Genomic DNA, 115,343 nt, shown 5'->3' with positions numbered 1-115,343 from the left:
CTCCACAGGCACGTGTACGTCAATCGATGTGCACCGGCCGCCGACAAGGCAGCTTGGTCAAACCGCCACCTAGCTGGCCATGGATCCTTCCACGCCCCCGCGTCCCGTGCCTCAGCCTTCGGCTGTACCGAAGCCTGCATCAAACAATCCCGCATTGTCCGCCGCGGAACAAGCCCGGATCCTTGCCTGCATGGAGACCTTGCACACCCATTGGTATCTGATCGCAGGTATTTTCTTGCTGGCTGGCTGGGTCAAGGGCGTGGCCGGAATGGGCTTGCCGACAGTGGCAATGGGGCTGCTGGGTCTATGGCTGACACCTGCCGAGGCAGCGACGTTACTGGCGCTGCCTTCGCTGGTGACGAATGTGCAGCAAGCCTGGGGACCAGACACGCTCGCCCTGTTGCGGCGCCTGTGGCCATTGCTGGCAACCGTGACGCTCGGCACCTGGCTGAGCGCAGGAGTGATGACAGGCGCCGATCCCACCCTGGTCCGCGCCGGGCTGGGCGTGCTGCTGGCAGTGTATGCCCTGCTTGGGCTGGCCCGCCGCCAGTGGACGCTGCAGGCGCGTCACGAACCCTGGGCCGGACCAGTGGCCGGGCTGGTCACCGGCCTGTTGAGTGGCGCCACCGGCGTGTTCGTGCTGCCATCACTGCCTTACCTCACCGCATTGCAGCTCCCGCGCGAGTCGTTGATCCGGTCTCTGGGCTGGTGTTTCGGCGTTGCGACGCTGGCGCTGGCCATCGCCCTGGCCTGGCACGGCGCGCTACCGGGTGCGGCGATCGCTCCATCGCTGTGGGCGCTGCTGCCCACCGCCACCGGCATGTGGCTGGGTGCCTGGGTACGCCATCGCATTTCCGCCGAGACGTTCCGGCGCTTCTTTTTCGCCACGCTGCTGGTGCTCGGCCTGCAAGGCATCTGGCAGGCACTGGCGTAAGGTCGCATCGGACGCACTGAACACTGCAAGGCATACCGGCACGGCAGCCGGCTGGTCGATCCGCAGTCACACCCGCTCGCGCCGGTAAGACCGATACGAAAGGTCGGCCAACAAAAACGCCACCGCAGTGCGGTGGCGTTTTTTATTCCTTCAACCCGATGGAGTCGCCGGGTGCTCGGCAGACGATCAGTCGGCCCAGCGTCCCGGTGCGGTCGACTGCGGCAGCACCTGCGCCGACAGCGGCTGGTCCTGCGACAGCAGGCCCAGCGCATCGGCCAGGATGGCGGCCGATTCGTGCAGCAACGGGTCCGGGCGCTTTTCCGCGGCCTTTTCGCGTGCGGTGTCCTTGACGATATCGCGCTCGTTGCCGGTCAGGCCGTCGTCGCTGTCTTCGGCAAGCGGATCCAGCGGCAGGCCCAGCTGCTTGCGCAACTGCTGGCGGTCCTTGCGCTGCTGATCCTGCTTCTGACGCTCGGCAACGCGCTCGGCCTCGTTCAACGAGATGTACTTCTTGGCCTTCTCATCGCGGAACTGCTTGACGTCCTCTTCCCACCACTGGAACTCCTTGTCGGTGGCGATACGCGCGGTGTGCAGGACCTGCAACTTGGGCAGCAGCGGCGCGAAGTTGCCGTACTGGGTATGCGGCGCGGCGGCAATGCGCGTCCACGGCAGCGCATTGTCGTAGGTGCTCTCGCCGAACTCGGTGGCATCCACGCTGGCCGGGAAAGCGATGTCCGGCACCACGCCCTTGTGCTGGGTACTGGAGCCGCTGACGCGGAAGAACTGCGCGATCGTTAGCTTGACCTGCCCATAGCGCTGGCCTTCCGCAGCCGGCCAGCGGTCCAGGTCGACGATATTCTGGACCGTGCCCTTGCCGAAGCTGGTTTCACCAATCACCAGACCGCGACCATAATCCTGGATGGCGCCGGCAAAGATCTCCGACGCCGACGCCGAGCCGCGATTGATCAACACGCCCAGCGGACCATCCCAGGCGACCTTGGGATTGCTGTCGCCATTGACGGTGACGCGGCCGCCGGATTCGCGCACCTGCACCACCGGACCCTGCTCGATGAACAGGCCGGTGAGCTCGATCGCTTCGTCCAGCGAACCGCCGCCGTTGTTGCGCAGGTCCAGCACCACGCCGTCGACCTTGTCGGTCTTGAAGCCGGCCAGCAGCTTGGCGACGTCGCGCGTTGCCGAAGCATAGTCGGTCGCGTTGCGCCGACGGCCTTCGAAATCCTGATAGAAGCCCGGCAACTTGATGATGCCGATGCGACGCTCCGGCTCGCTGCCCTTGGCCGGCAGGGTGATGGTCTCGCCCTTGGCGGCCTGTTCGGCCAGGCGCACCTTCTGCCGGGTCAGCGTCACCGTGCGGTGCTTGCCGTCGATGCCCGACTCGGCCGGGATGTACTCCAGGCGCACCTGGGTGTCCTTGCTGCCGCGGATCTTGGCCACCACATCGTCGATGCGCCAGCCGATCACATCCTCGATCGCGCCGTTCTTGGCCTGGCCCACGCCGACGATGCGATCGCCCGGCTTGAGCGTGCCATCCACCGCCGCCGGACCACCCGGGATCACCTCGCGGATCACCACCATGTCGTCCTGCTTCTGCAGCTGCGCACCGATGCCTTCCAGCGACAGCGACATCTGCTGATTGAAGTTTTCGGCCGTGCGCGGGGTGAAGTAATCGGTGTGTGGATCGACCGCATTGGTGTAGGCGTTGAGGAAGAACTGGAACACGTCCTCGGCCTTCAACTCGTTGACCGAATCGGCCAGCGCGGCATAGCGCTTGTCCAGCGTCTTGCGGATGTCCTCAGGCTTTTTGCCGGCCAGCTTCAGGCGCAGCCAGTCGTTCATTACCGACTGGCGCCACAGCACGTCCAGCTGCTTGTCGTCGGCGGCCCACGGCACGTCCTTGCGGTCGTACTCGAACTTGTCGCTGCCGGTGAAATCGAAGTCCTGCTTGAGCAGGTCGCGTGCGTACTTGACGCGCTGATCCACACGCTTCTTGTAGACCGAAAACACCTGGAACGCCGGATCCAGCTTGCCGCCGCGCAGCGCATCGCCTACGCCCGCTTCCAGCGGCGCGAAGCCGGTGATGTCGGTCTGGGTGAAAAACTGTTTGCTGCCGTCCAGGGTTTCCAGATAGCGCTTGAACACGTCCTTGGTCATCGCCTCGTCCAGCGTGCGCGGACGGTAGGCGTAACGGCTATCGGAGAGCAGGCCATAGACCAGCTTGGTCGCGGTGGCCTGGTCGGGCGTGGCTGCGGCCGGCAAGGCCGTATCGGCGCGTGCGAGCAATGCCATCGGGGTGGTCAACACCAGCGCCAGCAGGCCGGCCTTCATGGACGCAGAAACGTTGTAGGTCATCGAATGGCTCTCGGCACAGGGCCGACGAAAGAAAGGCGGTGAACGGATCGGACAGCATGACAGTGCCGAAAGTTGCTGGCGTTGTCATCCGCTGGCTGAATCAGCCTAGCGCCGGGCCTGTAGCGGATTGTGAACGCGACCGTACCCTGCAGGTCAGAACGCAAAGGCCGGATACGACAAGACCCCGCAAGAGGCGGGGTCTCGTGGGTCGCTTGGCATCGAAATCGTTGCAACCGCTCGCACGCAGTTGCCACGTGGGATGCGCCCGGCCAGCACGCAGCTGCGGTGCCAGACGGTACATCCGCCCGGGCTGGCGACCGCAGCCGCCTGAGCACGGGGGCGATCGCCTGCCTTAGGCAGCCACGCCGGCGCCGGCCGCCTGCCGGTCGGCATGGTACGACGAGCGCACCATCGGTCCGGAGGCGACGTGGCTGAAGCCCAGCGCATTGCCGTACTCCTCCAGCGCCTTGTATTCCTCCGGCGTCCAGTAGCGCATCACCGGATGGTGGTGCGGCGTCGGCTGCAGGTACTGGCCGATGGTGATCATGTCCACATCGTGCGCGCGCAGGTCGCGCAAGGTGGCCTGCACCTGTTCCATCGTCTCGCCCAGGCCGAGCATGATGCCGGACTTGGTGGCGATGGACGGATGCTGCGCCTTGAAGCGCTGCAGCAGGGTCAGCGACCACTGGTAGTCGGCACCGGGACGCACGTTCGGATACAGGTCCGGCACGGTTTCGATGTTGTGGTTGAACACGTCCGGCGGGCTGAGCGCCAGGATCTCCAGTGCGCGGTCCATGCGGCCCTTGCCGCGGAAGTCCGGGGTCAGGATCTCGATGCGGGTCTTGGGCGAACTGGCCCGGATGGCCGCAATGCAGTCGACGAAATGCTGGGCACCGCCGTCGCGCAGATCGTCGCGGTCCACGCTGGTCACCACCACGTACTTCAGGCCCATGTCGGCCACGGTGGTGGCCAGGCTGGCCGGCTCGTTCGCATCCGGCGGCTTGGGCCGACCGTGCGCTACATCGCAGAACGAGCAGCGCCGCGTGCACACCTCGCCCAGGATCATGAAGGTCGCGGTGCCGTGGCTGAAGCACTCGTGGATGTTCGGGCAGCTGGCTTCCTCGCAGACCGTGACCAGGCGGTTTTCGCGCAGCTTGGCCTTGAGGTTCTGCACTGCATTGCCGGACGGAATCCGCACGCGGATCCAGGACGGCTTGCGCAGCACCGGCGCATCGACGAACTGCACCGGCGAGCGATTGATCTTGTCGCCACCGATCTGCTTGACGCCGGTCTGCAACGGCGCAGGTGCGGCGGAGTCGCCGGAGACGACCTGCAAGGGGATGGAACGGGCGATAGGCTGGGTCATGGCAATAACGGGCGCTCAGGCCGGAAGCGAAAGGTCGGGCAACGCGGACGCGGGCTGCAGGACGAGACCGAACTGGCGCGCCAGCTGATCGAGCAGCACCGCCTTGACGGCGTCCATCCCGGAGGGGCCGCCCAAGTCTAGCACCGAGGTCACCTGCAGGCCCTGGTAGCCGCAGGGATTGATGCGGTGGAACGGCTCCAGGTCCATCGCCACGTTGAACGACAGGCCGTGGAAGGTGCAGCCGCGCCGCACCCGGATGCCGAGCGCGGCGATCTTGGCCCCGCCCACGTACACGCCCGGCGCGCCGTCGCGGCGCTCGGCGACGATGTTCCACTCTTCCAGCGTGTCGATCAGCGCCTGCTCGATCTTGCACACGTAATCGCGTACGCCGATCTTGAGCCGGCGCAGATCCAGCAGCGGATAGACCACCAGCTGGCCCGGGCCGTGGTAGGTCACCTGGCCACCACGATCGACCTGCAGCACCGGAATCTCGCCCGGCGCCAGCACGTGCTCGGGCTTGCCCGCCTGGCCCAGCGTAAACACCGGCGCATGTTCGACCGCCCAGACCTCGTCGGCCGTGGCGTCATCACGCGCATCGGTGAACCGCTGCATCGCGCGCCACACCGGCGCGTACTCCTGTCGACCGAGATCGCGCCACTGCGCCGGCAGGGCGGGGACCGGGCCCGCCAGCGTCTGCACCGCTACAGCGTCCACTTCACTTCCGGATGGTCGCGCAGCGCCTGGTGCGCAGCGTCGAACTGCGCGCGGCTTTCGGCGCGGAAGCCGATCTTGACCGAGACATACTTGCCGCTGGACGAATGCTTCCAGCTGATGCTTTCCTCCAGCAGCTCCACGCCGGTGGCGGCGAGCAGGCGCGGAAGTTCGCTTTCCAGCCCGCGCTCGGCCGCGCCCATGGCGCTGAGCTCGAAGGTGCCGGGAAACTGGAAGCCGTGATCGGGGTTGTCGGTGCTGATTTCCATCCGCCCATTATCGGGACGATGGCGGACAAACCCAAGCCCGCAGTACGTGGGAAAGAACGACGGGGCCATCGGGGCCCCGTCGTTTCACGCCAGACGCGTCACGCCCGGCATGGATGGCGCTATTGCTTATTTGGACAGTTCCAGCATGGCCGACGAGACCCAGCCACGATTACCCATTTCGTCTTCGACTTCCCACATGACGCCTTCCTTGGTGCCGGTCGGGTACAGCATCATGCCCGGCTCCAACGTGCGCACGGCCGCGCCAGTGCCCTTGGCATTGCCCAACAGACGCCCCGCACGGGTCACGGTCACAGCCTGCTGCACATTGGATGCAGCCGCGTTGCCGGACAGACCGCCGAGCTGGGTGACGACGTCGGTGTAAGCCTGCAGATAGGCCAGGGTGATCACCTGGCCGATCTCGGTGTTGGCATAACCGCCGGCACCGGCCGCGCCGTAGTCGCCGCCGGTGAAGACGTTGCCACGCGCGCCCCAGCCCAGGTCGGTCTTCTTCGCGTTGCCTTCGGCCATGGCGACCTGTTCGGAGGAGCGCACATCGGTGATGGTCAGCACCACGTCAGCGGTCTTCTTGTTGAGGTTCAGGCCACCGACCAGGTTGCCGGCATTGCCACCCACCAGGCCGCCCAGCATGCCGGCAATGGCACTGCCGCCGGCATTGTGGTTCTGCGAAATGAGGTCCGGCGTCATCACATAATCGGCTGCGCGGATCTGGCCCTTGCCCACGTTGGAACGTGCGCGCAGATCGCCGTTTGCCGCCATATCGCGCTCGCGCTGCGATGCCGCCATGCCCGCGCCACGGTCCACCAGGGTGAAGCAGCGCGAACGGTTGACGAAGACCTTGATCAACTTGGATGGCGCCGGCAATTGCTGACCGGACCACCAGTTGACTGCGTCCTCCGGCTCGATCACCGACAGGCTGCCCAGCGGCTTGGCACACACCGGGATCTGCGCGACGGCATCCTTGCGCTGATCCTGTGCGGAGCCCTTGAAGGCATCCTTCAGTCCGGCCAGGGCCGGCGCGCTGACGCTGGCCAGTGCAATGCCCACCACGCCGGACAACAGCGCTGCGCTCACAGAAATCGTCTTGCTCATATTCTTCCCCTGACACCTGCGCTGCCGTCGGCAAACGCGATCCGTTGTGATGAAACGGCCTGAGAAGGCCGCCGTTCCTTGGGGCTGGTTTCCCCGGGGGCGGATCATATGCTATTCGCGCGAGCTTTTCATGGCCGTCATACCGCAAATGGAACGGACTGGTGTTCCAGACTCCGCCGCTGCATCCAGGCGGCTCGGGCATGATCCCTCCTGCACATTCACGCGGCGCAGCCGTGGCCGCAGGCACCTTTGCCCCACATCGTCCTTCCTACCTTCCCAGGCCCTCCATGCTTCGACCGCGCGCGTTGACCGCTGCCCTGCTGCTTTCTCTTTCCGGGCTGTCGATGCCGGCCCTGGCCGCCGACCAGTGCGACTCCAGCAGGATGAGCCGGACCCCGCCGGCGGTGAACTTCCGGGTCGACAATGACCTGTTCGGTGGGGAGGACCAGGATCAGGGCTACTCCAATGGTGCGGTACTGACGCTGGTCTCGCCCAACCTGGTCGACTACACCGACGACCCCTGCCTGCCGCGCACCGCGCGCTGGGTCAACGGCTACCTGGAGCGCCTGCATCCGGGCGAGTTCGAGCAGCAGAACATGGTGTTCTCGATCGGGCAGGCGATTTTCACTCCCACCGATCCCACCCGCCGCGATGTGATCCCCGACGATCGCCCGTATGCGGGCATCCTGCTGGCGAGCTTCGGCTACAACGCGCGCAACGATGCGCAGCTGCGCACCACCCAGCTGCAGATCGGCGTGGTCGGCCCATGGGCATTTGCGCAGGAAGCGCAGGACGCCATTCACGACATCCTGGGCGACGAGAAGTTTCAGGGCTGGGACAACCAGCTGCACAACGAGCCGCTGATCAACCTGGTCCACGAGCGCATGCGCCGTTGGCCGGGCGATGCGGCGGTCAATGCGGACGGCTTCGGCTGGGACCTCATTTCGCATTGGGGCGGCTCGGTCGGCAACATGGCCACGCATCTGAATGCCGGTGGCGAGGCGCGCTTTGGCTGGAAACTGCCGGACGACTTCGGCAGCACCCCGACCCGCCCGGCCGGCGAGAACACCGCCCCCAGCCGGCTCGGGCGCGCCAGCGGCTGGTCGGGCCATCTGTTCGTGACCACCGATGCGCGCTGGGTGTTGCGCGACATCACCCTAGACGGCAACACCTTCCGCAACAGCCACAGCGTGGACAAGCGCGCGTTCGTGGGCGATGTCGGCTACGGCCTGGCGGTGATGTACGGCCGCTGGAAGTTCGCCATCGCCCGCTACCACCGCACCCGCGAATTCGACACCCAGCGCGAAACGCCGGTGTATGGCAGTTTCACGATCAGTCGGATGCTTTGAGGGCTGGGATTGGGGATTGGGAAAAGGGAATAGGTAGAACAAGAGCGACACCCCGCCTCTCCGATTCCCGATTCCCGATTCCCGATTCCCGATTCCCGATTCCCGATTCCCGATTCCCGATTCCCGATTCCCGATTCCCGATTCCCGATTCCCGATTCCCGATTCCCGATTCCCGATTCAAAAGAAAAAGCCGGCTTTCGCCGGCTTTTTCTTTTTCTTTGGATCACTCCGATTCCCACCACATCCAGAACGCATCCCAGAGGCGCTTGAAGAATCCGCCTTCTTCCACGGCATTGATGGCGACCAGCGGGGCCTGGGCGATGATCTTGCCGTCCAGGCTGACCTTGACGGTGCCGATCTGCTGGCCCTGCTTGATCGGGGCCTGCAGGTTCTTGGCCACTTCCATGCTGGGCTTGAGGTCGTTGTAGCGGCCGCGTTGCAGGCTGACCAGCAGCGGCTGGGCCACGCCGAGCTGCACTTCGTCCTGCTCGCCCTTCCAGACCTTCTGCTTGGTCACGACCTTGCCAGGCGCGTACAGGCTGTGGGTTTCGAAGAAGCGGAAGCCCCAGTTGAGCAGGGCCAGGCTGTCGTCGGCACGCTGGCGCTCGGACGAATCGCCCATCACCACCGCCACCAGGCGCTGGTCGCCGCGCTTGGCCGAACTCAGCAGGCAGTAGCCGGCCTCGGAGGTGTGGCCGGTCTTGATGCCGTCCACCGCCGGGTCGCGCCACAACAGCAGGTTGCGGTTGTTCTGCTTGATGCTGCCGACCTGGAATTCCTTGATCTTGTTGTAGGCGTAGGTCTCCGGGTAGTCGCGCACCATCGCGCGGCCCAGCATGGCCAGGTCGTAGGCGGTGGAATGGTGGCCTTCGGCGCTGAGGCCGTGCGCGTTGACGAAGTAGGAGTCCTTCATGCCGATCTTGGCGGCGTAGCTGTTCATCAGCGAGGCGAAGGCCTCTTCGCTGCCGGCCACATGCTCGGCCAATGCGATCGCGGCATCGTTGCCGGACTGGATCGCCATGCCCTTTTCCATGTCTTCCAGACGCGCGGTCTGGTTGACCGGGAAACCGCTATAGCTGCCGTCGGTGCCGGCGCCGCCCTCGCGCCAGGCGCGCTCGCTCATCATGACCTGGTCGTCGCGCTTGACCTTGCCGTTCTTGATTTCGGCAGCGACCACGTAGGACGTCATCACCTTGGTGATGCTGGCCGGCGCCAGCTGCTGGTGGATATTTTCACCGGCCAGCACCTGCCCGGTGGCGTAATCCATCAGGATCCACGACTTGGACACGGCCGGAGCGGGTGCGGGCGGAACCGGGACGGCGGCCGGCGCAGCGGCAACGGCAGGCGTCGGCTGCGGCGCAGGCGTCTGGGCGCAGACCAGGCCAAAGGCGAACGTGGCCACCGCAGCGGCGGCGAAGCGGAATTTCATTGAAGAACGACTCCTGACGGGCCCGAAGGCTGGGTAATGCGAAATTGTAAGGCGCCGCGGCGATCAGGGCGACGCGCCAGCGGCCGCGCGCGCCTGCGCAGTTCAGCGATGGCGGCAGGTGGCGTGCCGAACGTGGCTGACGCACTGGGCGATCGAGAAAGCTGCATGGGGGCGCGTCGTGATCGCGGCTGCCCGACGATACCTTTCGAGAGCGGGCGGCGGCCTACCCGCCGACGCCCTGGCTGCAGGATCGATCGTAGCTAGTTGGCAACGATCTGCGGACGCCCGAAGCCCAGGCCGGCGATGCGCTGCGCGATTTCCGAGGCATTGGCGTGGTCGCGCGCGTTGACGCGCAGCCGCCACAAGGTACGGCCGCCGCTGACGATGTCGCTGACGCTGGCGCCGGCGATGCCGGCCGAGGCCAGCTGCGACAGCGCGCGGTTGGCGTTTTCGCGGCTGGCGAAACTGGCCACCTGCAGCAGAATGTCGCCCAATGCCGCCTCGGCCACGCTCGGCGCCTTGACCGGTACCGGTTCGCTCCTGAGCGGACGTGCTGGCGCGCTGTCGGCAGGCTTGATCGCCGCCACCGCGACCGGGGCGGCTGGCGCGACCGCTACCGGGACAGCCGAGGCAGGCCGCGGCGCGGCGGCAGCCGGCTTGCCGGTGGCCACGCGCACGCCCTGCGACTTCATCCAGGCATCGAAATTGTCGGCATTGCCGGGCTGGCGCGAGTCGGCCACGCGGTAGCGCCAACGCTCGCCCGCGGGAACCGCAGCAGTCCCGGCACTGCTTGCCACTGCGGCGGCGACCGGAGCGACGGCGCTGGCGGCCCCTGCGCGCGGAGCGGCGGACGGCACTGTGCGGGTAGGCAGACGCTGCACCAGGCCATCGATCTGGCTGGCGCTGGCGGCCGGCCGTGCGGCGGCCACCGCGGTGCTGACCGGTGCGCTGCCGCTGCGGCGCTTGGCCAGCAGATTGCCGTTGTCGGCTTCGGTCAGGCCACGCACCTCGACGTTGCCGGTGCCCTTGCCGGTGATGCCCAGCTTGACCGCGGCGGCGTAGCTCAGATCGATCACGCGCCCGTCGTGGAACGGGCCGCGGTCGTTGACGCGCACCACCACCGAATCGCCGGTGTCGGTATTGGTCACCAACGCAAAGCTGGGCAGCGGCAAGGTCTTGTGCGCGGCGGTGAAGGCGTACATGTCGTAGACCTCCTTGTTGGAGGTCAGCCGGCCGTGGAACTTGCTGCCGTAATACGAGGCGGTCCCGCGTTCGACATAGTCGCCGGGGCTGTCCATCACCACGTAGCGCTTGCCCAGCACCTCATACGGCGAGCGGTTGCCCACCGCCGAGCGCGGCTCGTTGGTGACCAGCGGTTCGGGGATGCAGGCCACGTTGGGCACATGGTCCGGCGTGGTGTCCTTGACGCCGGGCTTGTACAGGCCGCCGGCGGTGTAGTCGCCGCGCGTGGACGGGTCTTCCTTGGCGGCCGCGTACGGCGAGGTCGAGGGGCAACCGGTGGCGACATACGCCGGCCCCTTGCCGTCGACCTTGACGCCCTTGATGGCGCCGCTTCCGCCAGTGCCGGCGCTCTTCTTCGGTGCACTGCTACAGGCCGCCAGGCCAAGCATCAGCGCCATCGGGATCAGCCACTTGGGGCCTGTCGTGCTGTTCATGCCGGGGGTAACTCCTTGCCGGCGATGGCCTCGGACAGCTGGAACACGGCCATCGCGTACATCTTGGAAATGTTGTAACGGGTGATCGCGTAGAAATTCTGGAAGCCCAGCCAGTACTGCTTGCCGTTGGCATCGTCCAGGGTGATCGGCGTGGCGGTAGTGCCGGCCACCACCGGCGCATTGGGGTGGTAGCCGCGCGCGGACAGATCGGCCAGCGTGTGCACCGGCGACCAGTCGGTGGGATTGAATTCCTCGTGGCCTGCGGCCAGCGTGGCCGGCACCGCGACCTGACCACCGCGCACCCAGCCGCCCTTCTTGACGAAGTAGTTGGCCACCGAGGCGAACACGTCGTTGTGGTCGGTGAACAGGTTGCGCTTGCCGTCGGCATCGCCATCGACGGCGAACTGGCGGTAGCTGGACGGCATGAACTGGCCCATGCCCATCGCGCCTGCATAGCTGCCGATCAGCGTGGTGACATCGAGCTGCTCTTCCTTGCCGAGCGCGAACAGCTGGCCGAGTTCATCGCGGAAGAACAGCTCCCGACGCACTTCGCGTTCGAGCTTGGCCGGGTCGCCGCTACGCGGGTAGCGGAAGGCCAGCGTGTACAGCGCGTCCAGCACGCGGTACTTGCCGGCATTGCTGCCGTAACTGGTTTCTACCCCGATGATGGCCACGATCACCTGCGCCGGCACGCCGGTGGCGGCTTCGACCTTGCTCAGCTCTGTACGATGCTCGGCCAGGAACTTGCGGCCGCCATCGATGCGCGCCTGGGTGATGAACATCGGGCGGTATTCGTTCCACGGCTTGACCCGCTCGGCCGGGCGCGACATCGCGGTGACGATGGCGTCCTTGAACTGCGCCTGCGCCAGCACCGCTTCGATCTGTGCGGCGTCGATGCCGTACTTGGCAGCGGTGTCGCGCACGAAGTTGGCACGGGCGATCTCGAACGGCACCGGGGTCAGGTCCACCGGCGGCAGCGCGGGCGCTTCGGCAGCCGCACTGACGGGCGCGACCGGGGTGCTCGGTGGCTTGGCCGGGGGCGCGCTGGCGGCCGGCGGCGGGGTCGGAGGGCTGGGCTGGGTCGCGCAGGCGACAAGGCCGAGGGTGAGCAGGCAGGTCAGAGTGCGTCGAATCATCGGCCGAGGGTAACAGAGAACAGATGAACTTCTGGCAATAAGGCCATGAAAGGAAAGAGCTTTGAGTGGCGGGGAATGGGGAATGGGGTGCTGCGCGTGTGCGGCCCCGGATTTGCTGTCACGGCAGGCTGGGGCTGGCGAGGCGTCGGGTTCGGCGCCGTGCCGTGGGGCCTGCTTTGGTTTCTTCACCTGGCGGCCTGATCGGCGGGCGTTGGTCCCTTTGCTGTCACTGCGGCCGCCAGGCGCGGCCGGGTGGCCGCGCCTGGTTGATTACAGGGCCGGGAAGCGCGGTGCGGTCGAGCAGGTGGGCACGCTGCCGCCGAGTTGCACGGTGGGCGTGGTGACATTGCTGCCGGTCGGGGTGAGCGCGCTGTTGCTGAGCCCGATCCGCGCGTCGCTGGCGGTGACCGCGGTATTGCCGGTGGCCACGTTGGCCAGTGTCAGGTCCAGCGGCGTCTGCGCATCGAAACCTCTCAGGATCCAGCCCTTGCCCTTGAGGCCGGCATCGCCGGTGGTGCGCAGGCCGTTGACGACGATGTCGTTGAAGCTGGGCTTGGTGCCGCTGCCGCCGGTCGCATAGAACGGGTTGATCACCAGCGGGCTGGTCACCCCGTACAGGCAGGTATTGCGATAGGTCACCAGGCTGACCGGGCCGCCCTTGGCCAGGCTAGTCTTGATGCGCAGCCCGGTGTTGTCGGTGCTGCGGTTGCCGGCATCGTCGCTGGCCGTGATGGCGTTGTTGTCGACCAGCACGTTGTTGACCCCGGACATCACCTCGCTGCCGATCGAGATGCCGTGGGTGCCGTAGCAGCGGTTGTCGCGCACGGTGATGTTGCCGGACCTCGACGCAATGGTCTTGATCGCCACGCAGTCGTCGCCGCCCATCACATCGTTGTCGACCAGGCTGGCGTTGAGCACGCTGTCCAGATCCAGGCCGTCGGTGTTGGGGCTGGTGGCCGGCGATTTCACCCGCACGCCCCAGATGGTCAGGCCATCGACGATGTGCGCGAAGAAATGAAAGTACGCCGCGTTGATCAGATTGACGTGGTAGAGGGTGAACGTGGTGGAGTTCTGCACCTTGATCAGGTCCGGGCTGTTCTGCACCTGGCCGGCAGCCTTGGCGTTTTCGCCGAATTGCCACCAGGTGGTGGTCCTGCCGAGCATGGGCAGGTCGCCACGCCCATCGATCGTGCCCTGCCGCCCGCCGGTGCGTACGCCCATCACGCCGGACCTGGCGCCCTTGATGCCGATCAGCGGCAGGCAGCCACCGCTCTTGGCGCCCGCAACGCCGCAACCGCTGCCGTAATCGGCCGGATTGCGCGAGCCGTACAGGGTCACGCCCTGATCGACGACCAGGGTGACGCCGGTGGGAATCGTCAGCGGGCCGCTGAGAAACGCGTCGCCGGTGCCGGCCTTGAGCAGCACGCTGCCGTTCTTGCCGGTGCAGGCCGTCAACGCGGCCTGGATGGTCTTGGTATCGGGCGCCGCGCTTTCCAGCGCGGCATCGAACAGGCGCCCGCTCGGCGTGTGGCTGGCGCTCACCGCCTGGCAGGTGGCAGGAATCGCCGGCTCGGACACGGCGCGCGCATCGCCGCTGGCAAGGGTGATGGCGCCGGCGTGTGCAGCGAACGTCAGACAGACACCGCCGATGGCGGCGCTTAGCAATTTCATGGAAGAGGTCACCGGAAAGAGGAATGGTGCGCGCCTGCAGCTGCAACGCGACGCAGCCGCGGGCAGACAGCGGCGCATCGGACTCTACGGCGCAACGCCCCCACCCACAGAAGGCGAGCGAACCCGGTGCCGCACGCGCGAAGCGGCCCTGCGTCGGCGTGTCGTCATTGCAACGCAGCACGCACAACCGCACGCGTCCTGGGCAGTGTCAGCGGCGTGTCATGCGCCTGTCGCACGCGGCGTGGTGCACCTGGTCAGCCATGATTCGTTCTGGCGAGGTGGGTACGCCTGCCACCGTGGGCTGCAGCACGCGCCGGCTCAGTACCCATGCACCGGACGGTGCGTCTTGACCGCCATCACCAGGCCCAGCCCGGCCAGCAGCGACACCGCCGAGGTGCCGCCGTAACTCATCAGCGGCATCGGCACGCCCACCACCGGCAGCAGGCCGGAGATCATGCCGCCGTTGACCAGCACGTAGACGAAGAAGGCCAGCCCGGTGGCACCGGCGACCAGGCGCGAATAGGTGTCGCGTGCCTGCGAGGCGATCCACAGGCAGCGCGCGATCACAATCAGGTACAGGCTGAGCACGGTCGCCACGCCGATCCAGCCGAATTCTTCACTGAGGACCGAGAACGCAAAGTCGGTGGTCTGTTCGGGGATGAAGTTCAGATGCGACTGCGACCCCAGCCCCCAGCCCTTGCCGTCGAAGCCGCCGGAGCCGATCGCAATCTTGGACTGGATGATGTTCCAGCCGGCGCCCAGCGCATCGTTTTCCGGGTTGAGGAACATCATGATGCGGTCCTTCTGGTACGGCCGCAGCAGCCAGAACCAGGCCACCGGCGCGGCCGCCGAGACGCCACCCACGCCCACCGCCACCCACCACCACGGCAGGCCGGCCAGCAGCAGCACGAACACCCCGCTGGCGGCGATCAGCACGCCGGTGCCGAAGTCCGGCTGCAGCATGATCAGGGCGGTCGGCACGCCGATGATCACGCCGGTCACCAGCACGGTGGAGATGCGCGGCGGCAACGGCATGCGGTGCAGATACCAGGCCGCCATCATCGGCAGGCTGATCTTGAGCAACTCGGCCGGCTGCAGGTAGAACAGTTTCAGATCCAGCCACTGGCGGCCGTATTTGCCGGTGCCCAGCGCAAATACCGCCAGCAACGGCAGCATCGACAGGCCGTACACCCATGGCGTCCAGGCGCGCAGGCGCAGCACCGACATGCGCGAAATGCCCCACATCGCGGCCAGGCCGATGACAAAGCGCACGGCTTGCGCCATCACCAGGTGATCGCCGTTGGCGGCGCCGCCGGCGCTCTTGAGCACCGACAGCCCGATCACCATCAGCGCCCCCAGCGCCAGGCACAGCACCCAGTCCAGGCTGCGCGTGAAGCGCGCCACCATGTCCACCAGCCAGCGCAGGATGTCACTCAATGGTCGGTCTCCTGGACCGCATCGGGCACATCCGGCACCACCGGCTGCGCCGGCGTATTGGGGTCCAGGGCCACCGCGGTCTGGCCGATCACCACCGGCAACTCGGCCAGCGTGGCTGCGGCCGCATCGCCGGCCTGGCGCGCATCGGTGGCGCCGGCTTCGAACTGGTTGACGCCCACCGCGGTCATGCCCAGCTCGCTGTCCAGCGGCTCCAGGCCGGCGGGCAGCTTGCCGAGCAGCCAGGCGTCGAAGATCTTGCGTGCGATCGGCGCGGCCGAACTGGTCCCGAACCCGCCGCCCTCCACCGCCACCGCCACCGCGATGACCGGGTTGTCGGCCGGGGCGAAGCCGACGAACAGGCCACGGTGACGCAGATGCAGCGGCAGGCTGCGCGGATCCACCGCGGCCACGCCCTTGCGGCTGACCACCTGCGCGGTGCCGGTCTTGCCGGCCATCTGGTACGGCGCGCCGGGGGTGATCGCATAGCCGGTGCCGCCCGGACGCATGGTGTCCATCATGCCCTCGCGCACCACCTGCAGGTGCGCCGCGCTCGGGCTGATCGGCTTGCCCGGCGGCTGGATCATCGGCTGCCAGGGGTGGTCGAAGCCGGTGCGCTCCTCCAGCACCAGGTGCGGGCGCAGCAGCAGCCCGCTGGCGATCGCCGACACCCCGCGCGCCAGCTGCAGCGGCGTGACCTTCCAGTCACCCTGGCCGATGGCGATGTTGACGGTATCACCGGGGTACCAGCGTTCCTTGCGGGTCTTGTACTTGTAGGCCGGCGACGGCAGGATGCCGCCGATCTCGCCGAGCAGGTCCACCCCGGTCGGTTGACCGAAACCGTACTCGCCCATGTAGTGGTCGAACCGGTCGATGCCCATGTCCACCGCCAGGCGGTAGTAGTAGGTATTGACCGACTGGGCGATCGACTTGCGTAGATCGGTCCAGCCATGGCCGCCGCGGTGCGAGTCGCCCCAGCCGCGGCTGACCCCGGGCAGGTAGAACATGCCGGTGGACAGCACCCGGTCTTCCGGCCGGCGCAGGCCGCTGTCCAGCCCGGCCAGCGCGATCAGCGGCTTGAGCGTGGAGCCCGGCGCCACCCCGCCCAGCACCAGCCGGTTGAACTGCGGCCGCGACGGGTTGTCGTTGAGCATCTTGAAGTCGGTATGCGAGATGCCGTTGACGAACAGGTTGGGGTCGTAGCTGGGCAGGCTGACCATACCCAGGATCTCGCCGGTGCGCGGGTCCATCGCGATCGCCGCGCCTTCGTGCTCGCCAAACGCGGCCACCATCGCGCGCTGCAGGTCGGCATCCACCGACAGCCGCAGGTCCGCACCCGACTGCGGCGCGACCCGGCCGACGGTGCGGATGGCCCGCCCCTGCACATTGGTTTCGACCTGCTCGTAACCGACCTGGCCGCGCAGATCCTGCTCGTAGTAGCGCTCCAGCCCGGACTTGCCCATGTGGGTGAGCGCGGCATTGCCCTCGCCCAGCACCGCCAGGTCCTTCTCGTCGATGCGGCCGACGTAGCCGATGATGTGCGCGAACAGCGGGCCGTACGGGTAGCGCCGGGTCAGGTACGGCTCCAGCTCCACGCCGGGAAAGCGCCAGCGCTCCACCGCAAAGCGCGCCATTTCCTCATCGCTCATGCGCAACTTGAGGGTCACCGGCAGGAAGCTGCGCCGCGCGCGCCGCTCGCGATTGAAACGTTCCAGGTCCTCCGGCGCGATCGGGATCACCTTGCCCAGCGCGGCCAGCATGGCGTTCATGTCGGTGACCTTGTCCGGGGTCACGTCCAGGCGGAAGGCCGGCACGTTCTCGGCCAGCAGCCGGCCGGTGCGGTCGTAGATCATGCCGCGCCCGGGCACCACCGGCTTGGGCTTGATGCGGTTGGCTTCCGAGCGGGTGGCGTAGACCTCGTGGTCGAGCACCTGCAGCTTGAAGTACCAGCCGCCCAGGCCGACCAGGCAGATCACCACCATCACAAAGCCCAGCACCGCACGCCGGCGGAACTGCTCGGCCTCCGCGTGCGGGTTCTTGGGGTGACGACGCCCGTGCATGGCTTACTTCTTGCTCCGCTTGCCCAGCCGTACCGCATCCAGCAACACGAACAGCGGCGGCCACAGCGCCATGCCCAGCAGCGGCGCCCACCAGTAGCTCCACGGCAGGGTCGGCTCGCCCACCGCCAGATGCACCGCCGAGGAGACGATGCGGTCGTTGAGCAGCAGCCCGCCGATCGCCAGCGCCTGCTGCGAGACCGGGAAGAAGCGCATCCGCGCGCGGAAGCGCTGCAGGATGAAGGTCATGATCACCAGCCGCAGCGCCTGTTCGCCGAGCAGCCCGCCATACAGCAGGTCGGCCAGCACGCCGGCCACGAAGGCGATGCCCAGCCCGACCCGGTCCGGCTCCTCGATCACCCAGTAAGCCAGCACCAGCGCCAGCCAGTACGGACGCAGCGGCTGCACCACCACCGGCAGCGGCAGCAGGCCCAGCACCAGCGCGATGAGGATGCTCGCCGGCAGGATCCAGGTGTTGCGCATGCGGGTCATTGCTCCGTCTCCTGCGGAGACGGACGGGATTGGGGAATCGGGAATGGGGAATCGGCAGGAGCGGTGTTCTGCGGCGGCGCGGTGGCTGCGCCCTGGTTGTTTCGGGGACGGGAATTGGGAATCGGGAATCGGGAATCGGTAGGAGCGGCCCCTTGCGACGATGCAGATGCTGCGCCTTGCCTGGTCAATCGCAAGGACGGCATCGATGCAGCACCGTTGCCGTTGCCGATTCCCGCTCCCTCAATCCTCATTCCCGACGGCTTGGCAGGCGCACTTCCTTGCGGCGGAACGGGAGTGGCCTGTCCGGTCGGCGTCGAGGCCGGCACCGATGCAGCACCGGCGCCGTTGCCACTCCCCATTCCCGATTCCCCACTCCCGATTCCCGGCGCCACGCGTAGCGGCTTGCCGGCGCGCAGCAACAGCACATCGCGGCCGCGATCGAGCTTGGCGGCCGGGGTCAGTTCGCCGACCAGGAAGGCGTGGGTGTCGTCCGGATGCAGTTCGGACACCTTGCCGACCGGGAAGCCGGCCGGAAAGCGGCCACCGAGGCCGGAGGTGACGATCTCGTCGCCCACCTGCACGCCGGCACTGAGCGGGATGTCGCGCAGTTCCAGCCGGTCGCCGCGGCCATAGACGATCAGGCGCACGCCGTTGCGCGCCACACTGACCGGCACCGCGTGGTCGGGGTCGGTCAGCAGCAGCACGGTCGAATGCAGCGGGGTCACCTCGATCACCTGGCCCATCAGCCCGCCGGCATCGATCACCGCCTGGCCCATCAGCACGCCATCGCGGCTGCCGGCATCCAGCAGCAGGCGCTGCCGGGTCGGGTCCAGGTCGATATCCAGGATCGGCGCCAGCTGCACGTCAAGCCCGCGGCGCTCGGCCACGTTGAGCAGTTCGCGCAGCTGCGCATTGTCCAGCGCGGCGGTCTGCAGCCGGGTCAGGCGCGCATTGGCCACCAGCAGCTGGTTGCGCAGGTCGCGGGTTTCTTCCACCAGCTGCGCGTGGGTGGCGGCGTTGTCGCGCACCTGCGAGCCGATCCGCCCCGGCAACCCGGCCACGGCCCAGATCGGCTGGATCAGCAGGTTGGCCTGCAGGCGCACCTGGCTCAGCCAGCCCCCCCGGCTATCGAGCGCGATCAGCACGATCGCCAGCACCAGATAGACCAGCAGCCGCAGCGTGGAGGTGACTTCGCCCGGACGGGAGGCGACGGGAGGACCGGCGTAGGAGGGCACTGTCAGGGCCGGGAATGGGGAATCAGGAATGGAGAATCGGGAAGCAGTGTGCTGCCCCCGAGACGGTTGAGGCGAAAACTCACATGGGCGGGACCGCGTCGCAACCGCTCAGGAGCGCGGGCAGGGAATGCTTTCACGATTCCCTACTCCCGATTCCCGATTCCCGGATCCATCACTCCGGCGCGAAGAACTCGTTGCCATGCATGTCCACCAGCTCCAGCGCGCGACCGCCGCCGCGGGCCACGCAGGTGAGCGGGTCGTCGGCGACCTGCACGTGCAGGCCAGTTTCCTCGGAGATCAGGCGGTCCAGGTCACGCAGCAGCGCGCCGCCGCCGGTTAGCACGATGCCGCGCTCGGCCACGTCGGCACACAGTTCCGGCGGGGTCTGTTCCAGCGCCAGCTTGACCGCCGAGATGATGCCCGACAACGGCTCGTGCAACGCCTCGAGCACCTCGTTGGAGTTGATCTTGATCATCTTCGGCACGCCTTCGGCAAGATTGCGGCCGGAGATTTCCATCTCCTGCACCTCGTCCTGCGGGTAGGCGCAGCCGATCTGCAGCTTGATGCGCTCGGCGGTGGCTTCACCGATCAGCATGCCGTGGTTGCGGCGCACGTAGTTGGTGATCGACTCGTCGAAGCGGTCGCCGCCCACGCGTACCGACTGCGAGTAGACGATGCCGTTGAGCGAGATCACCGCCACCTCGGTGGTGCCGCCGCCGATGTCGATGACCATCGAACCGCGCGCCTCGGTCACAGGCATGCCGGCACCGATCGCCGCAGCCATGGGTTCTTCGATCAGGTAGACGTCGCGTGCGCCGGCTTCTTCCGCCGATTCCTTGATGGCGCGGCGCTCGACCTGGGTGGAACCGGCCGGCACGCACACCAGCACGCGCGGGCTCGGGCGCAGGAAGCGCGACTTGTGCACCTTCTTGATGAAGTGCTTCAGCATTGCCTCGGTGTAGGTGAAGTCGGCGATGACGCCGTCCTTCATCGGGCGGATCGTGGTGATGTGGCCCGGGGTGCGGCCGAGCATCTGCTTGGCCTCGGCGCCGACGGCAGCCACCGAGCGCGTGCCGCCGATGGCGCGGTCCTGACGCACCGCCACCACCGAAGGTTCATTCAGCACAATGCCCTGTCCGCGCACGTAGATCAGCGTATTGGCCGTGCCCAGGTCGATGGACAGGTCGTTGGAGAACATGCCGCGGAGTTTCTTGAACATCGAGGGAGCCGTTCCTGAAAGAGTCGCTTGCCCTGTCGCCGATGCAGAACCAACTGGTCGATAAGCGGGCAGAAAACGAAGTCCACTAGCCTAGCAATCCCCCCCGGTGCGGGCAAGGAAAAATCGGCCGTTTCGGCGTGGTTTTCATGTGCCGGTCACGCCGGGCATGGCATGCGGTTGTGGCCCTGATCGATCGCAGCCGTTACCCTTTGCGCCGCGGCGCTCGCGCCGTCCCGCCGCCATGCCGGCAACTGGCGGGTATTTCCCAACGCAAAGGCCCGACTCGATGTCCGCACTGATCTGTGGTTCCCTCGCCTACGACACCATCATGGTGTTTCCGGACCAGTTCAAGAACCACATCCTGCCGGACAAGGTGCACATCCTGAATGTGTCGTTCCTGGTCCCGCGCATGCGCCGCGAGTTCGGCGGTTGCGCCGGCAACATCGCCTACAACCTGCATCTGCTCGGCGGCGCGCCGATCCCGATGGGCACCGTCGGCCAGGATTTCGGCCCGTATCGCGAACACTTCGAGGCGCTGGGCATCGACCTGTCGCGGGTGAAGATCATCGACGAGCTGTTCACCCCGCAGGCCTTCATCACCACCGACCACGACAACAACCAGATCACCGCCTTCCATCCGGGCGCGATGATGCGCAGCTACGAAAACCATGTGAAGGACGTGCCGGGCGTGACCCTGGGCCTGGTCGGCCCGGACGGGCGCGAGGGCATGATCCAGAATGCAGAAGAGTTCGCTGCCGCCGGCATTCCCTTCATCTTCGATCCCGGCCAGGCGATGCCGTTGTTCAACGGCCCGGAACTGCGCCAATTCATCGAACAGGCCGACTACGTGGTGGTCAACGACTACGAGTCCAACCTGCTGCAGGAACGCACCGGCTGGAACGAAAAGGACATCGTCTCGCGCGTGCAGGCCTACATCACCACGCAGGGCCCGAAGGGCGCGCTGGTGCATACGCCGGAAAAGACCTACGACATCCCGCCGGCGCACGAGCGCCGCGTGGTCGATCCGACCGGCTGCGGCGACGCCTTCCGCGCCGGGCTGATCTACGGCATCCAGGGCGGCTACGACTGGCTGACGATCGGGCGGATGGGCAACCTGATGGGTGCGCTGAAGGTCGAGCACCCCGGCACGCAGAATCAGCGGTTCGATTTCGGCGAGTTCAACGACCAGTTCAAGCAGCAGTTCGGCTACGCGCTCTGACGCGACATCGGCGCCCTCTGAGACGGCATCGGCGCCGCAGGTGGGCGTCGACGTTGGAGTGTTGAGGCCGCAGCAAAGGTCGGTCGCCTGAGATCGCGGGCCGTGGCGACGGCGGGACATCTGGGTGGCCCGGTTGATGCCTGGCGCAGTTCAACGACCAGTTCAAGCAGCAGTTCGGCTACGCGCTCTGACGCTGGCCTGATCTGCAGCGTCGAGCTCACACAAACCCTTCTCCCTCGGGAGAAGGTGCCCCGCAGGGGCGGATGAGGGTACGGGCGAGGCCTCGTGCAGGTTGAACGACACAAGGCTTCGCACCGTACCCTCACCCCAACCCTCTCCCGTAGGATGAGGGGCTCGGCAGTTCAACTATCAGCGCACACAGCAGTTCGGCTACGCGCCCTGACGCGGCACCGCCGCTGATCAGCGCTTTGCCCTTCTCCCCTCGGGAGAAGGTGCCCCGCAGGGGCGGATGAGGGTACGGGCGAAGCCTCGTGCAGGTTGAACAGCACCGGGCTTCGCACCGTCCCCTCACCCCAACCCCTCTCCCGCAGGAGAGGGGCTCGTCTGCACCGCAATTTGCTGCAATGCAGTTTGAGCATGGCAGCGATCTGTGCCTCTACTGACGCTTCGCGCCCACTGAGGAACGCTGGCCCATGTCAGAGCCAAGCGTTGTCGCCGCCACGTCCATCGCCCTGCCCGAGATCGAACCGGATGCACTCCGGCAGATCCGCCGGCTGCGCGACATTGCGCCGCTTGCCGCACCACTGTCGCGCTCGTGGCGGCGCTGCCTGGACGATTACGCCTTGTTGCCCGAGGCAGCCCCCGAGCCGCTGGTGCACGATGCGCTGCACGTGCGCGAGCGCCAGCAACGCCTGGGCGATGTGCTGCGCATTGCCAAGGTGGAGATGGAAAATCTCTACGAGCAGATCGCCGGCAGCGGCTATGCGGTGATCTTTGCCGACGCCGAGGCGACCGTGCTGCACAGCGTGCACGACCCGACCCTGCTGCGCGAATTCCGCCAGGCCGGTCTGTTCTGCGGCGCCAGCTGGGCCGAATGCCATCAAGGCACCAACGGCCTGGGCACCTGCGCGGCCGAGCGCACTGCGGTGAGCGTGCATCGCGGCGAACATTATCTGACCCGCCATCTGCCGCTGTCGTGCAGCGGCGCGCCGATCCTGGACCCGCACGGCGGCCTGCTGGCGGTGCTGGATGCGTCCACCCCCAATGCGCAGGACGGCAAGCAGACCCAGCGCCACACCGTGGCGCTGGTGAGCATGTCGGCGGCGCAGATCTCGCGCTCGCATTTCCTCAACCAGTTCGGCCATGCCTTCATCCTGCGCTTCCATAGCCGGCCCGAGTTCGCCGGCCTGCTGCACGAGGCGCTGATTGCGATCGATACCGACGGTCGCGTGCTGGCAGTCAACGAGGCGGTGCTGGAGCAACTGGGCAAGCTCGATCGCAGCCAGCTGGTGGGCCGCAACATCGCGCAGGTGATGCAGCTGGATTTCGACACCCTCGAGCACCGCGCCGGCAGCGATGCCGGCACCTTGTGGTCGATCCGCTGCGCCTGCCACGGGCGGCGTTTCTACGCGCTGGTGCGCCCGCCGCGTGCGCGCCCCGCGCTGCCGGCGGTGGGCGGGCCGGCGCAGCTGGCGCCCGATACCGAACTGCAACCCGGCGAGCACGTCGGCTCGGATTCGCGCATGCGCCACAACCTGGCCAATGCGCTGAAGCTGGCCGCACATCGCGTATCGATCCTGCTGCGTGGCGATACCGGCACCGGCAAGGAGGAATTCGCCAAGGCAGTGCATCGTGGCTCGCCGTGGGCCGGCGGCGCCTTCGTGGCGATCAACTGCGCGGCGATTCCCGAGGCGTTGATCGAGAGCGAATTGTTCGGGTATGCGCGCGGCGCATTCACCGATGCCGCGCGCGAAGGCCGCCACGGCAAGCTGCTGCAGGCCAGCGGCGGCACGCTGTTCCTGGACGAAATCGGCGACATGCCGCTGCCGTTGCAGAGCCGCCTGCTGCGTGTCCTGGAAGAACAATGCGTCACCCCGCTGGGCAGCGAACGCGCGGTGCCGCTGGAGCTGCACGTGATCAGTGCCAGCCACCGCGATCTGGCGCAGCGGGTGGCGGCCGGCGAGTTTCGCGAGGACCTGTATTACCGGCTCAATGGCGTGGTGCTGCATCTGCCGCCGCTGCGCGAGCGCAGCGACAAGGCCGAGCTGATCCGCACCCTGCTGCGCGAGGAGAACAGCGAGCACAGCGTGCGCATCAGCGAAGAAGCGATGCACAAACTGCTGAGCTACGCATGGCCAGGCAACCTGCGCCAGTTGCGCAATGTGCTGCGCACGGCGGCGGTGTTGTGCAGCGACGGGGTGATCCGCCTGCCCAACCTGCCGCAGGAAATCGTCGATGCCGGCAGCGCACCGTGCCTGGTCGATGGCCGCGCGGTGGCCGCCGACGACATGCCCGGCCGCGTCGCACTCGACCAGGCCGAACGCCTGGTGCTGCAGCAACAACTCGAACGCCACCGCTGGAACGTCAGCCGCACCGCCGATGCCTTGGGCATCAGCCGTAATACGCTGTATCGCAAGCTGCGCAAGCACGGCCTGGATACCGGTTGAATGTGGAATCGGGAATGGGGAATGGGGAATGGGGAATCGTAGAGCTAACGCCCTGCACTTACCTATTCCCGATTCCCCATTCCCCATTTCTCCGCGATCAGAGCGCCCAACGCACCCCGATCAGATACTGCCGCGGTACGCCCGGTGCGAGAAACCGCGCCGGGCCGGTTTCCACCGGCGCATCCTGCGGGCGCGCCAGCTCGCCATCGGGGAACACGTCTTCGGCCACTGCCGCGTAGGTGGCATAGCGGCGGTTGAAGACGTTGTCGACGCGGGCGAACAGCGACAGCCGCGCACTGACTTGCCAACGCGCCTGCAGATCCACCAGCGCATAGCCGGCGGTGCCGATGTCGATGCGCGCGGGTGCGGGCTCGCCGTCTTCGGCGTTGTCGACCTGGCCATCCTCGTTGCCGCTGGCCACGCGCCCGGACACCGCACGCACCCCGGCGCCCAGCGTCAGCGCATCGCGCTGCCATTCCACGCCGAGCTTGAGGTTGTGACGCGGCAACGCGGCGATGCGTAGGCCTGGCCGCAAGGCGATCACGCGCTCGCCGGACAGCAGCTCGCCATCGCTGCGATAGGTCGCATCCAGAAAGCTGTAGCCGGCCGACCAGTACCAGTTGCCGCTGCGCAGGCGCAGCGCCAGGTCCGCACCCTGGTAGCGGGTGCGGCCGACATTGTCGAAGTAACCCAGCTGCGTGTCCGGCGCGCGCAGGAACAAAATATCGTCGCGATTGTCGGCGCGGTATACCGACACGCTCGCGCTGCTGTCGGTCGACGGTGTCCAGCGCGCACCTAGTTCGTAGGTGCGCGAAACGATCTGCTCCAGGCGCGGATCGGCCTGCAGGCCGGTCGGCAATCGGCACGGCTGGGTGGGGTCGGCGCAGCCCAGTTCGATCGCGGTGGGCGCACGGCTGTTCTGTGCGACCGAGCCGTACAGCGTCAGCCCCGAAGCGAGCCGATGGGTCAGCCCCAACGACGGGTTGGCCTTGGCGTAGACAAAGCGCTCGCGTGGGCGGTCGCCGTCGTCGGCAGTGGAGAGAATGTTGTCCACCACCACATGGTTCCAGCGCACTGCGGCGCTGAGATGGGTGGCCGCGTCCAGTGCCCAGGTGTCGGCGACGAACACGCCCAGCGTCTTGGTGCTGCCGCGCACGCCGGAAAAGAACGCACGCCCGGCATCCGGATCGGCAGCGACCGAGCGGTCCGGCTGCCCCCAGCCATCGCGCGCGAATTGCCGATAGCGCACATGACCACGATCGAAGGTCACGCCGGTGCTGAGCGCATGCGCGCCCCATTGCCTGCTCAGGTTGAGCGCAAGCCCCTGCGCCTCCTGGCGCATCTGGGTGGTGTTGAGCGCGCCGGTAGGCAGGGCGTCGGCATCGGCGCGCGCGACATCGCACTCGGCATCCAGCGCACTGCCGTCGGCAGCGTAGCCGGAGGCGCATTCCTCGACGAATTCCTCGTAGTCCTCGCCGATATCGCCATTGACGGTATCGCGGCGGCCCACCCGCGAATAAGCCAATGCATGCAATGCGGTGTCCGCATCGAAGCGGTGGTCCAGTTGCGCGGTGAACAGCGTAGTGCGATTGCGGGTGAGATCGGGCGAGGTGTACACCGCGCGGCGGTCGGCGCGATACAGGCCGGGCTCGGGGCCATCGTCGGTATAACGCGTATCCGGCAGCAGGCCATTGCCGATCAGGCGGCTGCGCCCGTGCAGCACCGACAGGCTCCAGTCGGTCTGCTCGCCTTGCTTGCCGAGCTTGCCGAACACGGTGCCCAGGCGGCCCTCGGAGGCATCACGCCAGCCGTTCTCGTCGAAACCGGTGACCGCGACAAAGCCATGCCAGCCGTCCTGGCTGGCGAGACCATAACTGGCATCCAGTCGCTTGCGCGCACCGCTGCCGATGCTCGCTTCGCCCTGCAATCCCGGCGCGGTGAGGCCCGATGCAGTGGACAGCACCACCGCGCCACCGAGCGTGTTCGGCCCGAACAAGGGATTGGAGCCGGGCATCAGCGTCACCGCATTGATGGCCGACTCGGGCAGCATGTCCCAGCTGACGATGTCGGCGAACGGTTCGTTGAAACGCACCCCATCCAGATACACCGACACGCCCTGCGAGGCGCCCGGCAAGGCGGAAGCGCGAAACCCGTGGAAGGTGAGATCGTTCTGGAATGCGCTGCCCTGCACGTCGTTGCCATCCACGCCGACGAAGCGCCGCTGCAGCAGGTCGCCAAGGTTGTTGCTGCGCCCGCGTGACAACGCGCTGCCGGTGGCCGACTGCACCATGTACGGCAGTTGCGCCGCATCGATGGTGGTGCCGGGAATCGGCGTGGCGGTGACCTCGATGCGGTCCAGCCAGGTCACCTGCGGCGCGTCTTCGGCCATCGCAGTGCCGACCGTACCAGCGCACAGCAGCGCTGCGCAGGCGCAGGCAAGCCGATGTCGTTGCAATGCATCGCGGCCATGGTGTGCGACGCGAAGCGGCGGTGTGCTGCGATCCCACGGTAAGTGATGCGTCGACCTCATGTCGTCTCCCTCAATAAAGCACGATCGATTTGATGCCACGCGCCGCGCGTAGATCCGCCAGCGCCTGATTGATGTCGTCCAGCGCCAGGATGCGGGTGATCAACGGTGCCAGCTGCAGATCGCCATGCAGATAGCGCGCGACATAGCCGGGCAGCTCGCTGCGCCCTTTCACCCCGCCGAACGCGCTGCCGCGCCACACCCGCCCGGTCACCAGCTGAAACGGGCGCGTGCTTATTTCCTGCGCGTCGTCGGCCACGCCGAGGATGACGCTCTCGCCCCAGCCCTTGTGGCAGCACTCCAGCGCCGCGCGCATCGCGCCGACATCGCCCACGCATTCGAAGCTGTGGTCGGCGCCGCCATCGGTGAGGTCCACGATCACCTGCTGGATCGGCGCGCCGTAGTCGCGCGGGTCCAGGCAATCGGTGGCGCCCAGGGCACGCGCCAGCGCGAACTTGGCCGGGTCGATATCCACCGCGATGATGCGCCCGGCCTGCGCCAGCACCGCGCCCTGCACCACCGACAGGCCGATGCCGCCCAGGCCGAACACTGCCACGCAGTCGCCGGGCCGCACATGCGTGCTGTTGAGCACCGCACCGACGCCGGTGGTGACCGTGCAGCCAAGCAGGCAGACCTGATCCAGCGGTGCATCCGGCGGGATCCGCGCGACCGCGATCTCCGGCACCACGGTGTATTCGGAAAACGTGCTGGTGCCCATGTGGTGCAGGATCGGCCGGCCGTGCAACGAGAACCGGCTGCTGCCGTCGGGCATCAGGCCGCGCTCCTGGCTGCTGCGGATCGCCTGGCACAGGTTGGTGCGACCGGAGCGGCAGAACTTGCACACGCCGCACTCGGGCATGTACAGCGGGATGACGTGATCGCCGGGCTGCACGCTGGTGACGCCGATGCCGATTGCCTCGACGATGCCCGCGCCCTCCTGCCCCAGGATCGCCGGAAAGCTGCTCGCCTGCCCGTGCGCCAACGCATGCGCATCGCCGTGGCAGATACCGGTGGCGACCAGGCGCACCAGCACCTCGCCGGGCCGCGGCGGCTGCAGGTCCACCTCTTCGATGGTCAGCGGCTGGTGCGGACCCCATGCCACCGCAGCGCGTGTCTTCATCCGGCCCCCCTGGCGCGCGTCGGCATGTCCGCCGCTCAGCGCGCGATGACCACGCCCCACGGCAGGTCGCCGACGGGGATCTGTTTGATCTCGCGCAACGCGACGGTGTCGATCACGCTCACGGTGTTCGAGCGCCCGTTGGCGACATACAGCTTGTCGCCGGCCGGGGTCAGCGCCGGATTCCACGGCCGCAGCCCCACCGCGATCTCGGCAAGCCTGCGCGCGTTTTGGGTATCGATCACGCTGACCGTGCCGGCACCGCCGTTGGACGCATACAGCCGCGTGCCATCGGCCGACAACGCCACGCCCGCCGTGCGTACGCCGGCCGGCAGGCTGGCGCGGCGTCGGCGCGCCTGCAGGTCGATCACGTCCACCACGTTGGCGGTCTCCTGCGCGATGTAGACGCTGTGCCCGTCCGGGGCGAATGCCATGCCGCGCGGATGGCCGCTGGTGGCGACCACACCGCGCGATCGATGGGTGGCCAGCTCGATCATGTCCATGTCGTTGGAACCTTCGTTGCTGGTGAGCAACCACCGCCCGTCCGGCGTGTAGGCGCAATGCTCCGGCGCCTGCCCGCGCGTGGCGATCACCTGTTGCACGCGGAACTGCGCCGCATCGATCAGCATCACCTGGTTCTGCCCTTCCACGCACACCGCGAACTGCCTGCCGTCCGGCGACAGCGCGATGCCCTCGGCGTTCTCGCCGATCTGCACGCTGCGCAGCACCGCGTCCTTTTCGGTATCCAGTTCGATCAGGCGGTGATGCTCGGCATCGATCAGGTACAGATGCCCGTGCGGGCCCGGCAACACCTGCTGCAAGCGCTTGCCCAGTTGCCCCTGCGCGCTGAGCGTGCGCACCACCGTATCGCTGTGCGTATCGATCACCGATACCGTACCGCTGCGTTGATTGGGCACATACGCAAACACCGGCGGTGTCGATGGCGCCGGTGTTGCTGCAGGAGCCGCAGTCGTCGTTGTCGCCGGCGCAGCGTTTGCCGCGGGCGGCTGCGCATCGCGCCGGCAACCGGCCAGGCCCAGCAGCACGCCCAGCGCGGTGGTCGCCAGGACGCGCTGCCACCCGATGGGCGCTGGCCTCATTGCGCCTTGCCCGCGGTCTTGTTGATCGAATGGATGAAGGCGAGCAGTTTCTCGGTGTCGCCCGGCTTGAGCACCGGCGCGAACGGCGGCATCTGCCCGACCACCTTCTCATGCCCGATGCGGGTCTTGCCGTGGGTGATCATCGCGGCGGTGCCCTCGCTGATCAGCGTACGCAAGGTGTCGTCGTCGCTGCCATACACCCAGATGTCGTTGGTCAACGGCGGGCACATGCCGCCGCCACCGGTGCCGCCATGGCAGGCATTGCAGCCGGCCGAGAAATAGATCTTCTTGCCTTCGGCGATCAGTTCGGGAGTGACCTTGACCTCCGGCCCCTTCGGGATCGCCACGACGGTGGCCGGCGCTGCGGGCGGGGTGGCCGGATCCGGTGCAGGCCCGGCGGCCGGGTTGGGCATCCCGGCGGGCGCCGCTGCGGGCGCCGGCGCGGCGGCGCCGGTGGTGGCCGGCGCAGGTGGACTGGCAGCGGCCGCCTCGGGCGCGGGCGGTGGTGCCGGCTTGCCGCAGGCGGCCAGCACGACGCTGAGCATCACCGCGCACAGCGGTGCGCGCATGGAACGATCGGAACAACCCACGGTGGACTTGCGCATGAACGAACCTTTCTGGTCGGAGGGAACACCGCGCACCCCGTGCGCGCGGCGGGTGACACAGTCATTGCCGGGACGGGTGCCTGGCCTGGGTGAGCAGCGCGGCCAGCGCGCCATCGCCGCGTGCCTGCGCCAATGCGGCGGCGGTCTTGCCGTCGCGATTGCGTGCGGACGGGTCTGCGCCGGCCGCCAGCAAGCGCCTGGCCACCGCCTCGCGCCCGGCCGCAGCGGCCAGCATCAATGCAGTGACACCAGCCTGATTCGCGTGGCCGACCTCGGCGCCGCCGGCCAGCACCGCATCGAGAATCGCCGGGTCCTCGCGCGCCACCGCAAACATCACCGGGGTGAAGCCGGCGGGATTGGAACGCCGCACGTCCGCCCCCGCCTTCAGCAATGCCTGCACCACGCCGACATCGGCGTAGGCCACCGCCAGCTCCAGCGCGCTCCAGCCGTCGCCGGAGACGGTGTCCACCGACGCACGCTTGCCGAGCAACCTGGCCACACTGTCGGCATCGTTGGCCCATGCGGCTTTCATCAACGCGGTCCAGCCACTGGCATCGCGTGCATCCAGGGCTCCACCGGCATCGAGCAACAGACCGACCAGCTCCGGTTCCTGATTGCGGATGGCCTGATGCAACGGCGGCTCGCCAAGCAGGTTGGGCCGATTGACATCGGCGCCATGCCGCAACAACCACGCCGCACGCACGCCATCGCCGGCATCCAGCGCATGCGCCAGCTCCTGGTTCGGGTCGGCACCGTCGGCGATGCGCAGTTGCAGCTGCGCCAGTTGCTGCGAGGATGCGGCCGGGCTTGGCGCCTTGGACACTGGCGTCGGCGTCGCATACGGCCCATGCGCGGCCAGATCGCCGCTCACCACGCACTCGCTGCAGCGCACCAGCGGCACGTGATAGCTGCGCAGGATCTGCGCGATGTTTGCCGCGCTCTGCTGCATCGCCGTGTTCAGGGCATCGCGCAGCTGCGCATTCTTGCGTGACACCGCCCACGCCATCGAATACTCCAGCACTGCATCGTCGATGGTATTGAGCGGCACCACGCCCAGGCCGTTGCGCCGGGCGTAATAGCCGGCCACCGGGCCCCAGGATTCGGCCGCATCCAGTTCATTGGCGGCGACGCGTTCGACCAGCTTGCCGGGATGTTCTTCCGGCGCGGTGGCCGAGTCGTAGAACAGGTACTGCACCTCGCCGCTGATGCCATGCTCGTACAGGGCCTGGCGTGCGGGCGAACTCTGGAACACGCCCAGCCGCAGCTTCTTCAGCGCCGGCTCGTCCAGCGAGGTCGGCACCAGATCCAGGCCCTTGCGCGTCACCAGCACATAGGCCGAGCGATACAGCGGGCGCGTGGTCAGGCCCTGCTCGAAGTCGCTGTTGAGGTCCATCAGCACGTCGCAGCGGCCGGCAGTGATGGTGCTGCGCGCCAGCCCGCGCTGGTAGTAGGTGCGCCACTCGTATTCCAGGCGACGGCCCATGGCCTCGGCCACCACCTGCGCAATCTTGTTTTGAAAGCCTTCGCCAGCCTTGTTGGACAACGGCATGTTGCCCGGGTCGGCACACACGCGCAGCACCGCGGGATCGGGCGCAGGCGGTGGCGTGCTTGCCGTCGATTGCGCCGAAGCCGGCAGTGCACTGGAGGCAGTCGCCGCCGTGGGCGCCGCTGCGGAATCAGAAGCGCGAGCCGTCGGTGAGGACGGCTCGCGTGTGCAGCCTGCGGCGACGAGTCCGAGGCTGCAAACCACCAGCATCTTGCGTAGATGCAGGGGCATACCACGCGCACCGGCAGCGAACTGCCGGTGCGCGCCTGCAACGCCTTGCGTGGATCTCATCGTGCGGTCTTCGCGACGGCGTTGGCCGCGCCGCCGCCTGCCGCTGCGGTGGCGGTGGTACCGGCGGTCACGGTCTTGCCCGCACCATCGATACGGAAGCTGTGCACCATGCCGCCGAGCGGGATCTTGTCGAAGCCGGCGCCGAACGCCAGCCCCGCAGCCCCCAGCGCGCCATACGGATCGGACGGATCCAGACCTGCCGCCACCGGCAGACCGATCCAGCCGCCGATGCCGGAGAACACCGCCACGTACTGGTGCCCGTTGGCCTTGTAGGCGATCGGGTTGCCGATGATGCCGGAGGGCAGCTTCATCTCCCACAGCTTCTTGCCGGTGTCCTTGTCCACCGCACGGAACCAGCCGTCCAGCGTGCCGTAGAACACCAGTCCGCCGTCGGTGACCAGGGTGCCGCTCCACACCGGGAACTTCTCCTTGATCTCCCACTTGGATTTGCCTTCCACCACATCGAAGGCCTTGACGATGCCCAGCGCACCGGGCTCGTTGGGCTTCATCATCACGTTGGCGAACACGTAGGGCAGGCCCATCATGGTGTTGCCACGCTCCTGCGGTTCCAGCTCCATGTGCCAGTTGTTGGTGCCGCAGAAGAACACTGCGGAGTTGGCCGGATCCACCGAGCACGGCTGCTGGTCCTTGCCGCCCATGGCCGAGGGAAAGGCCTGCACTTTCCTGCCGCGTTCCAGCGGCGAATGCGCGGCCACCTTGACCGGGCGGCCGGTCTTCATGTCGATGCGCTCGGCCCAGTTGGCCGGCACGAACTTGTGCGCGCGCAGCAAGGTGCCGTCGCGACGATCGAGCACGTAGGCAAAGCCGTTGCGATCGAACTGCACCACCGAGGGCACCTGCTTGCCGTCGATGCTCAGATCCACCAGGATCGGCTCGTTGATGCCGTCGTAATCCCACTGGTCGAACGGGGTCTTTTGATAACCCCACACCGCTTCGCCGGTATCGATCTTGCGCGCGAACAGCGTCATCGACCACTTGTTGTCATGCTCGCCGTTGTTGCATTCCTCCTGCGAGGTCTTGCCGCAGCGATACGACGGGCTCCACAGGCCGGGATTGCCGGTGCCGTAATACAGTAGCTTCAATTTCGGGTCGTAGCTGTACCAGCCCCAGGCCGCACCGCCACCACGCTTCCATTCGTCGTTGGGAAAGGTCTTGACGCCCAGATCGCCGAGCTGCCCGTGCTGCGGATTGGCCTTGTTGAAATCCGCACCCAGGCAGATCGCCTTGTCGGTGCCGGCCGCATCGCAGGACCAGGACTGCTTGCCATCGGCCAGGTTGTAGGCGGCCACGCGCCCGAGCACGCCGAACTCGTTGCCGCTGATGCCGGCCACCACCTTGCCGTCGGCGATGATCGGCGCCATGGTGATGGTCTCGCCCTTGTCCGGGTGCGCGAGTTTCTGCTTCCACACTTCCTTGCCGGTCTTGGCATCGAGCGCGATCACATCGCCGCTCAGGCTGCCGAACACCAGCTTGCCATCGGCATACGAGGCGCCACGGTTGACCGTATCGCAGCACGCCACCGCCACCGAGCGCTCGTCCTGCTGCGGGGTGTATTTCCACAGCACCTTGCCGCCGTCGTCCTGCGCCGCCAGGTCGATGGCGAACACGTTGTTCGGGTACGCGCTGACCATGTACATGATGCTGCCGATCACCAGCGGCTGGCCTTCGCGGCCGCGCGTGGCATCGGTCTTCATTTCCCACGACATCTTCAGGTTCTTGACGTTGTCGCGATTGATCTCAGCCAGCGGGCTGTGCCGGGTGAGCGCGAAGTCGCGCCCGATGCCGCCCCAGTTGTCCGGATTGCTGGCATTGGTGGTGAACTCGCCATCGGTATCGACCACGGCGGCGGCCGGCGGCGCAGCGGCGGGTGCAGCGGCCGGTGCCGGCGCAGCGGTCTCGGTGGCGGCCTCTTTTTTACAGCCGGCCAGCGCGGCGCTCAGCGCAAGCATGAGCAGCACATTGCTGCGCAGGCTGCGGCAGGAAGATTGGTGCATGTGCGTCTACCCCTCTCGATTGAACAACCAGTCGGTTGAAACATCCCGCGGCGCCGGCGTTGCACCCGCCAGTTGCGTCGCGGACGTCGGAAACGTCGAGAGGGAAAGAGCAAACGCCATGCCAGCGTACTGGTGCGACGCACCATGTCGTAGCAGCAGGCATCTGCAGTGATGGCAGTGGCTTGCGTCAGGCGCACTGTCACGGTTCTGGCACAGTTTGCGCCGGGCGTGCTGTGACATTGGTGGCGCAGCGGATGTGGAACGGCCTGTCAGCCGGTGCCATGAACTCAGCTTGCGCGAGGCGACATGGTTGTCTCTGGTTCGTGCAACTCGATGCCGCAGATCATCCACAGACCGTACGACAGGGTTGACCAAGGTGCCGCCGCATTTCTTTCTGCCATCGGGAGACGCTGCCAGACGGTTGGATGCGTTGACGGCGCAGACAGCCCGTGTGGTGTCCGGCTTGCCGATGACGCGTTGCAGGATTCAGCAGCGTCCACGCCTCTCGGGCGCATGCCACTCTTCCAATGCGATGACGGGGTCCAATGCGATGACGATGTCCTGATCGCAAGCAACCTCCAGCGACACGCGGCCAGTCACACGTCGCGATCCATCCTTCCGCGCGCCTGGCCTACTCGCCAACCCTCACGCTAGCGGTTCCACTGCGCCAGCAACTGCGTGCAATCCTGCAATCGCCAGTCGGCAAGGCCGGGCCACGGATCGCCGGGCGTGTTGACCAGCACGGTGCGGGCACCGGCGGCCCGACCGCAGGCCAGGTCGTTGTGGTGGTCGCCGACCATGACCAGGGCCGCACCTTCCACCGACCAGCGTCGTGCAAAGTACTGCAGGCCGTCGGGCGCGGGTTTGGGAGCGGCTTCATCGCGGCCGACGATGTCGTCCCAGGCGAACGCATCGTGCAGGCCGATCGCCTGCAACGTCACCTGCGCCAACGCGCGCGCGTTGCGGGTCAGCATGCCCAGCCGGCAGCCGGCGGCCTGCAACGCGCGCACCAATGCCACTGCACCGGGTGCCGGCTGTGCGGCCTGCGCGAGTTCGCGCTCGTGCGCGAGCAACCAGGCATGCTTGGCTGCGGCCTGCTCGGCCGGCAGCGCTGCCAGGTGATGCAGGATGTCCGCCTCGGGCGGGATCTCCAACGTGCGCCGGATCAACGCGAAATCATGCACGGCTTCGGTCAGCGTGCCGTCCATGTCGAACACCCAGTGGCGGTAGGTGGAGAGTGCGGGAGTTATTTGTGGGATGGTCCTACCGTCCATACGTGCAAACACTCGAGAGATGGTTGACGCGATACCGCAAGCCGTCGCCAGGTGAATGCACACCTGGCGCATTCACCCCAATGGACCAGCAGTGCATGCCGATGCCGTACACCGAGCGCGCGCCTGGTGCCAGGCAGCCGGCGGTCGTGCCTACTTCCAGCCCGGCATCTGGGTGGTCTCCAGGCCGCCCACGTCGAACTCTGCCGTGCGCGTGCCGCCGGCCTTCACCGGGAACGCGATGCTGATGCGCTTGGCGTTGCGCACCAGCGTCCACAGCGCCTTGTCGTCGTCGATGAACATCGCGATCGCTTCGTCGGTATCGGGGCGGTGCGCGGCCATCGCGCGTGGTGCGCCACCATCGACCGAGACCTGCACCTTGCAGCCGCGATAGCAGTTGAAGTCGCCGGCCTTGAGCACGAGATAGCTGTGGCGCTTCCACTGCGGGTGATCGCGGAATACCAGGCTCACCGGCTTGGGGCCGCTGCCGTCGACATCCACGCGGCTCTTGGCATCGATCATCGCCGAGCGCTGCGTGCCGCCCTTGGCCGGCACTTGCGAGTACTGCCACAACGCCTGCATGCGGCGCAGTTCGCGCGCCTGTTCGCCCTTGGCCTTGATGTCGGCATAACCGGGCTCGATGCGTGTGGCCGCCGCGGTGCCCGGAAACCCTTCCAGCACTGCGGCGCCATGCGCACGCGCCATGTCCCAGTTTTCGGCCTTCACTGCCTCGTCGTATTGCTTGGCGAGTGCGTCGGCATCGTGTTCCTTGGCTTGCGCCTGCGCGGTTTCCTGCGCCTGGCGTTGCGCCTCGCGATCAGTACAGCCACTCACTGCAGCGACGCACAAGGCCGCGCTCAGCAGATACTTCATCGTCGACTCCGGAATGCATGAAAAGCAGCGGCAACGATACCAGCCTGCCCGCATGCCCCGCGATCAACCGCCGCAAAGCGTAGGAGCGCACCCGGGCGCGACGGGACTTTCCCGGTGGAGCACCGTCGCGCCCGGGTGCGCTCCTACGGCGGTGGTTGCAGGCACGATGCGGCGATGGAAGCGGCGGGCGGGCATGCACCACGGCGCGACTGCATCGTCGGTTCCGGAAGGCATGGACGGCAGCGGCAACGATACCGGCCTGCCGCACCACCCGCGATCAGCCACCCGCATCGTAGGAGCGCACCTGGGCGCGATCGGGTTTCACCGGGAAAGCCCGGTCGCGCCCGGGTGCGCTCCTACGGCGGTGGTTGCAGGCACGATGCGGCGATGGAAGCGGCGGGCGGGCATGCACCACGGCGCGACTGCATCGTCGGTTCCGGAAGGCATGGACGGCAGCGGCAACGATACCGGCCTGCCGCACCACCCGCGATCAGCCACCCCGCATCGTAGGAGCGCACCTGGGCGCGATCGGGTTTCACCGGGAAAGCCCTGTCGCGCCCGGGTGCGCTCCTACTGCGGTGGTTGCAGGCACGATGCGGCGATGGAAGCGACGGAGGGCGTCTGCAACGCCCTCCTCTGCCATTACGGCTGCGGCTGCGCCGGCGGTGCCGCCTTGGCCTTGGCGATCATCTCGGCCACCGACGCGGTGGTGATCGGGTGGTAGCCGGGCTTGGCCTTTTCGAAGGCCTGTTCGGCAAAGGCGATGCCGTCCGGGGTCTTCAGCAGTTCTGTGTAGATCGGCAGCACCAGCTTGCGGCGGCCGACGCGTTCGATGAACTCACCGGCGGCGGCGCGCGCATCGGTGTAGCCGCTGCGGATCGCCAGCGGGTACCAGCGCATGGCAATCTCGCCGTTCGGGGTGCCGGTGAAGTGGTAGGCATCATCCAGCTGCTTGAGCTGCTCGGGCTTGAGCGTGGCGCCCATGCCGCTGAGGAAGTGCACCCACTCCTGCGTGCCCCATTCGCCGGTGACCTGCTTGCTCGGCAGCGTGCCGCTGCCACTCCAGGCAATGCGCGCGGTGTCCACGATCGAGAAGCTGCGCGAGCGTGCCTTGGCGGCGAAGGCCGGGATGCCCGGCTGCTTCAGCCACGCATCCACCTCGGCCGCGCTGACCGTGTTGGGATGCTTGTCCAGCAGGTTCTTGTTGAGGTAGTCGACGAACTGGTCGGTGGTGGCGCTCTGGAACGCATGATCGTCGAACCAGCCGCGCAGGAACGGGTCGAACACCGCGCGCCCGAAGCGCTGCTCCAGGAACTGCAGGAACCACGCACCCTTGACGTAGGCCACCTGGCTCAGGGCCTCGTCGGGGTCGCGCTCGGCAAGCGGCGGCAATGCCAGCGCCTGGTCGGCCGGCGCCATGTCCTTCACTTCGGCCAGCAGATCGCCCTGGTCGATCTCGCGCTCCATCTCGGCCATCTCGGCGCCATACAGCGCCTCGGTGATGCGCGCCTGCACGTAGGTGGTGAAGCCTTCGTTGAGCCAGATGTCCTTCCAGCTGGCATTGGTCACCAGGTTGCCCGACCAGCTATGCGCCAGTTCGTGGGCCACCAGCGAGACCAGCGACTTGTCGCCGACGATCACCGTGGGCGTGGCGAAGGTCAGGCGCGGATTCTCCATGCCGCCGAACGGGAACGACGGCGGCAGCACCAGCATGTCGTAACGGCCCCAGCGATACGGGCCATAGAGTTTTTCGGCGGCGCCGATCATCTTTTCGGTGTCTTCGAATTCCTTGGCGGCCTTGTCGGCCATGGCCGGCTCGGCCCACACGCCCGAGCGTGCGGAAATCGGCTTGAACACCACATCGCCGGCGGCGATCGCCAGCAGATAGGACGGAATCGGCTCGGGCATCTTGAAGCTGTAGTCGCCGTCGCGCGCGGCCTTGGGGTCGTTGTCGGCGCTCATCAGCACCATCACGTCCGGGCGCGAGGTCACATGCGCGCTGTAGGTGAAGCGCACGCTCGGGGTGTCCTGCAACGGCACCCAGCTGCGTGCGTGGATCGCCTGCGATTGGCTGAACATGAAGGGCAGCTGCTTGCCTTCGGTCATCGACGGCTCCAGCCACTGCAGGCCGGAGGCGGTCGGTGCGGTGTGATAGGTGATCACGACCTTGGCCGGCTGAGTCGGCGCTTCGATGGTGAGCTTGCTGCCGAAGGTCTTGTCGGCCGGCGCCAGCGCGAACTGCAGCGGTGCCAGGCCGCCCTTGCCGTCGTCGGCCTGCACCTGCGCGATGCTCAGCTCGCGCGTGTCCAGCACCAGTTGCTTGGCGGCCTTGTCCTTCCACTGCAGCGTATAGGTGGCCGTGCCGCCGATCTGCTTGCTGTCGAAGTCCAGCTTCAGGTCCAGCGCCAGATCCTTGATGACCACCAGCTGCGGCTGGGCGTAGGAGCTTTCGTCGTGGTTGCGGGCGTCTGCTTTCACGGGGGCCTTGGCAGTGGTGGCCGGCGCGGCGGTGCTGGCGGCCGGCGGCGTGGACTCATTGGAACAGCCGGCCAGCGCGATGGACACGGCCAGGGACAGCGACAGGAACGGGAAGCGCATCGACGGCACCGCAACGAGGGAATTGGGCATTTTAACGCTCCGCACCGTCGCCTGCCTGTGCGGCGCCAGGCGAGCCTGGCGGCCGGTCAAGCTGCGGCGGCAAAGGACCACGCCCATGTCGCTGCCTGGAACGGCGCGAACCGTCTGCGGCCGCCGCAGCGGTAGCGTGATGCATGCCGCCGGTGCGCAGCCGCGCGGCAGCCTGCGGCCCGGCCGCCAGGTGATCTCCGGATCGCGCCTAGACCACCGGATGGCTGCGCGGGCTGTCATGCCCGTCGCGCACCAGGCGCCGGCCGCCGGAGAACTTGGCGCGGTACATCGCCGCATCGGCGCGGCGATACAGCTCGGTGGCGTCCAGCCCACGCTCGCACACCGCGCTGCCGGCACTCACATGCAGCGGCGCCTCGTCGGCATCCTCGCGTTCGAGCATCGACAGCCATTGATTGAGCTTGAGCGTGGCGTCGTCTTCGCTGGCATGCACGCCGATCAGGAATTCGTCGCCGCCCCAGCGCCCGATCCAGTCCTGCGCGCCCAGCCAGCCGTAGGCCGATTCCACCAGCCGCACCAGCACGCGATCGCCGGCCAGGTGGCCGAAGCGGTCGTTGATCGGCTTGAGGTTGTCCATGTCCAGCACGAACAGCACGAACGGCCAGCCTTCGCGTTGTGCGGCGGTGACCGAATCGCGCATCGCCTGTTCGCAGCCGCGCCGGTTCAAGGCCTCGGTCAGCGGGTCGAACAGGGCATGCTTCTTGAGATCGCGCATGCCGGCGTCGATGCCGCGCAGGCTGCGATTGATTCCGCGCAGCAACCGCCCCAGCTCGTCGTCGCCATGTTCGGGCAGGCTGGGCAGGCGTTGGTCGGCGTAATACGCATCCAGGGCGTCGGCGGCGATGCGCAGCGGTGCGAGCAGGCGATACAGCGCCGACAAGGTGGCCGCGGTGCCTGCCAGCGTGGCCAGCAGCGCCACAATCACCACCGACCACAGCGGGCGCCCGCTCAACTCGCTCTGCGCGGCCAGCCAGGCGATCAACAACAGCAGCGGCAGGTGGATGCCGACAAAGGTCACCGCCAGCAGCTTGGCACTGAAGGAGCGGGGAAACACGCGCGACAACCCTGCGTACAAGCGCATCCACGTCTCCGACAAAAGAGCGCCTAGTGTCGCCGACCGTTGGTGGAGCCGACGCGACGGGAGTCTCAAAAGTTTGTCGGCAAACGCACACACGCAGACTGCAATCGTGCGGCAAGCGAACACGAGCATGGCGTGCTCGTGCGATGTCCGGCGCGCGATACCCGGCGCGGGATGTGCGCCGGGCGGGATGCTCAGACACGCACCCGCCCGATCCGGTTCAGATCTTGTAGCCGGAATGGATCGCCACGATGCCGCCGGTCAGATTCTTGTAGTGGCAACGCGCGAACCCGGCCTCGCCCATCATGCCCTTGAGCGATTCCTGCGGCGGGTGCTTGCGGATGCTCTCGGCCAGGTACTGGTAGCTGTCGGCATCGCGTGCGAACAACTGGCCCAGCCTGGGCAGGATCTTGAACGAGTGGAAGTCGTAGATCGGCTTGAACCAGTCGGCGGTGACTTCGGAAAATTCCAGCACGCGCGCCTGCCCGCCCACCTTCAACACGCGGTACATCTCGCGCAGCGCGGCGTCCTTGTCGGTGACGTTGCGCAGGCCGAAGGAGATGGTCACCAGATCGAAGCTCTGATCCGGGAACGGCAGCGCCTCGGCATTGCATTGCACGTAATCGAAGCCGGCCACCAGGCCGCGGTTGGTCAGCCGGTCGCGGCCCACCGACAGCATGCCGGCGTTGATGTCGCCCAGCACCACCGCGCCCTCGTTGCCGACGCGCTCCTTGAGCAGCACGGCGATGTCACCGGTGCCGCCGGCCAGATCCAGCACACGGTCGCCCGGCTTCACCTGCGCGGTCGCCACGAAGTAGCGTTTCCATGCGCGGTGCACGCCCAGACTCATCAGATCGTTCATCAGGTCGTAATTGCGCGCGACCGAGGTGAACACTTCGCCGACCAGCTTCTGCTTGTCCTTGGCAGCGACGTCGCGGAAGCCGAAATGGGTGGTACCGGAGGTATAGGGGGATTCGCTCATGGGCGGATTATCGCACTGCTGACGCCGCCATGACCGCAACCGGACCACAATCGCCGTCTCCCCTGCGACCGGCCCTGCGAGCCCTGCGTGCACGACAAGTACGTCCAGCGCGACTGGCAGCCCCACGAGAAGCCCACCCTGCCCGGGTCGGCCTCCACGCCCCTGCATTCCACCCGGCGCCGCATCCAGTACGGGCTGGTGGGCGTGGTGGTGGCGCTGACCGGCGGGCTGAGCAATGCGCTGGTCACCGCCAACCTGACCTATCTGCAGGGCACGCTGGGCGCCTACGCCACCGAAATGGCCTGGCTGCCGGCCGCCTACGTGATGACCAACATGTCGGCCAACCTGCTGCTGGTGAAGTTCCGCCAGCAGTTCGGGCTGCGGCGCTTCACCGAGATCTTCCTGGCGCTGTATGCGGTCATCGCCTTCGCGCACCTGTTCGTGCACAGCCTGAGCTCGGCGATCACCGTGCGTGCCGCGCATGGACTGGTGGGCGCGGCGCTCAGTTCGCTGGGGCTGTATTACGTGATCCAGGCGTTTCCGGCCCGGTACCGGCTCAAGGCCGTGGTGACCGGGCTGGGGGTGACCCAGCTGGCGCTGCCATTGGCGCGGGTGTTCTCCACCGATCTGCTGGAATTTGCGCAGTGGCAGGGCCTGTACCTGTTCGAACTGGGCCTGGCGGTGTTTGCGCTGGCCTGCGTGCTGGCGCTCAAGCTGCCGCCGAGCGATCGCTATCGCGTGTTCGAGCCGCTGGATTTCCTCACCTTCAGCCTGTTCGCGGCCGGTGCGGCCGGCCTGGCGGCGGTGCTGTCGCTGGGGCGGCTGCTGTGGTGGACCAGCACGCCCTGGCTGGGCGTGGTGCTGGCGGCCTCCATCGTGCTGCTGTGCACGGCGGCGTGGATCGAGCACAACCGCCGCAACCCGATGATCAACACGCGCTGGCTGGCCAGCGGCGACATGTTGCGGCTGGGCCTGGCGATCCTGCTGATCCGGCTGGTGCTGTCCGAGCAGAGCACCGGCGCGATCGGCTTCTTCCAGACCCTGGGGCTGGCCAACACGCAGTTGCAGACCCTGTTCGTGCTGATGCTGCTGGGCGCGGTGGTTGGCGTGGCCGCCAGCGCGTGGCTGATCAACCCGGCGCGCGTGGCCGAGCACCTGATCATCGCGGTGGCGGCGATCTGCATCGGCTGCTTCATGGATGCCCATGCCACCAGCCTCACCCGCCCGGAGCAGATGTACCTCAGCCAGTTCCTGCTCGCCTTTGGCAGCACCTTCTTCATCGGCCCGGCGATGGTGGCCGGGCTGGGCCGGGTCATTGCGCAGCCGGCCAACCTGATCAGCTTCATCGTGCTGTTCGGCATGGCGCAGAACATGGGCGGCCTGCTCGGCAGCGCGCTGCTCGGCACCGTGCAGGTCGTACGCGAGAAATACCATTCCAGCCAGCTGGTCGAGCATCTGACCTTGACCGACCCGCAAGTGGCCGCACGCGTGCAGGCCTATGCCACCCTGTACGGCCGCAGCATCGGCGACCCGGCCCTGCGCCAGGCCCAGGGTGTCCGCGCCCTGGGCAGCGTGGCCACGCGCGAGGCCAACGTGCTCGCCTATAACGACGTGTTCCTGTTGATCGGCTGCATCGCCATCGCCACCGGGCTGTGGATCCTGTCCGTGCTGGTGTGGCGGCGTTATCTGCGCCCACCCGCTTCGCCCCCTTCTCCTGCTTCCAGTCCACGCCCATGAATACACCTGCAGATTCAACCTCTGCTGCCGATCGGCAACGTCGCAGACGTCGTCGCATCGGTGGCGTGATCGGCTTTGGCGGGCTGGCCCTGCTCGGCGTCGCACTGGTGCTGTATGCATGGCGCTTGCCGCCCTTCGTCAGCGCCGTCGAGCGCACCGAGAACGCGATGGTGCATGGCCAGATCACGGTGATCGCGCCGCAGGTCAGCGGCTACGTCACCGAGGTGCCGGTGCAGGACTTCGCGCACGTCAAACACGGCCAGTTGCTGGCCAGAATCGACGACCGCATCTACGCCCAGCAGCTCGAGCAGGCCAGGGCGCAACTGCAGACCGCGCAGGCCAACCTGTCCAACTGGGACCAGCAGCGGCATAGCGCCGCTGCCACCATCGCCGAACAACGTGCCGCACTGAGCAGCAACCAGGCCCAGCGCGACCGCACCCGCTCGGCCTATGCGCGGGCGCAGCAGCTGGCCGACCGGAAACTGGTGTCCGAACAGGACCGCGACACCGCCTTCGCCGCACGGGCGCAGGCCGATGCCGGCGTGGCACAGGCGCGTGCCGCGGTGCAGGCCGCCGAAGAAAACGCACGCAGCGTCACCGTCAATCGCGCCGCGCTGGAAGCGGCAGTGGCCAACGCGCAGGCGGCGGTGCAACTGGCGCAGATCAACCTGGACAACACCCGCATCCTCGCCCCGCGCGATGGCCAGCTCGGCCAGCTCGGCGTACGCCAGGGCGCCTACGTCACCAATGGCACGCAGCTGATGGCGCTGGTGCCGGACACGCTGTGGATCGTGGCCAATTTCAAGGAAACCCAGATGGCGAAGATCCGCATCGGGCAGCGCGCCAGCTTCACCGTGGATGCGCTGGACAATGCGCGCCTGCACGGGCGCGTGCAGGACATCTCCCCGGCCGCCGGCTCGGAATTCAGCGTACTGCCGGCCGACAATGCCACCGGCAACTTCGTCAAGATCGCCCAGCGCATTCCGCTGCGCATCAGCGTCGATCCCGACCAGCCGCTGGCACTGCGGCTGCGCCCGGGCATGTCGGTGGTGGTGGCGATCGATACCGGCAGCGCGGTCGACTGAGGCGACACAGCCGCTATCATGCGCTGATGTCGTCCCTGTCCCCACCCTCGCTGCACTGGCAGTGCCTGCGCTTCGACCAACTGAGCACCACGCAGTTGTACGCGCTGCTGCGGCTGCGCTCGGACGTGTTCGTGGTGGAGCAGCAGTGCGCGTATCCGGAGCTGGATGGCAAGGACAGCCTGCCGGGTGTGCTGCATCTGCTCGGTAGCACCGACGACGGTGCATTGGCCGCCTATCTGCGCGTGCTACCGCCCGGTGTGAGTTACCCCGAGCCGAGCATCGGCCGGGTAGTGATTGCCGCCACGCAGCGCGGCCACGGCTTCGCACACGCATTACTGCGGGAAGGCTTGCGGCTGGTGCACCGGCAGTGGCCCGCCAGCGCCGTGCAACTCGGCGCGCAAGCGCACCTGCAGGCGTTCTACGCCGCACATGGTTTCACGCCCTCGTCCGCCCCCTATCTGGAAGACGGCATTCCCCACATCGACATGCTGCGTCTCGCCGACGCTGCCACCCAGGAGCCTGCATGATCACCACCCCCGACTACCGCGCCCTGCTCGACACCGCCATTGCCGAAGCCCGCCAGGGCCTGGCCGAAGGCGGCATCCCGATCGGCGCGGCGCTGTATCACAACGACGGGCGCTTGCTCGGCTGTGGTCACAACCGCCGCGTGCAGGAAAACGATCCTTCCGTGCATGGCGAAACCGATGCCTTCCGCAAGGCCGGCCGTCAGCGCCGCTACAAGGACACCATCATGGTCACCACGCTGGCGCCCTGCTGGTACTGCAGCGGACTGGTGCGCCAGTTCAATATCGGCACCGTGGTGGTCGGCGAGTCGGTCACCTTCCAGGGCGGGGTGTCCTGGCTGCGCGAGCATGGCGTCAATGTCATCGACCTGCAGAGCCAGGAATGCATCGACCTGCTGGGCGGCTATATCGCCGCCAACCCCGACGTATGGAACGAGGATATCGGCGAGGACTGAGCGGTTTGCCGGATTTAGCAGGTTGGCTGTGCAGTGCAGGCGACTGCCAAGGTGAGGGCCAGTTGCAGAGCCGATGATCTGCGCCTTCGTTGCAGGGTGTGATCTGCAACCTGGCTGCAGGGAGTGATCTGCAACCTGGCTGCAGGGCCCTTGCCCGCCCACCATCGCAGGACACGCCGCAAGTACGTCCTTGTAGGCTCCGGCGCGGCATCCATGCCGCTCAGGGTCCCGCGACGGTGAGCGGGCAAGGGCCAGTCGAGATGGTCGGTGTGCATGGCAGAGCAGTGCTGGATGCGCCTCGTTCGATCATGAAGCATCGGCTCCATGTCTGATGCACGCCACAATGCAGACAGCTTTTCAACTAAGCGCCGACCAATTGTCTGGTGCGGTGCCCTCGCCGGTTGCGGGACCGTGTGGCGGCATGGATGCCGCCACCGAGCCTCCACGGATGGATTCACGGCGTGTCCCGCAAGCGGTGAGGGCATCGCGCCCTCGACCGACTCGGCTTTTGACTGCATCTGCCCAGCATGCGGCCGGCTTGCATCGTCCTGCGATGCGTTCCTGCCGCGCTTGCACTGCATTTCACGGCAGACGCCATACGCGCATTGCATTGCGCATCTGCGCGCAGGTGCGCTGCGATCAGAGGATGTAGCGGCTCAGGTCCGGATCCTGCACCAGCTCGCCGAGCTGCGCATCGACATAGGCCGCATCGACAGTGACGCTTTGCCCGTCACGGTCCGGTGCCTCGTAGCTCAGCACATCGAGCAGACGCTCCAGCACCGTGTGCAGGCGGCGCGCGCCGATGTTTTCCTGCCGCTCGTTGACCTGTGCGGCAATCTCGGCCAGGCGCTCCACCGCATCGGCGCCGAAGGTCAGGCGCACGCCCTCGGTCTGCAGCAGGGCCTCGTACTGCTTGATCAACGCCGCCTTGGGCTCGGTGAGGATGCGCACGAAATCGGCCTTGGTCAGCGCGGTCAATTCCACGCGGATCGGAAAACGGCCCTGCAATTCGGGAATCAGATCGCTGGGCTTGGCCAGGTGGAATGCACCGGAGGCGATGAACAGGATATGGTCGGTCTTGACCGTGCCGTACTTGGTCGACACGTTGGAGCCTTCCACCAGCGGCAGCAGATCCCGCTGCACGCCCTCGCGGCTGACATCGCCGCCATTGGAGCCGGCTTCGCCGCGCTTGGCCACCTTGTCGATCTCGTCGATGAACACGATGCCGTGCTGCTCGCAGGCCTCGATCGCCGCCGTGCGCACATCGTCCTCGTTGACCAGCTTGCCGGCTTCTTCTTCGATCAGCAGTGGGCGCGCGGCCTTGATGGTGAGCTTGCGCTTTTGCGACTTGCCGCTGCCCAGGTTGGAAAACATCTGCCGCAACTGCTGGCCCATTTCCTCCATGCCCGGCGGGGTCATGATGTCCATGCTGGCATTGACCGTCACTTCCAGCTCGATCTCGCGCTCGTCCAGTTCGCCACTGCGCAGCATGCGTCGGAACTTGATGCGGGTGTCGTTGTCCTGCGAGGAGGGCTCGTTGCGTGCCGCTTCCGGATCGAAGCCGATCCCGGCCGCACGGCGCGGCAGCAGCGCGTCCAGGATGCGATCTTCGGCGCGCTCTTCGGCCTGGTTGCGCACGCGCACCTTGGCCTGTTCGCGATACAGCTTGACCGAGGTATCGGCCAGATCGCGGATGATCTGCTCCACATCCTTGCCGACATAGCCGACCTCGGTAAAGCGCGTGGCTTCGACCTTGACGAACGGTGCATTGGCCAACGTGGCCAGGCGGCGTGCGATCTCGGTCTTGCCGACGCCGGTCGGACCAATCATCAGGATGTTCTTGGGCATCACCTCGTTGCGCAGCTCTTCGGGCAGCTGCATGCGGCGCCAGCGATTACGCAGCGCGATGGCAACCGCACGCTTGGCATCGTGCTGGCCGACGATATGACGGTCGAGCTCCTGCACGATTTCGCGCGGAGTCATGGTTGAGCTATCGGGATTTGGCATTGGGGAATCGAGAATGGGGAAAGGGGAATCGCAAGCGCGAAATCAAGAGCCTCTGTCGTCGGGGTGGAACCGAAACCGCTGTTGCGATTCCCGATTCCCCACTCCCGATTCACAGCTCCTCGACCACCACATTGCGATTGGTATAGATACAGATATCGCCGGCGATATTGATCGCTTCGGTGGCGATGGTCTTGGCATCGAGCTCGGTGTGCGCCAGCAGCGCGCGAGCGGCCGACAAGGCGTACGAGCCACCCGAACCGATGGCGATGATGCCGTCTTCCGGTTCGATCACATCGCCGGTACCGCTGATGATCAACGAGGTTTCTTTATCGGCGACCGCAAGCAGCGCCTCGAGCTTGCCCAGGCGGCGCTCGGTGCGCCAGTCCTTGGCCAGCTCCACAGCGGCACGGGTCAGTTGCCCATGCTTGTCGAGCTTGGCTTCGAACAGCTCGAACAGGGTGAATGCATCGGCGGCGGCACCGGCAAAACCGGCCAGCACCTGCCCTTCGCGGCCGAGCCGGCGCACCTTGCGCGCATTGCCCTTCATGACCGTGTGGCCGAGGGTGACCTGGCCATCGCCGGCGACGGCGACATGCCCGCCACGCCGAACCGAGATGATGGTGGTGGCGTGAACGATGTTGGGATTCTGGCTGGGATCCATGGGTCCTCCGGGGGTTTCCCATGAGGTGGGGACGCCCCTGCCGGGTTCAAGCGCGCTGCGACCAAGCGCCGCATCGAGGCGGGGGTGAGTGCGCCTAAGCGCGCGACAGCGTCCGCCTTGGACTGCTCCCGGCACCTTCGGCGCCTCAACGCCCGCAGGCCTGCTTCGGGCAGATGGGCCGCGGTCTACACGACATCCGGCCTGCCATCGGCCGATCCATCGCCCGTGCCTACCCTCGCCACACTCCTGGGTGCTGGGTGCTGGGTGTTGGGTGCTGGGCGAGGATTTCAGTCTCGCTCAGTCCCCGCAACGCGATCGGCGCGGCACGCGTAACAGCCCTGACGGGCGTGATGCAGGTGCACGTAGGCGATCTGCGTATCGTCCAGGCACGCGTGCAACCACGCTGCGACGTGGTCGCCTGCACACACCTCGGCGTTCACCAGATGATGGCGATGATCGTAGGCCCGCAGTGAGATCAGCCGCGATTGGATCGCAGCCGGCACCGCGTCGGGCTCCAGCCGTGCGGGCACCGCTGCGGCACGCACAAAGATCGGCCCGCTCGCGCGGTAGGGCGAGTCGGCAGCCTGATGCAGATATGGCAGCAGCAGCAACTGCTCACCTGCGCGCGCATCCTGCAGGCTGACACGACACGGAAATCCGTGATCGGCATCGGCGATCACACGTATTGCGTGGTGGGTGGTCAACGCAACGTCATCGAGTCCGTGCAGATGGGCGAACAGGGCCGGATCGAGCCCGGTCAAACGAAACGAGGTCATGACGATCTTCCAGAGGCGGAAGCGCAGCGTGACGCACGCGTGCCGGCCCTGCTCGCCGCCTTCGGACATGGCAGCACCTGAGTGCGGTCAAGCCCCTCTCGCACCGGCGGAGAGGCGATAGCTGCGGTGCCGGTCGGGGACGTGCATCAACTGCCTGTGGCTGTCCATCACGCAATTGGCAGATCCTTGCGCTGCGCACCAGGCATCGCAACGTCAGGCGCTGCGTCCCGCTTACTCGGCGGCTTTCTTGCGCTTTGCACGCGGATGCGCGGCGTCGTAGACCTTGGCCAGATGCTGGAAATCCAGATGCGTGTAGATCTGGGTGGTGGCGATATCCGAATGCCCAAGCAACTCCTGCACGCCACGCAGGTCGCCGGAGGATTCGAGGATGTGGCTGGCAAAACTGTGCCGCAGCATATGCGGATGCACGTCCTTGAACATGCCCTGGCGTACCGCCAGTTGCTTGATGCGGATCTGCACTGCGCGTTGCGAAATGGCTCCGCCGGCGCGGCCGGGGAATACATGCGTGTCGGCACGCCCGCCGCTGTCGCGCAGCCATTGGCGCAAGGCGCCGATCGCATGCGAGCCTACCGGCACCAGGCGCTGCTTGCCGCCCTTGCCGAGCACCATCACCAACCCGCTGTCCAGATCCAGATCACGCCAGCGCAGCGCGCAAAGCTCGCTCAGGCGCAGCCCGGACGAATAGAACAGCTCCAGCAAGGCGCGATCGCGCAGGCCCAGCGGCGCATCGGTCGGCACCTCGACCAGACGCACCGCCTCGTCGGCATCCAGCACCTGCGGCAACTTGCGTGGCGCCTTGGGCGCACGCAGCGCCGCGGCAGGACTGGCGGCAATGCGGCCATGCCTGAGCAACCAGGCGTAGTAACTGCGGCATGCCGACAGGCGGCGCTGCAGGCTCTTGGGCGACAACCCGCGCCGGTGCTCGGCCGCGACGAATTGCCGCAACTGCGCGCTCTCCAGCTGCGCAACATCGTCGATGGCCTGTTCGCCGGCCCACCCCACCAACGCGGCGAGATCGCGCCGGTAGGCATCCAGCGTATGCGCAGACACCTGCCGCTCGACCTGCAGATACGCCAGGAAATCGTCGACCGACGCCACCTCAGACTCCTCGTTGCCACGTCATCGGCGCGGCCATCCAGCGCAGGCGGCATGCATCGGCGCAGCCCACGCCACGCATCACGTATCGAAGCGCTGCAAGGCCACGCTCAAGGACTCGCCCATCATGCGCAGGAACAAGGTGCCCATGCCGGGATAGAAGCGGTTGGCGTCGCTGCTACCGACCGCAATCAAGCCGATGCCGGGCAACGGCAGCAGCGCGGTGGATTGCACGTCGGTGGCCTGGCCGGCATACAGCAGCGCATGTTTTTCCGTCTGCAGGCGGCCGCAGATGGGCTCGCCGTCGCCCAGGCAATCGCGGAACGGGGCAAGCCGCGCATCATCGGCGGCAATGACCTGCAGCCAGTCGGCCTCCAGGCCGGCAACCGGCTTGAGCAACACCAGCCGTACCAGTTCGCCGTTGAAATCCTCCGCCAGCGAGGCGGCCATCGCCTTGAGCGTGTCGGCCGCGCTGGTCTGGCGCATCAGTGCCAGGGTCAGTTGATGCGTGCGCACGGCCAGGCGCTCGTTGTCCTGCGCATTGTGGCCAAGCTCGTGCAGGCGCCGCGACAGCTCGCGATTCTTGTCGCGCAGCACTTCCAGCTGGTAGGTGGCCAGCGACGCGGTCGGGCCGTCGTCGCGCGGCACCAGCAGGCTCACCGCCAGGTCCGGGAACTGCTTGAGGAAGGTCGGATGGCGCCGCAACCAGGTTGCCACGTCGTGCGCGCCGAATTTGTCCGTGTTCTCGCTCATCAGTTCCACTCTCCATCGAAGACGAACACGGCCGGACCGGACATCACCACCTGCTGCTGATCGCCATCCCAGCGAATGCGCAGTTCGCCACCGGGCAAGGACACCTGCACGTCGCGCTCGACACGGCCGCGCTGCATCAGCACCACCGCCGCCGCGCACGCGCCGCTGCCGCAGGCCAGGGTTTCGCCGACACCGCGCTCGAACACGCGCAGGCGCACGTGCGTGGGGTCGACAACCTGCACGAAGCCGACATTGACCGAATCGGGGAACGCGGCGTTCTGCTGCAGCGAGGCGCCGACGCGCTCCACTGGCGCCGCATCCACCCGCCCCACTTCCAATACCGCATGCGGGTTGCCCATCGACACCGCGCCAAAGCGCACGGTTTCGCCATGCACCGGCAGCGCGTATTCCTCGCGCGCGCGCGCAAAGCCGGCCAGCGGGATCTGTGTGGGCTCGAATTGCGGCACGCCCATCGCCACCGCGTAGGTGCCGGTGTCCAGGCGTTGCACGCGGTGGGAGGTGAACGGGCTATCGATGACGAAATCATCGCCTTGCGCAGTGCCGTCGCGCACCAGCCAGGCCGCCACACAGCGCGCGCCGTTGCCGCATTGGCGCGCGGCCGTGCCGTCGGAATTCCAGATGCCGTAAGCGGCCACCGCCTCGCTGCTGCGCGGAGGCTCGATGGTCAGGATCTGGTCGCAGCCCACGCCGAAATGGCGGTCGGCCAGATGTGCAGCCAGCGCGGCATCCGGCGGCGGCGTGCCGTCGCGCAGGTCCAGCACCACGAAATCGTTGCCGGCGCCATGCATCTTGGTGAAACGCAGGCGCCCGCTGCGACCGTCAGCGCTCATTGCCGCTGCTAGCGGGCTGGTCGGTAGTGGGCGCGGGCTGCGGATCGGTGTTCACCGGCGCAGGTGCCGGGTTCGACTCGTCCAGTGGTTGCGGCGCGTCCGGCGGCTGCGGCACGGGCTGGGCTTCCACCGGCACCGGCTTCTGCGGCATCACCAGCGGGCCCTTGTTGCCGCAGGCGGCAAGCAGGACAAAGGTCGCACCAACCAGTGCGAGGCGAACGGATGGTCGGGACAGAAGGCTCATGCGTCGAAGTATAGCCAGAACACCCTGACTGACGTGTGCTCAGCGCGGCGCCGAGATCGCGCGCGGTGGCGGCTCGGGGCGCAGCCACAACCAGATCGCCACCACCGCCATGCTGCCGATCGACACGCACTTGACCCAGAACACCGGCACGCACCACAGCATGATGGCGGCGCACACGCTCATGGTGAGCGTGGCCAGCCACTTGGCCTTGCGACTGACCGCCCGATAGCTCTGCCACTCGACGATCGCCGGGCCGAAGCGCGGGTGCGAGAGCAGCCAGGCGTGCAGGCGCTCGGAGCCGTGCGAGGCGGCCCAGGCGGAAATCAGGATGAACACGGTCGTCGGCAGGCCGGGCACGAAGATACCGACGATGCCGGTCGCCAGGCTGGCGTAGGCCAGCAACCACCAGGCCCAGCGGAATCGAGTCGGTCGCGTCATGGGTAAATGATACGGCCAGCCGGCGTTGAGGTGGCCTGGCGTCGGCATTGGACCCAGCCACCTGCTCTTACCAATCCCCAATCCCGACTCCCCGATCCCCGCCCCTCAGCTACCTGACCCCAAGCTGCTCCAGCACAAACGCATACGACTCGGCGAGCTCGCGGTAGCGGCGGAAACGGCCGGACTTGCCGCCATGGCCGGCTTCCATGTTGGTGCGGAAGACGATCGGCTGGGTGCCGGTGTTGTCGTCGCGCAGCTTGGCCACCCACTTGGCGGGTTCCCAGTACTGCACCTGCGAATCCCACAGGCCGGTGCCGACAAACAGGGCCGGATAGGCCTGCCTGGTCACGTTGTCGTACGGGGAGTAGGACAGCATGTAGTCGTAATAGGCCTTCTTTTCCGGGTTGCCCCACTCGTCGTATTCGTTGGTGGTCAGCGGGATGCTGGCATCGAGCATGGTGGTGACCACGTCGACGAACGGTACCTGCGCAACCATCACGCGGTAGTCCTGCGGGGCCATGTTGGCCACCGCACCCATCAGCAATCCACCGGCACTGCCACCGGAGGCGGCGACGCGATCCTTGGCGGCGTAGCCCTGTGCCACCAGGCCACGGGTGACGTCGATGAAGTCGGTGAAGGTGTTCTTCTTGTGCAGCAGCTTGCCGTCGTCGTACCACTGGCGGCCCATTTCCTGGCCGCCGCGGATGTGCGCGATGGCATACACCACGCCACGGTCCAGCAGGCTGATCGCCGGCAGGTTGAATGCCGGGTCCATCGACATGCCGTAGCTGCCGTAGGCGTACTGGAACAACGCGGCACTGCCGTCCTTCTTGAAGCCCTGCTTGTACACCAGCGACACCGGCACCTTGACGCCGTCGCGCGCGGTCACCCAGACGCGCTCGGTGACGTACTTGCCGGCGTCGTAACCGATCACTGGCTGCTGCTTGAGCAACTTGCGCTCGCCGGTCTGCGTATTGAGTTCGTACGTCGTGGCCGGCGTGGTCAGTGAGGTGTAGCTGTAACGCAACCATGCGGTGTCCGGCTCGGAATTGATCGCCAGGCCCATCGAATATGCAGGCTCATCGGCCTTGACGTACTCCTGGCTGCCGTCGCGCTTGAGCAGGCGCACGCGTTCCAGGCCGCCGGAGCGCTCCTCGACCGCGGTGAAGCCATCGAACAGCTCGAAATTCTCGATATAGACCTTGTCATCGTGCGCCACCCAGTCGGTCCACTGCTTGCGCGTGGTCGCGTCGGTAGGTGCGGTCACCAGCTTGAAATTCTTGGCACCATCGGCATTGGTGCGGATCACCCAGCGGCCGTCGAAATGCTCGGGGTGATATTCGACATCGCGCTGGCGCTTGGCCAGCAGCGTGAACCGCTCCGGATTGTCGGCCGGCGCGTAACGCGTCTCCGACGACACCGTGCTTTCCACGCCGATGGTGATGTACTTGTCGTCGCGGGTACGGCCGATGCCCATGTAGAAGCTGTCGTCCTTCTCCTCGTAGACCAGCACGTCGTCCTTGGCCGGCGTGCCCAGCACGTGTTTCTTCACGCGCACTGTGAGCAGCGTTTCCGGATCGTTTTCGACATAGAACAGGGTCTTGTTGTCGTCGGCCCAGACCACGTTGGGCGAGACGCCTTCCACCGTGTCCGGGTAGATCTCGCCGGTGTCCAGGTTCTTGAAGCGGATCGTGTACTGGCGGCGGCCCACCGCATCGTCGGCCCAGGCCAGGATGCGATTGTCCTGGCTGACTTCCGCATCGCCGACGCTGAAGTACCCCTTGCCCTGCGCCATCTGGTTGACGTCGAGCAGGATCTGTTCCGGCGCCTCCATGCTGCCCTTGCGACGCGCCTGGATCGGGTAGTCCTTGCCGGCTTCGAAGCGCGTGTAATACCAGTAGCCACGCTCGCGATACGGCACGCTGGCGTCGTCCTGCTTGATGCGCCCGACGATCTCGGTGTACAGCGTGTCTTCCAGCGGCTTGAGCGGCGCCATCACCGTGTCGGTGTAGGCGTTCTCGGCATTGAGATAGGCCAGCATCGCCTTGTCCTCACGCTTGTCGTCGCGCAACCAGTAATAGTCGTCATCACGGGTGGCACCGAACGGGGCCTTGACCACATGCGGACGCTTGGCCACGTCCGGCGGCGATGGCAGAGCTGCGAGGGCGGAAGGAACAGATGTGGTCATCAGGCTGGCGATCAGAAAAGAGAGGACAGGCTTCATCAGATTGGGGTCCGTTGGATGAACGCAATGCCATCCCAGCGCCCGAGTGTAGAAGAGACCGGCGCGCAGCGTCATGTGCCAGGGGGGCTGGTAGTGCGCTTTGCCGCGCAGTAACAAATCCCGTGCCGCCGCTGGTCTACCATCATGGCGATGGATACCACGCCTCCGCACTTCTCCGGTTACAGCCGCCGCAGCCAGGACATCGCCCCGTTTCATGTGATGGCGCTGCTGGCGCGCGCCAATGCGCTGGAACAGGCCGGCCACGATGTGATCCACTTGGAAATCGGCGAGCCGGACTTCACCACCGCCGCACCGATCGTCGCGGCCGGACAGGCCGCACTGGCGGCGGGACACACCCGCTACACCGCAGCACGTGGCCTGCCCGCGCTGCGTGCTGCCATCGCCGGCTTCTATGCGCAGCGTTATGGCTGTGATGTCGACCCGGAACGGATCCTGGTCACGCCGGGCGGCTCCGGTGCATTGCTGCTGGCCAGCAGCCTGCTGGTCGACCCGGACAAACACTGGCTGCTCGCCGACCCCGGCTATCCGTGCAACCGCCACTTCCTGCGCCTGGTCGAAGGCGCCGCGCAACTGGTGCCGGTCGGCGCAGACACCGATTACCAACTGACGCCTGGCCTGGTCGAGGCCTGCTGGAACGCCGGCAGCGTCGGCGCACTGGTCGCCTCGCCCGCAAACCCCACCGGCAGCGTGCTGTCGCGCGCGCAACTGGCCGGCCTGTCGCAGGCGCTGCATGCACGTGGCGGGCATCTGGTGGTGGACGAGATCTACCACGGCCTGACCTATGGCATGGACGCGCACAGCGTGCTGGAAGTGGACGACAGCGCCTTCGTGCTGAACAGTTTCTCCAAGTACTTCGGCATGACCGGCTGGCGCCTGGGCTGGTTGATCGCCCCTCCGGCGGCGGTGCCCGAGCTGGAAAAACTCGCGCAGAACCTCTACATCAGCGCCTCCACCATCGCCCAGCACGCCGCGCTTGCCTGCTTCACTCCCGAGAGCATCGCCATCTTCGAAGCCCGCCGCGCCGAGTTCCGGCAACGCCGCGACTATCTGCTGCCAGCGCTACGCCAGCTCGGCTTCGACATCGCCGTCGAACCGCAGGGCGCGTTCTACCTCTACGCCGACATCAGCGCATTCTCGGACGATGCCCAGGCCTTCTGCGCGCATTTCCTGGAAACCGAGCATGTCGCCTTCACCCCCGGCATCGACTTCGGCGTCCACCGCGCCAACCAGCACGTGCGCATCGCCTACACGCAAAGCCTGCCGCGCCTGGAACAGGCGGTGGCGCGCATCGCGCGTGGGTTACAAGGCCTTTGATCAGACGGCCGGCAGTGCGCACGGCTCCTCTCTCCGGGTAGCGCCTGGCCCTAGCCGCAGGTTCACTGCGCCGATGGAAACAGCCATGACTGCTGCTGGCCGCTGTTTTTGCGCTGCTGTTTGCGGGCAGGCCTCGCGCCGAAGCGAGGCCAGCACCGCAGCCGCGCTTAGCAGTACCCGGCGTCGCCGGTTGCGTGCGCACGTACCCTCATCCGCCCTTCGGGCACCTCCCGGCGGGAGAAGGAAAAAAAGCCCTGGCCACTTGGCCCAGGGCTTCTTCAAGGCACCGCATGAGCAACGCGATCGCGTTACCGACTGCGTTCGATCAACGCCTGATCAATCCGCCAGTCGCTCCCACAGGAAGCTGTAGGCCAGCGCCGCCATGTGCGCTGCCTGCGCGTTGTTGGCCGCGCCGCCGTGGCCGCCTTCGATGTTTTCGTAGTAGGTCACGTCCTTGCCGGCCTCGATCATCTTGGCGGCCATCTTGCGCGCGTGGCCCGGATGCACGCGGTCGTCGCGCGTGGAGGTGAGGAAGATCACCGGCGGATAGGTCTTCTTCGGATCGAACAGGTGATACGGCGAGAAGGTCTGGATGAATTTCCAGTCGTCGGTGTCCGGGTTGCCGTATTCGGCCATCCACGAGGCACCGGCCAGCAGATGGCTGTAGCGCTTCATGTCCAGCAGCGGCACCTGCACCACCACCGCGCCGAACAGCTCCGGATACTGGGTCAGCATGTTGCCGGTCATCAGGCCGCCATTGCTGCCGCCCTGCACGCCCAGGTGCCTGGTCGAGGTGATCTTGCGCGCGACCAGGTCCCTGGCCACCGCGGCCATGTCTTCATAGGCCTTGTGGCGGTTCTGCTTGAGCGCGGCCTGGTGCCAGCGCGGACCGTATTCGCCACCGCCGCGGATGTTGGCCACCACGTAGACGCCGCCCTTTTCCAGCCAGGCGCGGCCCAGTCCGCCGGAATAATTCGGCGTCATCGAAATCTCGAAACCGCCGTAGCCGTACAGCAGGGTCGGCGCGCTGCCATCGAGCGTCAACGCCTTGGGCCGCACCAGGAAATACGGCACGCGGGTGCCGTCCTTGCTGGTGGCGAAGTGCTGCTCGATGCTGTCCTTGCCGGCATCGAAGAACGCCGGCATGGACTTGAGCGGCTGCGGCGCGCTGCCCACCTCCACCCACGACAAGGTGGTCGGGGTCAGGTAGTCGGTGACGGTCAACCACAGCGCGTCGCTGTCGTCGCTGTCCACCGCGCCGACATCGACGGTACCGAATGCCGGTGCACCGACGAAGGCGCTCTTCTTCCAGCCATCCTGCGTGGGCGTGATCACGCTCAGGCGGTTCTTGACGTCTTCCAGCACGTTCAATACCAGGTGCGACTTCGTCCACGCCGTGCCAGCCAGCGACGTGCTGTCGGTGGGCTCGAACAGCACATCGAAGCTGCGCTTGCCGGCCATGAAGTCGTCAAACCGCGTCGCCAGCAACGAGCCGGCCTTGTAGGTCTTGCCGCCCACGGTCCACGGGTCGCGCAGCTCCAGGGTCAGCCATTGCCGCTTGACCGACTTGCTGGCCGAGTTGGGGGCGTCCACCTTGACCAGCTTGCCGTCGGCACCCTTGAGGTACAGCTCCTCGTTGTAGAAGGCCAGCGTGCGGCTGACGAAATCGCGCTCGAAGCCGGGCGTGTCGTCATGCATCGCGGCGATGTACATGTCGGTGGGCTTGCCCTCGTACACCACCGTGGCGGCGCTGAGCGGGGTGCCGCGCTTCCATTGCTTGGCGATGCGCGGATAGCCGGAGCTGGTCATCGTGCCGGCACCGAAATCGGTGAACACGTAGACGGTGTCCTGGTCGATCCAGCCCAGCCCGCCCTTGGATTCGGGACGGAAGAAGCCGTCCTTGACCCACTGCTTGCCGGCCAGGTCGAACTCGCGGGTGACATCGGCATCGGCGCCGCCGCGCGACAGCGCGATCAGGCAGCGCTGGTAATCCGGGCGCAGGCAGTCGGCGCCGTGCCAGACCCAGTTCTCGCCTTCGGCCTTGTTGAGCGCATCCAGGTCCAGCACCGTTTCCCACTTGGGCGCCGGCTTGCGGTATTCGTCCAGCGTGGTGCGCCGCCACAGGCCGCGCTCGTGCTGCTTGTCCTTCCAGAAGTTGTAGTAGTACTCGCCGATCTTCTGCACGCCCGGGATCTTGGCATCCGAATCCAGCACCTCGCGGATGCTGGTTTCCATCTGCTTGAAGGCCGGCGTGGCGGCCAGGCGTGCCTCGGTCTTGGCGTTCTGGGCCTTGACCCAGTCCAGCGACTTGGCACCGGAGACATCTTCCAGCCAGGCGTAGGGATCGTTGGACACGGCGGTTTCCTCTGCAGAGACGGCGCCAGCGGTGATCAGACCGGCAACCAGGCAGATCGAGGCGAGTTTGGACATGAATGTTTCCGGGAGAACGAACGCCGGGAACGTAGCATAGCCCTCCGCCCGCCCGACCCTGCCGAAGGTCAGGCCGCGCGCACCTGTGTCGCCGCACGCGACGTGCTGCGTCGGCGTTGCGCCTGCGGCCCGCGGCGACGTGGCGCGCCGCGTCGCGCACCGGGCCGCGCCAGGGTCGGCAGCGCGAACCGGTGCAGGCTCCACCAGGCCAGCATCGGCATGCCGACCAGCCACAGCGGCAGCCAGCCGATCCATTCGCTGTGGCCGCGCGCGGCCGGCCATACCAGCACCAGGGCCAGGCCGGCCAGGGCGATCTGCCGGACCGGGCGCAGCACGCGCGGGTCGGGACGTTCGGAACGACGGGAAGGACGAATCGACATGGCGGCACTCCGTGGCAGGAAGGATCGGAACAGGCCGGCAGGATTGCCTGCGCCCATCTCACCGGCTGCGACCTGGCCGCGAAACCAGCAAAAGCTCCGGCACCAAGGCGCTCCGGCACGGCAGCGGCAGCGCTCCCGGCAACGCGACTAGCACCGCCAGGCCGCCAACGGCACCCTCTTTCGCACCCAGACCCAGTCCCCGGATGCCGCGTCTGAGACAGCCGCGTGCGCCAGACCCGACCGTTGACGCGAACTTGCCCCCTGCATGCGGTAGTGTGCTGCTCCAACTGCCCCTTTGTGATGTTGCGATGCGCCTGACCGTTACGATCGCCCTCGCTTTTCTGTTCGTCCTCGGCCTGCCCGTGGCATCCGCCAAGGACACGCCTGCCAGCGAGCCGGCAGTCGATCTGTCCAAGATCATGGGCACCTGGTACGTGATTGCGCGTATGCCCAACCCGGTGGAGCGTGGCCACGTCACCAGCCGCGACGAGTACACCCTGGTCGAAGACGGCAAGGTGGCGGTGCGCTATCTGTACCGCGAGGGCTTCGGCGAGCCGGAAAAAGAGGTCAACGCGCGCGCCTCGGTGGACGCCGAGAGCGGCAACCGCGATTGGCGGGTGTGGTTCTACAAGGTCATTCCGGCCAAGCAGCGCATCCTGGAAATCGCGCCGGACGGCTCATGGATGCTGATTTCCTATCCCGGCCGCGACCTGGCCTGGATCTTCGCGCGCAAGCCGGACATGAGCCGCGACCAGTACCGCAAGCTGGTCGACAAGATGCGCGACGACTATTCCATCTACACCGACAAGCTCAAGCGCGTGCCGCAGTTGCGCGAGCAGGTGGACCGCCTGGGTTTTGAAGTGCCAAGCAAGCGCTGACGCACGCTCAGTCGTAGTTGCTCAATGCCAGCGACAGCAGCGCCTTGGCCTGCTCGCGCAGCGAGACCGGCTCGACGATCTCCGCATCCGAGCCGTAATGCAGCACGTCCATCAGCAGCTCGCGCGAGTTGCTGTAGGGCACCTTGAGCTCATAACGGCCATCGGCCAGAAAGCGGCCCTGCTGCTTCGAGTGCCAATGCTCGTCGGCAACCCAGCGCGCGGCCTTGGCACTGAACACGATGGTGGCCCAGCCCTTGGGCGCGCCGGAAAAGATGCCGTAGCTGGCCGCCAGCTGCTCGTCCAGCTCGCTGTCGGGCACATCGCGCGGCACGCTCTCGAGCAGCCGCGCGTGATTGATGCGGTCCACCGCAAAGCTTCGCACGCCATCGCGGCCGTGGTCCCAGGCGTCCAGGTACCAGTTGTCGCGGTAGTGGGTGATGCGCTGCGGAGACACGGTGCGCTTGGTCGATTCGTCGGTGGAACGGGCGCGATAGTCGAAGCTCAGCTGCTTGCGCTCCAGCACACCCGAGGCGACGGTGCGGAAGCTGGCCTCGTCCAGCTTGCGGCCGCGGTGCGGAATCACCCGCACCCGGTCCACCGGCCATTGCGACACACCGGCCTGGGCGGCCAGCAACCCTTCGATGCGTTGCTGCAGCGGCGCCAGCATCGAGGACAACACCCCGCCGCCGGTGCGCGCCAGCAATTGCTGGGACGCCAGCAGCGCGTGCAGCTCCTCCGAACTCAGCCACAGGCCAGGCAGCTCGAAGCGATCGCTTTCGCCGGAGAGATAGCGGAACCCCGATTCGCCGTCGCCTTCCACCGGCGCCATCAGCGCATCGCGCAGGAACGCCAGATCGCGGTACACGGTTGCGCGGGAACAGCTCAGCTCATCCTGCAGCCGCGCCACCGTGACCGGGTAGCGTGCCGACTTGAGCAAGCGATGCAGGGAATTGATGCGTTCGTAGCGGTCCATGCGTCGATTATGTCCGAGTCTTTGCGTGGCGGGGTGAGCGTCGCTGTCTACCGGCAATCATGCCCGCATCGACGCCGCCGCGGCGGTGCCCCCGTGGCCGGCGCGTTCGCCTGTGCTGCGCGCGGGCCGGATCTGCCTGCGAGGTGCGCAACCGGGCCAGCGCTGCCGTTCCGGAGCCGGCGCCCCAACCTCTTCTGAAGCGTAGCGTTCACTCGCTCATGACGCAGCCGCTCAGTCCGTTATCATGAAATCGCTTCCACCCTTCTTCGCCCCTGACCTCCAAAGCGAGCCGCCCATGTCCCGCCGTGCCCCGTTGTCTGCCCTGCTGCCACTGTTGTTGATCACGCCCACCGTCTGGGCCCAGGCAGTTGCACCGGCACCGGCGGACCCCGCTGCCGCCGTGATGCCGTCGCCGTGGAGCGGGAGCAGTGGCGAGCTCGGCTACGCCGCCGCCCATGGCAACAGCACCACCGACAGCCTCAACGGCCGGGTCCGCTTGCGCTACACCGACGGCGACTGGATCCACAGCCTGGATGCCACCGCACTGCGCTCCAGCTCCGAGTACACCAATACCAACGACGACGGCAGCACCTCGCGCGAACGCCAGACCACGGCCGAGCGTTACACCGGCAGCGCCGGCAGCGCGCTGCAGCTGGGCGAACACCGCCAGCTCACCGCCACCGGCCGTTACGAACACGACGACTTCGCCACCTACGACCGCCTGGCCACCTTCGGTATCGGTTACGGCACGCGCCTGATCGATGCCGAGCGCTTCTATCTGGATGCACAGATCGGCCCGGGTATCCGGCGTGCACACAACAGCGACGAAGACCGCAACGAGACCGGCCTGATCGGGCGCGGGCTGTTCGACCTCAAGTACACCGTCACCGACAACACCGACCTGATCAACACGCTGCTGGTGGAATCGGGCGAATACAACACCTACGCGCAGAACGATTTCGGCGTGCAGGTCAGCATGAACTCGCACTTCGCGCTCAAGGCCGCCTGGCAGATGCGCCACAACAGCGAGGTCAGCGACGGCGACAAGAAGACCGACACGCTGACCACGGTGAACCTGGTCTACACGTTCAAATAAGCAACCGCGCCCCGTAGGAGCGGACCTGGCCGCGAAGGGCTTCACCGGTAAAGCCCCTCGCGGCCGGGGCCGCTCCTACGAAGAGCCGCTCCTACGAGGAGCGGTGCCTTTGGCGGACAGGCCGCGACGCGGCGGTCGATCGCCCCACGTTCGAATACGCAGCCGCGCCCTGTAGGAGCGGACCTGGCCGCGAAGGGCTTTCCCGGTAAAGCCTCTCGCGGCCGGGGCCGCTCCTACGAAGAGCTGCTCCTACGAAGAGCGGCGGCTTTGGCGGACAGGCCGCGACGCGGCGGTCGATCGGTCCCACGTGCGAATCCGCAACCGCGCCCTGTAGGAGCGGACCTGGCCGCGAGGGGCTTCACCGGTAAAGCCTCTCGCGGCCGGGGCCGCTCCTACGAGAGCGGGCGTCGCATGAGGGCGGGTATTGCCTGCTTGGCGGCGAGGGCTGGACTTGCACCTGCCGCCATCTCGATGCCGACTGCGTTACAGGTACAGGTGACGCGGCGGCGTGTTTACAGCTCGGCCAGCAGCTGCGCGGCGCCCTTGTCGAACAGGCCTTGTGCGACCAGGCGGCCCAGTGCCTCGGTGTCGTCGGCGCTGCCGTGCGCCTCGGCGTGGATCAGGCGTCCGTCGCTGGCGCTGCCGACCATGCCCTGCAGGAACAGGCCCTGCCCCTCCCAACGCGCGAACGCCGCCACCGGTACGTGGCAGCTGCCGTGCAGCGCGCGATTCATTGCCCGCTCCGCTTCCACGCAGGCGCGCGTGCGGCCGGCATCCAGCACCGCCAGCAGCCCGTGGATGCGCGCATCGTCACCACGGCATTCCACCGCCACCGCACCCTGGGCCGGCGCCGGCAACCAGTCGGGGACGTCCAGGCGCGCGGTGATGCGTGCATCCAGGCCCAGCCGCTGCAGGCCGGCGCAGGCCAGCACGATGGCGTCGTAACCGCCGTTGTCGAGCTTGGCCAGGCGGGTGTTGACGTTGCCACGCAGGTCGATCAATTCCAGATCCGGGCGCGCGGCGCGCAGCTGCGCCTGACGCCGCAGGGAGGACGTACCCACGCGCGCGCCCAGCGGCAGCGCCTGCAAGCTGGCGTAGAGGTTGGACACCAGCGCATCGGCCGCATCGCCGCGCTCCATGATCGCCGGCAGCACGAAGGGCGGGTCCAGCTCCATCGGCACGTCCTTGAGCGAATGCACCGCGCAATCGGCCTCGCCGCGCAACATCGCCAGCTCCAGCTCCTTCAGGAACAGGCCCTTGCCGCCGATCGCGGCCAGCGAGCGGTCCAGCACTTCATCGCCACGGGTGCTCATCGGCACCAGCGCGACCTCCAGCCCCGGGTGGTGCTGGCGCAGCGCAGTGGCGACGTGTTCGCTCTGCCAAAGGGCGAGCGGGCTCTTACGGGTAGCGATGCGGAGCGTGGTCATCGGGCCATTATCACGGACCGGGCGCGGAACTCCTACCTGGGCCGCACGCCGGCGCCCGCAGCACCGTGCCGCCCACGGCCAATGACCCGGCCACACCCGGCATGCCGCGCGCTAGCGCAACTGCTCGCGCAGGCTGGCCACGCAGCGGCGGCTCACTTCCAGGGGGTGCGGCACGTTGCGCAGCACCGCATGCACCTGGCCATCGCCGCTGCGGCGCAGCTCCATCAGTTCGGCGCGCGCGACCAGGCAGTTGCGGTGGATGCGTACCAGGCGATCGGCAAACTCGTCTTCCAGCGATTTGAGCGACTCTTCGATCAGGTCCTCGCCACGGCTGTGGTGGACGATGACGTATTTTTCCTCGGCCTGCAGGTAGCGGATATCGCCGATGGCGATCAGCCGCAGGCTGCCGCGCAGGCGTGCGCACAGGTGCGTGCGCGGCGGCGCGGCGCTGGGCGCACGCCCGGCCAGAAAGGTGGCCACCTTTTCCAGCGCGGCGGCCAGGCGTTCGGGGCGCACCGGTTTCATCAGGTAATCCAGCGCGGCGGCATCGAAGGCCGACAGCGCATGCTGGTCGTAGGCGGTGCAGAACACCACCGCCGGCTGCGGCTGGTTCTGGCGCAGCAGACGCGCGGTTTCCAGGCCGTCGACGCCGGGCATGGCGATGTCCAGCAGCACCAGATCCGGATGCAGGTGGTGGCACTGCTGCAGCACCTGCTGGCCGTTTTCGGCCTCGCCGATCACCTCGACGTGCGGATGTTCACCCAGCAGCATGCGCAGGCGCTCGCGCGCCAGCGGCTCGTCATCGGCGATCAGCACCCGCACTTGCGTGGCCGTCATGGACATCCCCCTTCGCTGCAGCGACTCCCCCGTCACGTCAGCGGCAATGTGATCTCACACGCATAGTAGCCCTCGGCCCAGCTGGCCGCCATCCGTGCCCCGGCACCGAACTGGAATGCCAGCCGGTGCGAGATGCTGGCCTGGGCGTGGCCGGCACCGGCCACCAGCGGCAACTGGGTGCCCGGCTGCGGGGCGGGATTGACGATACGGATCTGCAACTGGTTGTCGCGCTGGCGCAGCGACAGGTACAGCGTGCCGCCCTCGGGCATGCGCGAAACGCCATGCAGCACGGCGTTTTCCACCAGCGGCTGCAGCACCAGGCGCGGCATCGGCAGCTCCCATGGCAACGGCTCCTGCCGGTGCCAGCGCACCTGCAGGCGCTCGCCCAGGCGCAGTGATTCGATCGCCAGATAGCGCTCGGCCAGCTCGCATTCGGCGCGCAAGCTGGACACGCCTTCGCCGGCACCGAGCGCGGCACGGAACAGGTCCGACAGATCCAGCACCGCCTGCTCGGCCACCACCGGGTCGCGGCGCAACAGGCTGGCGATGAGATTCATGCTGTTGAACAGGAAATGCGGGCGGATGCGCGCCTGCAAGGCATCGGCCTGGGCACGCGCATTGGCCTGCACCTGTGCTTCCCAACGGTCGCTGACGTAGAAGTAGCGCAGCGCCAGCGCGGTGATCAGCACCACGGTCGCCGCGCTGCCCAGGGTGAAACGCCAGAAGCCGACCAGGGGACCAAGCGGGGCCTGGTCGAGCGCCGCATACAGGGCATGCACGATGCCGGCACCGAGCATGGCCACCACCGCGGCGATCGACAGCGCGGCCAGCGCGCCCACGCGTGGCGGCAGCCGCGACAACGACGGCCGCAGCACGCACAGCAGCACGCTGACCGCCAGCGCCAGCCACAGCGCCAGGCCGCTGGCCGAGACAAAGCGCGACACGGTGATAGTGCGCGCCGCACCGGCGTCGGGCACCAGGGTCACCACCAGCACCACCAGTTCGGCCAGGCCCAGCATGGCGCCCAACCGTGGCAGCCGGCACAGGTCCGGCATCCAGGCGATCTGGGGCGCGTGCTGGGCCATGACCTCAGACGGCGGTGAAGCGCGCCTGCATCCAGTTGCGCAAGGCCTCGATCTCTTCCAGGCAGACCTGGTGGCCCATCGGGTAGGTGTGCCAGTCCAGTTCGAACCCGAGCGTGCGCAGGGTCTGCATGCTGGCCTGCCCGGCGCCGAACGGCACCACCGGATCGGCCGTGCCGTGGGCCATGAACACCGGTTGGCGGGCGGCGGCCGGCTGCAGCTGGCTGGCGGCCGCCGCCGGGTCCGGCAGGTAGGTGGACAGGGCGATCAACCCGGCCAGCGGCACGCGGCGCTGCAGCCCGACCGCCAGGGTCACCGCGCCGCCTTGCGAGAACCCGGCCAGCAGCATGCGCTCGGGGGCGATGCCGCGGGATTGCTCATGGGCGATCAACGCCTCGACCTGGGCCACCGATTCGGCGATGCCGGCCTTGTCGGCACGCGTGGCGAAATCCATGCCGACGATGTCGTACCAGCCGCGCATGCGCACGCCATTGTTGATGGTGATCGGGCGGACCGGCGCATGCGGAAACACGAAGCGCAGCGCCGGCCACTGCGGGCGCACCAGCTCCGGGACCATCGGGGCGAAGTCGCTGCCATCGGCGCCCAGGCCGTGCAGCCACAGCACGGTCCATTGCGGGTTCGGTCCGGTCTCGCGTTCGATCACTTCCAGCATCATCCAGCTCCGCTTGCGGGCTGGGCATTATGCCTTGCGCCATCGGCCGGGCCGCTCACGGAGCGGCCAAGCGACATGCGCGTGGCCTGGGTCGCCACTGTCGCGGCCTGCCTGGCAGGACAGGCGGGTAGCTCACGCTGCGCATTGCCATACCGCCATGCGCCCGGCAGGCGCTCAGATCAGCGACGGCTCCAGCGCGGCGGCGCGGCGCAGCTCGGCCGCTCGCACCAGCACCTTGGGCGGATCGAGCTCTTCGGGAATGCAGAAGATGCCGGCGCGGCGCAGGCCCAGGCCGGTGCGACGCAGCGAGGTCAACGCCACCACCGGGATCGATACCGCCATGCCCACGATCACCGGCGCCATCCAGGCCGCCAGCGACGGCGACACCGTATAGGCCACCGCCCCCATGAACAGGCCGAACACGGTCAGCCCGCCGTAGCTGCGCAACAGCGCCGGCCACGACAGCTTGCCGTCGTCGCGCACCTGCGCGTCCCACCCCGAATCCTTGCCGGCCAGCACTTCGAACACCCCGCGCGACTGCAGGTACATCACCACCGGCGCCATCAGGGCCGCCAGCACGGTTTCCAGCAGGATGCTCAGCAGCGCGCGGATCGCGCCGCCGCAGGCACGCAGTTCGCGCGGGTTGAGCAGCAACGCGATGTAGCCGAGCAACTTGGGCGCCAGCAGCACGAACATGGTGCAGACAAAGATCCAGATCGCATTGCCCTGGCTGCTGCCATGCCAGTAGCGGGCAGGCGAGAACGGCAGGTCGCCGGCCAGGTCGATGCCGCCACCGGCCAGCGGAATGCCGATGCCGATCAGCATCAGCAGGCCCCACATCGGCGCGGTGAAGTAATGCCCGATGCCGATCAGCATGTGCATGCGGCTGACCCAGTGCAGGCCCTTGGCGCCGACCACCTTGGCATGCTGCAGGTTGCCCTGGCACCAGCGGCGGTCGCGGATCAACAGGTCGGTCAGCGTGGGCGGGCCTTCTTCGTAGCTGCCCTGCAGGTAGGGCACCATGTGCATGGCCCAGCCGCCGCGCCGCATCAGCGCCGCTTCGACGAAATCGTGGCTGAGCACATGGCCGCCGAACGGCTTGCGCCCGCGCAGCGACGGCAGCCCGGCGTGGTCGGCAAAGGCCTGGGTGCGGATGATGGCGTTGTGGCCCCAGTAATTGCTCTCGGCGCCATGCCACCAGGCCACGCCGAAGGCGATGATCGGCCCGTACACACGCCCGCCGAACTGCTGCATGCGGGCGAACAGGGTCTGCCCGTTGACCACCGCCGGCAGGGTCTGGATCAGGCCCACGTCCGGATTGTTTTCCATGCCGGCGACCAGCCGCACGATGGTGTCGCCGGTCATCACGCTGTCGGCGTCCAGGATCAGCATCTGCGGATAGTTGCCGCCGAAACGGCGCACCCAGTCGGCGACATTGCCGGCCTTGCGCGCGGCATTGTCGGCGCGGCGGCGGTAGAAGATGCGCCCGTGTCCGCCGACGCGATCGCACAGCTCGTTGTAGACCAGTTCCTCGGCAGCGCCGATGTGTTCGCGGGTGGTGTCGCTGAGCACGAAGAAGTCGAAATGCTCCAGCTGGCCGGTCTCGGCCACCGATTCGTAGATCGCCTGCAGGCCGGCGAGCAGCCGGCGCGGGTCCTCGTTATAGGTCGGCATCAGCAACGCGGTGCGCGTGTGCAGGGTCGGCAGCGGAGCGTCCGGGTCGATGCCGAGCTTGCGTCCGGCGCGCGCCACCACGGTGACGAAGCCGGCCACCGCGCTGGCGAAGGACATCGCGATCCAGGCAAACAGCAGCACGAACAGGCCGAGCAGGCAGCCTTCCAGCACGCTCAGGCCATCGGGCCACAGCACGCTCAGCATCACCCAGACCGCCACCGCAGTGGTGGCGACGGTGCCGCCAATCAGATAGAAACGCCGCAAGCCGATGCCGACTGGCGCGGTGCGCTGATGCGGCACCTGCAGGCGGCCTTCGCGCAGGGATTGCTCGGGCATGGCCAGCGGCGCTTCCGGTGGCAGCGTGGGCTGACCGGCGTCGAGGGCGGAAACGGGGGGAAGATCGGTTGGTGCGGGGGAAAGAGTCACTGTGCCGTCCATCAAGGCTGCCCGCCGCACGATCGCGGCAGTGTGGGCTGAAGCGGAAGATCCCTACCCGCTACGCGTGGCGCCGCCGTCGCATGCACCCTGGTCCGGGCAGGCCCGGCGGTGCGCGACCACGTCGCAGAATTAGCAGCTCTAAGACCACTCCGATGCACAAGCTCTCCTGGCTGCGACGATGACGCCGCGGCTCATCTTAAAGAATCGACCGTTAAAGGAAACGAAGGCCGCGCTGCAGTCTTCGCCCCACCTGACGAGGACCGCGCGGCAGACTACGCCGCAGCGACCGAACGCTACCCCAACAGATTGCAGTCTGGCACGCGTGCCGTCACGGGCGTCAAACCACGCTGTCGTGTCAGACAAATGCAATAGATGTGCCAGGAGGCGCAATCGGTTGTAGCGACAGCCTGCCGGCGCTGGCGCTCGCGGCGATGACGCTGACCGGATTGCGACGGCAGGCGCGCGTCAGGGGATCTCGAAATCAGCGCTGTAGGCCCGCGCCGACCTTGGTTCTAGCCACCGACGGTGCGTTCCGCACTCACTGATCGCTTCACGATGACCGGGCTTTTCGAGTCGGTGCCGCGCTTTGAGGCAGTCAGAAGCTCAGGTCAAACGCCTGGCGAGTCGAGGGCGCGGCGCCCTCACCGCTCGCGGGACACGCCGTGAACCCCTCCCTGGGGGCTCGGTGGCGGCCTCCATGCCGCCACACGGTCCCGCGAACGGCGAGGACACCGCACCAGGCAGTTGGTCGGCTGTTTTCTTGAAAACGTGTTGCTCGACATGCGGTGAGCAGACGAGACATTTGCAGGTTGCGTGTTGGAGGCCTGTCTGCCGCTCGGCTTGCACGGGGCACTGATCGGACGCAACGTGATTCGAACAACGCACGCCATGCCCTGCTTGCACCACACACACCGCCATCTCGACTGGTCCTTGCCCGCCCACCGTCGCGGGACCTTGAGTGGCATGGATGCCGCGCCAGAGCCTACAAGGACGTACTTGCGGCGTGTCCTGCGATGGTGGGCGGGCAAGGGCCCTGCAGCCAACCCGCGAACCGCCGATCTGGCACCCTCGCAGCACGCCGGTGCGCTGGCATTGGCCTGAGAACCAGGCCACTTGTCAGCCGCTTTGCAAAACGACGCATGCATGGCACCCAGGGCTGCCTGGACAACCGCAGGCTCACCGCCTTGAAGCAACTGACAAGACCCCCGAGCACCGGGCACGTGGCTTGAGCCGGATGGCGGCATGCACACGGGGCACATGCCGCATCGGGCAACAGCGACGCCGCTGATGGAAGCGCCGTCGCCGCATCAGTCGTCCTACTTGCGCGCCGCCTCGCTGGCATCGCGGGTGGCGCGGAACTCCGAATCGTTGCTCCAGTTCGGCCACTGGCGCGAATCGGCCAGCTGCTGGCCCAGCGCGTACAGCACGCCCAGGTCACGCGCCGCACCGGCGAAGGTCCAGTCCGGCTTCCACTCATCGCCCTGCTGGTGATAGCGCTTGGCGGTGTAGTCGTCGGAGGCGGCCTTGCCAGCGGCCACGCCGCCCACTTCCCAATCCTGCCCGGCCGCATACGACAGCGCCGGCACGCCGCGCTTGGCGAAGGAGAAATGATCCGAGCGGAAGAAGTACCCTGCCTGCGGCTTGGGATCGGGCGTGTAGCGCAGCTTCCACTGGCCGGCGACGGTCTTGAGCTGATCGAGCAACTGGAGTTTCGCGGTGCCGTAGATGCCGAAATCGCGCGACGGCACGAACGGGCTCATACCGTCCATGTTGATCACCGCCACCGTGGTGTCCAGCGGGTACAGCGGCTTGGAGGCGTAGAACTCCGAGCCCAGCAGGCCCTTTTCTTCGGCGGTGACGGCCAGGAACACCACCGAGCGCTGCGGCTTGGGGCCGGCGGCAAAGCCGCGCGCCAGTTCCAGCAGTGCGGCCGTGCCGCTGGCGTTGTCCAGCGCGCCGTTGAAGATGGTGTCGCCACGTGCGTCCGGCTTGCCCACGCCGATGTGGTCCCAATGCGCGCTGTAGATCAGCGTTTCATCCGGATGCGTGCTGCCATCCAGCCGCGCCACCACGTTGTGCGAGGTGATCACATCGGATTTGACCTGGTAGCTGGCGCTCAACCCCTGGCCCTTGAGTTCGACCGGCTTGAAGCCGCGCGTCTGCGCCTGCTTCTTCAAGGCGTCAAAATCCAGCCCGGCCTGCTTGAACAGGTCGGCGGCCAGGTCGCGCTGGATCCAGCCTTCCAGGGTGGGATGCGCGGCGCGCGGGTTGTCGCGCACCACATCGAACATGGTGTTGGTGTTGGAGCTGGCCACCGTGTCCCAGCCGTAGGAGGCGGGCGCGGTTTCGTGCACCACCAGCACGCCGAGCGCGCCCTGGCGTGCGCCTTCTTCGTACTTGTAGGTCCAGCGGCCGTAGTAGGTCATGCCGGCGCCGTCGAAGGCGCCCTTGCCGGTTTCGAAGTCCGGGTCGTTGATCAGCACCACCGCGATCTTGCCTTTCAGGTCCACACCCTTGAAGTCGTCCCAGTCGCGCTCCGGCGCCTTGACGCCGTAGCCGACGAACACCAGCGGTGCGTTGGCGATGTCGACCTTGGACGAGCCGTCCAGCGCGGCGCGGATGGCGATCTGCTTGCCCTGGGTCAGCGCCTGCGGCTTGCCGGCATGCTGCAGGGCGATGGTTGGGGTGCCGACGATATCGGCGCGGCGCAGCGGCACCGCCTGGGTCCAGGCGCGCTTGCCGTCGCGCAGATCGCCGCCCGGCTGCAGGCCGGCAGCGGCGAACTGCTTGCTCAGGTAGGCGATGGTCTTTTCTTCGCCGGCAGTGGCCGGGCCGCGGCCTTCGTAGGCATCGGAGGCCAGCTCCTTGACGTCGCGCGAGATGCGCGCGCCATCGAAGGTCGGCGTGGCCGCCATCAGTGCGGTCGAGACCGCCATCGCCAACATTCCCATTGCAACGCGTTTGGTAACAACTCGCTTCACTGCAGCACCCAGGTAGTGTCCGAACAGCCCTGGAGTGTAGCCACTGCGGCGTTCGATCGGGTGTGCACGGCGGCAACCGATGCGCGCGGCGACGTGCAGTGGCAGCGACGCAGCACTGATCGACATGGCCAGGTGGCGATGCCATGCGACGATGCTGCCACCGACGCGCGGCCTGCGCTGTGCGGGCGTGTCATGGCGCCGGGTGGCGTCCAGCCGCCGCATGCCGCGGCGGCCGACACTGCAGCGCTGCCGCCGGCGAACGCCGATGCGTCTCAGAACAGGTCGACGCTGCCGACCTGCTGGGCAACCTGGCGCATCTGCCCGCTGGCCACCAGTTCGGCGTAGACCTCGGCGCGGTTGCGGCCATGCTGCTTTGCCCAGTACAGCGCCTTGTCGGCCTCGTCGAGCAACTGGCTGATCAGCCGGCCGTCGGTCAGCTCGACGATGCCGGCGCTGAGCGTGACCTTGCCGACCTGCGGAAATACATGCTCGGCCACCGCCACACGGAAGCGCTCGAACAACGCCACCGCCGTGTCGCGATCCACTCCGCGCAACACGATCACAAACTCTTCGCCACCGAAGCGGAACAGCAGGTCGTCCTGACGGAAGCAGCGCTGCATCAACTGGGCCACCAGCAGCAGCACCTCGTCGCCATACAGATGGCCGAAGCCGTCGTTGACGCGCTTGAAGTGGTCGATGTCCACGATCCCCAGCCACACGCCTTCGCTGGCCGCTGCATCCGCGCCACCGGAGAACAGGCGCAGGATCACATCGTCGAAGGTCTTGCGATTGCGCAGGCCGGTCAACGCATCGCGCTGGGCATCGTCGAGCAGGCTGCGGTAATTCTGGAAGAAACGTGCGAAGCCCTGCAGCATCACCTGCTCGGCGGCGCCGGGTGCGCGCGTGCCGCCCACGCGCAGGCAGGTGCGGATCCCGCGTGCTTCCATCATCGGATACACCAGCAACGCGCGGCCGTCCTGCTGCAACTGCACCACATCGCCCGGCCCGTGCAGGTCGGCCAACTGCGTGCGCAGGTGCGCGTCGTGGATGTCGGCCACCGTCAGCGACAGCCGGCCATCCTCGCGCAGCCGCGTCTCGGCCATGGTGCGGCCATCCGGGGCGATGCGCAGCAACGACAGCTCCTCGGACGCGCAGACCTCGCGCATGGTGCGCAACAGGCTCAGATCGAGCAGATCGGCGTCGCGGATGGCGGTCAGGTCCACCATGCGTTCCAGCAACGGTGCCGTGGTCATTGCCGCACCATCCCGCGGGCGGACGCAGGCCCGCAGCGCCGGTCACGGCACGCGGGCACACCTCTCGGACTGGAACGCACTGGCATCACGGCGGGTTACCGGCAATCTCGATGCCGGTTCATCGGCGCTGCGCGCGCGAACTTGAGTCTGCCCGCCGGCCGCCGCCGCGCACGGCCAGCCGGCGTACACGGATGTGCAGGCGCGCGACAGGCCTGCATCCCTGCGCCGCTCAGGGCAATGCGGACTCCAGCGCATCGTCGCCCAGCGCGTGCGCCTGCATCAGCCGCCGGCTGCCGGCATTCAGGCCTTTGACCTGGACCTCCAGCCCATGGTGGCGCAGCCGCTGTACCACCTTGTCCAGCGCCGCCACCGCGGTGATGTCCCAGAAATGCGCGCGGCTGACATCGATCACCACCGCGCGACCGGGCACCTGGCGCGCGTCGAAGGCGTCGATGAACACGTCGGCCGAGGCGAAGAACACCTGCCCGCGCACGTGGTAGGTGCGCACGCCATCGTCGCCGTCGCTGTGCGTGATCTGCAGCAGCCCGGCCACCTTGAAGGTGAAGAACACACCGCTCAGCACCACGCCCACCGCCACGCCGGCGGCCAGGTTGCGGGTGAGCAGGGTCACCGCCACGGTGGCCAGCATCACCACGCTGGAGGTACGCGGATGGGTGACCACGGTGCGCAGCGAACGCCAGTCGAAGGTCTCGGCCGAGACCATCACCATGATCGCCACCAAGGCGATCACCGGTACCTGCGAGACCCACGGCTTGAGCAGCACCATCAGGATCAGCAGGAACACGCCGGCGAACAGGGTCGAGAGACGGCCGCGCCCGCCGTACTTCACGTTGCCCACGGTCTGCCCGATCATGCCGCAGCCGGCGATGCCGCCGAACAGACTGGCAGCGGTGTTGGCCAGGCCCAGCCCGGTGCACTCGCGGTTCTTGTTGCTCGGAGTGTCGGTGAGTTCGTCCACCACGCGTGCGGTCATCAGCGATTCGAGCAGCCCCACCATCGCGATGGCCAGCGCCGGCAAGGCGATGATGCGCAAGGTCTCCAGCGTCAGCGGCACCGCCGGCCATTGCAGGAATGGCAGCGCGTCGGGCAGCTTGCCCAGGTCGGCCACCGTCTCCAGCGGCAGATGCAGGGCCGAGCCCAGCAGCGTCAGCACCAGGATGCACAGCAACGGCGACGGAATCGCCGACACGCCCGGCAGCGGCAGCCGTGGCAGGCCGTAGATGATGAGCAGGCCCAACGCCAACATGCCCCAGGTGGCCAGGTTGGCGTGCTGCAGATGTGGCAGCTGCGCGGCAAAGATCAGCACCGCCAACGCATTGACGAAGCCGGTGCGCACCGAGCTGCTGACAAAGCGCATCAGCACGCCCAGCCGCAACAGGCCGAACAGGATCTGCACCGCACCGGCCAGCAGCCCGGCCGCCAGCAGATAGGGCAAGCCGTGTGCGGCCACCAGCGGTGCGGCCACCAGGGCCACCGACCCGGCCGCGGCGGAAATCATCGCCGGGCGCCCGCCGAAGAACGCGATGACGATCCCGATCACGAACGACGCGAACAGCCCCACCTGCGGGTCGACACCGGCAACGAACGCAAAGGCGATCACTTCGGGAATCAGCGCAAAGGTGGCGACCGCACCGGCCATCAGTTCGCGCGCAGGCGAGGCGCGCCATTGCGCCAGTTCGGCACGCAAGAAAGACATTGGAAGACACTCCGGGGACAGAAAGGACAGCCTGCGGACAGGCCACAACGGCGATAGTGTGCGCGAAAGCGAACCGGCCCGCAGCCGGCGTGTGATCGGTGCGGCAATGCGCCTTTCTGTGGGCCGGATCACGCCAAACGGCGCAGCCGCGGACCAAGATGCCCCCCTCACCGGGTTCGGGTGTCGAGCCGGGTTCGCTAGGGAGACCACCATGTCCATCTTCAGGACTGCACGTACGCTCGCACTGGCCACGGCGCTGGCGCTCGCCGCCGCACCGGCCTTCAGCTACTCCATCAGCAACAACAAGATCGTCGACGACAGCGGCAAGGTGGTCCAGCTCAAGGGCGTCAACGTGTTCGGTTTCGAGACCGGCAACCATGTCATGCATGGCCTGTGGGCACGCAACTGGAAGGACATGATCAACCAGATGCAGGGCCTGGGCTTCAACGCCGTGCGTCTGCCGTTCTGCCCGGCCACCCTGCGCAGCAGCACGATGCCGACCAGCATCGACTACAGCCTCAATGCCGATCTGCAGGGCCTGAGCTCGCTGCAGATCCTGGACAAGGTGATCAACGAATTCAACGCACGCGGCATGTACGTGCTGCTGGATCACCACACCCCCGACTGCGCTGCCATCTCCGAGCTCTGGTACACCGGCTCGTATTCCGAAGCGCAGTGGCTGGACGATCTGCGCTTTGTCGCCAACCGCTACAAGAACGTGCCCAGCGTGATCGGCCTGGACCTGAAGAACGAACCGCACGGTGCCGCGACCTGGGGCACCGGCAACGCGGCCACCGACTGGAACAAGGCCGCCGAGCGCGGTTCGGCCGCGGTACTGGCGGTGGCGCCCAAATGGATCATCGCGGTGGAAGGCATCACCGACAATCCGGTCTGCTCGACCAATGGCGGCATCTTCTGGGGCGGCAATCTGCAGCCGCTGGCCTGCACCCCGTTGAACATTCCGGCCAACCGGCTGCTGCTGGCACCGCATGTGTACGGGCCGGACGTGTACGCGCAGGCGTACTTCAACGACAGCACGTTCCCCAACAACATGCCTGCGATCTGGGACCGTCACTTCGGCCAGTTCGCCGGCACGTATGCGCTGCTGCTGGGCGAATTCGGCGGCAAGTACGGCGAAGGCGATGCACGCGACAAGGTCTGGCAGGACGCGCTGGTGCAGTACCTGCGCAGCAAGGGCATCAACGAAGGCTTCTACTGGTCGTGGAATCCCAACAGCGGCGACACCGGCGGCATCCTGCGCGACGACTGGACCAGCGTGCGCGAAGACAAGATGGCGCTGCTGCGGACGCTGTGGGGCACGCTGAGCAGCACCACGCCGACGCCCGCACCTACTCCCACTCCGACTCCGACCCCCACGCCAACACCGACACCGACACCGACGCCGACACCCAGCGGCAGCTTCAGCACCAAGGTGAGCGTGGACAGCCAGTGGAACGGCGGCTACTGCAATCGCGTGCAGGTCACCAATACCGGCACCGCCAGCGGCACCTGGGCGATCTCGCTGCCGGTCACCGGCACCGTTAACAATGCCTGGAACGTCACCTGGTCGCAGAGCGGCAGCACGCTCAAGGCCAGCGGCGTGGACTTCAACCGCACCCTGGCGGCCGGTGCGACGGCCGAGTTCGGCTTCTGCGCGGCAGGCTGATGCAATAAGGCGGGCACGCAGTGCGTGTCCGCCGCTGCTTGCACGCTGCCGACAGTCTGCAAGTCACCAATGTCGCGTCACCCATCGATCGCTGGATCGATGCCCATGACCTTGTAGGAGCGCCCCCGGGCGCGATGGGGCGTTATCGATAACGCCCCATCGCGCCCGGGGGCGCTCCTACATTGCAGCTGTCCCAAGCGAACGCTGCCGCAATTAGCATTCAACCCGCATGTGAATCAGCCGCTATCCATGACATAGCGCCTTGCGCGCGTTCTGGATCTCGTTGCCATGCCTGTCGTGTCCCTGCTGCGTCGTCACGTTGCCAATCTCCCGCTCACCCGCAAGTTCGTCCTGCTGTGCAGCTTGTTGACGGTGGGCGTGATCCTGCTGGCAGTGGCCGCGGCACGCCTGCAGTATCTGGACCTGATCGAGGCGCGCAAGCTCAGCGTCAAGACCGAGGTGGAGATGGGCCTGACCGTGATGCAGCACTATGCCGACAAGGCCAAGGCCGGCGAACTGACGGTCGAACAGGCCAAGGAAGCTGCGCGCACCACGCTGGCGGACATGCGTACCAACGACGGCGTGGACTACTTCTTCATCGTCGACCCGCAGATGCGCATCCTGATGCATCCCAAGCGCGCCGTCGGCACCGACATGAGCGACTACAAGAGCGATGCCGGGCAGTACGTCTATCGTGACATCAAGACCGCGATCGAGCGCGGCGACGGCTTCAGCTACTACGATGCGCCCAAGCCCGGCAAGCAGGAACAGCTGCCCAAGATCAGCTATGCCAAGACCTTTCCGGCCTGGAACTGGGTGTTGGTGATGGGCGTGTACGCCGAGGACATCCAGGTGCAGGCCTGGGGCTTCACCCGCACCCTGACCTTGATCGGCGGCGCCCTGGTGGCCATGGTGATCGGCCTGTGCTGGTTGATCGCCTCGGCGATGGCCGCACCGCTGCGCGCAGCATCGCGCACTGCAGAGGCGATTGCCTCGGGCCGCTTCGATAACGATATCCGGGTCGAGTCGCGCGACGAAACCGGCCAGCTGATGCACAGCATGCAGCAGATGCAGACCCAGTTGCAGCGCTTCAACGGCGAGATGCAGACCATGATCCGGCTGCAGCAGGGCGAGAACATCGCGCACCGCATTCCGGAGGATTTCCCCGGTGATTACGGCACCCTGGCGCACGGCGTGAACACGGTGGTATTCGAGCATCTGGATGCCATCAACGAGGCGATGGACCTGATGGGCGAGTATGGCCGTGGCGATCTGCGCCGCGACATGCGCCGCCTGCCCGGCCAGCGCGCGGCGCTGCATGAGGCGCTGGATACGGTGAAGGGCAATCTGTCGGCGATCAACAGCGACATCGCACGCCTGGCCGATGCGGCCGCGCGCGGCGACTTCTCCGCACGCGGCGAGCAGGCGCGCTACCAGTTCGCGTTCGCCGAGATGGTGCAGGCATTGAACCGGCTGATGCAGCAGGCCGATGCAGGCCTGGACGATGTCGGCCGCATCATGGCCGCAATTGCCGATGGCGACCTGTCGCAGCGGGTGGAATCGCATTACGAGGGCGCATTCGGCCGCCTGGCCAATGCGGCCAACCGCACCGCGATCCAGCTGACCACCATCGTGCAGGGCATCCAGCACTCGGCCGAGATGATCAACACCGCCGCCGGCGAGATCGCCAGCGGCAATGCCGACCTGTCCACGCGTACCGAGCATCAGGCCGCGAACCTGGAAGAAACCGCCGCGTCGATGGAAGAACTCACCTCCACCGTGCGCCAGAACGCCGACAACGCGCGCCAGGCCAATCAGCTGGTCAAGGGCACCGGCGAGGTGGCCGAGAGCGGTGGGCGCGTGGTGCAGGAAGTGGTCACCACCATGCAGGCGATCACGCAATCGTCGGCGCGCATCTCCGACATCATCGGGGTGATCGACGGCATCGCGTTCCAGACCAATATCCTGGCCCTGAATGCGGCGGTGGAAGCGGCACGCGCTGGTGAGCAGGGCCGCGGATTTGCGGTGGTGGCCACCGAAGTGCGCGCACTGGCGCAGCGTTCGGCCGGCGCCGCCAAGGAGATCAAGCAGTTGATCTCCGATTCGGTGGAAAAAGTGGCGCAGGGCTCGGACCTGGTGCAGCAGGCCGGCAGCACGATGACCGAGGTGGTCAGCTCGGTGAAGCGAGTGACCGACATCATGGCCGAGATCACCGCCGCCAGCACCGAGCAAAGCGCCGGCATCGAGCAGGTCAGCACCACGGTGATGCAGCTGGATGAAATGACCCAGCAGAACGCGGCACTGGTGGAAGAAGCCACCGCCGCGGCACGCAGCATGGAAGATCAGGCGGCGGATCTGACGCGCGCCGTGGCAGTGTTCCGCCTGGTGCCGCAGCAGGCTGCGCTGCCGCAACGGCGCTCGGTCGTGCAGGCGGCTTGATCGATGGGGTGATCGCCCGCGTTTTTGCGCGGCGGGAAGAGACGGCAGGCACGCCACTGGTGCGCCTGCCTGGGAACAGCGGATCGGGGGCGGCGGATCGGGGGCGGCGGATCGGGGGCGCAGTGATCCGGACAACGCGTGCCTTGTCCTGCTCGTAACCATGCGCACCGACCCTCTTGACCGGTCCTTGTCTGCCCGCCGTCGCGGGACCTTACGCGGCGTGGGTGCCGCCTAGGAGCTGACAGGGACGTACTTGCAGCGTGTCCCGCGAGGGTGGGCGGGCAAGGGCCGTGTAGCCAAGCCGCAGATCAGCCGCTCTGCACTCGACGCATCCACACGGTTATCGCCTCTAAACACGACAGGGATCTAGAGCTCCAACGCCGCGGACAGTGACCATCGATCGATGCGATTGCATTGCCAGCGCCACATCGATCCGTGCAACGCGCACTTCTGACTGACGCGACTTTATGGACCGGGCATGCCCTCATCCGCCCTGCGGGCACCTTCTCCCAGAGGGAGAAGGGAGTGTTCGTGGTTGATGCAGCTTTGCGAGTCGGCCGTGCCCTCATCCGCCCTGCGGGCACTGTCTCCCGGAGGGAGAAGGGAGTGTTCGTGGTTGATGCAGCTTTGCGGGTCGGCCGTGCCCTCATCCGCCCTTCGGGCACCTTCTCCCGGAGGGAGAAGGGAGTGGTGCTGGATGCGTTGCGTCAGCGCGAGGCGTCGCGTCCGGTGGGGGCGGCGGCGTTGCCGCAGCGGGCGCGTTTGGCGGCGTACATCGCTTCGTCTGCCGCATGCATCAGGCTGGCAGCGTCGGCGTGCTGGCCGTGTTGCCAGGCGACGCCGATGCTTGGGTGGATCGGCAGATGCTGCTCCCCGAACACGGCGCCCGCTGCGGCCGCGGTGCGAATCCGTTCTGCCATTGCGGCGCATTCGGTCTGCGGATCCTGCAGGTCGTCCAGCAACACCACGAACTCGTCGCCGGCCAGGCGTGCCACCAGATAGCGGCTGCCTGCGGCCTGCTGCAGGCAGCGGCCGAAGGCGACCAGCACCGCGTCGCCGGCACGGTGGCCATGGACATCGTTGATGCGTTTGAAGCCGTCCAGGTCCAGGAACATCACCGCGACCGCGCACTGCTGCTGTTGCGCCTGGGTCACCGCGACCTGCAGCGCCTCGGACCAGGCGTGGCGATTCGGCAGGCCGGTCAGGGCATCGCGGGTGGCGCGTTCGTGCATCAGCCGGTGCAGGGACTTGTGCGCAGTGACATCGTGCGCCATCAGGAAGAATCCCTGCGCCTGCGTCGCCGTGCCCTGCACTTCCGGCACCAGGGTGATTTCCACATCGCGCGGTGTCGCACCGCCACGCAGGACGTGTTCGAAGCTGGCCCGTTGCCCGGTGCTCACCTGCGCCAGCGCAGCGCGCGCGTCCGCACCGAGGTCCTCGCCCAGCACCTGGGTGATCGTGGAGCCGACCAGGCTGGCCGGCTCCACGCCGAGCCAGTCGCGATGCGCCTGGTTGGCGAACAGGCAGCGCTGGGCGGCATCGTAGTGCCCCACCAGGGTGGGCGTGGCATCGCTGATCGCACGCAGCCGCGCTTCGCTTTCGGCCAGGCGTTCGGCGGCGACATGGCGTTCGGTGACGTCCTGGATCTGCGAGACGAAATGCACCGGCGCGCCGCTGCTGTCGCGCACCAGCGACACCGACAGTTGCGCCCAGATCAGCGCGCCCTGCTGGCTGATGTAGCGCTTGGCCAGGCTGTAGTTGTCGCGTTTGCCGTCGATCAGCTCTTCCACCAGGCGCAGGTCCACATCCAGGTCGTCCGGATGCGTGATGGTCTGGAAGGTGGTGCGCAACAACTGCTCGCGCGGATATCCCAGGATGCTGCACAGCGACGGGTTGACGTCGCGCCAGGCGCCGTCCAGCGAGACGATCGCCATGCCCTGCGGGGCGGTTTCGAACGCCCCCCTGAAGTGTTCCGCCGCCAGCTGCGCGGCGGCCTGCGCCTGCAGCTCGGCGGTGACGTCGATGGCCATGGCCAGGTAGCCGGACACCCCCTGCTGCGCGTCGTGGATGATGTTGAAGCACAGCCGTACGCGCCGCAGTCCGCCGTCTTTTCGCACCAGGGTCCAGATTTCTTCTTCCAGCTGATCGCCCGCGGCGGCGGCGGCCAGCTTGAGGTAGGACGGCGGCGACAACGCCAGCGTGGCCATGTGCCGCTCCAGCTCGGCCGGCAGATGGAACTGCGCCGGGCAGCTGCCCACCACCTCGTCCGCCGCGTAGCCCAGCAGGCGTTCGGCACCGGGATTGAACAATTCGATGCGCCCGTTCGGATCGAACGCGATGATCGCCACATCCTGCGAAGCGTCCACCAGCGACTGCAGGCGTGCGCGCTCGCCCGCCAACGCAGCCGAGGCATCGCGCAGTTGGGTGATGTCATGCATCACGCACACCGCCCCCAGGGCGACGCCCTGGTCGCTGACCACCGGATCGGCATTGCACAGCACGCTGCGTGCCGGCTGGCCGGTGGAGCGGATCACCATCTCGGCGTTGCGCACGTGCTCGCCGGCCCAGGCGCGCACCAGCGGAATGGCCTCGGTGGGCAGCAGCGCACTGCCGTCGGCAGTGTAGAGGTCGAAGTGCTGCGCCCATTGCGATGGCGGCAACAGGCGCGGATCGGTGCCGTGCCATTGCCGCGCGGCGTGGTTGAACTCATGCAGCAGCCCGTCGCTGTCGCAGGACACCACGCCATCGGGCATGGCTTCCAGCAGGCGGCTCAGGGTCTGCCGCTGCGCTTGCGCGGCCAGCCGGTCGCGGCGCGCCTCCAGTTGGCTGACCGCCTGGCGCGCCAGACGGATCAGGCCTTGCTTCTGGCTCTCGTCGAGCAGGCGCGACTGGGTGCTGAGCGTACACAGGGTGCCGTAGGCATAGCCCTCGCGGCCGATCAGCGGAACGCCCACATACGAGCGTACCCCTGGCGCGGCGGTGACCAGCGGGTTGCGCGCAAAACGCGCATCGGCCACGGCATCGGGCACTTCCAGCAGCTCGGTCCCCATCACCGTATAGGAACAGAACGACATGGCGCGCGGGGTGCCTTCCAGATCGGTGCCGCAACGTGCCTTGAACCACTGGCGGTCGGCGTCCAGCAGCGACACCAGCGCCATCGGGGCGCCGGTGATGTGTGCAGCCAGCCAGGCGATATCGTCGAACTCGGCCTCCGGCTCGGTGTCCAGCACCCCCAACCGACGTACCGCCTCCACGCGCAAGGCGTCGTCGGCGGGAACGGGCACGGGCGGCAACAGGACGGTCATGGCGTGGTCGGCAGGTCAGGTCTGGGCAAGGTAGGTCGCCCCAGGTAACGGCGAAGCGACGGGCAACTTGAGCATGTGCGGCCGGGCCTGCTTGATGGCTGGTCAGCGCGCGGTCGCCGTGCCCGCCGGCCGATCCGCTGGCATCTGAATGTCGCAAGGCTTCGCTGCTCGGCCCGGTGCACTTGCCGTGCCTGCGCAATCGACCGCGCCCGGCGGGGGAGCGAATGACCCAGGCCACCTGCACCCGCCTTGCCGTCAGGCCCGGTGTGGGATCGGGGGGCCGCTCCGGCACCCCCGAAGGTGCCCGGTCCGACCGCCGCGCCCTGGCCGACGCCCAAGCCGGCCTCGTTCACCTGCCGCCCTGCCGGCACCCGCACATGCCCCCCCCTGCCGGACAGCATTTGCGACGCCGCCAGCCAGCCACTACCCTCGGCCGATTGTCTTGCCCCTGGAGTGTCACATGCTGCGTCCGCTGTCCCTGTTGATCGCCGGTGTGCTCGGCGCCGCTGCCGGTCCCGTTGCTCCCGCCATCGCGGCCGCCCCGGCCAGCCTGTCCAAGCCTGCGGCCAGCAGTGCCATCCCCGAGATCGGCTACACCCGCTTCACCCTGCCCAACGGCCTGACCGTGGTGGTGCACGAAGACCACAAGGCGCCGGTGGTGGCGGTGAGCATCTGGTACCACATCGGTTCCGGTGACGAGCCGGCCGGCAAGACCGGCTTTGCGCACCTGTTCGAGCACCTGATGTTCTCCGGCTCGGAAAACAACAAGGGCAGCTTCTTTGCGCCGCTGGAAAAGGTCGGCACCACCGACATGAACGGCACCACCTGGTTCGACCGCACCAACTACTTCGAGACCGTGCCGACCACTGCGCTGGACACCGCGCTGTGGCTGGAATCAGACCGCATGGGCCACCTGCTTGGCGCGATCGGCCAGGAAGAACTCGACACCCAGCGCGGCGTGGTGCAGAACGAGAAGCGCCAGGGCGAGAACCGCCCCTACGGCCGCGTGGACCAGAACATCCTGTCCAACCTGTTCCCGGCCAACCATCCGTACCAGCACGACACCATCGGCTCGATGGAAGACCTGGACGCGGCCTCGCTGGCCGACGTCAAACAGTGGTTCAACGACAACTACGGCGCCGCCAACACCACCCTGGTGCTGGCCGGCGACATCACCGTGGCGCAGGCGCGCGCCAAGGCGCTGCAGTACTTCGGCGACATTCCGTCCGGCAAGCCGGTGGCACGCCAGCAGCCGTGGGTGACCCCGCTGGCCGCACAGAAGCGTGGCGTGCAGCACGACCACGTCTCGCAGCCGCGCATCTATCGCACCTGGGTGGCGCCGCAACTGGGCAGCGATGCGGCGATCCAGCTGGATCTGGCCACCACCGTGCTCGGCGGCGGCAAGACCTCGCGGCTGTATCAGCGCCTGGTCTATCAGGACAATCTGGTCGATGACGTGTCGGCGGCGATCCAGCCGTTCGCGCTGTCCAGCCAGGTGCAGATCCAGGCCGACGTGAAGGACGGCGTGGACCCGGCCAAGGTGGAGGCGATCATCGACGAGGAACTCAGGAAGTTCATCGCCCAGGGCCCGACCGCCGACGAACTGCAGCGCGCGCAGGTGGCCTACCGCGCCGGCTTCGTGCGCGGGCTGGAAAAGGTCGGCGGCTTCGGTGGCAAGGCGGTGATCCTGGCCGAGGGCCAGGTCTATCGCGGCGACCCGGGCGCCTACAAGCAGGATCTGCAGCGCGGCCAGGCCGCCACCGTGGACAGCGTCAAGCAGACCGCCGCCACCTGGTTCGGCAAGGGCGACTACCTGCTCACCGTGCTGCCGGCCGGCAAGGGCTTCGACCCCGCCGCCGAAGACAAGGCGGTGGTCGCCCGTGGTGCCGAACCCGGCAAGCCGGCGCCCAAGCTGCCGGCCGCCGGCAAGTACAACGTCACCGCCTCCACGCTGGACCGCGGCAAGGGCGTGCCGCAGACCAGCCAGTTCCCCGAGCTGAGCTTCCCGCAATTGCAGCGCGGCAAGTTGAAGAACGGCATCGAGGTGATCCTGGCCGAGCGCCACACCATCCCGGTCACCCAGGTGGAGCTGCTGTTCGATGCCGGTTATGCGGCCGACCAGGGCAACAAGCTCGGTACCGCCAGCTTCAGCGCCGCGCTGATGAACGAGAGCACCGCCGCGCTGGATTCGGTGGAAGTGGCGCAGCGTCGCCAGCGCCTGGGCGCGATCACCGCGGTCGGCTGCGATCTGGACAGCTGCAGCGCCTCGCTGGATGCGCTCAACGACCAGCTGCAGCCGTCGCTGCAATTGTTCTCCGACATCGTGCGCAACCCGGCCTTCAAGGCCGCCGACATCGAGCGCATCCGCGGCCAGTGGCTGGCCGGCATTGCGCAGGAAAAGACCCAGCCCAACAGCCTGGCGCTGCGTGCGCTGCCGCCGTTGCTGTTCGGCCAGAACCACCCCTACGGCATCCCGCTCACCGGCAGCGGCACCGAGGCGGCGATCAAGAGCCTCAACGCCCAGGACCTGCAGGCCTTCCACCGCCAGTGGCTGCGTCCGGACAACCTGCGCATCCTGGTGGCCGGCGACACCACGCTGGCGCAGATCATCCCGCAGCTCGATGCCGCCTTCGGCGACTGGAAGGCGCCGGCCACGCCCTTGCCGAAGAAGAACCTGGTCAACGTCGCCGCGCAGCCCAAGCCGCGCGTGTACCTGATCAACCGGCCGGATGCGCCGCAGTCGGTGATCCTGGCCGGCCTGCTCGCACCGTCCACCAAGGCGCCGGACAACCTGGCGATCGGCGTGGCCAACGGTGCCTTCGGCGGCACCTTCACCTCGCGCCTGAACATGAACCTGCGCGAGAACAAGCGCTGGGCCTACGGCGCCGGTACCCGCATGCTGGATGCGCAAGGCCAGCGGCCGTACATGTTCTCCGCGCCGGTGCAGACCGACAAGACCGCCGAGTCGGCCAACGAGATCCTCAAGGAAGCCAGCGCGGTCATCGGCGACAAGCCGCTGACCTCCGACGAGATCGAGAAGATCAAGAACCAGCGCATCCGCGCCCTGCCCGGCAGCTTCGAAACCACCGGCGCGGTGCTGGGTGCGATCGAGGGCATCGTGCAGTTCGACCGCCCCGACGATTACGTGCAGACGCTCAAGCCGCGCCTGGAAGCGATCGACCAGCCGGCCGCGCAGGCCGCCATCAAGGAAATCATCGCCCCCAATGCGATGACCTGGGTGATCGTGGGCGACCTGAAGAAGATCGAGGCCCCGGTGCGGGCGCTCAAGCTCGGTGAGGTGCAGGTGCTGGACGTGGACGGCAAGCCGGTCAAGCGCTGAGGCTGATCAGTCGCACACCGACGGCGCGGCCTGCGAGCCGCGCCGTCGCCAGGTGCGCGGTACGCAATGGCGTGTGTGCGTCTCAGTACCCGGCTCCTGCGCGCAAGACGCAGGCGGCCCGCGCGGGCTGGCAAGCTGGCCTCCGGCGCTTCAGCCCGCCGGTCCCGTGCTTCCTCGCCTGCGCAGTGCGACATGGATGCGGATCCGGATCCGCCCGTGAGGTCACGCCAGGGCGCGTGGCCGATATCCACGCCGCGTTATCGGCAGCGCCGGTATCGTGGCATCTTTCTCGTTCGCGCTTGCCCGGCTTATTCGATGAAGCACATGCCCCCGGCTGACGAAGCCTCTCGCCAACAGGTCCTGGACGGCTATCGCATCGTCGACAGCCTGCCCGAGGACACCTACCAAGACATCGTGCAGGTGGCGGCCTCGCTATGCGACACACCGATCGCCCTGATGTCGCTGGTCGACCGCGACCGCCAATGGTTCAAGGCCCAGCTCGGCCTGGGCATGCAGCAGACCGACCGCAGCCAGGCGGTGTGCGATCACGCCATCCGCAGCCCAGAGCAACTGATGGAAGTGCCCGACCTCACCCAGGACAGCCGCTTTGCGGACGTCTCGGTCGTCACCGGCGAGACCGGTGCGCGCTTCTATGCCGGCATGCCGCTGGTCACCTCCGACGGCGTGGCCCTGGGCACGGTCTGCGTGCTCGACACCGAGCCGCGCACGCTCACTGACATGCAACGCACCGGGCTGCAGGCATTGGCACGCGTCACCATGCGCCTGTTGGACGAGCGCAAGCGCGAGTTGCAGCTCGAGCGCGAAGCGATCCTGCAGCCGGTGGCACCGGTTGCCATCGCGGCGGCCGCCGACACCGGCTATTACCTGGTGATCCTGGAAGTGCAGGAACTGGCCGCGCTGGCCGAAAAACAAAGCGAGCGGCTGCTGGGTCGCGCCTTGCAACAGCTCGACCAGGCCTTGGCAGCGCAGGCACAAGCCGACGGCGACAGCGTGGACCGGGTGACCGACAGTGCAGAATTCATCGCCGTGCTGCGCGGCGCAGATGCCGAACAAAAGCTGCAGCGCCTGCGCGATATCGCCCACCAACAGCATGCCCACGGCCTGACGGTGCTGATCGGCCAGGCGCAGGCAACCCGCGGCGACGAGCCGATCGGCCAGGTGTTCTTGCGTGCGGAAGTCGCGCTGAGCGCGGAGAAGGACCGTTACCGCCAGAGTCTGGCGCAGGACGGACTCAGCGCCTGATGTAGCGCGGGCGACAGCCCGGCTGCCGGCTGATCCGCCGTTTCATAGACGTGCCCTCACACCTTCCGCTGCGCGCCTCCAACCGCGCTTGCGGCGCTGGCGCTCCAAGGCACACGCGCCCTCGCCGCGAAAGCCATGCCTTCTCGCCCCGGCGGGGGGGTCTAGTTGCGATATCTGACGAAGACTGCCTACTTCTTCAATTACTGCCTTACTGCTTCAATTCCTGTCGGGACACTTCCCTTCTTCCACCGGGAAAAGGTGGCGCGCAGCGCCGGATGAGGATGCGGTTGCTACGCGCTGGTGCGGCGCGCTTGGCGTGCAAGCTTTCATAGCTCCTGGCTGTCTCCGACCACACCCCCTTCCTCACTCGTCCACTTCCACTTCGCGCGGCGACCAGGTGATTGAGCGGTGTGGGTGAGTCGGTTGCAGAGCCGCGGAGCTGCGGTTTGGCTGCAGGGTCCTTGCCCGCCCACCATCGCAGGACACGCCGCAAGTACATCCTTGTAGGCTTTTACGCGGCATCCATGCCGCGTAAGGTCCCGCGACGGTAGGCGGGCAAGGACCAGTCGGGATGGTCGGTGTGCATGGTAAGAGCGGTGCCGGATGCGTCTTGTTCGATCATCGAAGCATCGGCTCCAGGTCTGATGCACACCGCACGACAGACAGCTTTTCGAACGAGCGCCGACCAACTGTCTGGTGCGGTGCCCTCGCCGGTTGCGGGACCGTGTGGCGGCATGGATGACGCCACCGAGCCCCCAGGGACGGGGTCACGGCGTGTCCCGCAAGCGGTGAGGGCACCGCGCGCTCGACTCACCGAGCTGTTGACTACACCCAGATACCGCGACGCCCTGACATTCAGCCGTCTTGTCAGCAGCGTTCTAAAGGTGCTGTCAGCCACCTACAAGCGCAGCGCAGGCAAACGCGCTCCCCGAACCACTCACCCGATCGCGCACTGCTTCAACTGGCGGTCCGCATACCACAGCGCGCGGCGGGCCAGGTCGTAGGCGCTATCGGCCTGGCGCGGCAGCATCTGCGCGGCCATCACCGGGTCGGCGCCGTTGTTCAAGGCATGCTCGGCGCGTTCCAGGTCGCCCAGATGCGCGCGCACCGGCGACAACAGGGATTTGCGTTTGGACGCATCGCAACGCGCGCTGCGTTGTTCCAGCGCTGCCAGCGCCTGGCGGATACGGCGGCTGGCTTCGCCCTTGAGGTCGGGCGGCGTCTCGTGCGCGATCGGCGCGGCCTTGTAGGCATCGCCGGTCGCTTCGCTGCCCATCTCGGCCTGGTTGCCGGCCAACGCGGGGTTGAAGCGCACATCCGGCGGTGGCCGCGCCTTGGCCACCTGCGTCTGCGGCCCGTTGAGCATGTCGTTGAACTTCTTCATGCCGCGATTCATTTCCTGCATCGCCACATCGCCCAGCGTGCCGTCGCTCTTCCAGTCCTTGGCAAAGCGCGTGTCCTGGTACTGCACCGGATTGACCCGTTCCATCACGTTGCGCGCCTTGGCCTGCGCGCGTTCGTCGGTCATGCCCGGCGGCGCTGCACCGGGCTGCGCCATCGGGTCGACCTGCGCGTCACGCGGCATGCGCAAGCGGCCTTGCCCGGTGTAGAGCTGGGCCGCCATCGACTCGCCAGCCGGCGCATTGGCGGCCGCCACCTGCCGCTGCGGCGGCGGGGTGCGTGTCGGTGGTGGCGCAGTGCGGGCGGATGAGGCCGCAGCCGGCGCAACGCGCGGTGTGGGGTCGCGTTGCGGCGGCGGCGGCGTCACCGGCGCCGGCAGCGTCAATTGCGGACGCGGCACGAAATACACCTGCAAACTGTCGTCGCGTCGCACCGGGTCGCGCGGCGGCGGCATGTAGAGCAACAGACAGGCAAGAAAGAACAGGATGGCGCCCGTGCATGCGACAGCAGCGACATGCGGGACAAGCGTTTCCTTCCTGCGGGTAATCACAATGCGGGAGACCGATGAGATGGGAGATGCGTGCGCGCACCGTGAACCCGGTGCAGGATGCGCAAATCTAGCGGGCGCGGCGCCAGCGCGCGTTTGAAATTCGTTGTTTGGGCGGCAAACGCCAGCCGCCATTCACATTGGCAAGCACGACGGGTCGTTACGGCGCCTGCCAACGGCCTCAGCCACTGCCCCAACGGCACGCATCCGCCTGCACCGGGCGCACGCCCATCGCGACCGACCACGCACGCCGGGCGCAGGACGTACCCGCCTCAGCCGTCCTCCGAGCGGTAGAGTCGTTGGCAGACCTCGCAGAAGAATGCCCGCCGCCCGGCCTTGCCCAGGTGCTTGCGATACTGCAACGGCGCGCCATCGCGCGGGCAGCTGGTTTTGGTATGCACCTGGTAATGCTTCTTCAAAACGAAGGCTTTTTTCCAGGTGTAGAAATCGAAACTGTACGCGCGCGCCTGGGTGACCAGCTCGCCAAGCTTGCGCGCCGGCAACGCGCCCACCGGGCTTTCCGGGTGCACACGGATGCGATGCAGCACTTCGTTCTTGATGATGTTGCCGACGCCGGCAAAGATGTCCTGGTCCAGCAATGCATCGGCGGCGAGCATGCCGGGCGCGGCGCGCAACTTGCGCCGTGCCTGCGCGCCATCCCAGTGCGGGTTCATGACATCGGCCGTCCAGTCGTAGACCTCATCCAGCGGGCGCTCGATGAACTGCACCGAGCAGGCGTAGAAATTCAGGCGCTGGCCCTTGGAAAATTCCAGACACAGGCGCGGCACCGCATTCGGCTTGTCTTCGTCGATGCGATAACTGCCGAACAACAGGAAGTGGATCCGCACGCTGAACTGCGCGCACTCGATCAGGAAGTGCTTGCCCCAGCTGCGTAACGCCAGCACCTTCTGCTGCCCCAGCCGCGCGATGTCCTGCTTGCTGTTGCCGGACACGCGCAGGATCTTGCGACCGACAAACGCCTCGGTCTGTTCGCGCAGGATGACAAGGGAGGGGCCTTCTGGCATGTGCCCAGTATCGAAGTCGTCGGTGAGTCGCCCGTGAGCGCGGTGCACACGCGGCGCTGACGCGCGCGCATGCATAGAGTGCTGCCCACTGGCCTTGCGCACACCCTATGCAAGCTCGTTCATCCGTCGCCCTGCCGCGCGTGCGCTGTGGCTGCGCGGGCTGGTCGATCCCGGCCGCCGACCGCGCCGCATTCGGCGATGGCACCAGCGTCTTGCAGCGCTATGCCACACGTTTTGATGCGGTGGAAATCAACTCCTCGTTCCATCGCCCGCACCGTGCCGGGACCTATGCACGCTGGGCCGACAGCGTGCCGGAGGATTTCCGCTTTTCAGTCAAGCTGCCGCGCAGCATCAGCCACGATGCACGCCTGCAGGGCACCGGCCCATTGCTGGATACATTCCTCGCCCAGGCCGGCGCGCTGGGCACGCGACTGGGCTGCCTGCTGCTGCAACTGCCGCCCAGCGCCGTCTTCGATGCGGCAGTGGCGGCCAGGTTTTTCGCAATGCTGCGGCGGCGCTGGGACGGCGGCGTGGTCTGCGAACCGCGCCATGCCAGCTGGTTCCTGCCGCAGGCACAGGCGCTGCTGGCGCGCCACCGCATCGCACGCTGCGCCGCCGACCCGGCACCGGTGCCGGACGCCGCCACACCGGGGACGACAGCCCACCCGCAGTACTGGCGCTGGCATGGCGCACCGCGCATTTACTACAGCAGCTACGACGACAGTGCGCTGCAGGCGTTGGCCGACGCGGTGCGCAACCCGGCGCACGACGCGGCGCATCCTCAGGCAGAACGCTGGGTGATCTTCGACAATACCGCCGCCGGGCTGGCGGTGCCCAACGCGCTGCACCTGCAACGTTTGCTGCAGACCGGTCGCCGGCGCCCACGCTGACGCAGGGACACCCAGGTGCGCCTGGACTACACAAAGACGGCAAGCCGCCTGGCGTGACCCGGCCTGCCGCAGGTGCAGCCCGGTGCGTCCACGCCGCCGCCATTCGCCGGGCGCGCCAGGCCGCCTGACGCCCGCCATTGCCCACGTGCACCGGCTGCCGTGCACGGGCAGCGCCGTCCCGCCCGTCGCTCACTCCGCTGCGCACCCGCCGCACGCTGTGGCGCGCATCTTGCAGCAATGTCGGCAATCCGACGCGGCCTGGATGCGGCTCAAGCTGCCTCGATCCGGGCCGATAGGCCTGAATCGGCAAGGCAACCGGCGCAACCACCTGCAGTCCCGCGCCCGATCGCCTTGCTGAATCCTGTCGTCTCCGTGCGAAGTCTGTCGGCCTGCCGACCCCCTCGTCCGGCCCCGCCCGCCACTTCGGTCGTTTACCATGCCGCACGTCACTGCCCGTTCTGGAGATGCCATGAGTTCTGCCGCGCCCCCGTGCTGCACGTCGCTGCTTGGCCTGTCGCTGAGCATGTTCGTGGCGCCCTGCACGCTGACCGCCGCGCCGATGGACACTCCGGTCGTCAACGCCCCGGCGGCCACCCCGCCCACGCCCGACCTGGCCTACCCGGAACTGTTCCAGGCGGTGCAGCGCGGCGAGCTGTTCGACGACCAGAAGCACTTCGTCGACTTTCTGCCGCTGCGCGACCCGGCGCTGATCAACGCCGACTATCTGGCGCAGCACGACCACCCCGGCTTTGACCTGCGCAAGTTCGTGGATGCCAATTTCGAAGAGTCGCCGCCGGTGCAGACCGACGCGATCCGCCAGGACACCGCGCTGCGCGAACACATCGACGAACTGTGGCCCAAGCTGGTGCGCAGCCAGACCCACGTGCCGCCGTACAGCAGCCTGCTGGCGCTGCCATATCCGTACGTGGTGCCGGGCGGGCGTTTCCGCGAGGTGTACTACTGGGATTCCTACTTCACCATGCTCGGCCTGGTGAAGAGCGGGCAGACCACGCTCAGCCGCCAGATGCTGGACAACTTCGCCTACCTGATCGACACCTACGGGCATATCCCCAACGGCAACCGCAGCTACTACCTGAGCCGTTCGCAGCCGCCGTTTTTCTCCTACATGGTGGAACTGCAGGCCGGCGTGGAAGGCGAAGCGGTCTACCAGCGCTACCTGCCGCAGCTGCAGAAGGAATACGCCTACTGGATGCAGGGCAGCGACGGCCTGCAGCCCGGCCAGGCCGCGCGCCATGTGGTGCGCCTGGCCGACGGCAGCCTGCTCAACCGCTACTGGGACGAGCGCGACACCCCACGCCCGGAAGCCTGGCTGCACGACACCCGCACCGCCGCCGAGGCCGGCGACCGCCCGGCCGCCGAGGTCTACCGCGACCTGCGCGCCGGTGCCGAGAGCGGCTGGGACTACACCAGCCGCTGGCTGGCCGATGGGCAGAACCTGCGCACCATCCGCACCACCGCCATCGTGCCGATCGATCTGAACAGCCTGCTGTACCACCTGGAGCGCACGCTGGCCCAGGCCTGCGCGCAGCCCGGCGCCGAATGCACGCAGGACTACGCGGCGCTGGCACTGCAACGCAAGCAGGCCATCGATGCGCATCTGTGGAACGCGGCCGGCTACTACGCCGACTACGACTGGCAGGCGCGCAAGCTCAGCGACCAGGTCACCGCTGCGGCGCTGTATCCGCTATTCACCGGCCTGGCGACCGACGCGCATGCCAAACGCACCGCCAGCACCGTGCGTGCGCGCCTGCTGCGCCCCGGTGGCCTGGCCACCACCGCAGTGAAGACCGGCCAGCAATGGGACGAGCCCAATGGCTGGGCGCCGCTGCAATGGGTGGCGGTGGATGGCCTGCGCCGTTATGGCGAAGACGCGCTGGCGCGCACCATCGGCGAGCGCTTCCTCACCCAGGTGCAGGCGCTGTTCGCGCGCGAGCACAAGCTGGTCGAAAAATACGGGCTGGAAGCCGATGCGGCCGGCGGCGGCGGTGGCGAATACGCGCTGCAGGACGGCTTCGGCTGGACCAACGGCGTCACCTTGATGCTGTTGAACCTGTATCCGGACACGGCGACCAAGCCGGCGCCTGTCAAACGCGTGCGCAAGCCCGAAGCGGCCACGCGCTGAGGGTGCACCAGCGCTGCCGGGCACTGCCCGGCATCCGCTGGAGGCCTTGCGGTTCTGGCAGTCGGCAACGCTGGCGGATCGCTGCATCAGGCATCGCCTGATCGCTGCGCCATTGCATAGCGCAGCAGCGTGTTCGATTGGTTGCTGCTACTGCACTACCGGCCATGCGCTGCCGTCATAACCAAGCCGGTTGATACCCAGGCGCGCGTCGCCGCGGTCGTCGTAGTAGTGGTAGACCAGGATGTCGCCGTCGCCATCACGGAACACCGATTGCCCGCCCGGCCCATGCATGCTGCCCAACCCGGACTGGATCACCGTGCCGCCGCCGTTGCGCATGTCCACACCGGCGCGATCCAGATACGGCCCGGTCACCGAACGCGCACGCCCCACCGCAATCTTGTAGGTGCTGCTGGCGCCCTTGCAGCACGCATCGAACGACACGAACAGGTAGTACCAGCCATTGGCCTGCTGGATGAAAGGCGCCTCCACCGCGCCCGGGGACGGCCGGCTTGCCAGGCTGTAGCGCGTCGTGTTGCCGGACAGCTGCTTGCCGGTGCCGGGATCGAGCTGGATCAGCTTGATGCCCGACCAGAACGAGCCAAACGCCAGCCACCACTTGCCATTGCCATCCACCACCAGATTGCCGTCGATGGCGTTGTAGTCGTCGCTGCTCTTGGAGGTATAGACGATGCCTTGATCCTTCCACGAGCCAGGCTTGCCGGTGCTGCTGCTGGCAAGCGCAATGGCCGAGGTATTGGTGGCGAATCTGGAGGCGGTGTAGTACATCAGATACTTCCCGCCATGGAAGGACACATCCGGCGCCCACAGCTGGTTGTCCGGGTTGTAGCTGCGTACCCAGCTCGGCATGCTGCTGAAGATCGCACCCGCATTGCTGAACTTGGTCCGGTCGGTACTGGTGACCACGCCGGTGGTGGCATAGATGTAGTACCGCCCGTCGCTCAGCTTGAGCATCGACGGATCGTGCACGATGGTGTCGCCGCTCACCACACCCGGCCCCACGGCCGCGTGCGCGGGTGCGCTGTGCAAGCCAGTGGCAGCAGCGACCAGGGCCAACAACGACGCGATCGCGCCACCACGCAGCGACATTCCAGACCAGCCCCCTTCCACTCGACTACCACCAACAACGCGCATCGCCCCACTCCTTGAACAACGTAAACACGTTTTCTGCAGGAGCAATCTAGCCCGGCAGCAATGCCACGAATCCGACGCCGATCTCAGAAGCACCGCGCAGGCCGAGCAGTTGTTTTATTTGCGACGTGCCTTCGTGCCGAACTGTGTAACGCAGCCGAGATTGCATACGCCGGAGCGTGGCGCGCACAGTGTCACTGCACCAGTGGCGTATCGGCGTTATCTCTTCATCGTCGTGCAGTGCGTCGATGACAACCCGCATCCATGACGCTGCAAAAAGCTACAGCACCACTTCGCCATGACGCACAGATCCTGATGGATGGTCGCCAGCTTGTGGCTGTCATCGCGCGCGACGCGCTGACTGCGCACCATGTGCGCCGCAACATCAGCGCGCCATCTGTGCAGACGCAAAGCGACTCGCACACCAGTACGCTTCGAAGACACCAGCCTGCCGCGTATCATGCGCACTCTTTCACGCATTGGGATGGACCCATGGCCGTACGCACGCTCAACGAATTTCTCGCCCATTCCAAGGAAAAGGACGTCAGCCCCGATCCGTTCGAACTGGAAAACCCGCACCTGCTGGAAGTGCGCCTCGACGGCATGGTGTGGTCCAAGGCCGGCGCCATGGTCGCGCGTACCGGCAACGTCAAGTTCACCCGCGAGGGACTGCTGGAACAGGGCCTGGGCAACCTGCTGAAGAAGGCCGTCAGCGGCGAAGGCATGCAGCTGATGAAGGCCGAAGGCCAGGGCCGGGTGTATCTGGCCGACCTCGGCAAGCTGGTGACCTTGCTGCGCTTGAATGGCGAGGCGATCTTCGTCAACGGCAACGATGTGCTGGCCTTCGAATCCGGTGTTGAACACAAGATCACGATGATGCGCAAGGTGGCCGGCATGCTGTCCGGCGGCCTGTTCAACGTGCGCCTGAGCGGCCACGGCATCGTGGCGATCACCTCGCACTACGAGCCGCTGACCCTGCCGGTCACCGCCGCCAGCGGCCCGGTATTCACCGACCCCAATGCCACCGTGGCCTGGTCGGGCACGCTGAGCCCGGAGCTGGTGACCGACGTGTCGATCGGCACGCTGTTCGGCCGCGGCTCGGGCGAGAGCCTGCAGATGCGCTTTGCCGGCGAAGGCTGGGTGGTGGTGCAGCCGTACGAAGAGGCCAGCTTCCAGGCCAAGGGCTGATCCAGCCCGCCCCGTAGCAATCAGCAAGGCGCATCGCCTGGGCGCACGCTACCCAGATAGGCAGTTTTCCAGTCACGATACGGGTGCGCAGTGACAGCTGCGCACCCCAGCTCTTTGTAGGAGCGCACCCGGGCGCGAGGGACTTACCGGTAACGCTATGTCGCGCCCGGGTGCGCTCCTACGGGTTTCCGGTAGTTTGGCGCGCGCTGCACAGCTACCGAATTGCGCTGGCTTGGCAGTGCGTTGTCGCGAGTCGTGCACGCCAGATGATGCGCTGGCGGCACGTCGTAGGAGCGCACCCGGGCGCGAGGGACTTACCGGTAACGCCGCGTCGCGCCCGGGTGCGCTCCTACGGGTTATGGCCCTGATGCGTTACACCCAGCCACGTTTGCGAAACCACGCCAGCGGAACCACCATGCTCAGCACGATCACGCCCAGCGCCCAGTAGTAGGCATCGTGCCATTTGAGCTCGGGCATGTAGGCGAAGTTCATACCCCAGATGCCGACCAGCACCGTTGGCGGAATGCCGACCACCGACGCCACCGCCATCACCTTCATCACGTTGTTCTGGTCCATGTTGATCATGCCCAGCACGCTGTCGAGCAGGAACTCGATGCGGTCGTCCATGTGCTGCTGGAACTCGCTCAGGGTGGTCAGGTCCTTGTGCAGCAAGCCGATGCGTTTGGCCGCATCGGCGCCGAACCAGTCCGGCGCGGTGCCGTCCAGATAGGTGACCAGGCGCAGCAGTCCCTGCCCGGCATTGTGCAGCCCGCCCAGACGCCGGCCCATGCCACCGACCTGATGCAGCATGCGCTCCAGGTCCTTGGTCTTGTGCGGGTTGTCGAACACCTGGCGGGTGGTGTCGGTGACCTCGGCTTCCAGCGATTCCAGCCGGTCTGCCAGCCGCCCCACCAGCTGGTCGAAGATGCGCAGCAGCAGATCGTCGGCGCTATGGCAGGGGTCATGTTGCAGCTGCGCCGCCACTGCATCCAGCGAACCCATGTGCTGCTCGCGCAGGGTCACCAGCATGGTCGGCGACAGCGCAAAGCCCAGCGGCGCGGTCGGGCCATCGTCGTCCTGAAAGCGCGGCACGTTGAGAAACAGCACCTCGCCCTGGCGCCGCACCCGGCTGGAGAATTCGATCTCGCCGATGGCTGCGCGATCCGGCAGTGCAAACCCCACCGTGTCTGCGGCCTGCGCCAGTTCCTGCGCACTGGCCTGGCACAGGTCGACCCAGCACCCTTGTGTCTGCTGCGTTGTGGCGATCGGGTGCGTGGTGATCATGCGATGGGCCGTGGCGATGGATGGCGGCGAGCATCCCGTTCCATCGGATCCGCGTCAACGTCACGCGCACAACGCGCTTAGCTGCCAGTGGCCTTTATCTCGGCGCCGTGCAGCCACACACGCCAAGGCCCCGCAATGCGGGGCCTTGAGGGTGTCTTCGGTGGATGTGTTCGGGCCGTGCGAGCGCTCAGCCGCTGCGCGCCTGCTGCCGCTTCACCGCATAGCCGATCGCCAGGATCAGGAACCACACCGGGCTGGCCAGCAACGCCTGGCGCGTATCGGCCTGCAAGGTCAGCAGCACGATGACGAAGGCGAAGAACGCCAGGCACACGTAGCACATCACCACGCCACCGGGCATCTTGAACGCCGAGGCCGCGTGCTGCTCGGGCCGCTTGCGCCGGTACGCGATGTACGCGCACAGGATCAACGACCACACGAACATGAAGAGCACCGCCGACAAGGTGGTGACCAGCGTGAACGCGGTGACCAGGTTGGGGATCAGATACACCAGCATCGCGCCCAGCAACAGGCACAGGCAGGAGAACAGCAGGCCACGTGCCGGCACCGCCGCACGCGAGAGCTTGGCAAAGCCCTTGGGCGCGTGCTGCTCCTCGGCCAGGCCGTAGAGCATGCGGCTGGTGGAGAAGATGCCGCTGTTGGCCGAAGAGGTGGCCGAGGTCAGCACCACGAAGTTGATCAGGCTCGCGGCCGCCGGCACCCCGGCCAGCACGAACAGCTCCACGAACGGGCTCTTGTCGGCCACCACCTGCCGCCACGGCGTCACCGCCATGATCGCGACCAGCGCCAGCACGTAGAAGATCAAAATGCGTACCGGGATCGAGTTGATCGCCTTGGGCAGGTTGCGGCGCGGGTCTGCGGTTTCCGCAGCGGTGGTGCCGACCAGCTCGATGCCGACGAAGGCGAATACCGCGATCTGGAACCCGGCAAAGAACCCGCCAATGCCCATCGGGAACATGCCGCCGTCGTTCCACAGGTTCGACAGCGAGGCCACGTTGCCCGACGGCGAACGGAAGCCCCAGGCCACCAGCCCGGCGCCGGTGATGATCAGCGCACAGATGGCGATGATCTTGATAAGCGCGAACCAGAACTCCATCTCGCCGAACAACTTGACCGTCACCAGGTTCAGGCTCAGCAGCAACAGCACGCAGAGAATGGCGGGGATCCACGGCGCCAGCCCCGGAAACCAGAACTGCGCATAGGCGGCGATCGCAATGACATCGGCGATGGCGGTGATGATCCAGCAGAACCAGTACGTCCACCCGCAGAAGAACCCGGCCCACGGCCCGAGCAGGTCGGTGGAGAAGTCGATGAATGACTTGTACTCCAGGTTGGACAGCAGCAATTCGCCCATCGCGCGCATCACGAAGAACAGCATCGCGCCGATGATCAGATACACGAACAGGATCGACGGGCCGGCCAAGCTGATCGTCTTGCCCGAGCCCATGAACAGCCCGGTGCCGATCGCGCCACCGATGGCGATCAGCTGCAGGTGGCGATTGGAGAGACTACGTTGCAGATGATCGGGCGCGGACGGATCAGACATGGGGCACGGCACCGGCAAGTGAACAAGCCGTCAAAAATACGAGATCGCGGCAGCGCACACCAGCGGTTTGAGTCGCCGTGCCGGGTAGGCCACTGCGGGCGCCGGCGCAGGTGGCCGGCTTGCCCCATCGTGGTGCGCCAGATATCCGCGCGTTCGGCACTGCTCTCACTCGAGGAATCGCAACCCAGTCGATGCGCGCACCCCACGCCCCGAGCGTCATCGCCATCTGCCTGGCACCTGCGTATTGCAACGACCGACGCTGAAAGAATCCCGGTACCGGCCGCGCACCAGGTGACTGATCGAGCTTGGTTAGGCGCGATTACCCACCGTATTACCCACCCGCAAGCCCACCGCCAGCTCGGCCTGGCAAGGCCTGATCGTCATCTTCTTCCAGGTCGCCCACCTCCTCGCGCAAACCGCCTTGCTGCGGCGTCTGCTCTTCCAGCGGGATCTCGTCTTCATTGGTATCCGGATCGGGCGTGCCGTGCACCGATAGACCGGCATTGGCGATGGTCATCGGGCGCGCAGTGCGTGGATTGAGCTGCATGGAGTGGCTCCGGTGGGTTCGAAAGGAGCCCCGACAGTGCGCATCGCAGCGCTACCGCACCGTGATCCAGGGAGGGATCGTGCTGACATAGCGTTGACGCCGGCAGGCTGACGCGTGTCGACACGGCTCATCCACTTGGCACTTGGCACCTGTACCTGGCGCATGCACTTGGCACTTTGCGACCAAAAGACAAAGGGCGATGTCTATCGCCAAGGCAGTCTGCGTGCAAACGCCGCTGCGGCCTGGCCGGCCTGGAGCGCAAGCGTTGGCGCATCCGCCTGAGATCGGCCTGTCCGCTTGAGCCGTACTCGACCACGCCGTGCCGACCGCGGCTATCATGGCCGCACTCCTTCGAGGCCACGCCATGCGCCATCGCATCTGCCTTGTAGTGCTGCTGAGCTGCGGCATCGCCCACGCGGCCGAGCCCGAGCCTGCCTCGCGCCTGGATGCCGTGCTGCAGTCCGGCGTGCTGCGGGTCTGCACCACCGGCGACTATCGTCCCTACTCGCTGCTGCGCGCCGACGGGCAGTTCGAAGGCAGCGATATCACCCTGGCGCAGTCGCTGGCCGGCAGCCTGGACGCGCGCGTGGAGTTCGTCCGCACCAGCTGGCCGCAACTGATGCCCGACCTGCTCGCCAATCGCTGCGACATCGCCGTCGGCGGTATCTCGGTCACCTTGCAACGGCAGCGCCAGGCCAGTTTCAGCACGATGCTGGACGTGGACGGCAAGATTCCGCTGGTGCGCTGCGCCGACCAGGCGCGCTACCGCAGCATCGCGCAACTCAATCGACCCGAGGTGCGCGTGATCGAACCGCCCGGCGGCACCAACGAGGCCTTCGCACGTCACCAGTTGCCGCGCGCAAGCCTGCGCCTGTTCGCCGACAACACCACCATCTTCCAGGAGCTGCTGGCGCAGCGCGCGGACGTGATGATCACCGACGCCTCCGAAGCGCTCCACCAGCAGGCACGCCTCCCCGGCCTGTGCGCGGTCGCACCGGAGCAGCCACTGCAATACGGCGAGAAGGCCTTCCTGCTACCGCGCAACGACCACGCCTGGAAAGCCTATGTCGACCAGTGGCTGCACCTGAGCAAGGCCAGCGGCGAGTACGCGCGCATCGTTGACACCTGGCGTGCACCGCGCAAGGAATCCACGACGGCGCCGTGACGGGAATCGGGAATCGGGAATCGGGAATCGCAACAGCATCAAGCGCATCGCGACATTTCGATATAGCGCCCCTCCGATTCCCCATTCCCGATTCCCGCGGCGCACAGCGCCGCCCTCAGACAATTTTGGTCCGCCGCCACCACCGCGAGACCTGCTCTTCGCGGATCAGCGTGAACAGCCCGGCGCCCAGAATCAGCGCGATGCCGACCGCCATCGGCCAGTCCAGGTGGTCGTGGAACAGCAGGTAGCCGAAGGCGATCGCCCACAGCATCTGGCTGTATTGCGTTGGCGCAACCACACTCACCGGTGCCATGCGCGTGGCATACATCAGGCAGATCGCCGCCAGGCCGGCAAGCAGGCCATAGCCCGCCAACAGGCCCCACTGAGACAGCGTGGGCCAGACAAAGGTCGGCAACATCATGATCCCGCCCATCACCAACGGGCCGATCACCCCGGCGCCGTACAAGGTCAGGCGTTTTTCGCTGTGGCCGGCCATGCGCAGGGTGATGACCGAGATGGCGCCGACCAGGCCGCACACGATCGCGGCCACATGCCCATGGGTGAGATGGCGAAAGCCCGGGCGCAGCACGATCAACACGCCGATGAAACCCACGATCACCGCCGACCAGCGCCGCCAGTGCACCTCTTCCTTGAGAAACACCACCGACAGCACGGTGACGAAGATCGGCATCAGGAAGATCAGCGCGAATGCCTCGGCCATCGGCAAGGTGGTGAACGCAATCACCGAGGTCAGATTGCCGATGGCGCCGGTAAGCGCACGCAACAGCCACAGGCTGGGTTGCTTGGCCATCACCAGTTCGCGCAACCGGTCGTCCGGCTTCTTCAGGAATGGCACGGCCACCAGCATCAGCAAGGCGCCGAGAAACAGCACTTCGTAGACCGGCAGCGTGCCTTCCAGCAGCTTCACGAACGCATCGCTGATCGAATAGGCCGCATAGCAGGCAAACCCCAACAACACACCCTTCAGCATTGCCGATCCTCCATTGCCGATCCTCCACGGTTGGCGCCAATCGGACACCATGTCGACGGGGCAGTGCGCAGTATGCGGTGCGGCGTGCGCCAGAGGAATCGGCGCAGGTCTCCGGGCACGGGCGCTCGTGCACTGCCACCGGCACCGCCGCACACGGCCGCGCTGGCCACCGCGTTGCAGAACGGCCGCTACGCCGCCCGCCGGCGTGCGGGTCATGCATTGGATGCCCATGCGCGGTGGGTCGGTTACGATGCCGGTCCATCCCTTGTAATGGCGACGCGCGTCACGCGCGCCGACCCCAGACCAGCGACCCGTGCCCCACTACTCCGGCCCACTCCTCACCTGCTCCGATGCCCAGGCACTGCTTGCCGCGCGCGGCAGTGGCCTGACCCAATGGACCGGCTCGCTGGACCTAGGCCGCAGTACCGGCATCGCGCAGCTGGACGCGCAGACCTGGCAGTGGCGTGGCCGGGGTTACCCGTATCCGGGCAAGCTCAAGGAGCGCACGCTGTACTTCTGGGACGGGGATGACTTCGCCCCGATCTCGCGTTTCGGCGGCGCGTTGATCAAGCTGGTCCCCACCGAATGGGGTGCGCCGACCTTCGAGATCGATGGCATCAAGATGCTGCCTTCGGCGCAGCTGTCGCCGTTCGAGGATGCGCGGCGCAAGGTGGCGCTGGTCGATCCGAGCGGCAAGGTCGTGCTGGATACCTGTGGCGGGCTGGGCTACTTCGCCGCCTGCTGCCTGGAGGCCGGGGTGGCGCAGCTGCAGTCGTTCGAGAAGAATGCCGACGTGCTGTGGCTGCGCACGCTCAATCCGTGGTCGCCGGATCCGGACGATGCCGCCCACGGCGGGCGTCTGCAGCTGACCCAGGCGGATATCTCGCAGCACATCGCCACGCTGGCTGACGGTGCGTTCGACGCCATCCTGCATGACCCGCCGCGTTTCGGCATCGCCGGCGAGCTGTACTCGCAGCTGTTCTACGATCAGCTGGCGCGGGTGTTGCGGCGTGGCGGGCGCCTGTTCCATTACACCGGCGCGCCCAACCGGCTCACCAGCGGGCGCGATGTGCCCAACGAGGTAAGCAAACGCTTGTGCAAGGCCGGTTTCAGCACGCAGCTGGCGCTGGATGGCGTGCTGGCGACGCTGCCGGCGCGGCGCTGATCGCACGCGTCTTGCGGCAACTGAAACGCGCGGTCAGCAGCGGCCAGCCATCCGGCGATACTGTGCGCCAAACTGCGTACAGCAGACACAGGCCGCGTCGAGTATCGGCCAGCCATGCGCGGAGCGCATCGCGTCTGCCACCGGCATCAGGCCTGCAAATGGATCTGCGATACTGCACTGCCCACGACAAGGACGTTGCATGCGCCTCCACCTTACGACCTGGTTGTTGACCGCGCTGGTGGTGATGACCGGCGCGCCGGCACACGCGCAGACCGCGCCGCAAACACCGTCACCGTCGCAACCCATGTCCGACGTCACCGCCCGCCATCCGGTCACCACCGCCGTCCTGGCCGGGCGCACGATTCGCCTGGGCGAACACGCCGGCAAGTGCGCGCTGCTGCGCGATGATGAAGTGCTCCCGCTGGACATCGGCGCGCCGTGCTACTTCAGCATCAATCGCGAACATGGCGCCCAGGTGCATCACTTCAACGGCAGCGATATCGTGCTCGTGCAACACGCCCACCCCCGCGCGGAGCCGGACTGGGACATCAAGCTGTACGGGCCGATCTGCGCATTCGAAGCGCAGGCCGTGCGCGAGGTGGATGGCGTGCTGGAACCCGGCAGCGTCGCCAACTCCTGGCCCTGCGACCCCACCGTGGGCGCCGATCAGAAGCAGTTCGTCTACAGCTACGACACCTGGCCCAAGCGCGAGACGCAGACGCCATCGCGCAAGCAAAAGCAAACGCAGCCCTGATTGCCGCATGACGCGCAGGTGTCGATAGGCGCAGGCGGTTGCCACCGCCTTATGACCCGTTTGCTGATCAACACCGTGTACTGACCAGCGGCTCGCCGCACGCCTGCGCAGCCGCGTCGTCGTCGACAGTGTGGCACCGCAGTTGCGCATGCCGTGGAGCACCGCGCAGGTCATCGCCGGCCGCGTCTGTGCGCCGTCCAGACAACGTAGGCGAACCAGGCGATGACCGCCAACGGCACACTGGTCAGTAACGCATCCCAGCCGATGGCGATCCAGAACCGTTGCGGGTCTGCGTCCGCATGGAAGATCCTGGTCGGCCGGCCGCGGATGACGCTGATATAGCGCCCCGTGACGATCGCCTCCAGCAACAGCCACAGCCGCATGCAGCAGGCGATCGCCACGACAACGGCCCCCCCGCCGATGATCCATTCATGGATCCGGGACGCTGCGGGAGCTGGCGCAGGTGGCGGTGATTTGGGCCGCTTTTTTTTCACGCAGGCATCGGTTCGCTGGAGGCGGCGCAGTGTACGCCCGTGGGTGTCGGGCGATCGCGGGCAGAGCACTGGTGACCGATGCCACCCACCACCGCGCGCACTGCACTCTGTGCATCAGCGAGCGCTGCGGCAGCCAGGCCGCAGGTGCCCTCATCCACGCGTCAACATACCGCCCACTGATCGCGCCCGGCGGTCTTGGCGGCGTACAGGGCAAGATCGGCCTGCCCCAGCAGCACATCCAGTCCGGTGCCTGCAGTCACGCTCACCGCGCCCATGCAGAAGCGCACCGGCTGGTCGGTGGGCAGGCCGGCGATCTCGATCGCGGCCACGGCATTACGCAGCCGCGTAAACACGGCAGGAATCTCTTCTGCGCTGCAGCCCGGCAGCACCAGCAGGAATTCCTCCCCGCCCAGCCGTCCCAGGCGATCCTGCGTCCGCAGCGCCAGCCTGGAGGCGCAGGCAAGCGCCTTGAGCACGGCATCGCCGGCAGCATGCCCGTGCACGTCGTTGATCAGCTTGAAGTGGTCCAGGTCGATCAATGCCAGCATGCACGGCACCTGCGAGCGCACCGATTGCTCGACCTGCTGCTGCGCCTCGGCGCGAATGGCGCGGCGGTTGGGCAGGCCGGTGAGTTCGTCGCGCATCGCCAGCCGCGAGAGTTGCCGCCGATGGCACGCACCGAAGGCCAGCACCACCAACGCACCCAGCAACAACAGGCAGGCCGCACACAGGGCGATCCACAAGGCGCGTTGACCGGCTTCGCGGGCCTGCAAGGCCAGTTGCGCGGTCTCGCTGCGCCGGCGCAGCTCGGCGGTTTCGGCGCCACGGCGCGCGTCTTCGTAACGCGCCTGCAGGCGCAGCATCACGGTGTCGCGCTGGCGATCCAGGCTCTGCGCGCGCAGCGTGTTGGCGCGTTGCAGTTCCTGGTATGCCTCGGCATGGCGCCCCTCCGCCGCCAGTGCCTGGGCAATGGCATCGAGCAGTTTCGCGCGCCGTCCCAGCGACAGGTGTGGGTCGTCCGCCGCCTTGGCCGCGACGATCTCCACGCCGAGGCTGCCGGACTTGAGCGCAGTCAATGCCTGCAGCAACACCGCATGGCAGGCGGCCACCCGGCCGACATTGCCCTGGCGTTGCATCAACGGCAGTGCCTCGCGCGCCATTGCCAATGCCGCGCTGGCATCGCCGGCTTCGATCAGGACCTCGCTGCCGCTGGTCAATGCCGCGGCCACGCCGGCCTGATCGCCCAGCTCGCGACTGAGCGCCAGCGCGCGCTTGAAATGCAGCAACGCCGCGTCCGGCTGCTGCGCTGCCAGCGACGTGCCGTACTCGTATTCGATCAGGCTGCGCTGAAAGCGTGCCGGCTGGCCGCGCAGGCGCTCCAGGGCGCGCTGCAGGTAGTCTTCGGCGTCGTTGTCCTCGGTCGAGCGGCCACCCACGCGGCTGGCCAGCGAACCGAGCTGGGTCAAGGCATCCAGCTCCAGGCCCAGGCTGTGTTCGCGCACTGCGCACTGGTAGCTGGCCTGTGCGGCGTTCCAGGCCTCGTCGCTGCTGCCGGAGGCGAGCATGCTCCACATGTCGACCGCCTCGACCTCGCACAGCAGATCGTTGCGCCCCAGCGCACGCGCCTGCTGACGCAGCGCTTCCAGCCGCGCCAGCATGCCGCGGTTGGGACTCTCGCGCACATCGCTGAGCGCCTGCACGATCGCCAGCCACAGCTGCGCCTGCGCCGTGTTGCCACGCACGTTCGTCAACATCGCACGCGCCTGGGCCAGGGCCGCCTGACGGCGCTCGCTCTCTTCCAGGGAAATCAGCACGCGCGCCTGCGCCAGCAAGGCCCAGAACTGCGCGTCGGCATCGCCATCGCTGCGGGCACGCTGCAACGCGGCCTGGGCGACCTGCAGGGCGGCCCTGGGGTCGTCGATCGTGGCGGTTTCGATGCGCTTCCATGGCTGCGGCTGCGCCCACAGCGTCGCACTGCACAGCATCGCGGCCATCGCAACGACCATGCGCCGCCAGCGCGGCGTCGCGCCGCTCATCGGGCCCTCACGGCGACGACAAGCCACACCGCATGGCTGCCGTGGACGGGACATGCCGCCCGCCCCGTATCGGGTTTGCTGGTTGCTGCAGCACTGAAGCTCTCCCGTGGCTGGCTGGCTGGCGGTGGAATCGGAGCGACGTCGGCGTCTGCCTGACGCCGCGATGCAAACACACGGTCATGATGACTGGCGAGCGCGGCAGGTCATGTGATCGCCACGCATTGCGCCAGGATCGTTAGCGGCCTGCGGGCTGCGGGCTTGAATCGGCCTGCAGCTCGTGCCGGTGGCGACCGGCGGCCGGGCGCGTTGCGAAACGCCTGCGACCCGGCAGGCTTGCCGCAGCCGCCCTGCAGCACATCGCCGGATGCGGCCCGGCGACAGCCACGTAAACTGCCGCACGGCACCTGCCGCCCCCACCGATTTTGGAGACGCCGTGACATCCCGCCTGCCCCGCCTGCTCATGCTGCTTGCCGTCGCCTTGCTGTCGTCCTGCGCCACCCAGGCGCCGCGCGCGCCACAGCGCTCGCCGGACGCGGTCAAGGCCGACATCGCCCGGCGCCTGCCGACCACGCTGACCGATCGCGCCGGCTGGGCCGACGATGTGTACGTGGCACTGTCCTCGCAGGGGCTGGACACCAGCGCCGAGGACATCTGCGCGGTGCTGGCGGTGACCGAGCAGGAGTCGACCTACCAGGCCAACCCGGTCGTGCCCAATCTCGGCAGGATTTCGCGCGCGGAGATCGACCGCCGTGCCGGCGCGCATCACATCCCCGGCTTCATGGTCGATACCGCCTTGCGCATCGCCTCGCCCGATGGCCGCAGCTATGCCACGCGCATTGCCAGCGCGCGCACCGAACAGGAGCTGAGCCGCATCTTCGAAGACTTCACCGGCAGCGTGCCGCTGGGCGCGCGCCTGTTCGACGGGCTCAATCCGGTGCATACCGCCGGGCCGATGCAGGTCAGCATCGCGTTTGCCGAGCAGCACGCCGAGCGCTATCCGTATCCGCCTGGCGACTCGATCCGCCACGAGGTCTTCAGCCGCCGCGGCGGGCTGTGGTTCGGCACCCGGCACCTGCTCGGCTACCCCGCCAGTTACGACGCGCTGCTGTACCGCTTTGCCGACTTCAACGCCGGCTGGTACGCCAGCCGCAATGCCGCGTTCCAGGCAGCGCTGAGCAAGGCCAGCGGGATCGCATTGACCCTGGACGGCGACCTGCTGACGCCCGGCGCCAGCCTGGATGCGCCCGGCGCCACCGAACGCGCCGCACGCGCCCTGGGCAGCCAGCTGGCGATGAGTGACCGTCAGCTCCGCCGTGCCCTGGAGGCCGGCAACTCCAGCGATTTCCAGGACACCGAGCTGTATCGCCAGGTGTTCGCGCTGGCCGAGCGCAGCGCCGGCAAACCGCTGCCACGGGCGGTACTGCCCGGCATCACCCTGGACAGCCCCAAGATCACCCGCACCCTCACCACCGCCTGGTTCGCGCAGCGTGTCAACGCGCGCTGGAAGCGGTGTATGGGCAAGTAGTCGCCGGTGCCGCGGGGCGAGCGGCACCTGGGGCGCCACGCCTGGCATCTTCGTTCCACGGCAAGGCACGACGTTTGGCAGGGTCGCATGCCCCGCCCGCACACGTAGCATGCGAGGTTGCACCGCCGTTGTCGGCGCGCACCCTTTTGATGAGGTCCACATGCCCACACCGTTGCCGTTGCGCCACCTGCTCGCTGCCCTGATGACCGCCCTGCTGCCCGCGGTGGCCAGCGCGCAGGCACCGGGCGTGACCGAGGCCGACTACGCCCGTGCCGAGCGCCTGATCTACTACGCCGCGCAGCCCCTGGTCGACCATGCTCCCACGCGCGTGACCTGGCTGGATGCCACCCATGTGGCCTACGTCGACCACGATGCCAAGGGCGACCGCCTGCTGCAGCTGGACACCGCCACCGGCAAGACCGCGCCGCTGTTCAAGCCCGCGGCGCTGGCCACCGCGCTCAACACCCTGCTCAAGACCGGTGACAAGCCGCTCAAGGCCGCCACCCTGGCGCCCAAGGTCAGCCTTGGCGCCGATGGCCGCTACCGCCTCAACGTGCGCGACACCGCGGTGGTCTGCGACGCCCGCGCGCGCTGCAGCAAGCTGTATGCGAAGGACAAGCCCGAACCGGGCGTGCTGTCGCCGGACAAGCGCAGCGAAGCGTTCATCCGCAACTGGAACCTGTGGGTGCGTGATCTGGCCAGCGGCCAGGAAACCCAGCTCACCCGCGATGGCGTGGAAAACTTCGGCTACGCCACCGACAACGCCGGCTGGCAGCACAGCGACAACGCCATCGTGGCGTGGTCGCCGGACTCGCGCAAGATCGCCACCTTCCAGCAGGACCAGCGCAAGACCGGCGACATGTACCTGGTCAGCACCAAGCTTGGGCATCCGGAACTGCAGTCGTGGAAGTACCCGCTGGCCGGCGACAAGGACGTGACCACGATCGAGCGCGTGATCATCGACGTGCCCAGTGCCAGCGTGGTGCGGCTGAAGATGCCAGCGGACCAGCACCGCTCCACGCTGTGCGACGACGTCAGCTGCTCGCCGGGCCTGTGGGACGATGTGAAATGGGCGCCGGACAGCAAGACCCTGGCGTTCGCCTCGACCTCGCGCTTCCACAAGCAGGTCTGGCTGCGCATCGCCGATGCCGGCACCGGCGCCGTGCGCACCGCCTTCGACGAAACCGCCAAGACCTATTACGAAAGTGGCCAGGTCGCCGCCAACTGGGCCTACCTGCCCGGCAGCAACGAGGCGGTGTGGTTCTCCGAGCGCAGCGACTGGGGCCAGCTGTATCTCTACGACCTGGCCACCGGCAAACCCAAGCGCGCGATCACCAGCGGCGAAGGCAACGTCACCGAACTGCTGCGCGTGGACCCGGTGACGCGCACTGCATGGTTTGTCGGCGTAGGCCGCACGCCGGGTGTGGACCCGTATTACCAGCAGCTGTGGAAGGTGAGCCTGGACGGCGGCGCGCCGGTGCTGCTCACGCCCGAGGTTGCCGACCACAGCATCGCGCTGTCGCCCGATGGCAGGCGCTTCGTCGACACCTATTCCACTTCCGTCACGCCGCCGGTGAGCGTGCTACGCGATGCCGCCGACGGGCGCACGCTCAGCACCATCGCCACCGCCGACATCAGCCGCCTGAAGGCCGCCGGCTGGGTGCCGCCGGAGCCGATCACGGTCAAGGCGCGCGATGGCAAGACCACGCTGTACGGGCTGATGTTCAAACCGACGAACTTCGATCCCGCGCGCAAGTACCCGGTGATCGACTACGTCTACCCCGGCCCGCAGACCGGCTCGGTGCGCGGCCGCAGCTTCCTGGCCGGCCATGGCGACAACCAGTCGCTGGCCGAACTGGGCTTCATCGTGATCGCCATCGATGGCATGGGCACGCCGTGGCGCTCCAAGACCTTCCACGACACCTGGTACGCCAACATGGGCGACAACACCCTGCCCGACCAGGTGGCCGCGGTGAAGGAACTCGGCCAGCGCTACCGGTGGTTCGATACCAGCCGCGTCGGCATCTGGGGGCATTCGGGCGGCGGCAATGCGTCCACCGCCGCGATGCTGCGCTACCCGGAACTGTTCAAGGTGGCCTGGTCGGAAAGCGGCAACCACGACAACCGTGGCTACGAGGACGACTGGGCCGAGAAGTATCACGGCGAGCACATCGTCAACAAGGACGGCACCTCCAACTACGACGACCAGGCCAACGCCACCCACGCCAGCAAGCTCAAGGGCAAGCTGATGCTGGTGCACGGCACGCTGGACGACAACGTGCCGCCGTACCTGACCTTGCTGGTCGCCGATGCGCTGATCAAGGCCAACAAGGACTTCGACATGCTGATGCTGCCCAACGCCAAACACGGCTACGGCGAGCTCACCCCCTACGTCGCCCGCCGCCGCTGGGACTACTTCGTGCAGCACCTGCTCGGCGCCACCCCGCCGGCGCAGTATCAGATGAAGCCGATGCCGGAAAAATAGGCGACGCTGGACGCGGCATCGTCGGCCATCGACGGTGCCGCGCTATCGCGCAGTTGAACCGGGAGTGCAGAGAAAGCGGCGCCGCAGCCAGCCTGCGCCGTCGTGCAGCATCGGCCCTGGGCGCGACACCATGCCCCCCAAGAACCGTAGGAGCGGACCCGGCCGCGACACCCTACCCGCACACGCAAACGTCGCAACATCGCATCGCAAAGATGCAGGCGCGCGCACCACGGTTAACACAGCAAGCTGCATGCATCACCACCGCAGGCACGCTCGATCACGCGTTCCATAAGACAACACCTGATGCAACGCCCCTCTTACTTAGCGCTCCCACCACCCAGCTGCTTGCTCAAGAACGCCAGCAAGCGCGTGTAGTACTCGCGTCGGTGCGCCTCGGTGTAGAAGCCGTGGCCCTCGTTGGGGAAGTACAGCGACTCCACCGGCACCCCCGCACCCTTCAACGCGCGCTCCATCGCCTTGGTATGTTCGATCGGTGCGCGCTCGTCCTTGCCGCCGGCCGCCAGAAACACCGGCACCTTGATCTGCTTGGCCAGCACCACCGGCGAGCGCGTGGCCAGGGTGTCACGTGCACCCAGCCAGTCGCCGGTCCAGTTCTTTGCCCAACGCGCGGAGCGCGCGGTGTCGCGGGCCATCATGTCCAGATCGTAGACGCCAACATAGCCAGCGGCGCAGCGGTACACCGCCGGCTCCTTGGCAACCCCCATCAGCGCAGCGTAACCACCGTAGCTGGCACCGTAGAGACAGATGCGCGAGGCATCGGCCACTCCCTGCGCGATAGCCCAGCGGGTGGCATCGGTGAGATCGTCCTGCATGCGCCCACCCCACTCCCTGGCGCCGGCCTGGGTGAAGGCACGTCCGTAATTGGCCGAGCCGCGGTAATTGACGCGCAGCACCGCGTAACCGGCTGCGGCCAGCAGCTGGGTGTCGTCGTCGAACTCCCATTTGTCGAAGATCCCGAACGGGCCACCATGCGGCATCACGATCAACGGCAACGGCTTGCCTGCCTCGGCGTGCAGCGGCTGGGTCAGATAGCCGTGCAACTCCAGGCCATCGCGCGCCTTGAAGCTCACCTGCCTGCTCGCCGGCACGCCATCGGGCGGAAACCATTCGCGGCGGCTGAACACCCGGTCGGCCTTCTTGCTGACCGTGTCGAACAAATAATAATCGCCGTTGTTGCGATCGCTCCACACATACACCAGCACCAGGCGACGGTCGCGGGTGGCCGAGGTGATGTAGACCGCATTGCCGTCGAAGGCTTTCTCCAGGCTGCGATAGAGCCTAGCCGTCGGCGACTTCTCGTCGAAGAAGCGGTTGCGCACCCGGTCGCTCATGTAGGACGCACCGATCGGCGTGGTGCCATCCAGGTCGCGCAGGATCCGGTAGGGGTCGACGGTGTCGTCGTGCAACAACGGCGTGGACTTTCCGCTGGCCGGGTCCCATCCCACCAGCACATCGGTGCCGGTTGCCTGCTCCACTTGCAGGTAGGCCTGGCTGCCATCGGCCGCAAAGCCGAGCGGAAACGCACGATGCCCGCTGCTGGCGGCATCGTTGACCAACCGCCACGGCGCAGCATCGTCGTCGCGGTAATACAGCTTGCTGACGTTAGTCACATCGGCGCCGTTGGCAAAGCGGATGCGCCCCTGCTGGTCGGTCACGAAGTTCGCACGACGCACCGGCGATGTCGCCACGGTGCTACGCCGGCCGGTCAGGATATCCAGCTTGTCGATGCGGATGCTCGGGTCGCCGACGAACGGGATCGTGGACACCAGGATGTTGCGCGGATCACCGGGCAAGGTATCGAGCATGAACGTGCCAGGCTCCAGGTCCATCTTCAACTGCACGCCGTTGATCTCCGGATTGGTGCCATAGGGGCTGGCCAACAGGCGGCCATTCTTGCCATCGGCGTCGATGGCATGCAGTTGCCCGATCGCCATCGGCTCGTCGCGCGAACCCAGCCGCTGCGCCATCGACACCACGATGCGGTCGTCGCTGGCCCACCAGAAATCGTCCACCACGCTATTGGCGCCACCGGTGACTTTCGCGGTGGCCACCTTGTCCTGGCGCCGCACGATGCCCAGCACGGTGCGATCTTCCAGCGGCATGGTGAGCGCGAAATAGTCGCCCGTCGGCGAGATCTTGATCCGCTCGAACTGGTCGCTTTTGAGATAGGGCGTCAGATCCACCGGTTGCGGCGGCGTCTGCGCGCAAACCGATCCGGTGATTGCCATCGCCACCGCCAGTGCGGCAGTCGCCTTCCTCATCCAGTAATGCATTGCGACACTCCGCCTCTTCCTTGGTCCACCTATGGTGGCAAAGGCGGTTGGCGGCGTCCATCCTATGGCGTGACGTTGGATGCGTTCACAGCGAGATGCCGCGTACCACGCACGGCCGCCTGGCAATGCCTGGCCTGCCCTGATGTGCTCAGACACCGCTCCGTGTGCGCACACCCAGCAAGCCGATGCGCCGGAACCACATCTCCAGCGGCACCGTCACCAGCGGCGGCAACGCGGCCAGCAGGCTCAGCACACACGCCCACCACGGCCAGCGCAGCCGCAACGCGGCAAGCACGCTGACCGCCACATAGAACAGGAAGGCCGCGCCATGCAGGCGCCCGAATACCCACACCACCAGCTCGGTGGTGTGGGTACCGTACTTGAGCACCATGCCGACCAACAGCCCGGCCCAGGTCAGCCCTTCGAAAAAGGCGGCGGCGGCAAACAGCCGGCCGATCGGCGACAACGCAGAAGAAGCACGCATGCAACACTCCAGACGGACAGGGATTGCCGCGACGCGATGGCGGCGGCGACGCCCGCTGGCCACCGCATTCTACAGAGCGCATCGCGCACCAGCCGCCCGCCGTCGTTCCTGGCGATAATGGGCGCCCTTTGCATCACCTGCCGGCCTCTCATGCGCATCCTCCTCCTGCTCGCCGTGCTCGCACTGGCACTGCTGCCCGCAACGTCCATCGCAGTCCAGCTCCAGGACGGCGACCTGTTGTTCGTCACCGCCGCCCGCACCGGCCTGAGCGGCGCCATCGACGATGCCACCGCCAAACAGGACGCACCCAGCTTCGATCACGTGGCGCTACTCGCCCATGACGGCACGGAACAGGTGCTGCTGCATGCAGACGAACAAGGCTCGCGGCAGCAGCCCCTGCAGGCATTCGTCGAAGACGCCAATACCAGGCACCGGCAGATCCATGTGTACCGGCTGACGGAAGAACAGCGCGGTGCGATCCCCGGCGCCATCGCGCAGGCTCGGCGCATGCTCGGCAAGCCTTACAACCAGACCTACGTGCAGGACGACAACAGCTACTACTGCTCGGACTTCATCGAACGCGCCTTCCGCGCACAGCACGTCTTCGCACTGCAGCCGATGAACTTCAAGAACCTGCAGACCGGCAAGATCTCGCAGTACTGGACCGATTTTTACCGCAGCAAAGGCATGGAGGTACCGCAAGGGCTGCCCGGCACCAACCCCAACGATATGGCAGCGGCTCCTGTGCTGGCATATGTCGGCCGCCTGAAGTGATGCGCGCTATCGCCACACGTGGCCGGGGGACGCTGTTGAACAAATACTTGCCGGCAGGGCTGCTCGCCTTGTCACTCGCTGGCTGCATCAATGCACCACATGCACCGCAGGAACAGGCGCTGGCGCCTGCGCAACCACCGGCAGCGGCCAAAACAGCCATGGCCACCGCGCTCGCTGGGCAACGCGGCGAGGGCCAGCCGTACGAAATCGTCGACAGCCAGGTCTGGGATGTCCCGGATCCGGGCTCGGGTCGCCGCTATCAGGTGATTGTCGGCCTGCCGGCCGGCTACGCCGACCACCCGGAGCGTCGCTATCCGGTCCTTTACGTCACCGACAGCGACTATGCATTCCCTGTGGTGCGGCAGATCGCGCGCCGCTTGAACGGCGACGGGCCCGCGATCGAGGACTTCATCCTGGTCGGGCTGTCCTACGCGGTAGGTGACGCGCCGATGCCCAGCCGTCGGCGCGATTACACCCCGACACTGGAAAATGGCGGCACCGCGCCGCCCAACGCAACCCATGGCGGCAGCACGGCCTACGCGGCCTATCTTCGCGGGCAGGTGCTACCCTTCATTGCCAAGCGCTATCGAACCGACGAAGGCAGGCGCCTGTTTCTCGGGCATTCCTACGGTGGCCTGCTCGGTACCCATATCCTGCTCAGCACACCGCAGATGTTTTCCGGCTATCTGCTTGGCAGCCCTTCCTACTGGTATGGCGAGCACGCCACGGCCGCGCTGGAAAAACGCTTTGCCGCCGGACACACCGATGTGCCGGCGCGGGTCTACATGTACGTCGGCGAGTACGAGCAGGTGCGCTACAACAAGCAGTACGACATGGTGATCGACGCCAGGACCATGGTGCAGACGCTGCGCGCAAGAGGGTATCCGTCGCTGCAGCTGGAGCTGGAGGTGCTCAACGACGAGGATCACCTGAGCGTCGCGCCGCGCGGCATCACCCATGGCCTGAAGTTCCTGTTGGGCAGCAAAACCCCCTGAGCTCGATGCCCGGCGCCGTGGCGCGCCGGCAGAAGCGGTGGCGGGCGCGCGCCGCCAATGCACCGCCTGCACAACATCTTGCCAATGCCCATACATGCGCCGCCCTAGTGTCTGAACGTCCATACAGCGTGCCGCACGCAGCGCATTCCGCCTGCGCTTGGTGAGCACATGCAGAGGTATTCATGGCCTTGATTCATTCCATCCTGATGAGCGCCGTCGCCGGCATGCGCTCGATGACCCCGCTGGCCGCAGTGGCCAACGCTGCGCGCACCGGCAAGCTCCCCGCCGACAACGGCGCGCCGGCACTGCTCGCCAATCCCCTCGCATCGGCCGGCATGCTGGCGCTGGCCGGTGGTGAGCTGGCCGGCGACAAGATGAAAACCGCTCCCGACCGCATCGTGTTGCCCGGCATGATTGCCCGCATCGCCACCGGCGTCATCGTCGGCACCGCGCTGGCACCGCGCCATCAGCGCGGCGTGGCTGCCGTGCTGGGCGCGACCACCGCAGTGGCGGCCGCCTACCTTACCTTCAACGTGCGCATGCGCGCGATCGAACGCTATGGCCAGACCAGCACCGGTGTGGTCGAGGACGCGATCACGGTGGGCGCTGCGACGCTGATCATGCGCGACGCGGCAAAGCACTAGCCCAACACCCGGTGCCTGGGTCCGTCACCTGACGCAACTGCGTGCCGCGCCGCGGCGACGGTCACCCCACCGTCGCCCTGGCGCAGCAACAGCACGATGCCCGACAGCGCTGCGGCATGTCGCCGCAGCGCAGGCATCCGGGTCTAGACGGGCCGGTAGATCGCACAGAGCTTGTTGCCATCCGGGTCGCGCACGTAGGCCAGCCAGACCGCTCCCATGCGGCTCTCACGCTCGCCCGGCGGATCCTCGATGGACACCCCGCCTGCAGCCACGGCCGCGTCGTGGAAGGCCTGCACCTGCTCTGGCGAACTGCAGATGAAACCGACGGTGGCGCCGTTGCCGCTGGTCGCCGGTGCATCGTTGATCGGCTCGCTGACGGCGAAGGTGCTGCCGGCATGGCGATAGAACAGGCGCACATGGCCGGAGCCGGCAGTGTTGACCAGCGGCGCGGGAGCGCCGAAGACGCCGCCGAGCACCGCATCGTAGAACTGCCTGGATCGCGCAATATCGTTCGATCCCACCATCACATGATTCAGCACTGACCGCTCCTGTTGGTCGCCAAGGCGCACAGCTTAGTGCACGCCATGCGGCAGTGCGCCCGAGCGCTGCGCCGTGCAGCCGCCGGTTGCATCAGCCGCCACGCCCATGCGGCGCCTGCAGATCCAGCACCGGCCCCAGCGGCACGATGCCGGTGGGATTGATGGTGCCGTGACTCTGGTAGTAATGGCCTTTGATGTGCTGGAAATTCACCGTGTCTGCAATACCGGGCATCTGGTAGAGCTCGCGCAGGAATCCGGACAAGTGGGGATAGTCGGCAATCCGTCGCAGGTTGCACTTGAAGTGCCCCACATACACCGCATCGAACCGCACCAGCGTCGTAAACAGCCGCCAATCCGCCTCGGTGAGCACCTCGCCGCACAGATAGCGGTGCTCGCCCAGGCGCGCCTCCAGCCAGTCCAGTGTCTCGAAGAGCGGCACCACGGCTTCTTCGTAGGCGGCCTGCGTGGTGGCGAAGCCCGCCTTGTAGACGCCGTTGTTGACGGTGTCGTAGATACGCGTATTGAGCGCATCGATCTGCTCACGCAGCGGAGGGGGATAAAAGTCCCCTTCGGCCGCACCAACGGCATCGAAGGCGCTGTTGAACATGCGGATGATGTCGGCCGATTCGTTGCTCACCACCGTGTCGCGCTCGCGATCCCACAGCACCGGCACCGTCACCCGCCCGGAGTACTGCGGATCGGCGTTGAGATACACCTCGTACAGGCGCTTGGCGTGGTGAACCGGATCGGCGATCACGCCCGGGCCAGGATCAAACGTCCAGCCCTGGTCGCGCATCAACCAGTTCACCACCGACACGTCGATCATCGCCTCCAGCCCTTTCAGGCGCCGGAAGATCAGCGTGCGATGCGCCCACGGGCAGGCCAGCGAGACGTACAGGTGATAGCGGCCGGGAGCAGCCTGAAAGCCGCCCTTCCCGTGCGGGCCAGGCCTGCCATCGCGCGTCACCCAATTGCGGAACTGCGATTGCGAGCGTTCGAAACGCCCGCCGCTCTTGTCGGTGTCGTACCAACTGTCCTGCCACTTGCCGTCGACCAACAGGCCCATGCCGCGTTCTCCCGCTACACCAGTAGGCCGCAACCCTAGCCCAGCCGATTTGGAGAGTGCGTGAGTGGGCCTGCTGGCATGAGCAACCGCGACCAGCCATCTGCGCTGCAAGACCGGAGATCAACGACTGCAAGGCAATCGCGGCCCCTGCACCGCATGCGGCCGGCAACGCGCGCTATCTGGCAATCACCGACGTGCCGGACGGCACCATGTAGCAGGCCTGCGCTTTCTTGCACGCCTCTGCATTGAGTTCGGCGATCTGGCTGGCCAGATATTGTTCCGGGGTCAGCCCCATGCGATTGCGGTACGCATTGTCGGCATCGGCCCTGGCGACCTGCTCCTGTTCACGCTGCCGCTCGGCCGTGGTGGCCTCGACGAGCGTTTTGACCCGCTGCTGCTGGGCAGCGGTCAGGTTCATCTGCTGCAGGACATCCGGGTTGGGACGCGCGCGGCCCAAGGTGATGTTCTGGATCTCGATCGGCAGCTGCTGCTCCTTGACGAGGGCGCGAACGTTCTGCGTCACCGAATCATCGATTTTTCTGGCGGTATCGGGATCGCTCATCATCTTGGTCATGTCATAGCGCTTGACCTGGTCGCGCACGATGGATGCGTATTGGCTGGCGACATTGTTCTTGAACCAATCCTGCCCGAAGCCGGACAACAACACTGCGGGTGCGGTGATCCGGTACTGAATCTGCGTGGAGAAATCCAGCAGGATATTGTCACTGGACGAAAAGTCGTCGAAGGCCACCTGCACGGTCTGCGGCGTCACATCCACATAGGTGGCGGATGTGGTCAGCCACGCATACGTCCGACCCGGGTCACGCACGTCGTCCAGGCGGATTCCGCCTTTACCGAACAGCATCGGTTTATCCACCAACACCGCTTTCTGGCCCGGGTCGGGCGATACCACCGTACACGCACACAGCAAGCCGGCCAACCCACTGGCAAGCATGGAAGTCTTCATCGATGTCCCCTGAATGTCCGGGCGCCTATCCGCCCGGTGGGTGAAAGACTACCCAATCGTCCAGGCGATCACATCCCTGCGTTCGGCATGGGATCTGCTCAAAGAGCAGATCCCCGTAACCGGCTCACCCTCACGCCGTTCCATCAATCGCGGCGGCCGCCTTGCCAGAAGAACCCGTCTCACGTCATCCGGTGCTGCGGTGCCATCGCTTGCTCCCGCAGTTGCTCCTGCTGCTGTAACTGCTGCTGCGTTTCGCCCAAGGACTGCAGCTGCGCCAAGGAGTAGGCGACGGGCTGCGCGATCGCATCACCGGTTCTCATGTGCGCCATCTTGTGCGCTGGATCGTTCAAAGCTCCCTCCACAACAAACACGTTCTCGCCTTGCCGCGCTGTAGCCGTGTTTTCGCTCAATACAACATGATCGATCCGTGACAGCCCATGCTCCCTGGCCAAGGACGCGGAGCTGGCCGCCAGGCGTGAGCTATTTTCGTCGTACTCCCTGCCAAGCCCTTGCTCAAGGCGGCGCACTGCCTCCTCGGCCTGGCGATGCAGCGGGTCTATCGGCGTGCCATCAGCAACCAGGCGACCGGTATCGACCCGTGTCTGGTTATCGGACAAGATGAGTTGCCACAGATCCCGCTCAGGCTTGGGGTGTCGCACCTCCCCGTTCAACTCACTCTCCGGAAAAGGCGCCTTGAGATTCTGAATTTCAGGCTCGTTATGCAGTACCTTCGGCTCGCCTTCATAGCCTTTGATGCCTCCGAGAACGGTCTGGCGATAAAGGCCAGCATGATTCAATGCGGCCCAGCTGAAGT

The 115,343-nt window shown here is 67.0% G+C and carries 87 protein-coding genes and 1 pseudogene (1 of these 88 cut by a window edge); 26 read left to right on the top strand and 62 right to left on the bottom strand.

All coding sequences use genetic code 11. From position 1 onward, the window contains the following. Window positions 1-190: 190 nt before the first annotated feature. Window positions 191-934, top strand: coding sequence for a sulfite exporter TauE/SafE family protein (locus CPBF1521_RS03710; protein ID WP_115676016.1), 744 nt, complete (start codon window positions 191-193; stop codon window positions 932-934). A gap of 186 nt (window positions 935-1,120) precedes the next feature. Here CPBF1521_RS03710 and CPBF1521_RS03705 read toward each other — a convergent pair whose 3' ends face one another. The 5 genes from CPBF1521_RS03705 to CPBF1521_RS03685 all read right to left on the bottom strand — a co-directional run bounded on the left by CPBF1521_RS03705 (window position 1,121) and on the right by CPBF1521_RS03685 (window position 6,760). Continuing rightward, a complete protein-coding gene (locus tag CPBF1521_RS03705) occupies window positions 1,121-3,280 on the bottom strand; it encodes a carboxy terminal-processing peptidase (RefSeq protein ID WP_180496985.1) in 2,160 nt (719 codons plus the stop codon). A gap of 376 nt (window positions 3,281-3,656) precedes the next feature. After that, window positions 3,657-4,670, bottom strand: a complete 1,014-nt coding sequence (gene lipA / locus CPBF1521_RS03700; RefSeq protein ID WP_115676014.1) for a lipoyl synthase — start codon at window positions 4,668-4,670, stop codon at window positions 3,657-3,659. 15 nt (window positions 4,671-4,685) lie between these two features. Then, the gene (gene lipB, locus CPBF1521_RS03695; protein ID WP_104649218.1) at window positions 4,686-5,384 is read right to left on the bottom strand and encodes a lipoyl(octanoyl) transferase LipB; all 699 of its coding nucleotides are present in this window, start codon (window positions 5,382-5,384) and stop codon (window positions 4,686-4,688) included. Further along, the gene (locus CPBF1521_RS03690) at window positions 5,372-5,650 is read right to left on the bottom strand and encodes a YbeD family protein (protein WP_104583778.1); all 279 of its coding nucleotides are present in this window, start codon (window positions 5,648-5,650) and stop codon (window positions 5,372-5,374) included. The genes lipB and CPBF1521_RS03690 overlap by 13 nt, the downstream gene beginning before the upstream one ends. 126 nt (window positions 5,651-5,776) lie before the next feature. Beyond that, window positions 5,777-6,760 (bottom strand): CsgG/HfaB family protein, encoded by a 984-nt coding sequence (locus tag CPBF1521_RS03685; protein WP_104583777.1) that lies wholly within the window; start codon window positions 6,758-6,760, stop codon window positions 5,777-5,779. Between the two features lie 287 nt (window positions 6,761-7,047). On the opposite strand from CPBF1521_RS03685, the gene CPBF1521_RS03680 reads away from it, so the two are divergent. Continuing rightward, window positions 7,048-8,109 carry a lipid A deacylase LpxR family protein gene (locus CPBF1521_RS03680; RefSeq protein WP_115676012.1) on the top strand — a complete coding sequence of 354 codons (1,062 nt, stop codon included), beginning with the start codon at window positions 7,048-7,050 and terminating at the stop codon, window positions 8,107-8,109. 223 nt (window positions 8,110-8,332) lie between these two features. Here the strand turns inward: CPBF1521_RS03680 and CPBF1521_RS03670 are convergent, their stop codons facing one another. The 9 genes from CPBF1521_RS03670 to CPBF1521_RS03630 all read right to left on the bottom strand — a co-directional run bounded on the left by CPBF1521_RS03670 (window position 8,333) and on the right by CPBF1521_RS03630 (window position 20,458). Beyond that, entirely contained in the window at window positions 8,333-9,538 is a 1,206-nt protein-coding gene (locus tag CPBF1521_RS03670) for a D-alanyl-D-alanine carboxypeptidase family protein (protein ID WP_104583775.1), read from the bottom strand. 260 nt (window positions 9,539-9,798) lie between these two features. Then, window positions 9,799-11,214 (bottom strand): septal ring lytic transglycosylase RlpA family protein, encoded by a 1,416-nt coding sequence (locus tag CPBF1521_RS03665; RefSeq protein ID WP_115676008.1) that lies wholly within the window; start codon window positions 11,212-11,214, stop codon window positions 9,799-9,801. After that, entirely contained in the window at window positions 11,211-12,350 is a 1,140-nt protein-coding gene (gene mltB / locus CPBF1521_RS03660) for a lytic murein transglycosylase B (RefSeq protein WP_115676007.1), read from the bottom strand. Before mltB ends, CPBF1521_RS03665 begins: the two co-directional genes overlap by 4 nt. Before the next feature lie 270 nt (window positions 12,351-12,620). Beyond that, window positions 12,621-14,021: a glycoside hydrolase family 28 protein gene (locus CPBF1521_RS03655; RefSeq protein WP_115676005.1), complete on the bottom strand. Its 1,401-nt coding sequence runs from the start codon at window positions 14,019-14,021 to the stop codon at window positions 12,621-12,623. A gap of 318 nt (window positions 14,022-14,339) precedes the next feature. Next, the gene (rodA, locus tag CPBF1521_RS03650) at window positions 14,340-15,458 is read right to left on the bottom strand and encodes a rod shape-determining protein RodA (protein WP_104583771.1); all 1,119 of its coding nucleotides are present in this window, start codon (window positions 15,456-15,458) and stop codon (window positions 14,340-14,342) included. After that, window positions 15,455-17,515: a penicillin-binding protein 2 gene (gene mrdA / locus CPBF1521_RS03645; RefSeq protein ID WP_115676004.1), complete on the bottom strand. Its 2,061-nt coding sequence runs from the start codon at window positions 17,513-17,515 to the stop codon at window positions 15,455-15,457. The genes rodA and mrdA overlap by 4 nt, the downstream gene beginning before the upstream one ends. Window positions 17,516-17,518: 3 nt before the next feature. Further along, the gene (gene mreD, locus CPBF1521_RS03640; RefSeq protein ID WP_104583769.1) at window positions 17,519-18,004 is read right to left on the bottom strand and encodes a rod shape-determining protein MreD; all 486 of its coding nucleotides are present in this window, start codon (window positions 18,002-18,004) and stop codon (window positions 17,519-17,521) included. Then, window positions 18,001-19,239, bottom strand: coding sequence for a rod shape-determining protein MreC (gene mreC / locus CPBF1521_RS03635; protein ID WP_115676002.1), 1,239 nt, complete (start codon window positions 19,237-19,239; stop codon window positions 18,001-18,003). The genes mreD and mreC overlap by 4 nt, the downstream gene beginning before the upstream one ends. A 172-nt stretch (window positions 19,240-19,411) precedes the next feature. After that, a complete protein-coding gene (locus CPBF1521_RS03630) occupies window positions 19,412-20,458 on the bottom strand; it encodes a rod shape-determining protein (RefSeq protein ID WP_006452025.1) in 1,047 nt (348 codons plus the stop codon). Window positions 20,459-20,744: 286 nt separating this feature from the next. On the opposite strand from CPBF1521_RS03630, the gene CPBF1521_RS03625 reads away from it, so the two are divergent. Next, window positions 20,745-21,677 carry a carbohydrate kinase family protein gene (locus tag CPBF1521_RS03625; RefSeq protein WP_104649225.1) on the top strand — a complete coding sequence of 311 codons (933 nt, stop codon included), beginning with the start codon at window positions 20,745-20,747 and terminating at the stop codon, window positions 21,675-21,677. Between the two features lie 653 nt (window positions 21,678-22,330). Continuing rightward, window positions 22,331-24,304: a sigma-54-dependent Fis family transcriptional regulator gene (locus CPBF1521_RS03620; protein WP_104583766.1), complete on the top strand. Its 1,974-nt coding sequence runs from the start codon at window positions 22,331-22,333 to the stop codon at window positions 24,302-24,304. Window positions 24,305-24,401: 97 nt separating this feature from the next. On the opposite strand, the gene CPBF1521_RS03615 is transcribed toward CPBF1521_RS03620, so the two are convergent. The 11 genes from CPBF1521_RS03615 to ubiE form a co-directional block, all read right to left on the bottom strand. Next, complete coding sequence (locus CPBF1521_RS03615) at window positions 24,402-26,693, bottom strand: TonB-dependent receptor (RefSeq protein ID WP_181901095.1); 2,292 nt, start codon at window positions 26,691-26,693, stop codon at window positions 24,402-24,404. A gap of 151 nt (window positions 26,694-26,844) precedes the next feature. Continuing rightward, on the bottom strand, window positions 26,845-27,951 hold the full coding sequence (locus tag CPBF1521_RS03610; protein ID WP_115675998.1) for an S-(hydroxymethyl)glutathione dehydrogenase/class III alcohol dehydrogenase: 1,107 nt from the start codon (window positions 27,949-27,951) through the stop codon (window positions 26,845-26,847). A 35-nt stretch (window positions 27,952-27,986) separates the two neighbouring features. Beyond that, window positions 27,987-29,048: a beta-propeller fold lactonase family protein gene (locus tag CPBF1521_RS03605; RefSeq protein ID WP_115675996.1), complete on the bottom strand. Its 1,062-nt coding sequence runs from the start codon at window positions 29,046-29,048 to the stop codon at window positions 27,987-27,989. Next, window positions 29,045-29,689, bottom strand: a complete 645-nt coding sequence (locus tag CPBF1521_RS03600) for a c-type cytochrome (RefSeq protein ID WP_164739003.1) — start codon at window positions 29,687-29,689, stop codon at window positions 29,045-29,047. The genes CPBF1521_RS03605 and CPBF1521_RS03600 overlap by 4 nt, the downstream gene beginning before the upstream one ends. A 25-nt stretch (window positions 29,690-29,714) precedes the next feature. Then, on the bottom strand, window positions 29,715-31,490 hold the full coding sequence (locus tag CPBF1521_RS03595; RefSeq protein ID WP_115675992.1) for a quinoprotein dehydrogenase-associated putative ABC transporter substrate-binding protein: 1,776 nt from the start codon (window positions 31,488-31,490) through the stop codon (window positions 29,715-29,717). Continuing rightward, a complete protein-coding gene (locus CPBF1521_RS03590; protein ID WP_328589261.1) occupies window positions 31,487-33,505 on the bottom strand; it encodes a methanol/ethanol family PQQ-dependent dehydrogenase in 2,019 nt (672 codons plus the stop codon). Before CPBF1521_RS03590 ends, CPBF1521_RS03595 begins: the two co-directional genes overlap by 4 nt. A 650-nt stretch (window positions 33,506-34,155) precedes the next feature. Continuing rightward, on the bottom strand, window positions 34,156-34,779 hold the full coding sequence (locus CPBF1521_RS03585; protein ID WP_115675990.1) for an HAD family hydrolase: 624 nt from the start codon (window positions 34,777-34,779) through the stop codon (window positions 34,156-34,158). Between the two features lie 150 nt (window positions 34,780-34,929). After that, window positions 34,930-35,649 (bottom strand): hypothetical protein, encoded by a 720-nt coding sequence (locus CPBF1521_RS03580; RefSeq protein ID WP_104649232.1) that lies wholly within the window; start codon window positions 35,647-35,649, stop codon window positions 34,930-34,932. Window positions 35,650-36,291: 642 nt separating this feature from the next. After that, a complete protein-coding gene (locus CPBF1521_RS03575) occupies window positions 36,292-38,247 on the bottom strand; it encodes a M1 family metallopeptidase (RefSeq protein WP_181901133.1) in 1,956 nt (651 codons plus the stop codon). A gap of 238 nt (window positions 38,248-38,485) precedes the next feature. Continuing rightward, window positions 38,486-39,376: a GGDEF domain-containing protein gene (locus CPBF1521_RS03570; RefSeq protein WP_024940237.1), complete on the bottom strand. Its 891-nt coding sequence runs from the start codon at window positions 39,374-39,376 to the stop codon at window positions 38,486-38,488. A gap of 217 nt (window positions 39,377-39,593) precedes the next feature. Next, window positions 39,594-40,355, bottom strand: a complete 762-nt coding sequence (gene ubiE, locus CPBF1521_RS03565) for a bifunctional demethylmenaquinone methyltransferase/2-methoxy-6-polyprenyl-1,4-benzoquinol methylase UbiE (RefSeq protein ID WP_016903622.1) — start codon at window positions 40,353-40,355, stop codon at window positions 39,594-39,596. Window positions 40,356-40,442: 87 nt separating this feature from the next. Between ubiE and CPBF1521_RS03560 the strand changes: the two genes are divergently transcribed. From CPBF1521_RS03560 to CPBF1521_RS03545, 4 genes are read left to right on the top strand one after another with little or no spacing between them, the layout of a single operon-like run. After that, window positions 40,443-42,092 (top strand): efflux MFS transporter permease, encoded by a 1,650-nt coding sequence (locus CPBF1521_RS03560; RefSeq protein WP_104583757.1) that lies wholly within the window; start codon window positions 40,443-40,445, stop codon window positions 42,090-42,092. After that, complete coding sequence (locus tag CPBF1521_RS03555) at window positions 42,089-43,177, top strand: HlyD family secretion protein (RefSeq protein ID WP_115675986.1); 1,089 nt, start codon at window positions 42,089-42,091, stop codon at window positions 43,175-43,177. Before CPBF1521_RS03560 ends, CPBF1521_RS03555 begins: the two co-directional genes overlap by 4 nt. 26 nt (window positions 43,178-43,203) lie before the next feature. After that, window positions 43,204-43,704, top strand: a complete 501-nt coding sequence (locus CPBF1521_RS03550; RefSeq protein WP_115675985.1) for a GNAT family N-acetyltransferase — start codon at window positions 43,204-43,206, stop codon at window positions 43,702-43,704. Next, on the top strand, window positions 43,701-44,156 hold the full coding sequence (locus CPBF1521_RS03545; protein ID WP_115675984.1) for a nucleoside deaminase: 456 nt from the start codon (window positions 43,701-43,703) through the stop codon (window positions 44,154-44,156). The genes CPBF1521_RS03550 and CPBF1521_RS03545 overlap by 4 nt, the downstream gene beginning before the upstream one ends. A gap of 639 nt (window positions 44,157-44,795) precedes the next feature. Here the strand turns inward: CPBF1521_RS03545 and hslU are convergent. The 9 genes from hslU to CPBF1521_RS03495 all read right to left on the bottom strand — a co-directional run bounded on the left by hslU (window position 44,796) and on the right by CPBF1521_RS03495 (window position 53,226). After that, the gene (gene hslU / locus CPBF1521_RS03535; protein WP_115675983.1) at window positions 44,796-46,163 is read right to left on the bottom strand and encodes an ATP-dependent protease ATPase subunit HslU; all 1,368 of its coding nucleotides are present in this window, start codon (window positions 46,161-46,163) and stop codon (window positions 44,796-44,798) included. A gap of 109 nt (window positions 46,164-46,272) precedes the next feature. After that, the gene (gene hslV, locus CPBF1521_RS03530) at window positions 46,273-46,824 is read right to left on the bottom strand and encodes an ATP-dependent protease subunit HslV (protein WP_005997221.1); all 552 of its coding nucleotides are present in this window, start codon (window positions 46,822-46,824) and stop codon (window positions 46,273-46,275) included. Between the two features lie 287 nt (window positions 46,825-47,111). After that, window positions 47,112-47,669, bottom strand: coding sequence for a DUF1203 domain-containing protein (locus tag CPBF1521_RS03525; RefSeq protein ID WP_235858393.1), 558 nt, complete (start codon window positions 47,667-47,669; stop codon window positions 47,112-47,114). Between the two features lie 162 nt (window positions 47,670-47,831). Further along, window positions 47,832-48,719, bottom strand: coding sequence for a tyrosine recombinase XerC (gene xerC, locus CPBF1521_RS03520; protein ID WP_104649238.1), 888 nt, complete (start codon window positions 48,717-48,719; stop codon window positions 47,832-47,834). A 78-nt stretch (window positions 48,720-48,797) separates the two neighbouring features. After that, the gene (locus tag CPBF1521_RS03515) at window positions 48,798-49,469 is read right to left on the bottom strand and encodes a DUF484 family protein (protein ID WP_181901094.1); all 672 of its coding nucleotides are present in this window, start codon (window positions 49,467-49,469) and stop codon (window positions 48,798-48,800) included. Continuing rightward, on the bottom strand, window positions 49,469-50,320 hold the full coding sequence (gene dapF, locus CPBF1521_RS03510) for a diaminopimelate epimerase (RefSeq protein ID WP_115675981.1): 852 nt from the start codon (window positions 50,318-50,320) through the stop codon (window positions 49,469-49,471). The genes CPBF1521_RS03515 and dapF overlap by 1 nt, the downstream gene beginning before the upstream one ends. Continuing rightward, entirely contained in the window at window positions 50,310-50,564 is a 255-nt protein-coding gene (gene lptM / locus CPBF1521_RS03505; RefSeq protein ID WP_104583750.1) for an LPS translocon maturation chaperone LptM, read from the bottom strand. Before lptM ends, dapF begins: the two co-directional genes overlap by 11 nt. A 39-nt stretch (window positions 50,565-50,603) precedes the next feature. Next, the gene (locus tag CPBF1521_RS03500) at window positions 50,604-51,002 is read right to left on the bottom strand and encodes a YbaN family protein (RefSeq protein ID WP_115675980.1); all 399 of its coding nucleotides are present in this window, start codon (window positions 51,000-51,002) and stop codon (window positions 50,604-50,606) included. Window positions 51,003-51,111: 109 nt separating this feature from the next. Continuing rightward, window positions 51,112-53,226: a S9 family peptidase gene (locus CPBF1521_RS03495; protein WP_164740094.1), complete on the bottom strand. Its 2,115-nt coding sequence runs from the start codon at window positions 53,224-53,226 to the stop codon at window positions 51,112-51,114. Between the two features lie 150 nt (window positions 53,227-53,376). On the opposite strand from CPBF1521_RS03495, the gene CPBF1521_RS03485 reads away from it, so the two are divergent. Continuing rightward, entirely contained in the window at window positions 53,377-54,561 is a 1,185-nt protein-coding gene (locus tag CPBF1521_RS03485) for a pyridoxal phosphate-dependent aminotransferase (protein ID WP_115676508.1), read from the top strand. Between the two features lie 336 nt (window positions 54,562-54,897). On the opposite strand, the gene CPBF1521_RS03480 is transcribed toward CPBF1521_RS03485, so the two are convergent. Both CPBF1521_RS03480 and CPBF1521_RS03475 read right to left on the bottom strand, forming a co-directional pair. Next, the gene (locus CPBF1521_RS03480; protein ID WP_115675979.1) at window positions 54,898-56,991 is read right to left on the bottom strand and encodes a prolyl oligopeptidase family serine peptidase; all 2,094 of its coding nucleotides are present in this window, start codon (window positions 56,989-56,991) and stop codon (window positions 54,898-54,900) included. A 68-nt stretch (window positions 56,992-57,059) separates the two neighbouring features. Continuing rightward, the gene (locus CPBF1521_RS03475) at window positions 57,060-57,371 is read right to left on the bottom strand and encodes a hypothetical protein (RefSeq protein WP_104583827.1); all 312 of its coding nucleotides are present in this window, start codon (window positions 57,369-57,371) and stop codon (window positions 57,060-57,062) included. Window positions 57,372-57,679: 308 nt separating this feature from the next. On the opposite strand from CPBF1521_RS03475, the gene CPBF1521_RS03470 reads away from it, so the two are divergent. Next, complete coding sequence (locus CPBF1521_RS03470) at window positions 57,680-58,249, top strand: lipocalin family protein (protein WP_104583747.1); 570 nt, start codon at window positions 57,680-57,682, stop codon at window positions 58,247-58,249. A 7-nt stretch (window positions 58,250-58,256) separates the two neighbouring features. Here the strand turns inward: CPBF1521_RS03470 and CPBF1521_RS03465 are convergent, their stop codons facing one another. Beyond that, complete coding sequence (locus CPBF1521_RS03465; RefSeq protein ID WP_024940221.1) at window positions 58,257-59,222, bottom strand: helix-turn-helix transcriptional regulator; 966 nt, start codon at window positions 59,220-59,222, stop codon at window positions 58,257-58,259. A 295-nt stretch (window positions 59,223-59,517) separates the two neighbouring features. Between CPBF1521_RS03465 and CPBF1521_RS03460 the strand changes: the two genes are divergently transcribed. Next, window positions 59,518-60,318 carry a DUF481 domain-containing protein gene (locus CPBF1521_RS03460; RefSeq protein WP_104583746.1) on the top strand — a complete coding sequence of 267 codons (801 nt, stop codon included), beginning with the start codon at window positions 59,518-59,520 and terminating at the stop codon, window positions 60,316-60,318. Window positions 60,319-60,830: 512 nt separating this feature from the next. Here CPBF1521_RS03460 and hemC read toward each other — a convergent pair. The 8 genes from hemC to CPBF1521_RS03415 all read right to left on the bottom strand — a co-directional run bounded on the left by hemC (window position 60,831) and on the right by CPBF1521_RS03415 (window position 72,400). After that, window positions 60,831-61,745, bottom strand: a complete 915-nt coding sequence (gene hemC / locus CPBF1521_RS03455) for a hydroxymethylbilane synthase (RefSeq protein ID WP_115675978.1) — start codon at window positions 61,743-61,745, stop codon at window positions 60,831-60,833. A gap of 111 nt (window positions 61,746-61,856) precedes the next feature. Beyond that, on the bottom strand, window positions 61,857-62,582 hold the full coding sequence (locus tag CPBF1521_RS03450) for a LytR/AlgR family response regulator transcription factor (protein ID WP_181901093.1): 726 nt from the start codon (window positions 62,580-62,582) through the stop codon (window positions 61,857-61,859). 32 nt (window positions 62,583-62,614) lie between these two features. Continuing rightward, on the bottom strand, window positions 62,615-63,667 hold the full coding sequence (locus CPBF1521_RS03445) for a sensor histidine kinase (protein ID WP_115675975.1): 1,053 nt from the start codon (window positions 63,665-63,667) through the stop codon (window positions 62,615-62,617). A 4-nt stretch (window positions 63,668-63,671) separates the two neighbouring features. Beyond that, window positions 63,672-64,340, bottom strand: coding sequence for an alpha/beta hydrolase (locus tag CPBF1521_RS03440; protein ID WP_115675973.1), 669 nt, complete (start codon window positions 64,338-64,340; stop codon window positions 63,672-63,674). Window positions 64,341-64,511: 171 nt separating this feature from the next. Further along, entirely contained in the window at window positions 64,512-66,449 is a 1,938-nt protein-coding gene (gene mdoH / locus CPBF1521_RS03435) for a glucans biosynthesis glucosyltransferase MdoH (RefSeq protein WP_104583741.1), read from the bottom strand. A gap of 1,316 nt (window positions 66,450-67,765) precedes the next feature. After that, window positions 67,766-69,394: a M28 family metallopeptidase gene (locus CPBF1521_RS03425; RefSeq protein WP_104583826.1), complete on the bottom strand. Its 1,629-nt coding sequence runs from the start codon at window positions 69,392-69,394 to the stop codon at window positions 67,766-67,768. Window positions 69,395-69,702: 308 nt separating this feature from the next. Then, on the bottom strand, window positions 69,703-70,683 hold the full coding sequence (locus tag CPBF1521_RS03420; protein WP_164738999.1) for a GGDEF domain-containing protein: 981 nt from the start codon (window positions 70,681-70,683) through the stop codon (window positions 69,703-69,705). A 229-nt stretch (window positions 70,684-70,912) separates the two neighbouring features. After that, window positions 70,913-72,400, bottom strand: a complete 1,488-nt coding sequence (locus CPBF1521_RS03415) for a SulP family inorganic anion transporter (RefSeq protein WP_115675971.1) — start codon at window positions 72,398-72,400, stop codon at window positions 70,913-70,915. 211 nt (window positions 72,401-72,611) lie between these two features. On the opposite strand from CPBF1521_RS03415, the gene CPBF1521_RS03410 reads away from it, so the two are divergent. Both CPBF1521_RS03410 and CPBF1521_RS03405 read left to right on the top strand, forming a co-directional pair. Next, complete coding sequence (locus CPBF1521_RS03410) at window positions 72,612-74,066, top strand: glycoside hydrolase family 5 protein (protein ID WP_115675969.1); 1,455 nt, start codon at window positions 72,612-72,614, stop codon at window positions 74,064-74,066. Between the two features lie 306 nt (window positions 74,067-74,372). Next, the gene (locus CPBF1521_RS03405) at window positions 74,373-76,505 is read left to right on the top strand and encodes a methyl-accepting chemotaxis protein (RefSeq protein WP_180496982.1); all 2,133 of its coding nucleotides are present in this window, start codon (window positions 74,373-74,375) and stop codon (window positions 76,503-76,505) included. A gap of 707 nt (window positions 76,506-77,212) precedes the next feature. Here the strand turns inward: CPBF1521_RS03405 and CPBF1521_RS03395 are convergent. Beyond that, window positions 77,213-79,885 (bottom strand): annotated as a pseudogene (locus CPBF1521_RS03395) (PAS domain S-box protein). Window positions 79,886-80,270: 385 nt separating this feature from the next. Between CPBF1521_RS03395 and CPBF1521_RS03390 the strand changes: the two are divergent. Next, the gene (locus CPBF1521_RS03390) at window positions 80,271-83,150 is read left to right on the top strand and encodes a M16 family metallopeptidase (RefSeq protein WP_115675965.1); all 2,880 of its coding nucleotides are present in this window, start codon (window positions 80,271-80,273) and stop codon (window positions 83,148-83,150) included. A 315-nt stretch (window positions 83,151-83,465) separates the two neighbouring features. Further along, window positions 83,466-84,413, top strand: a complete 948-nt coding sequence (locus CPBF1521_RS03385) for a GAF domain-containing protein (RefSeq protein WP_104649251.1) — start codon at window positions 83,466-83,468, stop codon at window positions 84,411-84,413. A 937-nt stretch (window positions 84,414-85,350) separates the two neighbouring features. On the opposite strand, the gene CPBF1521_RS03375 is transcribed toward CPBF1521_RS03385, so the two are convergent. Further along, window positions 85,351-86,364, bottom strand: coding sequence for a hypothetical protein (locus tag CPBF1521_RS03375; RefSeq protein ID WP_181901092.1), 1,014 nt, complete (start codon window positions 86,362-86,364; stop codon window positions 85,351-85,353). Between the two features lie 269 nt (window positions 86,365-86,633). Beyond that, window positions 86,634-87,386, bottom strand: coding sequence for a DNA-formamidopyrimidine glycosylase family protein (locus tag CPBF1521_RS03370; protein WP_104649252.1), 753 nt, complete (start codon window positions 87,384-87,386; stop codon window positions 86,634-86,636). A gap of 107 nt (window positions 87,387-87,493) precedes the next feature. Here CPBF1521_RS03370 and CPBF1521_RS03365 point away from each other — a divergent pair, with 107 nt between their 5' ends. Together CPBF1521_RS03365 and treA are read left to right on the top strand one after the other, a co-directional pair. Beyond that, window positions 87,494-88,276 (top strand): DUF72 domain-containing protein, encoded by a 783-nt coding sequence (locus CPBF1521_RS03365; protein ID WP_115675963.1) that lies wholly within the window; start codon window positions 87,494-87,496, stop codon window positions 88,274-88,276. 469 nt (window positions 88,277-88,745) lie between these two features. Further along, the gene (treA, locus tag CPBF1521_RS03355; RefSeq protein ID WP_115675961.1) at window positions 88,746-90,419 is read left to right on the top strand and encodes an alpha,alpha-trehalase TreA; all 1,674 of its coding nucleotides are present in this window, start codon (window positions 88,746-88,748) and stop codon (window positions 90,417-90,419) included. Between the two features lie 147 nt (window positions 90,420-90,566). Here treA and CPBF1521_RS03350 read toward each other — a convergent pair whose 3' ends face one another. Then, window positions 90,567-91,526: an arabinan endo-1,5-alpha-L-arabinosidase gene (locus tag CPBF1521_RS03350; protein WP_115675959.1), complete on the bottom strand. Its 960-nt coding sequence runs from the start codon at window positions 91,524-91,526 to the stop codon at window positions 90,567-90,569. A gap of 91 nt (window positions 91,527-91,617) precedes the next feature. Next, on the bottom strand, window positions 91,618-91,830 hold the full coding sequence (locus CPBF1521_RS03345) for a hypothetical protein (protein WP_126942928.1): 213 nt from the start codon (window positions 91,828-91,830) through the stop codon (window positions 91,618-91,620). Window positions 91,831-92,060: 230 nt separating this feature from the next. Between CPBF1521_RS03345 and CPBF1521_RS03340 the strand changes: the two genes are divergently transcribed. Continuing rightward, window positions 92,061-92,756, top strand: a complete 696-nt coding sequence (locus CPBF1521_RS03340) for an AIM24 family protein (protein ID WP_039523320.1) — start codon at window positions 92,061-92,063, stop codon at window positions 92,754-92,756. Between the two features lie 372 nt (window positions 92,757-93,128). Here CPBF1521_RS03340 and CPBF1521_RS03335 read toward each other — a convergent pair whose 3' ends face one another. The 3 genes from CPBF1521_RS03335 to CPBF1521_RS03325 form a co-directional block, all read right to left on the bottom strand. Next, entirely contained in the window at window positions 93,129-94,040 is a 912-nt protein-coding gene (locus tag CPBF1521_RS03335; protein ID WP_104583727.1) for a CorA family divalent cation transporter, read from the bottom strand. Between the two features lie 187 nt (window positions 94,041-94,227). Next, window positions 94,228-95,604 carry a D-serine/D-alanine/glycine transporter gene (cycA, locus tag CPBF1521_RS03330; protein ID WP_115675957.1) on the bottom strand — a complete coding sequence of 459 codons (1,377 nt, stop codon included), beginning with the start codon at window positions 95,602-95,604 and terminating at the stop codon, window positions 94,228-94,230. A 331-nt stretch (window positions 95,605-95,935) separates the two neighbouring features. Then, window positions 95,936-96,151, bottom strand: coding sequence for a hypothetical protein (locus CPBF1521_RS03325; protein ID WP_115675956.1), 216 nt, complete (start codon window positions 96,149-96,151; stop codon window positions 95,936-95,938). A 364-nt stretch (window positions 96,152-96,515) separates the two neighbouring features. On the opposite strand from CPBF1521_RS03325, the gene CPBF1521_RS03320 reads away from it, so the two are divergent. Next, window positions 96,516-97,316, top strand: a complete 801-nt coding sequence (locus CPBF1521_RS03320; protein WP_115675955.1) for a transporter substrate-binding domain-containing protein — start codon at window positions 96,516-96,518, stop codon at window positions 97,314-97,316. Window positions 97,317-97,431: 115 nt separating this feature from the next. On the opposite strand, the gene CPBF1521_RS03315 is transcribed toward CPBF1521_RS03320, so the two are convergent. Then, complete coding sequence (locus tag CPBF1521_RS03315; protein WP_046345616.1) at window positions 97,432-98,307, bottom strand: DMT family transporter; 876 nt, start codon at window positions 98,305-98,307, stop codon at window positions 97,432-97,434. A gap of 313 nt (window positions 98,308-98,620) precedes the next feature. On the opposite strand from CPBF1521_RS03315, the gene CPBF1521_RS03310 reads away from it, so the two are divergent. Next, the gene (locus tag CPBF1521_RS03310) at window positions 98,621-99,472 is read left to right on the top strand and encodes a class I SAM-dependent methyltransferase (RefSeq protein WP_115675954.1); all 852 of its coding nucleotides are present in this window, start codon (window positions 98,621-98,623) and stop codon (window positions 99,470-99,472) included. Between the two features lie 199 nt (window positions 99,473-99,671). Continuing rightward, entirely contained in the window at window positions 99,672-100,226 is a 555-nt protein-coding gene (locus CPBF1521_RS03305; RefSeq protein ID WP_181901091.1) for a hypothetical protein, read from the top strand. Window positions 100,227-100,396: 170 nt separating this feature from the next. Here CPBF1521_RS03305 and CPBF1521_RS03300 read toward each other — a convergent pair whose 3' ends face one another. Continuing rightward, window positions 100,397-100,609: a hypothetical protein gene (locus CPBF1521_RS03300; RefSeq protein ID WP_115676504.1), complete on the bottom strand. Its 213-nt coding sequence runs from the start codon at window positions 100,607-100,609 to the stop codon at window positions 100,397-100,399. 272 nt (window positions 100,610-100,881) lie between these two features. Continuing rightward, the gene (locus CPBF1521_RS03295; RefSeq protein ID WP_115675953.1) at window positions 100,882-102,756 is read right to left on the bottom strand and encodes a GGDEF domain-containing protein; all 1,875 of its coding nucleotides are present in this window, start codon (window positions 102,754-102,756) and stop codon (window positions 100,882-100,884) included. A 433-nt stretch (window positions 102,757-103,189) separates the two neighbouring features. Here CPBF1521_RS03295 and CPBF1521_RS03290 point away from each other — a divergent pair, with 433 nt between their 5' ends. Continuing rightward, entirely contained in the window at window positions 103,190-104,281 is a 1,092-nt protein-coding gene (locus tag CPBF1521_RS03290) for a DUF1615 domain-containing protein (protein WP_115675952.1), read from the top strand. Between the two features lie 160 nt (window positions 104,282-104,441). Further along, on the top strand, window positions 104,442-106,766 hold the full coding sequence (locus CPBF1521_RS03285) for a S9 family peptidase (protein WP_181901090.1): 2,325 nt from the start codon (window positions 104,442-104,444) through the stop codon (window positions 106,764-106,766). A gap of 317 nt (window positions 106,767-107,083) precedes the next feature. Here the strand turns inward: CPBF1521_RS03285 and CPBF1521_RS03280 are convergent, their stop codons facing one another. After that, entirely contained in the window at window positions 107,084-109,015 is a 1,932-nt protein-coding gene (locus CPBF1521_RS03280; RefSeq protein ID WP_115676503.1) for an alpha/beta hydrolase family protein, read from the bottom strand. A 193-nt stretch (window positions 109,016-109,208) separates the two neighbouring features. Further along, the gene (locus tag CPBF1521_RS03275; RefSeq protein WP_167765917.1) at window positions 109,209-109,544 is read right to left on the bottom strand and encodes a DUF3817 domain-containing protein; all 336 of its coding nucleotides are present in this window, start codon (window positions 109,542-109,544) and stop codon (window positions 109,209-109,211) included. 150 nt (window positions 109,545-109,694) lie between these two features. On the opposite strand from CPBF1521_RS03275, the gene CPBF1521_RS03270 reads away from it, so the two are divergent. The 3 genes from CPBF1521_RS03270 (at window position 109,695) to CPBF1521_RS03260 (ending at window position 111,957) form a co-directional block, all read left to right on the top strand. Next, window positions 109,695-110,318 (top strand): YiiX/YebB-like N1pC/P60 family cysteine hydrolase, encoded by a 624-nt coding sequence (locus CPBF1521_RS03270; RefSeq protein ID WP_115675949.1) that lies wholly within the window; start codon window positions 109,695-109,697, stop codon window positions 110,316-110,318. Then, window positions 110,318-111,313, top strand: coding sequence for an alpha/beta hydrolase (locus CPBF1521_RS03265; protein ID WP_115675948.1), 996 nt, complete (start codon window positions 110,318-110,320; stop codon window positions 111,311-111,313). The genes CPBF1521_RS03270 and CPBF1521_RS03265 overlap by 1 nt, the downstream gene beginning before the upstream one ends. Window positions 111,314-111,495: 182 nt before the next feature. Then, window positions 111,496-111,957 carry a DUF4126 family protein gene (locus tag CPBF1521_RS03260; RefSeq protein ID WP_115675946.1) on the top strand — a complete coding sequence of 154 codons (462 nt, stop codon included), beginning with the start codon at window positions 111,496-111,498 and terminating at the stop codon, window positions 111,955-111,957. Between the two features lie 143 nt (window positions 111,958-112,100). Here CPBF1521_RS03260 and CPBF1521_RS03255 read toward each other — a convergent pair whose 3' ends face one another. The 4 genes from CPBF1521_RS03255 to CPBF1521_RS03240 all read right to left on the bottom strand — a co-directional run. After that, entirely contained in the window at window positions 112,101-112,496 is a 396-nt protein-coding gene (locus CPBF1521_RS03255; protein WP_115675944.1) for a VOC family protein, read from the bottom strand. Between the two features lie 91 nt (window positions 112,497-112,587). Then, window positions 112,588-113,562, bottom strand: a complete 975-nt coding sequence (locus tag CPBF1521_RS03250) for a glutathione S-transferase family protein (RefSeq protein ID WP_115675942.1) — start codon at window positions 113,560-113,562, stop codon at window positions 112,588-112,590. Between the two features lie 175 nt (window positions 113,563-113,737). Beyond that, a complete protein-coding gene (locus CPBF1521_RS03245) occupies window positions 113,738-114,517 on the bottom strand; it encodes an SPFH domain-containing protein (RefSeq protein WP_115675940.1) in 780 nt (259 codons plus the stop codon). A gap of 191 nt (window positions 114,518-114,708) precedes the next feature. Next, a protein-coding gene (locus CPBF1521_RS03240) for an XVIPCD domain-containing protein (RefSeq protein WP_370659369.1) crosses the window boundary here: on the bottom strand, window positions 114,709-115,343 show its 3' portion. The gene runs 262 nt beyond the window's last position; 635 of the gene's 897 nt are visible here — the last part of the coding sequence; its start codon lies beyond the right edge, outside the window; the stop codon is at window positions 114,709-114,711.

Origin of the sequence: Xanthomonas euroxanthea, from assembly GCF_900476395.1 — a bacterium.
Classification (GTDB): domain Bacteria; phylum Pseudomonadota; class Gammaproteobacteria; order Xanthomonadales; family Xanthomonadaceae; genus Xanthomonas; species Xanthomonas euroxanthea.
This window is presented reverse-complemented; position numbering and strand designations above follow the sequence as displayed.

Excerpts from the sequence above, each read along its gene's own strand:
- CPBF1521_RS03270 (WP_115675949.1), top strand. The coding sequence starts at position 109,695 with ATGCGCATCCTCCTCCTGCTCGCCGTGCTCGCACTGGCACTGCTGCCC.
- CPBF1521_RS03525 (WP_235858393.1), bottom strand. The coding sequence starts at position 47,669 with ATGTCCGAAGGCGGCGAGCAGGGCCGGCACGCGTGCGTCACGCTGCGC.
- CPBF1521_RS03590 (WP_328589261.1), bottom strand. The coding sequence starts at position 33,505 with ATGCACCAATCTTCCTGCCGCAGCCTGCGCAGCAATGTGCTGCTCATG.
- CPBF1521_RS03445 (WP_115675975.1), bottom strand. The coding sequence starts at position 63,667 with ATGGCCCAGCACGCGCCCCAGATCGCCTGGATGCCGGACCTGTGCCGG.
- CPBF1521_RS03570 (WP_024940237.1), bottom strand. The coding sequence starts at position 39,376 with ATGCGCTTGTACGCAGGGTTGTCGCGCGTGTTTCCCCGCTCCTTCAGT.
- CPBF1521_RS03610 (WP_115675998.1), bottom strand. The coding sequence starts at position 27,951 with ATGAAGACACGCGCTGCGGTGGCATGGGGTCCGCACCAGCCGCTGACC.
- CPBF1521_RS03425 (WP_104583826.1), bottom strand. The coding sequence starts at position 69,394 with ATGTTGGCGATGGCGGTCTCGACCGCACTGATGGCGGCCACGCCGACC.
- CPBF1521_RS03710 (WP_115676016.1), top strand. The coding sequence starts at position 191 with ATGGAGACCTTGCACACCCATTGGTATCTGATCGCAGGTATTTTCTTG.
- dapF (WP_115675981.1), bottom strand. The coding sequence starts at position 50,320 with ATGAGCGCTGACGGTCGCAGCGGGCGCCTGCGTTTCACCAAGATGCAT.
- CPBF1521_RS03550 (WP_115675985.1), top strand. The coding sequence starts at position 43,204 with ATGTCGTCCCTGTCCCCACCCTCGCTGCACTGGCAGTGCCTGCGCTTC.
- CPBF1521_RS03705 (WP_180496985.1), bottom strand. The coding sequence starts at position 3,280 with ATGAAGGCCGGCCTGCTGGCGCTGGTGTTGACCACCCCGATGGCATTG.
- CPBF1521_RS03300 (WP_115676504.1), bottom strand. The coding sequence starts at position 100,609 with ATGCGGCTGTGGCTGTTGCTGGAGGCGATCGTCACGGGGCGCTATATC.
- CPBF1521_RS03655 (WP_115676005.1), bottom strand. The coding sequence starts at position 14,021 with ATGAAATTGCTAAGCGCCGCCATCGGCGGTGTCTGTCTGACGTTCGCT.
- mltB (WP_115676007.1), bottom strand. The coding sequence starts at position 12,350 with ATGATTCGACGCACTCTGACCTGCCTGCTCACCCTCGGCCTTGTCGCC.
- CPBF1521_RS03385 (WP_104649251.1), top strand. The coding sequence starts at position 83,466 with ATGAAGCACATGCCCCCGGCTGACGAAGCCTCTCGCCAACAGGTCCTG.
- CPBF1521_RS03335 (WP_104583727.1), bottom strand. The coding sequence starts at position 94,040 with ATGATCACCACGCACCCGATCGCCACAACGCAGCAGACACAAGGGTGC.
- CPBF1521_RS03495 (WP_164740094.1), bottom strand. The coding sequence starts at position 53,226 with ATGAAGCCTGTCCTCTCTTTTCTGATCGCCAGCCTGATGACCACATCT.
- hslU (WP_115675983.1), bottom strand. The coding sequence starts at position 46,163 with ATGCCAAATCCCGATAGCTCAACCATGACTCCGCGCGAAATCGTGCAG.
- CPBF1521_RS03245 (WP_115675940.1), bottom strand. The coding sequence starts at position 114,517 with ATGCTTGCCAGTGGGTTGGCCGGCTTGCTGTGTGCGTGTACGGTGGTA.
- CPBF1521_RS03580 (WP_104649232.1), bottom strand. The coding sequence starts at position 35,649 with ATGAAGTATCTGCTGAGCGCGGCCTTGTGCGTCGCTGCAGTGAGTGGC.
- CPBF1521_RS03625 (WP_104649225.1), top strand. The coding sequence starts at position 20,745 with ATGTCCGCACTGATCTGTGGTTCCCTCGCCTACGACACCATCATGGTG.
- CPBF1521_RS03440 (WP_115675973.1), bottom strand. The coding sequence starts at position 64,340 with ATGATGCTGGAAGTGATCGAACGCGAGACCGGACCGAACCCGCAATGG.
- CPBF1521_RS03390 (WP_115675965.1), top strand. The coding sequence starts at position 80,271 with ATGCTGCGTCCGCTGTCCCTGTTGATCGCCGGTGTGCTCGGCGCCGCT.
- mrdA (WP_115676004.1), bottom strand. The coding sequence starts at position 17,515 with ATGCACGGGCGTCGTCACCCCAAGAACCCGCACGCGGAGGCCGAGCAG.
- CPBF1521_RS03555 (WP_115675986.1), top strand. The coding sequence starts at position 42,089 with ATGAATACACCTGCAGATTCAACCTCTGCTGCCGATCGGCAACGTCGC.
- CPBF1521_RS03680 (WP_115676012.1), top strand. The coding sequence starts at position 7,048 with ATGCTTCGACCGCGCGCGTTGACCGCTGCCCTGCTGCTTTCTCTTTCC.
- CPBF1521_RS03690 (WP_104583778.1), bottom strand. The coding sequence starts at position 5,650 with ATGGAAATCAGCACCGACAACCCCGATCACGGCTTCCAGTTTCCCGGC.
- CPBF1521_RS03630 (WP_006452025.1), bottom strand. The coding sequence starts at position 20,458 with ATGTTCAAGAAACTCCGCGGCATGTTCTCCAACGACCTGTCCATCGAC.
- CPBF1521_RS03605 (WP_115675996.1), bottom strand. The coding sequence starts at position 29,048 with ATGAGGCCAGCGCCCATCGGGTGGCAGCGCGTCCTGGCGACCACCGCG.
- CPBF1521_RS03670 (WP_104583775.1), bottom strand. The coding sequence starts at position 9,538 with ATGAAATTCCGCTTCGCCGCCGCTGCGGTGGCCACGTTCGCCTTTGGC.
- CPBF1521_RS03500 (WP_115675980.1), bottom strand. The coding sequence starts at position 51,002 with ATGACGCGACCGACTCGATTCCGCTGGGCCTGGTGGTTGCTGGCCTAC.
- hslV (WP_005997221.1), bottom strand. The coding sequence starts at position 46,824 with ATGGATCCCAGCCAGAATCCCAACATCGTTCACGCCACCACCATCATC.
- CPBF1521_RS03280 (WP_115676503.1), bottom strand. The coding sequence starts at position 109,015 with ATGGCAATCACCGGATCGGTTTGCGCGCAGACGCCGCCGCAACCGGTG.
- CPBF1521_RS03305 (WP_181901091.1), top strand. The coding sequence starts at position 99,672 with ATGCGCCTCCACCTTACGACCTGGTTGTTGACCGCGCTGGTGGTGATG.
- CPBF1521_RS03410 (WP_115675969.1), top strand. The coding sequence starts at position 72,612 with ATGTCCATCTTCAGGACTGCACGTACGCTCGCACTGGCCACGGCGCTG.
- CPBF1521_RS03620 (WP_104583766.1), top strand. The coding sequence starts at position 22,331 with ATGTCAGAGCCAAGCGTTGTCGCCGCCACGTCCATCGCCCTGCCCGAG.
- CPBF1521_RS03285 (WP_181901090.1), top strand. The coding sequence starts at position 104,442 with ATGCCCACACCGTTGCCGTTGCGCCACCTGCTCGCTGCCCTGATGACC.
- CPBF1521_RS03475 (WP_104583827.1), bottom strand. The coding sequence starts at position 57,371 with ATGTCGATTCGTCCTTCCCGTCGTTCCGAACGTCCCGACCCGCGCGTG.
- ubiE (WP_016903622.1), bottom strand. The coding sequence starts at position 40,355 with ATGAGCGAATCCCCCTATACCTCCGGTACCACCCATTTCGGCTTCCGC.
- treA (WP_115675961.1), top strand. The coding sequence starts at position 88,746 with ATGAGTTCTGCCGCGCCCCCGTGCTGCACGTCGCTGCTTGGCCTGTCG.
- CPBF1521_RS03575 (WP_181901133.1), bottom strand. The coding sequence starts at position 38,247 with ATGCGCTTCCCGTTCCTGTCGCTGTCCCTGGCCGTGTCCATCGCGCTG.
- mdoH (WP_104583741.1), bottom strand. The coding sequence starts at position 66,449 with ATGGACGGCACAGTGACTCTTTCCCCCGCACCAACCGATCTTCCCCCC.
- CPBF1521_RS03465 (WP_024940221.1), bottom strand. The coding sequence starts at position 59,222 with ATGGACCGCTACGAACGCATCAATTCCCTGCATCGCTTGCTCAAGTCG.
- CPBF1521_RS03480 (WP_115675979.1), bottom strand. The coding sequence starts at position 56,991 with ATGTCCAAACTCGCCTCGATCTGCCTGGTTGCCGGTCTGATCACCGCT.
- CPBF1521_RS03665 (WP_115676008.1), bottom strand. The coding sequence starts at position 11,214 with ATGAACAGCACGACAGGCCCCAAGTGGCTGATCCCGATGGCGCTGATG.
- CPBF1521_RS03340 (WP_039523320.1), top strand. The coding sequence starts at position 92,061 with ATGGCCGTACGCACGCTCAACGAATTTCTCGCCCATTCCAAGGAAAAG.
- CPBF1521_RS03275 (WP_167765917.1), bottom strand. The coding sequence starts at position 109,544 with ATGCGTGCTTCTTCTGCGTTGTCGCCGATCGGCCGGCTGTTTGCCGCC.
- CPBF1521_RS03345 (WP_126942928.1), bottom strand. The coding sequence starts at position 91,830 with ATGCGGGTTGTCATCGACGCACTGCACGACGATGAAGAGATAACGCCG.
- hemC (WP_115675978.1), bottom strand. The coding sequence starts at position 61,745 with ATGACCACGCTCCGCATCGCTACCCGTAAGAGCCCGCTCGCCCTTTGG.
- mreD (WP_104583769.1), bottom strand. The coding sequence starts at position 18,004 with ATGACCCGCATGCGCAACACCTGGATCCTGCCGGCGAGCATCCTCATC.
- lipA (WP_115676014.1), bottom strand. The coding sequence starts at position 4,670 with ATGACCCAGCCTATCGCCCGTTCCATCCCCTTGCAGGTCGTCTCCGGC.
- CPBF1521_RS03350 (WP_115675959.1), bottom strand. The coding sequence starts at position 91,526 with ATGTCGCTGCGTGGTGGCGCGATCGCGTCGTTGTTGGCCCTGGTCGCT.
- cycA (WP_115675957.1), bottom strand. The coding sequence starts at position 95,604 with ATGTCTGATCCGTCCGCGCCCGATCATCTGCAACGTAGTCTCTCCAAT.
- CPBF1521_RS03685 (WP_104583777.1), bottom strand. The coding sequence starts at position 6,760 with ATGAGCAAGACGATTTCTGTGAGCGCAGCGCTGTTGTCCGGCGTGGTG.
- CPBF1521_RS03320 (WP_115675955.1), top strand. The coding sequence starts at position 96,516 with ATGCGCCATCGCATCTGCCTTGTAGTGCTGCTGAGCTGCGGCATCGCC.
- CPBF1521_RS03250 (WP_115675942.1), bottom strand. The coding sequence starts at position 113,562 with ATGGGCCTGTTGGTCGACGGCAAGTGGCAGGACAGTTGGTACGACACC.
- CPBF1521_RS03450 (WP_181901093.1), bottom strand. The coding sequence starts at position 62,582 with ATGACGGCCACGCAAGTGCGGGTGCTGATCGCCGATGACGAGCCGCTG.
- CPBF1521_RS03470 (WP_104583747.1), top strand. The coding sequence starts at position 57,680 with ATGCGCCTGACCGTTACGATCGCCCTCGCTTTTCTGTTCGTCCTCGGC.
- CPBF1521_RS03365 (WP_115675963.1), top strand. The coding sequence starts at position 87,494 with ATGCAAGCTCGTTCATCCGTCGCCCTGCCGCGCGTGCGCTGTGGCTGC.
- CPBF1521_RS03485 (WP_115676508.1), top strand. The coding sequence starts at position 53,377 with ATGGATACCACGCCTCCGCACTTCTCCGGTTACAGCCGCCGCAGCCAG.
- CPBF1521_RS03370 (WP_104649252.1), bottom strand. The coding sequence starts at position 87,386 with ATGCCAGAAGGCCCCTCCCTTGTCATCCTGCGCGAACAGACCGAGGCG.
- CPBF1521_RS03460 (WP_104583746.1), top strand. The coding sequence starts at position 59,518 with ATGTCCCGCCGTGCCCCGTTGTCTGCCCTGCTGCCACTGTTGTTGATC.
- CPBF1521_RS03595 (WP_115675992.1), bottom strand. The coding sequence starts at position 31,490 with ATGAGATCCACGCAAGGCGTTGCAGGCGCGCACCGGCAGTTCGCTGCC.
- CPBF1521_RS03260 (WP_115675946.1), top strand. The coding sequence starts at position 111,496 with ATGGCCTTGATTCATTCCATCCTGATGAGCGCCGTCGCCGGCATGCGC.
- CPBF1521_RS03585 (WP_115675990.1), bottom strand. The coding sequence starts at position 34,779 with ATGGACGGTAGGACCATCCCACAAATAACTCCCGCACTCTCCACCTAC.
- CPBF1521_RS03615 (WP_181901095.1), bottom strand. The coding sequence starts at position 26,693 with ATGGCCGAAGACGCGCCGCAGGTGACCTGGCTGGACCGCATCGAGGTC.
- lptM (WP_104583750.1), bottom strand. The coding sequence starts at position 50,564 with ATGAGCCTTCTGTCCCGACCATCCGTTCGCCTCGCACTGGTTGGTGCG.
- CPBF1521_RS03545 (WP_115675984.1), top strand. The coding sequence starts at position 43,701 with ATGATCACCACCCCCGACTACCGCGCCCTGCTCGACACCGCCATTGCC.
- CPBF1521_RS03415 (WP_115675971.1), bottom strand. The coding sequence starts at position 72,400 with ATGTCTTTCTTGCGTGCCGAACTGGCGCAATGGCGCGCCTCGCCTGCG.
- CPBF1521_RS03325 (WP_115675956.1), bottom strand. The coding sequence starts at position 96,151 with ATGCAGCTCAATCCACGCACTGCGCGCCCGATGACCATCGCCAATGCC.
- CPBF1521_RS03420 (WP_164738999.1), bottom strand. The coding sequence starts at position 70,683 with ATGACCACGGCACCGTTGCTGGAACGCATGGTGGACCTGACCGCCATC.
- CPBF1521_RS03315 (WP_046345616.1), bottom strand. The coding sequence starts at position 98,307 with ATGCTGAAGGGTGTGTTGTTGGGGTTTGCCTGCTATGCGGCCTATTCG.
- CPBF1521_RS03515 (WP_181901094.1), bottom strand. The coding sequence starts at position 49,469 with ATGAGCGAGAACACGGACAAATTCGGCGCGCACGACGTGGCAACCTGG.
- CPBF1521_RS03265 (WP_115675948.1), top strand. The coding sequence starts at position 110,318 with ATGCGCGCTATCGCCACACGTGGCCGGGGGACGCTGTTGAACAAATAC.
- CPBF1521_RS03295 (WP_115675953.1), bottom strand. The coding sequence starts at position 102,756 with ATGAGCGGCGCGACGCCGCGCTGGCGGCGCATGGTCGTTGCGATGGCC.